The 115,343-nt window shown below is 68.6% G+C and carries 100 protein-coding genes, 1 tRNA gene and 2 pseudogenes (1 of these 103 running past the window's edge); 54 read left to right on the top strand and 49 right to left on the bottom strand.

Annotated features, from left to right (window positions below; translation table 11 throughout):
• Positions 1-2,945: pseudogene (locus tag PGN37_RS00275) on the bottom strand (multifunctional oxoglutarate decarboxylase/oxoglutarate dehydrogenase thiamine pyrophosphate-binding subunit/dihydrolipoyllysine-residue succinyltransferase subunit); the annotation flags it as partial.
• A 244-nt stretch (positions 2,946-3,189) separates the two neighbouring features.
• Positions 3,190-3,933: a hypothetical protein gene (locus PGN37_RS00280; protein WP_335329027.1), complete on the bottom strand. Its 744-nt coding sequence runs from the start codon at positions 3,931-3,933 to the stop codon at positions 3,190-3,192.
• A gap of 154 nt (positions 3,934-4,087) precedes the next feature.
• Here PGN37_RS00280 and PGN37_RS00285 point away from each other — a divergent pair, with 154 nt between their 5' ends.
• Both PGN37_RS00285 and PGN37_RS00290 read left to right on the top strand, forming a co-directional pair.
• Positions 4,088-5,365 carry a multidrug effflux MFS transporter gene (locus PGN37_RS00285; RefSeq protein WP_442932798.1) on the top strand — a complete coding sequence of 426 codons (1,278 nt, stop codon included), beginning with the start codon at positions 4,088-4,090 and terminating at the stop codon, positions 5,363-5,365.
• 66 nt (positions 5,366-5,431) lie between these two features.
• Positions 5,432-7,060: an MFS transporter gene (locus tag PGN37_RS00290; protein WP_442932807.1), complete on the top strand. Its 1,629-nt coding sequence runs from the start codon at positions 5,432-5,434 to the stop codon at positions 7,058-7,060.
• On the opposite strand, the gene PGN37_RS00295 is transcribed toward PGN37_RS00290, so the two are convergent.
• Genes PGN37_RS00295 through PGN37_RS00310 form a run of 4 tightly spaced genes read right to left on the bottom strand, consistent with a single transcriptional unit; the run spans position 7,057 to position 13,842 of the window.
• Complete coding sequence (locus PGN37_RS00295) at positions 7,057-8,448, bottom strand: NAD(P)/FAD-dependent oxidoreductase (protein WP_442932799.1); 1,392 nt, start codon at positions 8,446-8,448, stop codon at positions 7,057-7,059. The genes PGN37_RS00290 and PGN37_RS00295 overlap by 4 nt on opposite strands.
• 28 nt (positions 8,449-8,476) lie before the next feature.
• On the bottom strand, positions 8,477-9,835 hold the full coding sequence (locus PGN37_RS00300) for an FAD-binding oxidoreductase (protein WP_335329029.1): 1,359 nt from the start codon (positions 9,833-9,835) through the stop codon (positions 8,477-8,479).
• Positions 9,832-13,248 carry a TM0106 family RecB-like putative nuclease gene (locus tag PGN37_RS00305; RefSeq protein WP_335329030.1) on the bottom strand — a complete coding sequence of 1,139 codons (3,417 nt, stop codon included), beginning with the start codon at positions 13,246-13,248 and terminating at the stop codon, positions 9,832-9,834. The genes PGN37_RS00300 and PGN37_RS00305 overlap by 4 nt, the downstream gene beginning before the upstream one ends.
• 60 nt (positions 13,249-13,308) lie before the next feature.
• Positions 13,309-13,842, bottom strand: a complete 534-nt coding sequence (locus PGN37_RS00310; RefSeq protein WP_442932808.1) for an LppP/LprE family lipoprotein — start codon at positions 13,840-13,842, stop codon at positions 13,309-13,311.
• Between the two features lie 106 nt (positions 13,843-13,948).
• On the opposite strand from PGN37_RS00310, the gene PGN37_RS00315 reads away from it, so the two are divergent.
• Entirely contained in the window at positions 13,949-15,649 is a 1,701-nt protein-coding gene (locus PGN37_RS00315) for a DEAD/DEAH box helicase (protein ID WP_335329032.1), read from the top strand.
• A gap of 6 nt (positions 15,650-15,655) precedes the next feature.
• Entirely contained in the window at positions 15,656-16,789 is a 1,134-nt protein-coding gene (locus PGN37_RS00320) for an acyltransferase family protein (protein WP_335329033.1), read from the top strand.
• Here PGN37_RS00320 and PGN37_RS00325 read toward each other — a convergent pair.
• From PGN37_RS00325 to PGN37_RS00370, 10 genes and pseudogenes are all read right to left on the bottom strand, one after another.
• Positions 16,776-17,348, bottom strand: coding sequence for a TetR/AcrR family transcriptional regulator (locus PGN37_RS00325; protein ID WP_335329034.1), 573 nt, complete (start codon positions 17,346-17,348; stop codon positions 16,776-16,778). The genes PGN37_RS00320 and PGN37_RS00325 overlap by 14 nt on opposite strands.
• On the bottom strand, positions 17,345-18,586 hold the full coding sequence (locus PGN37_RS00330) for a cytochrome P450 (RefSeq protein WP_335329035.1): 1,242 nt from the start codon (positions 18,584-18,586) through the stop codon (positions 17,345-17,347). Before PGN37_RS00330 ends, PGN37_RS00325 begins: the two co-directional genes overlap by 4 nt.
• A gap of 139 nt (positions 18,587-18,725) precedes the next feature.
• Complete coding sequence (locus PGN37_RS00335) at positions 18,726-20,789, bottom strand: PGRS repeat-containing protein (protein ID WP_335329036.1); 2,064 nt, start codon at positions 20,787-20,789, stop codon at positions 18,726-18,728.
• 520 nt (positions 20,790-21,309) lie between these two features.
• Positions 21,310-22,107: a DUF1906 domain-containing protein gene (locus tag PGN37_RS00340; RefSeq protein WP_335329037.1), complete on the bottom strand. Its 798-nt coding sequence runs from the start codon at positions 22,105-22,107 to the stop codon at positions 21,310-21,312.
• Between the two features lie 59 nt (positions 22,108-22,166).
• Positions 22,167-25,067, bottom strand: coding sequence for an MMPL/RND family transporter (locus PGN37_RS00345; protein ID WP_335329038.1), 2,901 nt, complete (start codon positions 25,065-25,067; stop codon positions 22,167-22,169).
• Positions 25,064-25,498 (bottom strand): MmpS family transport accessory protein, encoded by a 435-nt coding sequence (locus PGN37_RS00350; protein WP_335329039.1) that lies wholly within the window; start codon positions 25,496-25,498, stop codon positions 25,064-25,066. Before PGN37_RS00350 ends, PGN37_RS00345 begins: the two co-directional genes overlap by 4 nt.
• Positions 25,495-25,983 (bottom strand): MarR family winged helix-turn-helix transcriptional regulator, encoded by a 489-nt coding sequence (locus PGN37_RS00355; protein WP_335329040.1) that lies wholly within the window; start codon positions 25,981-25,983, stop codon positions 25,495-25,497. Before PGN37_RS00355 ends, PGN37_RS00350 begins: the two co-directional genes overlap by 4 nt.
• 123 nt (positions 25,984-26,106) lie before the next feature.
• A pseudogene (locus PGN37_RS00360) lies at positions 26,107-27,475 on the bottom strand (FAD-binding oxidoreductase).
• A gap of 10 nt (positions 27,476-27,485) precedes the next feature.
• Positions 27,486-28,721 carry an MFS transporter gene (locus PGN37_RS00365; protein ID WP_335329041.1) on the bottom strand — a complete coding sequence of 412 codons (1,236 nt, stop codon included), beginning with the start codon at positions 28,719-28,721 and terminating at the stop codon, positions 27,486-27,488.
• A 28-nt stretch (positions 28,722-28,749) separates the two neighbouring features.
• Complete coding sequence (locus PGN37_RS00370) at positions 28,750-29,430, bottom strand: sensor domain-containing protein (RefSeq protein ID WP_335329042.1); 681 nt, start codon at positions 29,428-29,430, stop codon at positions 28,750-28,752.
• A 128-nt stretch (positions 29,431-29,558) separates the two neighbouring features.
• Between PGN37_RS00370 and PGN37_RS00375 the strand changes: the two genes are divergently transcribed.
• Entirely contained in the window at positions 29,559-30,389 is an 831-nt protein-coding gene (locus PGN37_RS00375) for a uracil-DNA glycosylase (protein ID WP_335329043.1), read from the top strand.
• An 80-nt stretch (positions 30,390-30,469) separates the two neighbouring features.
• Positions 30,470-31,519 (top strand): LLM class flavin-dependent oxidoreductase, encoded by a 1,050-nt coding sequence (locus PGN37_RS00380; protein ID WP_335329044.1) that lies wholly within the window; start codon positions 30,470-30,472, stop codon positions 31,517-31,519.
• Here the strand turns inward: PGN37_RS00380 and PGN37_RS00385 are convergent.
• From PGN37_RS00385 to PGN37_RS00395, 3 genes are read right to left on the bottom strand one after another with little or no spacing between them, the layout of a single operon-like run.
• Complete coding sequence (locus PGN37_RS00385; protein WP_335329045.1) at positions 31,516-31,974, bottom strand: nitroreductase family deazaflavin-dependent oxidoreductase; 459 nt, start codon at positions 31,972-31,974, stop codon at positions 31,516-31,518. The genes PGN37_RS00380 and PGN37_RS00385 overlap by 4 nt on opposite strands.
• Positions 31,975-31,978: 4 nt before the next feature.
• Positions 31,979-32,416, bottom strand: a complete 438-nt coding sequence (locus tag PGN37_RS00390; RefSeq protein ID WP_335329046.1) for an HIT family protein — start codon at positions 32,414-32,416, stop codon at positions 31,979-31,981.
• Between the two features lie 23 nt (positions 32,417-32,439).
• Positions 32,440-32,931, bottom strand: coding sequence for a DNA-deoxyinosine glycosylase (locus tag PGN37_RS00395; protein ID WP_335329047.1), 492 nt, complete (start codon positions 32,929-32,931; stop codon positions 32,440-32,442).
• A gap of 32 nt (positions 32,932-32,963) precedes the next feature.
• On the opposite strand from PGN37_RS00395, the gene PGN37_RS00400 reads away from it, so the two are divergent.
• Positions 32,964-34,091 (top strand): adenylate/guanylate cyclase domain-containing protein, encoded by a 1,128-nt coding sequence (locus PGN37_RS00400; protein WP_335329048.1) that lies wholly within the window; start codon positions 32,964-32,966, stop codon positions 34,089-34,091.
• Positions 34,092-34,129: 38 nt separating this feature from the next.
• On the top strand, positions 34,130-35,488 hold the full coding sequence (locus PGN37_RS00405; RefSeq protein WP_335329049.1) for an HNH endonuclease signature motif containing protein: 1,359 nt from the start codon (positions 34,130-34,132) through the stop codon (positions 35,486-35,488).
• Here PGN37_RS00405 and PGN37_RS00410 read toward each other — a convergent pair whose 3' ends face one another.
• Together PGN37_RS00410 and PGN37_RS00415 are read right to left on the bottom strand one after the other, a co-directional pair.
• Positions 35,489-37,669: a heavy metal translocating P-type ATPase gene (locus PGN37_RS00410; RefSeq protein ID WP_442932809.1), complete on the bottom strand. Its 2,181-nt coding sequence runs from the start codon at positions 37,667-37,669 to the stop codon at positions 35,489-35,491. It lies immediately after the preceding gene.
• Positions 37,670-37,724: 55 nt separating this feature from the next.
• Positions 37,725-37,931, bottom strand: a complete 207-nt coding sequence (locus PGN37_RS00415; protein WP_335329051.1) for a heavy-metal-associated domain-containing protein — start codon at positions 37,929-37,931, stop codon at positions 37,725-37,727.
• A 92-nt stretch (positions 37,932-38,023) separates the two neighbouring features.
• Here PGN37_RS00415 and PGN37_RS00420 point away from each other — a divergent pair, with 92 nt between their 5' ends.
• Positions 38,024-38,674 carry a DUF305 domain-containing protein gene (locus tag PGN37_RS00420; protein ID WP_335329052.1) on the top strand — a complete coding sequence of 217 codons (651 nt, stop codon included), beginning with the start codon at positions 38,024-38,026 and terminating at the stop codon, positions 38,672-38,674.
• Entirely contained in the window at positions 38,675-39,106 is a 432-nt protein-coding gene (gene dtd / locus PGN37_RS00425) for a D-aminoacyl-tRNA deacylase (RefSeq protein ID WP_335329053.1), read from the top strand.
• Between the two features lie 3 nt (positions 39,107-39,109).
• Here dtd and PGN37_RS00430 read toward each other — a convergent pair whose 3' ends face one another.
• Positions 39,110-39,988, bottom strand: coding sequence for an AIM24 family protein (locus tag PGN37_RS00430; RefSeq protein WP_335329054.1), 879 nt, complete (start codon positions 39,986-39,988; stop codon positions 39,110-39,112).
• Between the two features lie 71 nt (positions 39,989-40,059).
• On the opposite strand from PGN37_RS00430, the gene PGN37_RS00435 reads away from it, so the two are divergent.
• Entirely contained in the window at positions 40,060-40,632 is a 573-nt protein-coding gene (locus tag PGN37_RS00435; protein WP_335329208.1) for a hypothetical protein, read from the top strand.
• Here the strand turns inward: PGN37_RS00435 and PGN37_RS00440 are convergent.
• Both PGN37_RS00440 and PGN37_RS00445 read right to left on the bottom strand, forming a co-directional pair.
• Positions 40,629-42,530 (bottom strand): ABC transporter ATP-binding protein, encoded by a 1,902-nt coding sequence (locus tag PGN37_RS00440; RefSeq protein WP_335329055.1) that lies wholly within the window; start codon positions 42,528-42,530, stop codon positions 40,629-40,631. The two genes, PGN37_RS00435 and PGN37_RS00440, sit on opposite strands and share 4 nt — an antisense overlap.
• Positions 42,527-44,254 (bottom strand): ABC transporter ATP-binding protein, encoded by a 1,728-nt coding sequence (locus PGN37_RS00445; protein ID WP_335329056.1) that lies wholly within the window; start codon positions 44,252-44,254, stop codon positions 42,527-42,529. The genes PGN37_RS00440 and PGN37_RS00445 overlap by 4 nt, the downstream gene beginning before the upstream one ends.
• A 117-nt stretch (positions 44,255-44,371) precedes the next feature.
• Between PGN37_RS00445 and PGN37_RS00450 the strand changes: the two genes are divergently transcribed.
• On the top strand, positions 44,372-44,947 hold the full coding sequence (locus PGN37_RS00450; protein WP_335329057.1) for a DUF3558 domain-containing protein: 576 nt from the start codon (positions 44,372-44,374) through the stop codon (positions 44,945-44,947).
• Positions 44,944-45,489, top strand: coding sequence for a DUF3558 domain-containing protein (locus PGN37_RS00455; RefSeq protein ID WP_335329058.1), 546 nt, complete (start codon positions 44,944-44,946; stop codon positions 45,487-45,489). The genes PGN37_RS00450 and PGN37_RS00455 overlap by 4 nt, the downstream gene beginning before the upstream one ends.
• On the opposite strand, the gene PGN37_RS00460 is transcribed toward PGN37_RS00455, so the two are convergent.
• Positions 45,486-45,992 (bottom strand): SixA phosphatase family protein, encoded by a 507-nt coding sequence (locus PGN37_RS00460; protein ID WP_335329059.1) that lies wholly within the window; start codon positions 45,990-45,992, stop codon positions 45,486-45,488. The two genes, PGN37_RS00455 and PGN37_RS00460, sit on opposite strands and share 4 nt — an antisense overlap.
• A 116-nt stretch (positions 45,993-46,108) precedes the next feature.
• On the opposite strand from PGN37_RS00460, the gene PGN37_RS00465 reads away from it, so the two are divergent.
• A complete protein-coding gene (locus PGN37_RS00465; RefSeq protein ID WP_335329060.1) occupies positions 46,109-47,257 on the top strand; it encodes a metallophosphoesterase family protein in 1,149 nt (382 codons plus the stop codon).
• Positions 47,254-49,887, top strand: a complete 2,634-nt coding sequence (locus PGN37_RS00470) for an AAA family ATPase (protein ID WP_335329061.1) — start codon at positions 47,254-47,256, stop codon at positions 49,885-49,887. The genes PGN37_RS00465 and PGN37_RS00470 overlap by 4 nt, the downstream gene beginning before the upstream one ends.
• 10 nt (positions 49,888-49,897) lie before the next feature.
• On the opposite strand, the gene PGN37_RS00475 is transcribed toward PGN37_RS00470, so the two are convergent.
• On the bottom strand, positions 49,898-51,253 hold the full coding sequence (locus PGN37_RS00475) for an LLM class flavin-dependent oxidoreductase (RefSeq protein WP_335329062.1): 1,356 nt from the start codon (positions 51,251-51,253) through the stop codon (positions 49,898-49,900).
• A 12-nt stretch (positions 51,254-51,265) separates the two neighbouring features.
• Positions 51,266-52,492 (bottom strand): acyl-CoA dehydrogenase family protein, encoded by a 1,227-nt coding sequence (locus PGN37_RS00480; RefSeq protein WP_335329063.1) that lies wholly within the window; start codon positions 52,490-52,492, stop codon positions 51,266-51,268.
• A 121-nt stretch (positions 52,493-52,613) separates the two neighbouring features.
• Between PGN37_RS00480 and PGN37_RS00485 the strand changes: the two genes are divergently transcribed.
• A complete protein-coding gene (locus tag PGN37_RS00485) occupies positions 52,614-53,861 on the top strand; it encodes an alpha/beta hydrolase (protein ID WP_335329064.1) in 1,248 nt (415 codons plus the stop codon).
• Positions 53,862-53,898: 37 nt separating this feature from the next.
• On the opposite strand, the gene PGN37_RS00490 is transcribed toward PGN37_RS00485, so the two are convergent.
• From PGN37_RS00490 to PGN37_RS00510, 5 genes are read right to left on the bottom strand one after another with little or no spacing between them, the layout of a single operon-like run.
• Positions 53,899-55,572: an ABC transporter family substrate-binding protein gene (locus PGN37_RS00490; protein WP_335329065.1), complete on the bottom strand. Its 1,674-nt coding sequence runs from the start codon at positions 55,570-55,572 to the stop codon at positions 53,899-53,901.
• 11 nt (positions 55,573-55,583) lie between these two features.
• Positions 55,584-57,410 (bottom strand): ABC transporter ATP-binding protein, encoded by a 1,827-nt coding sequence (locus tag PGN37_RS00495; protein WP_335329066.1) that lies wholly within the window; start codon positions 57,408-57,410, stop codon positions 55,584-55,586.
• Complete coding sequence (locus PGN37_RS00500; protein WP_335329067.1) at positions 57,407-58,303, bottom strand: ABC transporter permease; 897 nt, start codon at positions 58,301-58,303, stop codon at positions 57,407-57,409. Before PGN37_RS00500 ends, PGN37_RS00495 begins: the two co-directional genes overlap by 4 nt.
• A complete protein-coding gene (locus PGN37_RS00505) occupies positions 58,300-59,277 on the bottom strand; it encodes an ABC transporter permease (RefSeq protein WP_335329068.1) in 978 nt (325 codons plus the stop codon). Before PGN37_RS00505 ends, PGN37_RS00500 begins: the two co-directional genes overlap by 4 nt.
• Before the next feature lie 35 nt (positions 59,278-59,312).
• Complete coding sequence (locus tag PGN37_RS00510) at positions 59,313-59,570, bottom strand: hypothetical protein (RefSeq protein WP_335329069.1); 258 nt, start codon at positions 59,568-59,570, stop codon at positions 59,313-59,315.
• A gap of 146 nt (positions 59,571-59,716) precedes the next feature.
• On the opposite strand from PGN37_RS00510, the gene PGN37_RS00515 reads away from it, so the two are divergent.
• From PGN37_RS00515 to PGN37_RS00565, 11 genes are all read left to right on the top strand, one after another.
• Positions 59,717-60,421: a response regulator transcription factor gene (locus tag PGN37_RS00515; RefSeq protein ID WP_335329209.1), complete on the top strand. Its 705-nt coding sequence runs from the start codon at positions 59,717-59,719 to the stop codon at positions 60,419-60,421.
• On the top strand, positions 60,399-61,991 hold the full coding sequence (locus tag PGN37_RS00520; RefSeq protein ID WP_335329070.1) for a sensor histidine kinase: 1,593 nt from the start codon (positions 60,399-60,401) through the stop codon (positions 61,989-61,991). The genes PGN37_RS00515 and PGN37_RS00520 overlap by 23 nt, the downstream gene beginning before the upstream one ends.
• Before the next feature lie 22 nt (positions 61,992-62,013).
• Positions 62,014-63,924 (top strand): glycosyltransferase family 39 protein, encoded by a 1,911-nt coding sequence (locus PGN37_RS00525; protein ID WP_442932802.1) that lies wholly within the window; start codon positions 62,014-62,016, stop codon positions 63,922-63,924.
• 29 nt (positions 63,925-63,953) lie between these two features.
• Positions 63,954-65,231 carry a bifunctional glycosyltransferase family 2/GtrA family protein gene (locus PGN37_RS00530; RefSeq protein ID WP_335329211.1) on the top strand — a complete coding sequence of 426 codons (1,278 nt, stop codon included), beginning with the start codon at positions 63,954-63,956 and terminating at the stop codon, positions 65,229-65,231.
• Complete coding sequence (locus tag PGN37_RS00535; RefSeq protein ID WP_335329071.1) at positions 65,228-67,147, top strand: glycosyltransferase family 39 protein; 1,920 nt, start codon at positions 65,228-65,230, stop codon at positions 67,145-67,147. Before PGN37_RS00530 ends, PGN37_RS00535 begins: the two co-directional genes overlap by 4 nt.
• A gap of 167 nt (positions 67,148-67,314) precedes the next feature.
• Positions 67,315-68,244 carry a sulfate adenylyltransferase subunit CysD gene (gene cysD, locus PGN37_RS00540; protein ID WP_335329072.1) on the top strand — a complete coding sequence of 310 codons (930 nt, stop codon included), beginning with the start codon at positions 67,315-67,317 and terminating at the stop codon, positions 68,242-68,244.
• Between the two features lie 11 nt (positions 68,245-68,255).
• Positions 68,256-70,097, top strand: a complete 1,842-nt coding sequence (gene cysC / locus PGN37_RS00545; RefSeq protein ID WP_335329073.1) for an adenylyl-sulfate kinase — start codon at positions 68,256-68,258, stop codon at positions 70,095-70,097.
• Positions 70,094-70,834 carry a 3'(2'),5'-bisphosphate nucleotidase CysQ gene (locus tag PGN37_RS00550; RefSeq protein ID WP_335329074.1) on the top strand — a complete coding sequence of 247 codons (741 nt, stop codon included), beginning with the start codon at positions 70,094-70,096 and terminating at the stop codon, positions 70,832-70,834. The genes cysC and PGN37_RS00550 overlap by 4 nt, the downstream gene beginning before the upstream one ends.
• Positions 70,835-70,843: 9 nt before the next feature.
• Complete coding sequence (locus PGN37_RS00555; RefSeq protein WP_335329075.1) at positions 70,844-71,443, top strand: cysteine hydrolase family protein; 600 nt, start codon at positions 70,844-70,846, stop codon at positions 71,441-71,443.
• Positions 71,444-71,453: 10 nt separating this feature from the next.
• Positions 71,454-71,930 carry an Rrf2 family transcriptional regulator gene (locus PGN37_RS00560; protein ID WP_335329076.1) on the top strand — a complete coding sequence of 159 codons (477 nt, stop codon included), beginning with the start codon at positions 71,454-71,456 and terminating at the stop codon, positions 71,928-71,930.
• Positions 71,931-71,944: 14 nt separating this feature from the next.
• Complete coding sequence (locus tag PGN37_RS00565; protein WP_335329077.1) at positions 71,945-72,970, top strand: nitronate monooxygenase; 1,026 nt, start codon at positions 71,945-71,947, stop codon at positions 72,968-72,970.
• 122 nt (positions 72,971-73,092) lie between these two features.
• Here the strand turns inward: PGN37_RS00565 and PGN37_RS00570 are convergent, their stop codons facing one another.
• The 3 genes from PGN37_RS00570 to PGN37_RS00580 are packed head-to-tail and all read right to left on the bottom strand — an operon-like array spanning position 73,093 to position 75,933.
• The gene (locus tag PGN37_RS00570) at positions 73,093-73,965 is read right to left on the bottom strand and encodes a DUF4097 family beta strand repeat-containing protein (RefSeq protein WP_335329078.1); all 873 of its coding nucleotides are present in this window, start codon (positions 73,963-73,965) and stop codon (positions 73,093-73,095) included.
• A 22-nt stretch (positions 73,966-73,987) separates the two neighbouring features.
• The gene (locus PGN37_RS00575) at positions 73,988-74,632 is read right to left on the bottom strand and encodes a response regulator transcription factor (protein WP_335329079.1); all 645 of its coding nucleotides are present in this window, start codon (positions 74,630-74,632) and stop codon (positions 73,988-73,990) included.
• Positions 74,620-75,933 carry a sensor histidine kinase gene (locus tag PGN37_RS00580; protein WP_442932804.1) on the bottom strand — a complete coding sequence of 438 codons (1,314 nt, stop codon included), beginning with the start codon at positions 75,931-75,933 and terminating at the stop codon, positions 74,620-74,622. The genes PGN37_RS00575 and PGN37_RS00580 overlap by 13 nt, the downstream gene beginning before the upstream one ends.
• 137 nt (positions 75,934-76,070) lie before the next feature.
• Here PGN37_RS00580 and PGN37_RS00585 point away from each other — a divergent pair, with 137 nt between their 5' ends.
• Genes PGN37_RS00585 through PGN37_RS00595 form a run of 3 tightly spaced genes read left to right on the top strand, consistent with a single transcriptional unit; the run spans position 76,071 to position 78,383 of the window.
• Positions 76,071-76,793 carry a FadR/GntR family transcriptional regulator gene (locus PGN37_RS00585; RefSeq protein ID WP_335329080.1) on the top strand — a complete coding sequence of 241 codons (723 nt, stop codon included), beginning with the start codon at positions 76,071-76,073 and terminating at the stop codon, positions 76,791-76,793.
• Positions 76,790-77,458, top strand: coding sequence for a sterol desaturase family protein (locus tag PGN37_RS00590; RefSeq protein WP_335329081.1), 669 nt, complete (start codon positions 76,790-76,792; stop codon positions 77,456-77,458). Before PGN37_RS00585 ends, PGN37_RS00590 begins: the two co-directional genes overlap by 4 nt.
• Before the next feature lie 43 nt (positions 77,459-77,501).
• The gene (locus tag PGN37_RS00595; protein WP_335329213.1) at positions 77,502-78,383 is read left to right on the top strand and encodes an LLM class flavin-dependent oxidoreductase; all 882 of its coding nucleotides are present in this window, start codon (positions 77,502-77,504) and stop codon (positions 78,381-78,383) included.
• Here PGN37_RS00595 and PGN37_RS00600 read toward each other — a convergent pair.
• Genes PGN37_RS00600 through PGN37_RS00610 form a run of 3 tightly spaced genes read right to left on the bottom strand, consistent with a single transcriptional unit; the run spans position 78,376 to position 82,367 of the window.
• Entirely contained in the window at positions 78,376-80,046 is a 1,671-nt protein-coding gene (locus PGN37_RS00600; RefSeq protein ID WP_335329082.1) for an NAD-binding protein, read from the bottom strand. The two genes, PGN37_RS00595 and PGN37_RS00600, sit on opposite strands and share 8 nt — an antisense overlap.
• A gap of 38 nt (positions 80,047-80,084) precedes the next feature.
• Positions 80,085-81,191, bottom strand: a complete 1,107-nt coding sequence (locus PGN37_RS00605) for an acyl-CoA dehydrogenase family protein (RefSeq protein ID WP_335329083.1) — start codon at positions 81,189-81,191, stop codon at positions 80,085-80,087.
• A 15-nt stretch (positions 81,192-81,206) separates the two neighbouring features.
• Positions 81,207-82,367, bottom strand: a complete 1,161-nt coding sequence (locus PGN37_RS00610; protein WP_335329214.1) for an acyl-CoA dehydrogenase family protein — start codon at positions 82,365-82,367, stop codon at positions 81,207-81,209.
• A gap of 192 nt (positions 82,368-82,559) precedes the next feature.
• On the opposite strand from PGN37_RS00610, the gene PGN37_RS00615 reads away from it, so the two are divergent.
• From PGN37_RS00615 to PGN37_RS00630, 4 genes are all read left to right on the top strand, one after another.
• Entirely contained in the window at positions 82,560-82,799 is a 240-nt protein-coding gene (locus tag PGN37_RS00615; RefSeq protein WP_335329084.1) for a hypothetical protein, read from the top strand.
• A 32-nt stretch (positions 82,800-82,831) separates the two neighbouring features.
• Complete coding sequence (locus tag PGN37_RS00620; RefSeq protein ID WP_335329085.1) at positions 82,832-83,365, top strand: hypothetical protein; 534 nt, start codon at positions 82,832-82,834, stop codon at positions 83,363-83,365.
• Between the two features lie 209 nt (positions 83,366-83,574).
• Positions 83,575-84,651 carry a DNA adenine methylase gene (locus PGN37_RS00625; RefSeq protein ID WP_335329215.1) on the top strand — a complete coding sequence of 359 codons (1,077 nt, stop codon included), beginning with the start codon at positions 83,575-83,577 and terminating at the stop codon, positions 84,649-84,651.
• A complete protein-coding gene (locus tag PGN37_RS00630; RefSeq protein ID WP_335329086.1) occupies positions 84,651-85,490 on the top strand; it encodes a hypothetical protein in 840 nt (279 codons plus the stop codon). The genes PGN37_RS00625 and PGN37_RS00630 overlap by 1 nt, the downstream gene beginning before the upstream one ends.
• Positions 85,491-85,733: 243 nt before the next feature.
• Here the strand turns inward: PGN37_RS00630 and PGN37_RS00635 are convergent, their stop codons facing one another.
• The gene (locus PGN37_RS00635; RefSeq protein WP_335329087.1) at positions 85,734-86,036 is read right to left on the bottom strand and encodes a hypothetical protein; all 303 of its coding nucleotides are present in this window, start codon (positions 86,034-86,036) and stop codon (positions 85,734-85,736) included.
• 62 nt (positions 86,037-86,098) lie between these two features.
• On the opposite strand from PGN37_RS00635, the gene PGN37_RS00640 reads away from it, so the two are divergent.
• Positions 86,099-86,602 carry a J domain-containing protein gene (locus PGN37_RS00640; RefSeq protein ID WP_335329088.1) on the top strand — a complete coding sequence of 168 codons (504 nt, stop codon included), beginning with the start codon at positions 86,099-86,101 and terminating at the stop codon, positions 86,600-86,602.
• A 28-nt stretch (positions 86,603-86,630) separates the two neighbouring features.
• On the opposite strand, the gene PGN37_RS00645 is transcribed toward PGN37_RS00640, so the two are convergent.
• Positions 86,631-88,043 carry a dihydrolipoyl dehydrogenase family protein gene (locus PGN37_RS00645; protein ID WP_335329089.1) on the bottom strand — a complete coding sequence of 471 codons (1,413 nt, stop codon included), beginning with the start codon at positions 88,041-88,043 and terminating at the stop codon, positions 86,631-86,633.
• The gene (locus PGN37_RS00650) at positions 88,040-88,705 is read right to left on the bottom strand and encodes a TetR/AcrR family transcriptional regulator (RefSeq protein WP_335329090.1); all 666 of its coding nucleotides are present in this window, start codon (positions 88,703-88,705) and stop codon (positions 88,040-88,042) included. Before PGN37_RS00650 ends, PGN37_RS00645 begins: the two co-directional genes overlap by 4 nt.
• Before the next feature lie 123 nt (positions 88,706-88,828).
• On the opposite strand from PGN37_RS00650, the gene PGN37_RS00655 reads away from it, so the two are divergent.
• Together PGN37_RS00655 and PGN37_RS00660 are read left to right on the top strand one after the other, a co-directional pair.
• Complete coding sequence (locus PGN37_RS00655) at positions 88,829-89,980, top strand: molybdopterin-dependent oxidoreductase (RefSeq protein ID WP_335329091.1); 1,152 nt, start codon at positions 88,829-88,831, stop codon at positions 89,978-89,980.
• Positions 89,980-90,438, top strand: a complete 459-nt coding sequence (locus PGN37_RS00660) for a hypothetical protein (protein WP_335329092.1) — start codon at positions 89,980-89,982, stop codon at positions 90,436-90,438. Before PGN37_RS00655 ends, PGN37_RS00660 begins: the two co-directional genes overlap by 1 nt.
• On the opposite strand, the gene PGN37_RS00665 is transcribed toward PGN37_RS00660, so the two are convergent.
• The 3 genes from PGN37_RS00665 to PGN37_RS00675 form a co-directional block, all read right to left on the bottom strand.
• Positions 90,428-91,378 carry a carbon-nitrogen hydrolase family protein gene (locus PGN37_RS00665; protein ID WP_335329093.1) on the bottom strand — a complete coding sequence of 317 codons (951 nt, stop codon included), beginning with the start codon at positions 91,376-91,378 and terminating at the stop codon, positions 90,428-90,430. The two genes, PGN37_RS00660 and PGN37_RS00665, sit on opposite strands and share 11 nt — an antisense overlap.
• 13 nt (positions 91,379-91,391) lie before the next feature.
• A complete protein-coding gene (hisD, locus tag PGN37_RS00670) occupies positions 91,392-92,726 on the bottom strand; it encodes a histidinol dehydrogenase (RefSeq protein ID WP_335329094.1) in 1,335 nt (444 codons plus the stop codon).
• Positions 92,727-92,884: 158 nt separating this feature from the next.
• Positions 92,885-94,375, bottom strand: a complete 1,491-nt coding sequence (locus PGN37_RS00675; RefSeq protein WP_335329095.1) for an APC family permease — start codon at positions 94,373-94,375, stop codon at positions 92,885-92,887.
• Between the two features lie 109 nt (positions 94,376-94,484).
• On the opposite strand from PGN37_RS00675, the gene PGN37_RS00680 reads away from it, so the two are divergent.
• Both PGN37_RS00680 and PGN37_RS00685 read left to right on the top strand, forming a co-directional pair.
• Positions 94,485-95,384, top strand: coding sequence for a LysR family transcriptional regulator (locus PGN37_RS00680; RefSeq protein WP_335329096.1), 900 nt, complete (start codon positions 94,485-94,487; stop codon positions 95,382-95,384).
• A 103-nt stretch (positions 95,385-95,487) separates the two neighbouring features.
• Positions 95,488-96,129 carry a GntR family transcriptional regulator gene (locus tag PGN37_RS00685; RefSeq protein WP_335329097.1) on the top strand — a complete coding sequence of 214 codons (642 nt, stop codon included), beginning with the start codon at positions 95,488-95,490 and terminating at the stop codon, positions 96,127-96,129.
• Here PGN37_RS00685 and PGN37_RS00690 read toward each other — a convergent pair.
• A complete protein-coding gene (locus PGN37_RS00690) occupies positions 96,101-97,438 on the bottom strand; it encodes an MFS transporter (RefSeq protein WP_335329098.1) in 1,338 nt (445 codons plus the stop codon). The two genes, PGN37_RS00685 and PGN37_RS00690, sit on opposite strands and share 29 nt — an antisense overlap.
• Positions 97,439-97,570: 132 nt before the next feature.
• On the opposite strand from PGN37_RS00690, the gene PGN37_RS00695 reads away from it, so the two are divergent.
• Complete coding sequence (locus PGN37_RS00695; protein WP_335329099.1) at positions 97,571-98,245, top strand: DUF2848 domain-containing protein; 675 nt, start codon at positions 97,571-97,573, stop codon at positions 98,243-98,245.
• 52 nt (positions 98,246-98,297) lie between these two features.
• Here PGN37_RS00695 and PGN37_RS00700 read toward each other — a convergent pair.
• Positions 98,298-98,373, bottom strand: a tRNA-Arg gene (locus PGN37_RS00700).
• Between the two features lie 101 nt (positions 98,374-98,474).
• Here PGN37_RS00700 and argS point away from each other — a divergent pair.
• The 6 genes from argS to rho all read left to right on the top strand — a co-directional run bounded on the left by argS (position 98,475) and on the right by rho (position 107,236).
• On the top strand, positions 98,475-100,127 hold the full coding sequence (gene argS / locus PGN37_RS00705; protein ID WP_335329100.1) for an arginine--tRNA ligase: 1,653 nt from the start codon (positions 98,475-98,477) through the stop codon (positions 100,125-100,127).
• Positions 100,128-100,162: 35 nt separating this feature from the next.
• Entirely contained in the window at positions 100,163-101,542 is a 1,380-nt protein-coding gene (gene lysA / locus PGN37_RS00710) for a diaminopimelate decarboxylase (protein WP_335329216.1), read from the top strand.
• 4 nt (positions 101,543-101,546) lie between these two features.
• Positions 101,547-102,863 (top strand): homoserine dehydrogenase, encoded by a 1,317-nt coding sequence (locus tag PGN37_RS00715; protein WP_335329101.1) that lies wholly within the window; start codon positions 101,547-101,549, stop codon positions 102,861-102,863.
• A complete protein-coding gene (gene thrC, locus PGN37_RS00720) occupies positions 102,860-103,939 on the top strand; it encodes a threonine synthase (RefSeq protein ID WP_335329102.1) in 1,080 nt (359 codons plus the stop codon). Before PGN37_RS00715 ends, thrC begins: the two co-directional genes overlap by 4 nt.
• Positions 103,940-103,951: 12 nt before the next feature.
• Positions 103,952-104,908, top strand: a complete 957-nt coding sequence (thrB, locus tag PGN37_RS00725) for a homoserine kinase (protein ID WP_335329217.1) — start codon at positions 103,952-103,954, stop codon at positions 104,906-104,908.
• Between the two features lie 309 nt (positions 104,909-105,217).
• The gene (rho, locus tag PGN37_RS00730; protein WP_335329103.1) at positions 105,218-107,236 is read left to right on the top strand and encodes a transcription termination factor Rho; all 2,019 of its coding nucleotides are present in this window, start codon (positions 105,218-105,220) and stop codon (positions 107,234-107,236) included.
• A 4-nt stretch (positions 107,237-107,240) separates the two neighbouring features.
• Here rho and PGN37_RS00735 read toward each other — a convergent pair whose 3' ends face one another.
• On the bottom strand, positions 107,241-108,206 hold the full coding sequence (locus tag PGN37_RS00735) for a quinone oxidoreductase family protein (RefSeq protein ID WP_335329104.1): 966 nt from the start codon (positions 108,204-108,206) through the stop codon (positions 107,241-107,243).
• Between the two features lie 79 nt (positions 108,207-108,285).
• Between PGN37_RS00735 and PGN37_RS00740 the strand changes: the two genes are divergently transcribed.
• Positions 108,286-108,792: a MarR family transcriptional regulator gene (locus PGN37_RS00740; protein WP_335329105.1), complete on the top strand. Its 507-nt coding sequence runs from the start codon at positions 108,286-108,288 to the stop codon at positions 108,790-108,792.
• Here the strand turns inward: PGN37_RS00740 and PGN37_RS00745 are convergent.
• A complete protein-coding gene (locus PGN37_RS00745) occupies positions 108,773-109,207 on the bottom strand; it encodes a MarR family winged helix-turn-helix transcriptional regulator (RefSeq protein ID WP_335329106.1) in 435 nt (144 codons plus the stop codon). The two genes, PGN37_RS00740 and PGN37_RS00745, sit on opposite strands and share 20 nt — an antisense overlap.
• Positions 109,208-109,274: 67 nt before the next feature.
• Here PGN37_RS00745 and PGN37_RS00750 point away from each other — a divergent pair, with 67 nt between their 5' ends.
• Positions 109,275-109,865 (top strand): maleylpyruvate isomerase family mycothiol-dependent enzyme, encoded by a 591-nt coding sequence (locus tag PGN37_RS00750; protein WP_335329107.1) that lies wholly within the window; start codon positions 109,275-109,277, stop codon positions 109,863-109,865.
• A 1-nt stretch (position 109,866) separates the two neighbouring features.
• Here the strand turns inward: PGN37_RS00750 and PGN37_RS00755 are convergent, their stop codons facing one another.
• Positions 109,867-110,487, bottom strand: coding sequence for a TetR/AcrR family transcriptional regulator (locus PGN37_RS00755; protein ID WP_335329108.1), 621 nt, complete (start codon positions 110,485-110,487; stop codon positions 109,867-109,869).
• 129 nt (positions 110,488-110,616) lie between these two features.
• On the opposite strand from PGN37_RS00755, the gene fadD1 reads away from it, so the two are divergent.
• The 6 genes from fadD1 to PGN37_RS00785 form a co-directional block, all read left to right on the top strand.
• A complete protein-coding gene (fadD1, locus tag PGN37_RS00760; protein ID WP_335329109.1) occupies positions 110,617-112,197 on the top strand; it encodes a fatty-acid--CoA ligase FadD1 in 1,581 nt (526 codons plus the stop codon).
• Positions 112,198-112,358: 161 nt separating this feature from the next.
• A complete protein-coding gene (gene rpmE / locus PGN37_RS00765) occupies positions 112,359-112,595 on the top strand; it encodes a 50S ribosomal protein L31 (protein ID WP_335329110.1) in 237 nt (78 codons plus the stop codon).
• Positions 112,596-112,683: 88 nt separating this feature from the next.
• Positions 112,684-113,760 (top strand): peptide chain release factor 1, encoded by a 1,077-nt coding sequence (gene prfA, locus PGN37_RS00770; protein WP_335329111.1) that lies wholly within the window; start codon positions 112,684-112,686, stop codon positions 113,758-113,760.
• A 23-nt stretch (positions 113,761-113,783) separates the two neighbouring features.
• Positions 113,784-114,611, top strand: coding sequence for a peptide chain release factor N(5)-glutamine methyltransferase (prmC, locus tag PGN37_RS00775; RefSeq protein ID WP_335329218.1), 828 nt, complete (start codon positions 113,784-113,786; stop codon positions 114,609-114,611).
• Between the two features lie 13 nt (positions 114,612-114,624).
• Positions 114,625-115,287 (top strand): L-threonylcarbamoyladenylate synthase, encoded by a 663-nt coding sequence (locus PGN37_RS00780; protein WP_335329112.1) that lies wholly within the window; start codon positions 114,625-114,627, stop codon positions 115,285-115,287.
• A 15-nt stretch (positions 115,288-115,302) separates the two neighbouring features.
• Positions 115,303-115,343 carry the 5' portion of a glycosyltransferase family 4 protein gene (locus tag PGN37_RS00785; RefSeq protein WP_335329113.1) on the top strand. It continues 1,165 nt past the right edge of the window, so only the first 41 of its 1,206 coding nucleotides appear in the window; the start codon lies at positions 115,303-115,305; its stop codon lies beyond the right edge, outside the window.

The raw sequence follows: 115,343 nt of genomic DNA on the forward strand, positions 1-115,343 counted from the left end.
AAGCCGACCGCGGCGTACTCCGAGAGCGCCGAGTCGTAGACCATGAACCGGCCGCCGGTCGGGTTGCCGTCGGAGTCGACGGTCAGCAGGTCCAGCGGGGTGAACTCCTTGCCCGTCTTGCGGTCGATGATCACCGAGTGCCGCTGGGTGAACGTGCCGCGACGGGTGTCCTGGCCGGTCATGCGAATCGTCTTGCCCTCGGCCAGGAACGTGCCCAGCGCCATCAGCTCGGCGAACGCCCCAGTCGACCTTGCCCTCGTAGGCCATCTCGCGGCGCTTCTCCAACACCGGCTTGACGCGCGGGTGCACGTTGAAATCCTCGCCGAAGGCCAGGTGCGCGTCGCCGATCCGCTGCAGCAGCGACTTGTCGACCGCGGTCTTCATACCCGCAGGCACCATCTGGTCGGATTCCACCGAGTGGCTGGTTCGACAGCGTGCTTCTCGAGTTCGCGGACCTCGTTGAAGACCCGTTCGAGTTGGCCCTGGTAATCGCGCAGCGCGTCCTCGGCCTCTTTCATCGAGATGTCGCCGCGGCCGATCAGCGCCTCGGTGTAGGTCTTGCGGACTCCGCGCTTGGTGTCGATGACGTCGTACATGTTGGGCTGTGTCATCGACGGGTCGTCGCCCTCGTTGTGCCCGCGGCGGCGGTAGCACAGCATGTCGATGACGACGTCCTTCTTGAACTTCTGCCGGAAGTCCATGGCCAGCTTGGCAACCCACACCGCGGCCTCGGGGTCGTCGCCGTTGACGTGGAAGATCGGGGCGCCGATCATCTTCGCCACGTCGGTGCAGTACTCCGACGACCGTGAGTCGAACGGCGATGTGGTGAAACCGATCTGGTTGTTGACGATGATGTGGATCGTGCCGCCGGTGCGGTACCCGCGCAGCAGCGCCAGGTTCAGCGTCTCGGCGACCACGCCCTGCCCGGCGAACGCGGCGTCACCGTGCAGCATCATCGGCACGACGGTGAAGTCGTTGCTGCCGTTGGTCTCTTCGCCGGTGTCGAGCATGTCCTGCTTGGCGCGCACGATGCCCTCGAGCACCGGGTCGACGGCCTCGAGGTGGCTGGGGTTGGCGACCAGCGAGACCGCGATGTCGTTGTCGCCGAACATCTGGATGTAGGTGCCGGTGGCGCCCAGGTGGTACTTGACGTCGCCGGAGCCGTGCGCCTGCGACGGGTTCAGGTTGCCCTCGAACTCGGTGAAGATCTGGCTGTACGGCTTGCCGACGATGTTGGCGAGCACATTGAGCCGGCCGCGGTGGGGCATGCCGATGACGACCTCGTGCAGGCCGTGTTCGGCGGCCTGGTCGATCGCGGCGTCCATCATCGGGATGACGGTCTCCGCGCCCTCGAGTGAGAAGCGTTTCTGCCCAACGTATTTGGTCTGCAGGAACGTCTCGAAGGCTTCGGCTGCGTTGAGCTTGGAGAGGATGTACTTCTGCTCTGCGACCGTCGGCTTCTCGTGCTTGATCTCGATGCGGTCCTGCAGCCACTGCTGCTGCTCGGGTTCGAGGATGTGCGTGTACTCGACGCCGACGTGGCGGCAGTACGCGTCGCGCAGCAGGCCGAGGACGTCGCGCAGCTTCTTGTGCGTCTGCCCGGCGAACCCGTTGACTTTGAACTCGCGGTCGAGATCCCACAGCGTCAACCCGTGGGTGTTGACGTCGAGGTCGGGGTGGCTGCGGAAGCGGGTGTTGTCCAGGCGCAGCGGGTCGATGTCGGCCATCAGGTGGCCGCGGTTGCGGTAGGCCGCGATCAGTTCGATGACCCGGCGTTCTTGTCCTCGATCGAGTCCGGGTTGTCGATGCGCCAGCGCACCGGCTCGTAGGGGATGCCGAGCTCGCGGAAGATCTCGTCGTAGAACTCGTCGTCGAGCAGCAGCTGATGGATGGTACGCAGGAAGTCACCGGACTCCGCACCCTGGATGATGCGGTGGTCGTAGGTGGAGGTGAGCGTCATGAGTTTGCCGACGCCGACTTCGTTGATGCGTTCGGAGCTGGCGCCCTGGAACTCGGCCGGGTACTCCATCGCGCCGGCGCCGACGATCGCGCCCTGGCCCTGCATGAGCCGCGGCACGGAGTGCACGGTGCCGATGGTGCCCGGGTTGGTGAGCGAAATCGTCACGCCGGCAAAGTCTTCGGCGGTCAGCTTGCCGTCGCGCGCGCGGCGCACGATGTCTTCGTAGGCGGCGATGAACTGACCGAAGCTCATCGCATCGCAGTTCTTGATTGATGCGACGACCAGTTGCCGCCCCCCGTTCTTGCCCACCAGGTCGATAGCCAGGCCCAGGTTGGTGTGCGCGGGGGTGACTGCGGTGGGCTTCCCGTCGACCTCGGCGAAGTGCCGGTTCATGTTCGGGAACTTCTTGACCGCCTGCACGATCGCGTAGCCGAGCAGGTGGGTGAACGAGATCTTGCCGCCGCGAGTGCGTTTGAGGTGGTTGTTGATGACGATGCGGTTGTCGATCATCGCCTTGGCCGGGATGGCCCGCACGCTGGTGGCGGTCGGTACTTCCAGCGACGCCGACATGTTCTTGACGACGGCCGCGGCGGCGCCGCGCAGCACCTGCGTCTCGTCGCCGCCATCGTCCTTGGTTCCTGAGGCGGCCGCTGGGGCCTTGGGCGCCGGCGCTTTCTTCTCCGGCGCCTTCTCGGGGGCTTTGGCCGCCGGTTCCTTCTTGTCAGGAGCCTTCTCGGCGGGCTTTTCGGCGGGTTTGTCCTTGGGTGGGGCCGGCTTCGCCGGGGCGGCGCCGTTGGCCTTCGGCGGCGGCGCCTTGGCGGGTTCGGGCGGGCTCATCGGACCCGACGAACGCGCCGATGAACCGTTTGCGCGCGCCGGGGCACTGGCGGGTGGCGTCGGTGGTGGGCTCGGGGGAGTAGTCGACGAGGAACTCGTGCCAACTCGGGTCCACCGACGAGGGATCCTCGCGGAATTTGCGGTACATCTCTTCGACCAACCACTCGTTCTGACCGAATGGTGAAGGTGAATTCACGGCTGCTGTTCGCCTCAATTCTTCGTTTCCGGCCAGTGCTCCGCGGCAGCCGGCCACCCCTTAATGAACCCGGTGTGCGGTCACCCGCAATTCCGCCGCATCAAGGCTAGCGCTTCAGCGACCGGGGGGACCAGGCAACGTGTGTATGGGTCGTTGTGGTCATTCTGAACACGTCAGCGAACACACGTGTGCCGCCTCAGGAGGGCGGTGCAGGCAGCAGATGCAGCTGCGACGGCCAGCGCGGCGGCGGAGCGCCGAAGGCGTCGCGGGCGTTCTGGACGATCTTCTTCGCCATCATCCGGTTGCCGACACCACCGACGACGGCGCCGATGCCGACGGGCAGCATCTTGCCGAACATCATCGCGCCCCTCTTGAGGGTGTAGCGCTTGACGAAGTACTTCAGCAGCCGGTTGTTCAGTTGCGACACGGCGGGCAGCGGCAGGGCCGCGGCTCCGTCGGACAGCCAACCCCCGCTGGTGCGCCCGCGACCGAGCAGGTCGGCGATCGCGCCCTTGCTGTCGTCGCCGACGAGCACGGCCAGAACGAGCGCGCGCCGCCGCTCGCGCTCCTCGGCGGGCACGCCGTGCACTTCGGCGACCGCCAGCACGAACACCGCGGTGGCCTCCAGGAACACCACGGTCTCCCCGGCCACCGCGGACATCGCGACCAGAGTGCCGATGCCGGGGAAGGCGGCCGCGGAGCCGACCGCCGCGCCGCTGGCCATCACCGCGGCCATGTAGTGCTTCTCCAGCTTGGTGATGATCTCGGCGGGGCTCGCCCCCGGGTTGCTCTCCCGCAGTCGGCCGACGTAGGCGCGCACCGCCGGTCCCTGGACCCGCGCGCCGCGCTCGATGATCTGACTCAGCGCCTTGGCGGCAGCGCTGGGGTCGTCCTCGTGTAGCGCGGGCTCTTTGCTCTTCGCCCGTAACCATGCACTCATCGAACGGCCTCTCGTCGAGTGGACTTGTTCCCAGGTTAAGCCCTGTTGACACCCAGAAAACGAATGACGACTCGGCGAGGGTGCCGGAAGGTGACGGCGGTCACTGTTCGCCGTGAGGGGAAGGATTTATTGGGAAGCGACGCTAACCATGTGCATGGCAGTATCCCCTGATGTGGACCTGACGCCGCTCGACACCACCCGTGGAGTGGCTCCCGAACCGGCCGCCGATGTCGCGACAGCTCCCAGCCGCCTGCGCATGATCGTCGTGCTGGGCCTGCTGGTCGCACTCGGTCCGCTGACCATCGACATGTACCTGCCGGCGCTCCCCAGCATCGCCGACGAGCTGACCGTCTCCTCCTCGGTGGCGCAGCTGACGCTGACGGGCACACTGGCCGGCCTCGCGCTGGGCCAGCTGATCATCGGCCCGCTCTCGGATTCGCTCGGCCGCCGCAAGCCGCTGATCGGCGGGATCGTGCTGCACATGTTGGCGTCACTGCTGTGCCTGTTCGCCCCCAACATCGCGGTCCTGGGCATCGCCCGCGGTCTGCAGGGTGTGGGAGCCGCCGCAGGCATGGTGGTCGCGCTCGCCGTGGTGGGCGATCTGTACAAGGACAACGTCGCCGCGACCGTGATGTCGCGGCTGATGCTGGTCCTCGGCGTGGCGCCGGTGCTCGCGCCGTCGTTGGGTGCGGCTGTGCTGCTCCACGCGTCCTGGCACTGGGTGTTCGCCGCTCTGGTAGTCATCGCCGCCGCGCTGCTGGTGATGGCTGTGCTGGCTCTTCCCGAGACGCTGCCGGTGGCGCACCGCCGGCCCCTGAGAGTCGGCGGTATCGCCCGTACCTACATCGAATTGCTGCGCGACACCCGCTTCGTGATCCTGGTCGTGGTGGCCGCACTGGGCATGTCCGGTCTCTTCGCCTACATCGCGGGTGCCTCGTTCGTCCTGCAGGGTCGCTACGGTATCGACCAGACGGCGTTCGCGCTGGTGTTCGGGGCGGGTGCGATCGCGCTGATCGGGTCGACCCAGTTCAACGTCGTGCTGCTGCGCCGGTTCTCCCCGCAGCAGATCATGGTGTGGGCGCTGACCGCGGCGTCGGTGTTCGGTGTGGTGTTCGTCGCGCTGGCGGCGGCGCACGTGGGCGGGCTGGTCGGCTTCGTCGTGCCGGTGTGGGCGATCCTGGCGGCGATGGGTTTGGTGATCCCGAACGCACCCGCGGTGGCGCTCACCCGGCATCCGGATGCCTCGGGCACAGCCGCCGCGCTGCTCGGCGCCTTCCAGTTCGGCCTGGGAGCTGCCGTTGCGCCGCTGGTCGGTGTGCTCGGCAACGACGAACTGGCGATGGCCGGGGTGATGGCCACCGGCGTGGTGGTCGCTCTGGTCGCGCTGTTGTCGACCGGTGCGCACCGGGCGCCCGCGCCCGACTTGTCGTGACACGTGCCGATCCGTAGCGTCGGCGCGAACCGTTTCCACACCTGAGATGGCTGAATGTCTTCCACCATGCTCGATTTCGTGACGCCACGCGCGCGAGCGGCGAACCCCTGGCACGCGCTCTGGGCGCTCCTCGTGGGCTTCTTCATGATCCTGGTCGACGCGACGATCGTCGCCGTCGCCAATCCCGCGATCATGTCCGCCCTCGGTGTCGGATACGACGCCGTGATCTGGGTCACCAGCGCCTACCTGTTGGCGTACGCGGTGCCGCTGCTCGTGTCCGGTCGCCTCGGTGATCGCTACGGGCCGCGCAACGTCTACCTGGTGGGCCTGTCGGTGTTCACGCTGGCCTCGCTGTGGTGTGGGCTGGCCGACACCATCGGGATGCTCATCGCGGCTCGGGTCCTTCAGGGTGTGGGTGCTGCGCTGCTGACTCCGCAGACCCTGTCGGTGATCACCCGGACGTTCCCCGCCGAGCGGCGAGGTGTCGCGATGAGCGTGTGGGGCGCGACGGCGGGGGTGGCCACGCTGGTGGGTCCGCTGGCCGGTGGCGTGCTGGTCGATCACCTGGGCTGGCAATGGATCTTCTTCGTCAACGTGCCCGTGGGGGTGCTCGGTCTGGTGCTGGCGCTGCGGCTGGTGCCTGTGCTGCCCACGCAGAGCAAAGGCATCGACGTGCTGGGTGTGGCGCTGTCGGCCGTGGGCCTGTTCCTGATCGTGTTCGGTCTGCAGGAGGGGCAGGCCCACGCCTGGGCGCCGTGGATCTGGGCGGCCATCGGGGTGGGGGTCGCGGTGATGGCCGTGTTCGTGATGTGGCAGTCGGTCACCCGTGGCGAGCCGCTGATCCCGCTGTCGATCTTCGGTGACCGTGATTTCTCGATGTCGAATCTCGGCATCGCGACGATGGGTTTCGTCGCGACGTCGATGATCCTGCCGCTGATGTTCTATGCGCAGGCGGTGTGCGGTCTGACGCCGACGCGCGCGGCGCTGCTGACCGCACCGATGGCGGTGGCGACGGGTGTGCTGGCGCCGATGGTCGGCAAGATCGTGGATCGCGCTCATCCCCGCCCGGTGATCGGGTTCGGGTTCTCCGTGCTGGCCATCGCGCTGACCTGGTTGTCGTTCGACATGACTCCGACGACGCCGATCTGGCGGCTGGTGGTGCCGCTGACGCTGATGGGCGTGGGAATGGCGTTCATCTGGTCGCCGCTGGCCGCGACGGCGACGCGCAACCTTCCTCCGCATGTGGCTGGTGCCGGCTCCGGGGTGTACAACACCACCCGCCAGGTCGGCTCGGTGCTGGGCAGTGCGGGCATGGCCGCGTTCCTGGCGTCCCGGTTGTCGGCGGAGATGCCGGGCGCGGCCGGTGGTGCGGGTGCGTCAGAGGGCGGCGTCGGGCAGCTTCCGGGCTTCCTGCACGCCCCGTTCTCGGCGGCGATGTCGCAGGCGATGCTGCTGCCGGCGTTCATCGCGCTCTTCGGCGTGGTCGCCGCTCTCTTCCTGACGGGCGGGGTGGCGCGGCGCCTGGCGCCGCCGGCCGATAACGAGACCCGCGCCGACACCGACCACGCCGACGATGACTGGGTCGACGACGACGACTACGTCGAGTACGTCGTCGACTGGGAGCCCCGCGAGCCCGACACCGACGTGCTGGAGCGGGTGACCGACAGCAGCGGCGGCCGGCACGCGCGGGGTTAGCCGCGCTCCATCAGCGCACCCAGCTGTGCGTTGGTCGTGGTCAGCGCCGTGGTCAGCGCGCTGAACGCGCGGTCACGCACCCGGACCTTCTCACCGAAATCGGGGAAGAGGTCGCGCAGCACGTTGAGCCGAGAGACCTTGAGCCAGTCCATCAATTCGGGATCCTGCAGCCATCTCGCCTGAGCGGTGTTGTCGGACAGCAGAATTCGCAACCAGTCCACCGGCGCATCGGGATGCGGGATCGGGGCGCACAGGTCGTTGCGGACGTCGTCGTCGCCGTAGGCGGCCTCCACGTGCGCGATGAACGCCGAACTGAACACCTGCTGGCACCCGCGCACGCTCTGCAGTGTCATCCGAGCCCCGTCGAACACCGGAACCGATGGCGGGCGCGGCAGTCCTTGCGTCGTGCAGTCCACGTACAGCGACGGGGCGGAGGTCTCGATCTCGCCGTCGCGCAACACGATTCGATCGTGTTCGGCGCGCTCGAGGTGACCGAGCCGCACCACGTCGTTGATCAGGCGCAGCTGTTCGAGCTCGCCCTCGGACACGATCGCGCAGTGGTACATCGTCGGGGTGATGGCGGGGTCGAGCCGGAACAGGGTCGCGTCGGCCTCGAGCCGGATCAGCAGATCGTCGACAGAGGTGGCCTCGGCGATCGCCGCCATCCGGGAGGCGATCGACTCCCGCATGGTCTTGACGAACTGGTCGCCCGGCTGGATGTTCGCCCGGTTCAGCAGCCACGAGTCGCGCGGCATGATCCACCGCAGCTTCTCGGGCCGAACGCCGGAGCGCATCAGCCACAGGCAGCAGTCCATGCCGGTCTTGCCGCCGCCGACGATCGTGTAGTGCTCGCGTCCCGCGGCGCGGCGGGGCAGGTCGTTGGGGGTGACGACGTCGATGCCGTCGGCCACCGAGAACGGCGCCGAACGCATGGACTGCACCACGGTCAGCAGATAGGTCGCGTCGACGACCCGGCGGCGCACCGTCACCTGATGCTCGGTCCCGTCGAGGGTGCGAAACCTGTTGTCGCCCAGGTAGTGCGAGGACGGGAAGTACGACAGCCGGCCCGTGGGCAGCATCTGGTGGCGCATCACCTGGTCGTAGTAGGCGCACACCTGATGACCGGTCGCCAGCTCGAAGAAGCCTTCGTTGGGACCTGAGTCGTCGATCCAGTCCTCGTTGCCCAGCGCGAGAGAGTTCACGCCGTAGTAGGCCGAGGGCTGGTGCAGCCGCACGAACGGATACACCCAGTTCCAGTGCCCGCCGGGCTGGTGGTTCTCGTCGACGAGCACGATCGTGGCATCGGTTTCGGTGAGCATCGTGTCCACGAACGCCATCCCCATCGCGCCCGCGCCGATCACCAGGTAGTCGGCCTCGATGCTCGTCACCGCCGCCACGCTACGTGACGCGTGCCGCTCAGCTGAACAGCACCGCGGGGTTCAGATACCCGGTGGGGTCGAAGGCGGCCTTCACCGCCCGCATTGCCGCGATGTCAGCCTCGGTGCGCGACATCGCAACGTAGTCGCGTTTGCGGGTTCCGACGCCGTGCTCGGAGCTGACGTTGCCGTCGTGGCGCGCGATCAGCGCCATCATCGCGGTGTAGAGGGCGTGCTCGGGTTCGCCGGTGAGCGCGCACCGCACGATGTTGAGGTGCAGATTGCCCTCGCCGACATGTCCGAACAACACCGGGATCGCGTCGGGCGCATGGTCGGCGATCAGCGCGACCGCCTCGGCCGCGAACGGTGTGATCGACGAGAGTGGCAGCGAGACATCGAATTTCAGCGGTGGACCGTAGACGCCGAGCACGTCGGCGACCGCCTCACGGACCTGCCAGAGCCGCTGCTGGGCGCTGGCGTCGACACCGACCGCGGGCTCGCCGCTCAGGTCGGCGTTGTCCAGGGCGTCGGCCAGTCGTTCGGTGAGGTCGGAGTCGCCGGCCAACTCGATGAGCAACAACCAGTCACCCGCGACAGGGGCCGCGACGCCGACGTGCTCGGCGGTGAGCGCGCTGGCCCGGGCGTCGATGAGCTCGAGCGCCGCGATGCCGTCGGCGTCCCGGAACACCCGCGCGGTCGCCAACAGTGCGTCCAGGTCGGCGAACCCGCAGACCGCGGTCACGCGGTGGCGGGGGGTGGGGTGCAGCCGCAGGTCCAGGCCGGTGATGACGCCCAGAGTCCCTTCGGCGCCGACGAACAGCGACGCCAGGTCGTAGCCGGTGTTGTCGCTGCGCACCTGGCTGTGCCGGTGCACGATCGACCCGTCGGGCAGCACCACGTTCAGACCGAGCACCTGTTCGCCCATGTTGCCGTAGCTGACGGTGCGCAAGCCCCCGGCGTTGGTCGACGCCATCCCGCCGACGGTCGCCGAATCGCGGGCGGCCAGATCCACGCCGAAGATCAGGCCGGCGGCCGTCGCGGCCCGCTGCACCTCGGCCAGCGTCACTCCGGCACCGACGTGGACGCGTCGCTCCACGGTGTCGACCTCGTCGATCTCGCGCAGCCGCTCCGTCGACAACAGCACGTCGTCATGCTCGGGCACGGTGCCCGCCACCAGTGACGTCCGACCGCCCTGCACCGTCACGCTCACCCCCGCGTCGCGGCATGCGGTCAGCACCGCGGCGACCTCGTCGGCGGAACCGGGCCGCACCAACACCGCGGCTCGGCCCCGGTAGCGCCCGGTGTAATCGGTGCTGCGGCCGCTCAGCACGTCGACGTCGGTGCTCACCTGCGAGGCGCCGACGATCGCCGCGAGCTGTTCGGTCAGCGCTTCGGTCATGGGCCCGGTGTATCACACGACGAGAGCGACAGGAACGCGCCCAATTCGACGAGGCGGTCGGGCGTGCCGGGCAGGTACTCGGTGAGCTGCGGTGAGCGCACGACCACCGCGAGGTACTTCGCCCGGCTGATCGCCACGTTGAGCCGATTCCTGTTGAGCAGGAACGCGATTCCGCGGGGTACCTCGTCGATCGAGGACGCCGTCATCGACACGAACACCACCGGCGCCTGTTGACCCTGGAACTTGTCGACCGTGCCGACCCGGACGTCGGCGAACCCGGCCGCGTCCAGGTGGCTGCGGACCTGCACGACCTGCGCGTTGTACGGGGTGACGACGAGCACGTCGTTCTGGCTGAGCGGGCGGGTGCCGTCCTCGTCGGTCCAGTCCACCCCGAGCAGGTCGCGGATCGCGGCGACGATGGCCGCGGCTTCCTCGGGGCTGTCGGTGACGTTGCCGTGGTGCTCGACGGCCAAGGTCCGGATGCCGGGTGCGACGCCTGCGAGCCGGCGCGCGGCGGTCACCGGCTCGTGGGACTGCAACCGGTTGTCGTAGGACAGGCGTGACACGCCGCGGCACACCTGCGGGTGCATCCGGTAGGAGCAGTGCAGGAAGTATCCGCGTTCGGGCGGCAGGGTGTGGTGACCGTCGACCAGCCACGCCAGCGCCGAGCCGTCGACCGGCTCCGGGTGGGTGCCCTGGCTGACCTGCGGCAGCTGCTGCGGATCGCCGAGCAGCAGGAGGTTGCGTGCCGAGCGGGCCACCGCGATCGTGTTGGCGAGGCTGAACTGGCCGGCTTCCTCCACGACGAGCAGGTCCAGCGAGCCGGCGGGGACACGACGGTCGTTGGCGAAGTCCCATGCGGTACCGCCGATCACGCACCCCTCGTGGTCGGCGACGAACGCCGGGTAGTCCTTCTCGTCGACGTCCTGCCACGGTGCACCCGCGGACTTCTTCTTGCCTACCCGCGTGCCGTCGACCCCGGCCGCGAGAATCCCGGCGAAGAGGTTCTCCACGACCGCGTGTGCCTGGGCGACCACGCCGATCCGCCAGCCGTGGTCGTTGACCAACCGGGCGATGACCTGGGCGGCGGTGTGCGTCTTGCCGGTGCCGGGCGGGCCGTGCACGGCCAGGTAGGAGGCGTCGAGGTCGAGCAGCGCGGCCGTGATGTCGTCGACGACGTCCCCGGAATCGGGGAGCGCGGCGCCGCTGTGGGTGCGTGGTGCCCGCCGCAGCAGCAGGTCGGTCATCGCTGCCGGACGCAGCCGCGGCAGCGCACCGGCGACGTCGGCGGCGGTCGCGGCGATCGACTCGGCCAGCGGCCGGGTGCTGATCGGCGGACCCGGCGTGAGCGCGAACGGCACCTGGCTGAACACGTCGCCGTCCTTCGGCTGCCGCTCGATGACCGTCACCTCGCTGGGGGCGTCGACGTTGTCACACTCGACCACCGAGACGGTGGCGAAACCGCGCCGGTCGGGGTCGTCGGTCAGGCCGGCCGGTGCGGGCGGGTCGTAGAGCGCGTACATGTCGCGGTCCAGGTCACCGTTGGCGATCTCACCGCGAAGAACGATGCGGCGCTGCGGCTTCCGGGCCCGTGGCGGCTGGTGCCAGTCCTCGACGATGGCATGGTCGTCGACGAGGAACACCCCGCTGGCATCGGCCCACTCCTCGACGGGATTGTTCACCCGATCGAAATGTCCCCACCAGAACGGCTTGTCCTCGCGCTGGTGAAAACCCGTGGCGGCAGCGATCATCGCGACGGCCGTCTGCTCAGGTGTCCGCAGCTCCACGCCGTCGCCGGCGAACTTGAGCAGCCGCCGTTCGACCGCGTCCGGCTCGACAGCCTGTGCCGCGGGGCCCTCGACCGGCATGGGACCGCGGGGCGGGACCCCGGCTTCGATGGCGCGCGCGACGAGCCAGTCGCGCAGGCGCCGCGTCGAGCGGCAGTCGTAGCGGTTGTACTCCTCGATCTCCTTGAGCACCGTCGCGGCGTCGTCGTCGTGGCCGGCGTCCCGCAGTTCGCAGTAGCGGGCGTATTCGGTGATCGACGCGGTGGCCGTGGTGACCTCACCGTCGCGCAACTCGTTGCCCATGTACAGCGGTTCCAGGCTCTTGATGCTGTAGTTCTCGGTGCCGACCCGAATGCTCTTGCGCACCAACGGATACAGATCGACCAGCACGCCTTCGCGGAGCAGCTCGTCGACGTCGCGCTCGCCGACGCCGTAGCGGCCGGCCAGCCGCAGCAGCGTGCTCTTCTCGTAGGCCGCGTAGTGGTAGATGTGCATGCGGGGGTAGCGGCGGCGCCGCTTACGCACCATGTCGAGGAACGCGACCAGCGCCGCGCGTTCCTCGGCGCGGGTGTGTGCCCACAACGGCGAGAACTCGTCGCCGACGGTCAGCACACCCCACAGGTATTCCAGTCCCCATTCGTGGCCGTCGACGGTCCACAGCGGATCGCCCTCGAAGTCGAAGAAGAGGTCACCCTTGTCGGCGTCGGGCAGCACCATCAGCGGCTGCGGATCCACGACGCGGTAGGGCGGCTTGCCGTCGACCCGGTCAGCGAGCTGCAGGCGGGCCTGGCCGGTCAGCGCGCCGACGGCGCGGGGGGCCAGGTCGGGCACGGCGCCCTCGTGGGCGGCGAGCTGGCGCACGGTCGTGATGCCGGCGTCGAGCAGCCGGGCGCGCTGGCTGACCCGCATGCCCGCGACCAGCAGCAGATCATCGTGGGCGCGGACCTGCTCCTCGCAGTCGGCGCAGCGGAAACAGGCGCGCACCGACTCGTCCTCCCACGTCACCGGGAGGCCGCCGGCCTCGTGCCGGTCGAGCAGGTGCTGCAGGGCGGCGCGGCGGGGTCGGTACACCGGCAGCAGCTCGTCGACGGGGTAGCTGACCGTCGCGCCGTCGCCGAGGACGAGATCGACCTCGGGTGCGACGGGCACACCGGCCGCCGCGAGCGTGTCGACGTAGGCGGCCAGCTGCAGCAGGGCCTCGACCTTCACCGAACGCGCGAGCTTCGTGTCGCGCAGGCGATAGCGCGGCCCATGGTCGGACTGCTCGAGCAGGAGGAAGTCGGCGAACCCGACGAACCGGCCGTCGAACATCGCGGCCTGGTAGATCACCGGCGCCTGCCGCTCGATCGCCCGAAGCGTCTGCTCGGTCGCCGCGGTCAGCCCCGCCAGCGTGTAGTCGGGCCGCCCGATGACGGTGATGTCGGCCTCGGCGCGCAGAGCATCGAGGTGCCTGCGCTCGTGCTCGTCGCCCAATTCCGATGTGCGCGCGAGCATCTCGTCATCGCCGGCGACCGCCGCGCTACGGCCGAGTTTGACGTCGAACGAGCGCAGCAGCGCGTACTCGCAGCGGGCGGCCGCGGCGAGATCCGAGGCGCTGTAGACCACCCGGCCGTCGATGACGAACACGCCGCCACTGTAGGACAGCCCACCGACGCCTCACGCCGCCGCGGAGCCTTCGCGCACCCCTCAGCGGGGCGTGTTGCCGATCAGTTCGACTCCGCTGCCGTTCCAGCGGAACTTCACGATGCTGTCCAGCCCGGGCATGCCGCCGGAGTACTTCAGCGCGACCGTGTCACCGGTGGTGCCTGCGCTGTCGAGACCGTTGAAGCCGTAGGTGTCGGGCACGCCGGTGGGGATGAACTTGCCGCGGTGGAACAGCACGGCGCGGGTGTTGGGATTCTGCGAGTTGGTGTTCGCCTTGACGATCACCGCCGACAGTTGCGCGCACTCGTTGTAGTTGCCTGCCACCGGTTCGGGGCTCCAGGACTGCTTGCTGCGCGGGTCGCGGGGGAGCTCCGACACCGCCCTGGCGATCTCGGGGGCGGCGAGGTCGGTGGCGCACGGGTCGGCGGCGGGCGCGGGTCCCGGCGGCGGCCCGGCCGGAGTCACGGTCGGCGCGGGTGCGGCCGAGGGGGCCGCCGATGCCGTCGGACCCGGCGTCTTCGACGCGGTCGAGTCGCCTGAGCCGCAGCCCGCGAGGACGAGGGCTGCGGCACCCATCACTGCTGCCCACTTCACAACAGGCGACCGTACCGGCACCGCCGCGACACCTGCCACGAGGCGCGCGGCAGGACGGGGGCGAAAAGGGCACTAGACTGCCACCACGATGACCTCCTCGGAAGCGACCCCCGCCAGCACGGATCTGCCAGGCGATACGACCTTCGCCGACCTGCAGATCCACCCCTCGGTGCTGCAGGCGGTCAGCGACGTCGGTTACGAGTCGCCCTCGCCGATCCAGGCTGCGACGATCCCCGCGATGCTGGCGGGTTCCGACGTCGTCGGGCTGGCGCAGACCGGCACGGGCAAGACCGCCGCGTTCGCCATCCCGATCCTGAGCAAGATCGACACCTCCAGCCGCGCCACCCAGGCCCTGGTGCTGGCGCCGACCCGTGAGCTCGCGCTGCAGGTGGCCGAGGCGTTCAGCCGGTACGGCGCCCATCTGAACGTCAACGTGCTGCCGGTGTACGGCGGCAGCTCCTACGGGCCCCAGCTGGCCGGCCTCAAGCGAGGCGCCCAGATCGTCGTCGGCACGCCTGGCCGCGTGATCGACCATCTCGAGAAGGGCACGCTCGACGTCAGCCACCTCGACTACATGGTGCTCGACGAGGCCGACGAGATGCTGCAGATGGGGTTCGCCGAGGACGTCGAACGCATCCTCGCCGACACGCCCGAGTACAAGCAGGTCGCGCTGTTCTCGGCGACCATGCCGCCGGCGATCAAGAAGATCACCGCCAAGTACCTGCACGACCCGGTCGAGGTCACGGTCAAGTCGAAGACCCAGACCGCCGAGAACATCACCCAGCGCTACATCCAGGTCTCGTATCCGCGCAAGATGGACGCGCTGACCCGGCTGCTCGAGACCGAGCAGGGCGACGCGATGATCGTGTTCGTCCGCACCAAGCAGGCCACCGAGGAGGTGGCCGAGAAGCTCAAGGCCCGCGGGTTCGCCGCGGCGGCGATCAACGGCGACATCCCGCAGGCGGTGCGTGAACGCACGATCAACGCGCTCAAGGACGGGTCGATCGACATCCTGGTCGCCACCGACGTCGCCGCCCGCGGCCTGGACGTCGAGCGCATCTCCCACGTCGTGAACTTCGACATCCCGCACGACCCGGAGTCCTACGTGCACCGCATCGGTCGTACCGGCCGGGCCGGACGCTCCGGGACAGCGCTGCTGTTCGTCACGCCGCGCGAACGCCACCTTCTGGGTGCCATCGAGCGGGTGACGCGCCAGAAGCTGGTCGAGATCGAGCTGCCGTCGGTCGAGGACGTCAACGAGCGTCGGGTCCAGAAGTTCCGCGATTCGATCACCGAGGCGCTCGCCGCGCCGGGCATCGAGTTGTTCCGCACGCTGATCGAGAACTACGAGCGCGACCACGACGTGCCGATGGCCGACATCGCCGCCGCGCTGGCACTGCAGAGCCGCGACGGTGAAGCGTTCCTGATGACCGAACCGCCGCCGGAGAAGCGCCGCGAGAAGAAGGACCGCGCCGATCGTCCCGACCGTGACGATCGCGGTCCGCGCAAGCAGCGGGAGCGCCGCAGCGACCTGGCCACCTACCGCATCGCGGTCGGCAAGAAGCACAAAGCCATGCCGGGTGCGATCGTCGGCGCCATCGCCAACGAGGGCGGCCTGCACCGCAGCGATTTCGGCCACATCGCGATCAAGCTGGACTACTCACTGGTGGAGCTGCCGGCCAACCTGTCGCGGGAGACGCTGAAGAAGCTGGAGAACACCAAGATCCAGGGCCAGCTGATCCATCTGGAACCCGATCGCGGGCCAAAGGCGCGCCGCAAGTCGCACTAGCGCCCCATGACGCTGTCACGAGACACCGAGGCGCAGGGCGGGCTGGAATCCGTCACGGCCACCGGCCGGGTCGACTCGCTGACCGGTATCCGAGCCGTGGCAGCACTTCTCGTGGTGCTGACGCATGCGGCCTACACCACCGGCCACTACGGGCAGGGCTACGTCGGCCTGCTGTTCTCCCGCATGGAGATCGGGGTGCCGATCTTCTTCGTGCTGTCGGGCTTCCTGTTGTTCAGCCCGTGGGTGAGCGCGTGCGCGGCAGGTTCGGCCGCGCCGTCGGTGAAACGCTATGCATGGCACCGGGTTCGTCGCATCATGCCCGCCTATGTGGTCACGGTCCTCGCGGCCTACCTCGTCTACCACTTCCGCACGGCCGGTCCCAATCCCGGCCACACCTGGGAGGGGCTGGTGCGCAACCTGACCCTGACCCAGATCTACACCGACAACTATCTGTATTCGTTTCTGCACCAGGGCCTCACGCAGATGTGGAGTCTCGCCGTCGAAGCGGCGTTCTATGTCGCGCTGCCGCTGATGGCCTATCTCCTGCTGGTCGTGCTGTGTCGCCGGCGCTGGCGGCCGTGGCTGCTGCTCGCCGGTCTGACTGCGCTGGCTGCGTTGTCCCCGGCGTGGTTAACGTTGGTGCACAAGACATCTTTTCTGCCCGACGGCGCGCGGCTGTGGCTGCCGGGATATCTGTCATGGTTCGTGGGCGGCATGGTGCTCGCGGTGCTGGCGGCGATGCGGGTTCGCGCGTACGCGCTGGCCTGCCTGCCCGTCGTGATCATCAGCTACCTCATCGTGTCCACACCGATCGGGGGAGAGCCGACGACGTCCCCCGCTCTCCTGTGGGAAGCGTTGGCCAAGAGCGCGTTCTACGCGGTGATCGCCACGTTGGTGGTGGCTCCGCTGGTGTTGGGGAACACCGGTGCATACGCGAAGCTCATGGCGAGCAGGCCGATGGTCTTCCTGGGTGAGATCTCCTACGAGATCTTCCTGATCCACCTCGTGACCATGGAACTGGTGATGGTCGAGGTGCTGCAGTACCCGATCTACAACGGGTCGGTGTGGCTGCTCTTCCTCGGGACGATGGTGCTGACAGTGCCTCTGGCGTGGCTGCTGCACCGGTTCACCCGGGTGTGACCGCAACGATCTGCGGGACGACGAATTCGGCGAGCATGGCGGCTTCGTCGGCGTCGTCACGGCCGGGGAACATCAGAAGAGACGTCAGGATCCGCACCAGCCAGCGCGCGCGCTGATCGACGCGCTCGCCGGCACCCAGCGACCCGACGAACGTCTCGGCCAGCGCGGCGATCACCGGTGACTGCTCGGCCATCTCGCCGCCGAGCGGGCGCTCGGCAGCGGTGAACCAGGAGGCCAGTGCTGGGTTGTCTCGAACCATGTGCAGGCAGCCGAGCATGCCCTGCACGAGCCGCTCCTGCGGGTCGGTGATCGAGGTGAGCCGGTCGGTCAGTTCGCGGTAGAGCCGGTGGGTCTCCCGGTGGACGTACGCGGTATGGAGCGCGTCGCGATTCTCGAAGTAGCGGTACAGCGTGGCTCTCGAACAGCCTGCTGCCGCGGCGATGTCATTCATTCCGACGGTCGCGGCGGGCGTGTCGGCGAACAGGGTTTCGGCTGCGTCCAGGATGCGTTCGGCGGCGACTTCGGTGCGGTGCGCGCCGAGCCAGTCCCTGCCACTCACCGGCTCACCGTGATCGGCATCGTCAGCGGCCTGCGCACGTAACTGCCACCGGCCCAGACGATCCCGGCTTCGTCGACGTCGAAGTCGGGGATGCGGGCCAGGAGTTCGGTCAGCGCGATGCGGGACTGCATCCGCGCCGCGGCCGAACCCAGGCAGAAGTGCGCGCCGTGGCTGAACGTGAGGATGTTGCGAGGGTTGCGGGTGACGTCGAGTTCGCTTGCGTCATCACCGTATTCGCGTTCGTCGCGGTTGGCCGAACCGTAGAGGAACAGCACCTTGCGGCCCGCGGGGATCGTGCGGTCGCCGATCGTGACGTCGCGGGTGGTGGTGCGGGCCAGGCCCTGCACCGGCGAGGTGAGCCGCAGGAATTCGTCGACGGCGCCGGGGATGAGATCGGGGTCGTCGACGAGGAGCCGGCGCTGGTCGGGGCGTCGGTGGAGCAGCTGCACCGAGCCGCCGAGCATGCCGGTGGTGGTGTCGTTGCCGCCGGTGACCATCGTGAACGTGAACGCGAGAACCGAGAGCACGCCGGCGATGTCGCCGTCTGCACCGATCCCGGCGGCGACGAGGTGAGAGACGGTGTCGTCACCGGGGTCGACGCGGCGACGTTCGATCAGCGCGGTGAAGTACGTCATCATCTCGCCGAGCGCGTCGCCGAGAGTGTCCAGCGCGCCGCCGATCCCGCCGTCGGTGGTGTTGGCGGCGACGATCGCCTCGGTCCAGCCGTCGAACTTGCCGCGGTCGGCCTCAGGCACGCCGAGGTAATGAGCGACCACCATCGACGGTAGGGGTTTGAACAGGTCGCCGACGATGTCGCCGCCGCCGCGCGAACGCAACCCCTCGATGCGTTCGATGACGAACTGGCGCACCGTCAGCTCGATCGCCTCGACCTGGCGCGGCGTGAATCCCCTCGACACCAGCTTGCGGAACTCGGTGTGGGTCGGGGGATCCTGCATGACCATCGGCGGATTGTCGGCCAGGCCGATCATCTCGAGTTCGCCGTAGTTGACGGTCAGGCCCTGGGCCGAGGAGAACGTCTGATGGTCGCGCGCAGCGGACCAGATGTCGGCGTGCCGGGAGAGCACGTAGTAGTCGTGCTCGGGACGGTCGGCGGGCACGACGTGGTGGACGGGATCGTGGTCGCGCAGCGCGCGGTACATCGGCCACGGGTCCGGCCATGTGACCGCGCTCGGCAGTCGGAACGCCACCGGAGAACCATGAGACAAAACAGGCGACATGTCTCATTCATAGGACATGAGCGAGCCGGTGTCAACGCACCACCGTGTGTAGGTTCCGGATTCGGGATGTGCCGTGCTGGCTATGCAGCCCCCAGGCAACCGCCTACCTTGGGCGATGCCGGGGACAGCATCGCAAGCGTCACGTTGTGGGTCTGCTCCTGACCTTGCCGGGGTTGCCTGCCTGGCCCTGAGGGCCCTGTTTAGCGGTGCCGGTACTTCCTGTAGCGCCGTCGCGTCCGGTGGTGCCGGTGGCGCCGTCTGCACCCTCGGCACCGGTCCGTCCCGTGGCGCCGTCGTTTCCGGTCGCGCCGTCCGCGCCGTCTGCACCGGTGGCGCCGTCGCTGCCCCGTCTCCCGTCAGAACCGTTGGCGCCGTCGGCGCCTCGGCCGAACAGGCCACCGCGGCCGCCTGCGCCGGCCGTGCCGCCGACGCCGCCGTCGCCGCCCCGGCCGGCAGCTCCGCCGGTGCCTCCGGTCCCACCGGCTGCGCCGCGACCGGCCTGGCCGGGATCACCGCCGGTACCGCCGGCCCCGGCTGCGCCCGCGGAACCCCCGGTACCGCCGGCGCCGCCGCGTCCGGGGGTACCGCCAGGACCTCCCGCCCCGCCGGCACCGCCACCGCCGACGTTTCGACCGTCGTAATCGGTATCGCCGCCGTTGCCGCCCTGACCGCCGGGCGCGCCGGTGGAGTCACCGCCGTCACCGCCGACCCCGCCGACCCCGCCGTTCCCGGCGTCACCGCCCGCTCCGCCGGTACCGCCGTCACCGGCGTCCCCGCCGACCCCGCCACTGCCGCCATTGCCGCCGGCGCCGCCGTCTCCGCCCGCGCCGCCGTCACCTCCAGTGCCGCCACTGCCGCCGGCGCCGCCGCGACCGAACAGGCCGCCCGCACCGCCGCGGCCGCCGTGACCGGCCGCCAACCCGGCGGTTCCGGCGGCGCCGTCGGTGCCCGACACTCCGGCGCCGCCGCGGCTGCCATCTGTGCCGTTGCCGCCCGCGCCGCCGGCTGCGCCGTTGGTGCCGTTGGTGCCGTCACTGCCTGGTCCGCCGTCGGTGCCGTCGCCGGCGGTTGGCCCCGCGGCCCCGACACCACCGGTGCCCCCGGAGCCGCCGGCTCCAAACGGGAAGCGCCCTTCCTGGCCGCCGTTCCCACCGTTGCCGCCGGTCCCGCCGTTGATGCCGCCGGTCCCGCCCGGTCCACCGTCACCGCCAGCGCGGCCCGGTCCGCCGTCGCCGCCGTTGCCGCCGGTCGCGCCTTCGCCGCCCGAGCCACCGGGTCCACCGTTACCGCCGAAGTTCGAAGCGGTGCCGCCGGTGCCGCCGGCACCGCCGTCAGCCCCGGCCACTCCGTCACCGCCCGCGCCGCCATTGCCGCCGTTTTGCGAGTCGCCGCCGCGCCCACCGGGCCCGCCGGGGTTTCCCTGGCCGCCAGCGCCGCCGTCACCGCCGCTGGTCCCGTCGGCGCCGGGGGTGCCCGCGGGGCCGGTGGGCGTGGGTCGGGCGGGGTTGACGCCGACGACGTCGGTGCCGCGTACACCGGGGGTTCCGGTTGTGCCGTCGACGCCGTTGGTTCCGGCTTCACCGGTGGCGCCGGTGGCGCCGGGCGTGCCATCGACGCCTCGCTGCCCGTCGGCGCCGTTGGTGCCGTTGATCCCGGCGGTTCCTGCGATCCCGTCACCGCCACGACCACCGTCACCGCCCGTGCCGAACAGCCCGCCCCGGCCACCGTCGCCACCGGCAGCACCCAGCCCGCCGCGGCCACCCCGCCCTCCGTTCCCGCCCAAAAGTCCTGCTGCGCCGCCGTTTCCGCCCGCCACACCGGCGGCGAAGCTGTCGAAGCCGTTGCCGCCGTTGCCGAACAACAACCCGCCGCGCTGCCCGTCTGGATCGGCTTCGGTGCCATCTGCGCCGTTGCACACCAGCCCGCACCGTTCCGGGCGCACAGCCGCCGCCGCGTGCAACCGCGTCGGAGACGGTGCTGCGCCGGCCGCGCCGAACCAGGGCTCCACTGCTGTGCACCCCAGATCTCCGACCGGCGCGCACGACATCGCACCGCGCGGCTCGGGCGCCGCGGCCTCGCTGCCCGGAGCCGCCGCCGCGGTCGCCGCTGGGCCCGCCAGCGACAGGGACCCCGCAGCGATCACCCCGCCAGCCCACCGCAGCGCTGCACCCCGACGACCGTCACGACCGCGATGACCCGCCATACCCGCAAACTCCTTCACCTTCGCCGCGCGCACTTGAGCAGCGCGACAGATCAGGGTCGAGTATGTGGGCAATCCCTGACCGCACCGCCCCACTTCGACTACTGCACTTTTCCACGCGTGCGCAGCTCGACCAGGCGATACTTCCGATACCCGGCTTGTCTAGCGCTCCCATCAGCGGTTTCCGGCCCTCCGAGCAAGACTGTTCACGGTGCAGGCGACACGCAGGACTGCCCCAGACATCTCCGGAATTGCAGTAGTGCCCCGCCACACGCGCACGAAGAGCAGTAGTCACGCGTCTTGACGATCGAGCCGGAGTGCGTTGCGCGGTCATGCTGCAGCGGGCGCCCGCAGCCTTACGTCCCCCGGTCATCACACCGGTTGGCGGAAGCTGCACATCAGCGCGTCGGACGCCCCGTTTCTCGATGCTGCAGACGACATTGCGTTCAGGGTCGTTGCGGCAACCCTGGAGGCAATCTCGGCTACAGCATCCGATAGAGGTGCAGTCAGAGCGTCGAACCGCTCACTGATGCAGGTTCCACTGCCCGACGTCGCGGGCCATCACGTCGTTGACGTCCACGCGCATCCCGCCGACCAACGGGCCCGGGTTCGACGCGGTGTCCACGATGCGCTGATAGAGCACGGCCTGCGGATGGATCTTGTTCCCCGACCACGCCTTGGTCTGCCACGCCCACCGGTAACCGGGCACGCTGGACGCTCCGACGACGCCGTCGGCGATCGCCCACTGGCACGCGTCGATGCCCCCGTAGATGCCCGTGCGCTGCACGCCGATCACCGAGTTGATGCCCCGAAACCACGGCAGCGCAACGGTGTTCCAGGTGTCGCGGCTGATGTCCTCGTCGATCGTGAAGAAGATCGGTGCGCTGCGCCCGCCACCGGCGGCGGTGTGCAGACCCCAGCCAGTTTTGGCGTCCGCGACCCCGCCGGCGAACCCGCGGGTGAAGTCGGACGGCGCTGTCCCGCCGGGCTTTCCGTATTGATAGTTGCTGACGATGACGAGGCCCTGGGCGTTCAGCGAACGCGCGTACGGCAGCGTGATCGGCTTGGCGCCGAAGTTCGATCCGGGACGTGACAGCGACACGTAGTTGACGACGCCGGAGTGACCGGCGGCGCGGATGGCCTCCGCCGGAATCTGCGCGGCCGCGAAATCGATCAGCGTGGGTGCGGCCGCCGATGCTGTGGGCGCTCCGAAGGCAGCCGCACCGAGACCAGCGACGCCTGCGCCTGCGGCAGCGGCGAAGCGCAGCGCGTCGCGGCGGGACACCGCCCGGGTGCGCCGGGCGTCGGGCAGATCGGACACGGCGTGATGTTAACCGTGTGACTCCTGATCACCGTGTTGCCACGCGGGACGGGAGCGACTCAGCCTCCGACCGGCACCGGCGCAGTGTCGGCGTCCCGGGCCGGCGGTGCCGGAGGCAGGAAGTGATTGTCACCGCGCGGGTATACCACCTGCGGCCACCAGAACCACCTACCCAGCAGTGTCGCGATGGACGGCATCAAGAACGACCGCACCACCAGCGTGTCCACCAGTAGGCCGATCGCGATCGTCGAGCCCATCTGAGCCAACACCGTCAGGCTGCTGCCGAGCATCGCGGCCATCGTCGCGGCGAACACCAGGCCCGCCGAGGTGACGACCCCGCCGGTGCCGGCCATCGACCGGATGATGCCGGTCTTGAGCCCGGCGTGGATCTCCTCGCGGAAGCGGTGCACCAGCAGCAGGTTGTAGTCCGCGCCGACGGCCAGCAGGATGATGACCGACATCAGCATCACCAGCCAGTGCACCTGGATGCCGAGCAGGTCCTGCCAGATCAGCACGGAGATGCCGAACGATGCGGCGATCGAACTGGCCGCGGTTCCGACGATCGTTGCCGCCGCCACCACGCTGCGGGTCAGGATCAGCATGATCATGAAGATCAGCGTGAGCGCCGAGACCACGGCGATCAGCAGGTCGTACTTCGCCCCGTCTGCCATGTCCTTGTAGGTGGCCGCGGTCCCGCCGATGAGGATCTTCGCGTTCGACAGCGAGGTCATCTTGATCGCGTTCTGCGCGGCCTCACGCTCGTCATCGACGCGCGAAATGCCCTCCACCGTCGCGGGATCGCTCTGGTGGGTGATGAACATGCGTGCCGATTTCCCGTCGGGGGACATGAACATCTTCAGCCCGCGCTCGAAGTCCGGATTACTGAACGCTTCTGGAGGCAGGAAGAACAGATCGTCGTTCTTCGCGGTGTCGAACGCCGCGCCCATCGCCAGCGCGGTGTCGTTCATCGCGCCCATCTGATCGAGCAGCGTCTTCTGGGAGTTGTACGACGCCCACGTCAGTGCCAGCGTCTGCTTCATCGTCGCGATGGTCTGCGGCAGCAGCGCGGTCAGTTGCGGGGCCAGATCGGCGAGCTGGTCGGTGTTGCCCTGCACCGCGCCCTGCGCGTCGGTCAGCTCGTTGATGCCGTCGAGCGAGTCGAACAGCGACCTGATCGCCGCGCACATCGGGATGTCGTAGCAGTGCGGTTCCCAGTAGAAATAGTTGCGCAGCGGCCGGAACTGGTCGTCGAAATTGGCGATGTTGTCGCGGACCTGCTCGGTGATCTGCAGCAGCTCCTTGGACTTTGCCGCCGAATCCTGAGTCAGCTGAGTCTGTTTGAGCGAGAGCTGATACTGCTTCTCCATGATGTCGATGTTGGCCTCGGTGGCCTCCGCCATCTTCTTCATGTCGTCCAGTTGAGCGCGCTGGAACGGCAGGTTCTGATTCTGTACCTGGCCGGACACGCTGGTCTGGAACGGAATCGAGCTGTGCTGGATGGGGATACCCAGCGGCCGGGTGATGCTCTGCACCATCGCGATGCCGCGCGCTTGCATCACGTTGCGGCCGATCGCGTTCAGCACGAGCATGTCACCGGGGTTACGCATGTCGTGGTCGGCTTCGACCATGATGATGTCGGGGTTCATCCGCGCCGGGGTGAAATGCCGGTCGGCGGCGGCGTATCCGATGTTGACCTTCGCGTTGTCGGGCAGGTAGTAGCGGTCGTTGTAGGCGGGCTTGTAGCCGGGGATTGCGACCAGTCCGATGAGCACGATGAAGGCGCTGGCCACCAGGATCGGGCCGGGCCAGCGCACCACCGCGGTGCCGACGCGGCGCCAGAACCGGCTGCGTGCATCGCGTTTCGACTCGAAGAGGCCGATCTTGCTGCCCAGGAACAGAACTGCGGGCCCCAGTGTGACCGCGGACGCGACGACGACGACCATGCCGATCGCCACCGGCTCTCCCATGGTCGAGAAGTAGGGCAGCCGCGCGAAGGACAGGCAGTAGGTGGCGCCGGCGATCGTCAGCCCGGAACCGATGATCACCGGCGTCACCGAGCGGAACGTGGTGTGGTAGGCCGTTTCCCGGTCTTCACCCGCGCTGCGCGCCTCGCGATAGCGGCCGAAGATGAAGATGCCGTAGTCGGTGGCTGCGGCGATCGCGAGCATCGTGAGGATGTTGCCCGCGAAGGTGGTCAGACCAAAGGCGCCGTTGTCAGCGAGCACCGACACCACGCCGCGGGCGGTCAGGAGCCCGATGGCGGTGAGGAAGAGCTGCACCAGCGTCGTGACGAGCGACCGGTACACGACCAGCAGCATGAAGAAGATCGCGAGCAGCGTATAGGCGGTGATCTGACCGAGGCTGGCGTTGCCGATGACGTGCATGTCGTCGGTGAGTGCGGCCGGGCCGGCGACGTAAGCCTGCACGCCGGGCGGTGCCGGGGTGTCGGCGATGGCCTCGCGGACGTGCTCGACACCGGTGTTGGACAGCGTCTGTCCTTGCTCGCCGGCCAGATTCAGCATCACGTAGGCGGCCTTGCCGTCGGAGCTCTGGGCGCCGGCCGCGGTCAGGGTGTCGCCCCAGAAGTCCTGGATGTGCTGGATGTGTTGCGGGTCTTTCCGCAGCTTGGTGATGATCTCGTCGTAGTACTTGTGGGCGTCCGGTCCGAGCGGTTCCTGGCCCTCGACGATCACCATGACGGTGCTGTTGGAGTCGAACTCCGTGAAGTTCGCTCCCATCTCCTTCATGGCCTGCACCGACGGCGCGTCGTTCGGCGTCATCGGAGCGGAGTGTTCTTCGCCGACGACTTCGAGCTGCGGGGCGACGACGTTGACCACCACGGCGAAGGCGATCCAGGCCAGGATGACCGGGACGGACAGGATGCGCAGCGCGTGCGCCACGGGGTGTCCCTTGGCGTGCTTCTCCGGGCGGTGCGCGAACCGTTTGCCGTGGGCGCTCATGCGGACTTCACCAGGCAGTAGGTCTGGGCGTCGACACCGTCGGCCTGACGTTCGTCGCGCACGGTGCCGTTGACGGTGACGCGGCAGCCGATCGAGTCGGCGTCAGCGCGGGCCATCAGATTCGCGCTGACCGTCGGCAGTGTCGTCGACAGCGACACGGTCCAGGGCAGCGGCGCGGTCACCGTGTGCACGTTGGCGTCGGGATCGAAGTAGCTGATCTGGGCGGTCGAGCCGGGTGCACCCCACACCTCGTAGACCATGACCTTTGGGTTGAACTGCACGATCTCGATGCCGGCCCCTGCGTTGGCGTTGAGATCGGTGGATGCGAACTGGCGGTGCAGGCGGGAAACGACCAGGGCGGACACGGACAGCACCACGATCAGCACCAGCGGAATCCACACCTTCTTCAGCCCTCTCCGGATGTGCCTCATGCCAGTCCCCGTTCCTCTGTCGCGGCGCCCAGGGTGTCGTCGGCAGAGGTCGCGAGCGCCTGCAGGACAGGTAGCGCGACGCGGGCGGCCAGGGCCAGCGCATCTCGCTCCTCGTCGCCGAGTGTGTCGAGCAGCGTGCCGAGTCGTTCACGTCGTGCGGTCGCCCGCTGTTCCATCAGCGCGAGCCCGTCGTCGGTGACCCCGATCAGCGCGGCGCGGCCATCGCCGGGATCGGCGACCTTGGCCACCAGGCCGCGGCGTTCGAGTCGCTGGATCAGCTGCGTCATCGACGGCTGACTGACGCCCTCTTTGGCGGCGAGCGTGGTGAGCCGGGTCGGGCCTTCGCGATGCAGTCGGTTCATCACGAAGCCGGCGGACGCGGTCATGTCGGCTCGGTCGGTGAGGTGACGGACGAGGAGGTCGGCGGCATGGTCGACGAGAGAACCGATGCTGTCGACAGCGGCGGGAGCGGCGCGGTCAGGCACCGGCTATATATATCACTACTCTTATGTAGTTGCGACACCACGGGCGCGGATCGGCTACACAGCGTTCGCTCAGAAGATGTTTTGCATAGCCAGGGTGATGTAACTCTTGTTATGCCTGGTTCGTCAGAACGCGGCTCCGGGATTGAGGATGCCGTCGGGGTCGAGCGCGGATTTGATCCGTCGATTGAGCTCCATCACCTCGGGACCGAGCTGGCCCGCCAGCCACGGCCGCTTGAGTCGGCCCACGCCGTGCTCGCCGGTGATCGTGCCGCCCAGCGAGACGGCGAGATCCATGATCTCGCCGAACGCCTGCTGCGCGCGCTGTTCCATCGCCGCGTCGGCGGGGGTCGAAGACGATCAGCGGGTGGGTGTTGCCGTCGCCGGCGTGGGCGATCACGGAGATCATCAGATCGTGGTTGGCGGCGATCTTCTCGACCCCGCCGACCAGATCGGCCAGGGCGGGAAGCGGCACGCCGACGTCTTCGAGCAGCAGCGACCCCCGGGCCTCGACCGCCGGGATCGCGAACCGCCGGGCGGCAACGAAGGCCTCACCCTCCTCGGGGTCGGACGTCGAGAACACCTCTGTGGCACCGTGTTCGGTGAACACCTCGGCCATGTACTCGGCATCGCGTGCACCCGCGGGCCCGCGGTCGTCGCTGGCGGCGACCATCATCGCGGCGGCGTTGCGGTCCAGGCCCATCCGGAGTTTGTCCTCGACGGCGTTGATCGCCACGGCGTCCATGAACTCGAGCATGGAGGGGCGGATCTTGCCGGTGATCGTGACGACGGCGCGCGCGGCCGCCTCGACGGAATCGAAGGACGCCACCACGGTGCAGGCGCCGTGCTGGGCGGGCAGCAGCTTCAGTGTCACCTCGGTGACCACGCCGAGGGTGCCCTCGCTGCCGACGAAGAGCTTCGTCAACGACAGTCCCGCAACGTCTTTCAAGCGGGGACCGCCGAGTCGCACCGCGGTTCCGTCGGCCAGCACCACCTGCATGCCGAGGACGTAATCGGTGGTGACGCCGTACTTGACGCAACACAGGCCGCCGGCGTTGGTGGCGATGTTCCCGCCGATGCTGCAGATCTCGTAGGACGACGGGTCGGGCGGGTACCACAGTCCGTGTTCCGCGACGGCCTTCTTGACCTCGGCGTTCAGCAGACCGGGTTGGACGACGGCCGTGCGCGTGACCGGGTCGATCGAGATGTCCCGCATCTTCTCGGTCGACAGCACGATGCCACCGTCGAGAGCGGTTGCCCCGCCGGACAATCCGGTGCCCATGCCGCGGGGGACGACGGCGATCCGGTGCGTGCTGGCCCAGCGCAGCACTGTCTGCACCTCATCGGTGCGGCGCGGCCGTACCACGGCCATCGGAGTGCCTGCGTTCGGATCGGCGGCGCGGTCCTGCCGATACGACGCCACGACGTCGGGATCGGTGACGACGGTGCCCTCGGGCAGCGCGGCGGTCAGTTCGTCGAGCACATCGGAAGCCACCCGATCGATGCTACGAGCTTTGTCCCGCCTGCGGTCCGCGATCGAGCTCGCGCAGTGCGGACAGGAACACCGTGGCCACGCCGAGCGCCAACATCGGCAGCGACAGCGCCAGGAACGTCGCGTGCAGTCCAGCCGCATCGGCCAGCGGCCCGGCGACGACGAGACCGAGCGGGCCGGCGGCGTAGGCCAACGACCCCATCACGCCCACCACGCGACCCCGCAGATGTGGCGGGGCCTGGGTCTGCATGACGTAGTTGTAGATCGGTGCGATCGGGCCGTAGACGAAACCCACGACCGCGCACAACACGAGGATCAGCGGCAGCGGCGGCAGGAACGCGATGATCGTCATCGCCACCCCGAGCGTCAGCACCGCGGTCATCATCACGGTGCGGCGCCGGGTGAACCGGGACAGCACCGCGTAGCCCAAGGCCCCGACGAGCCCGCCGATACTGAGCGCCATCAACACCCACCCGAGCTGCGCGGGCTCGTTGCGGTCGGTGAAGTACTTCGGGAACAGCACGCTTTCCATCGGCATGTAGAGCCCCGTCGCGGTGAGGTCGACGAACGCCAGCGTGCGCAGCACCCGGTGGCGCCACACGAACCGCAATCCCTCGACGATGCCGGCCCACACCCCGCCGGCGCGTGCGGACGGTTCCGGAGTCCCCGCGCCTTCGAGGCGCAATACCGCGATCGCGACGATCGACAGCACGAAGGCTCCCGCGGTCACCCACATCGTGTTGATCCCGCCGAGGGTGGCGATCAGTAAACCGCCGATACCAGGCCCGACGATGTAGGCCAGGTTGAACACCGCCTCGTAGAACGAGTTGGCGTGATCGAGAGTCCAGCCGGCGCGCTGGGCGGCCTCGGGCAGCATGGTCTCGCGCGCCGTCATCCCGGCGGGATCGAAAAGCGCTCCGAGCGCTGCCAATCCGGCCAGCACCGCGACGTTGATCGCGTCCGCGCCGAAGAGCAGCGCGATCACCGGAACCGCCGCCACCGACAGCGCGGACAGCGCGTCGGAGATCATCGACACGCGGCGGCGGCCCAGGAAGTCCACAGCGGCGCCGGCGATCAGCGTCGCGGCCAGCAGCGGCAGTGTCCCGGCCATCGCGACCACCGACGCGTCCAGCGCAGAGCCGGTGCGCTGCAGCACCAGCCAGGGGAACGCGACCATCGAGATGCCGTTTCCGGCGCCCGCCATCAACGCGGCGAACAGGATCAGCAGCAGGGGCCCGCGCCGGCTCATCGCCGCAGGTTAGCAAGCCTGTCGACGGCTACCACGTCGCCGCGACGTTGGCGGCGATCTGCTGGGCGATCTTGACCGCGGTGTCGGCCGGATTCGCACTGCAGGTGTTGACGTCGACGATCACGTTGTTGGCCTGGGCCAGCGCCCGTCCGCATCCCCAGCCCGGCGCCGCCGCTTCGTTCAGGGTCGACACCGTGCTCAGAACGTGGTCGGCGTTGCGGATCTCACCGACGCTCCACTGCGTTCCGCTCTGGGTGTGCGTGTACTGGTGGCAGGCGGGCCACTGCTGGACCGATGCGTCGAAGAACGCGGTGGCCTTCTCGAGGTACGGGAACAGGATCACGGCCTGCTTGGAGTAGTGCTTGAACGCGTCGCCGTCGTTGAGGCTCTGGTCTCGTTCGGCGGTGAAGCCGCTGGCCGAGTAGACGGCCGCCTCGGCGGCGCCGTCGAGCGCGAGGCATTCGGGGGGCGCCATGATCGCGCTGTTGTCGGACATCGCCGACTGCGCTTCGGTGACGGTCATCGGCGGTGACCCCATCGCCTGCGCCACCTGTTCGGGGGTCAGCAGCAGCTTGGGGAGTTCCCGCTCGGTGAGCGGACGCGGGATCATGGTCCTGGTGGGTACGGGCGATTCGGCGTTGCTGACGGTCGCGCCGCAGCCCGTCACCACAACGCACAGACCGATGACGGCCGCTGTCGCTCGTCGCATGATTCTCCCCACCTCGCTCGGGTTCCCAGGCGATCCATGGTGAGCCGTCGCGTCCGCCACACCGGTGAGGTGGGCGGTGTTTCGTGGTAACGATGAACCGTGCTTTCTGGTAACGAACTGGTCGACCGGTGAGGTTGCCGCACCCCCGCGCGGGCGGCCTGTTCTCCTCGCCGGTGCTCCCGGGCTCGGGATGGCCGGGTGACCCGGCGACGGCTCGCACGCCGGTGGCCGGGTCACCGGCCGAGGTGGCTGCGCTCGCGTCGGCAGCTGCGACGGTGGAGCAGGTGGATGCCGAGGTGTCGGTGTGCCGGGCGTGCCCGCGTCTGGTCGCGTGGCGCGAGGACGTGGCGGTGGTCAAGCGGAAGTCGTTCGCCGACGAGCCGTATTGGGGGAGGCCCGCGCCCGGGTTCGGCTCACCGCGGCCGGCCATCCTGATCGTCGGGCTCGCCCCCGCCGCCAACGGCGCGAACCGCACGGGGCGGGTCTTCACCGGCGACCGGTCGGGTGACTTCCTGTTCGGATCGCTGCACCGCACCGGCCTGGCCAATCAGCCGGTGGCCATCGACAGCGGAGACGGGTTGTCGCTCAACAACGTTCGTGTCGCGGCTGCGGTGCGGTGCGCGCCGCCGGGCAACAAGCCCACGCCGGCCGAGCGCAGCACCTGCGCGCCGTGGCTGGATGCCGAGTGGCGCCTGGTCGGCCCCCACGTCCGGGTGATCGTCGCGCTCGGCGGGTTCGCGTGGCAGGCGGCGCTGGCGATGATCCGTCGCGCGGGCGGCACGGTCGGTACGCCGGCGCCGGCGTTCGGTCACGGCGTGACCGCGCCGCTGGACACCCCGCAGGGCGAGGTCGTGCTGATGGGCTGCTATCACCCCAGTCAGCAGAACACCTTCACCGGCCGGTTGACCCCGGCGATGATGGACGACATCTTCACCCGTGCCCGCGCGATTTCGGCGTGATTGCCGTCGCTGACCGACGATCATCACGCCGAAATCGCGCGGGAGGGAACGTCGCGCGGCGCTGACGCGTTGCACGTTCAATGCGTCTTTCTGTTCTCGACCTCGTTCCCGTGCGCTCCGACCAGACCACCTCGGATGCGCTGGCCGCGACGACGCGCCTGGCCCAGACCGCCGACCGCCTCGGCTACACCCGGTACTGGGTGGCCGAGCACCACAACATGCCGTCGGTCGCGGCCACCAGCCCGCCCGTCCTGCTCGCCCACCTGGCGGCGCACACCTCGGCGCTGCGACTGGGCTCGGGCGGGGTGATGCTGCCCAACCACGCGCCGCTGGCGGTGGCCGAGCAGTTCGCGTTGCTCGAGGCCGCCCACCCGGGCCGCATCGACCTGGGTATCGGCCGCGCGCCCGGCTCGGACCCGGTCACCTCGATGGCGCTGCGCGGCGCGGCCGGCCGCGACGACCGCGACATCGAGGCGTTCCCCGAGTACCTCGACGACGTCGTCGCGCTGATGGGTCGCAAAGGAGTCCGCGTCGCGCTGCCACGCGATCTGATGCGGGACAACTACATCCTCAAGGCCACGCCGGCCGCCGCGTCGGAGCCGAGGCTGTGGCTGCTCGGCTCGTCGATGTACTCGGCGCATCTGGCGGCGGCCAAGGGCCTGCCCTATGTGTTCGCCCACCACTTCTCCGGGCAGGGCACCGCGGAGGCGCTGCAGACCTATCGTGACGAATTCCGGCCCAGCGAGCTGACGCCCGAGCCCGTCACATTCCTCACCGTCAACGCGGTGGTCGCCGAAACCCGCGACGAGGCACTGCGATTGGTGCTGCCGAATCTCCAGATGATGGCACGGCTGCGTACCGGCGCCCCGCTCGCGGCCGTCGACCTGGTCGAGGACGCGGAAGCATTGGACATGGGTCCGCGGGCTCAATCGGTCATCGACCACGGCCTGCGTCAGGCCGTGGTCGGTAACCCGTCGGAGGCGGCCGAGCAGGTCCGCGAGCTGGCGGCCGAATTCGACGTCGACGAGGTGATGATCCATCCGGTCGCCTCCGCCCACCGCGGAGTGGACCCGGCGACATCCCCGGCGCGCGACGCCACATTGGAACTGCTCGCCATAGAGCTGTTCTAGCCCTTCGGGGTGAGCCGGACCAGCGGGATCTTGCGGCTCGTGCGGCGCTGGTAGCCGTTGTATCGGTTGCTGTTGTCTCGGTTCACCAGCTCCCACAGCCGGGGATAGTCGGGGTCGTCGGCGAGCACCGGCGTCGCGGTGACCGCCAATCTCCGTGGCCCGATGTTGATCTCGATGTCCGGGTTGGCCTTGAGGTTGTGGTACCAGCCGGGTGCGCGCGGATCACCGCCCTTGGAGGCGACGACGTAGTAGTGGCCGCTGTCGGGGAAGTACGAGAGCGTGTTGGTGCGCTTCTGACCGGTCTTGGCGCCGACGGTGTGCAGAAGCAGGCTCGGCGGGACACCGGGCAGCGGAATGCGGTGGCCGATGCGACCATTCGTGCTCTTGTAGAGGGAGTCGTGCAGCATCAGCAACCGGACACCGATGTTCTGCTCGACCCACTGGGCGATGTTCATCTGCTCAATCCAACTCGGCGGTGTCGATCTGCGCCAGTGCCTCGCGCAGCAAACGTCCCGTCTGCTCCCTGTCGGCGTCCCGGCGCACCAGCATGCCCTTGGCGAACGAGAGCTTGTCGCCGTCGCGGCGTGGCACCACGTGCAGGTGGATGTGGAACACCGTCTGGAAGGCAGCCTTGCCGTCGTTGATCGCGATGTTGTTGCCGTCGGCGTGCAGCCCGGACGCTCTCGCCGCCTTGGCGATGCGCTGGCCCAGCCGCATCATCGAGGCCACGGTGGCGGGCGGGGTGTCGGTCAGGTCGACGGTGTGCCGTTTCGGTATCACCAGCGTGTGACCGCGGGTGAACGGCCGGATGTCGAGGATCGCCAGGTGGTCGTCGTCCTCGTGGATCGTGATGGCCGGGGCCTCGCCGGCGACGATGGCGCAGAAAACGCAGGACATCTAGCTCACGGTAGCCGCTTCCGTCACTCGGTGAGCTGGCGCCACGCGGCCAGCTTCACCGCGAACGGTGCGGTGTGGGCGGGACTGGTCGACGGTAGCCGCATGGTGCGCACCGGATGCGACCCGCGGACGAGACGCTGGTAGTTCTTCGCTGCGGCCGCGCCGTTGAAGTACACGCGCTCGATGCCCGGATGTGCGGCGAAGAACGTGTCGAAGTCGTTGGCCACCATGCTGGCCGGCTCGACTGCCGCGTCGAGGCTGCCGGGGCGGCGGCACGCGGCCAGCACATCCCAGACGGCCACCCCGGCGTCGGTGAGCCGATGGACACGCTCGTCGTACGGTGCTGCGGCGTCGAATCCGAACAGCGCGGCCATGATTGGCCAGAACGCGTTGCGCGGATTGGCGTAGTACCGGTGCTGGTTCAGTGACACGACGCCGGGCATGTTGCCGAGGATCAGCACCTCCGCGCGGTCGCCGGCGAGCGGTGCGAAGCTGTGCACGAGCGGCGACTCCATGGTTCCTGTGTAGCGCACGGTAGGTTGAGCCCGTGGCCGATGACGTCGATGTGGAGGCATCCGGGCTGCTCGACGGGCTCGAGGGCGATGCGCGCACCGAGCGGGCCGAGCTGATTCCGTGGCTGTTGGAGCGTGGGGTGAGCGTCGAGCAGATCCGTGTCAGCTCGTCGCCGTTGTTGCTCGCGTCGCGAAGGGTGATCGGCGACGACGGTGTCTACGTGTCGGCGCGGGAGGCGGCCGAGAAGCACGACGTCGATCTCGCGCTGTTCGAGCGGATTCAGCGGGCGATGGGCTTGCCGCGCATCGAGGATCCGGATGCGGCGGTGCTGCTGCGCGCCGACGCGGAGGCGGCCAAGTTCACCCGCGACTTCCTGGCCGCGGGCATCGATCCCGACGAGCTGGTGCAGATCACGCGGTTGCTCGGGGACGGGGTCGCGCGGGCCGCCGAAGCGATGCGCTATGCCGCGTTGGCGGCCGTGTTACGGCCGGCGGCAACGGAATTGGAGATCGCCAAGGCATCGGAGAAGCTCGTCGCCGAGCTGGCGCCTCTGCTCGGGCCGATGATCCAGGATGTGCTGCTGCTGCAGTTGCGGCATGCGATCGAAACGCAGGCGGTCAACGCGACCGAACGTGCGGAGGGGCAACACCTTCCGGGTGCGCGGGAGGTCACGATCGCGTTCGCGGATCTGGTCGGCTTCACCAGCCTCGGTGAGGCGCTGCCGCCCGAGGATCTCGAGCGATTGGCGCAGCGGCTGGCCGACATGACACGTGAGGTCGCGGTCGCGCCGGTCCGCTTCATCAAGACCATCGGTGACGAGGTGATGCTCGTCAGTCCCGAACCGGTGCCGCTGCTGGAGGCGGTGCTCCGCCTCGTCGACGCGACCGACGAGGACGAGGACTTCCCGCGACTGCGCGTCGGGCTGGCCACCGGGATGGCCGTGAGCCGCGAAGGGGACTGGTTCGGGAGCTCGGTGAATCTCGCGGCGCGCGTCACGGGTGCAGCACGGCCGGGGTCGGTCCTGGTGGCCGAGAGTGCCCGCGAGGCGATCGGCGACGACGACACGTTCACGTGGTCCTTCGCGGGGGCGAGACGCCTCAAAGGCATCAAGTCCGACGTCAAACTCTTCCGTGCACGGCGGGCCGAACCGGGTGGCGACTGACCCCAAACTTGTCGGTGTGTCGAACTAGTGTTCGATATGTGGATGTGGTTGCCGGCGCGGTCGAGGTGATGCGGGGTCAGTTGGCGATCCTGCAGGACGCCTCCGACTCCCTGTCGCATCGCGAGCTGGTGGCGCTGATGGCCGAGGTGACGTCGTTCGTGCGGTCGGTGCCCGCGTTGGAGCATCACATCCTGGCCCGGCTGACCAGTGAGACGGAGCCGCGCCGCCTCGGGGAAGCCTCGTGGAAGAAGGTGCTGACCACCACACTGCGGGTATCGGAGAAGGACGCGAAACGCCGCCTGGCCGATGCTGCGGCGTTGGGGCCGCGGCAGGCCCTGACCGGGGAGCCGTTGGCGCCGGTGTGGGAGGCGACCGCCGAGGCGCAGGCTTGTGGGGCGTTGGATGCCGAGCACGTTGCGGTGATCGCGAAGTTTCACGACAAGTTGCCGATGTGGGTCGATGTCGACACCCGCGCTGCCGCTGACCGGCAACTCGCCTCTCTCGGTGGCGGACTGACCCCGGAAGACTTGAAGAAAGCTGCGGATCGGTTGGCGGCGATGATCGACCAGGACGGTCCCGAACCCACCGACGCCGACCGGGCACGCCGCCGCGGCATCAATCTGGGTGCCCAGCAGGCCGACGGAATGAGCCGGTTGACCGGGTGGCTCACCCCTGAAGCCCGAGCCAGCTATGAGGCCATCCAAGCCAAGCTGGCGGCACCGGGGATGTGCAATCCCGACGACGAAAAGCCCTGTGTCGAGGGCGAACCCGCCCCCGAGCAAGCGCGATCTGATTCCCGGAGTGTGGCGCAGCGCAACCATGATGCGTGGCTGGCGGTCGGGCGGATGGCGTTGAGCTCGGGTGAGTTGGGCTCTCACAACGGGTTACCTGTGACGGTGATCGTGTCGACGACGCTGCAGGAGTTGGAGACGGGTGCGGGGGTGGCGGTCACCGGCGGCGGCAGCCTGTTGCCGATGGCTGATCTGATCCGGATGGCCGCCCATGCTCACCACTACTTGGCGGTGTTCGACCGCCACACCAATGAGCCGCTGTATCTGGGCCGCAGCAAGCGCCTCGCGAGCCCGGCGCAGCGGATCATGCTGCACTCTGTAGCCCGCGGCTGCACCGGTCCCGGCTGCACGGTGCCCGGCTACTGGACCCAGGTCCACCACATCGACGCCTGGAAGACCGGCGGCGCCACCGACATCACCAACCTCACCCTCGCCTGCGGGCCCGACAATCGGATGGTCGAACAGACCGGCTGGACCACCCGCATCAACAGCAAGGGCCAGGTCGAGTGGCTGCCGCCGCCCGATCTCGATACCGGCCAGCGCCGCACGAACGGCTACCACCACCCCGAACGCCACCTCTTGCCCGAAGACGACCAGGGTCCGTGATCATCGCGCTGGAGTGAATCCCCGCAGCCGCAAGCTGTTGGTCACCACGAACACCGAGCTGAAAGCCATTGCTGCCCCGGCGATCATCGGATTCAGCAGACCCGCCGCTGCGAGCGGCAGGGCCGCGACGTTGTAGGCGAACGCCCAGAACAGGTTGCCCTTGATGATGCTCAGCGTCCGGCGGGACAGGCGAATTGCGTCGGGCACGGCCCGCAGGTCGTCACGCACCAACGTCAGATCGCTCGCCTCGATCGCGACATCGGTGCCGCTGCCCATCGCGAGGCCGAGATCGGCCTGCGCCAGTGCGGCTGCGTCGTTGACGCCGTCGCCCACCATCGCGACGACTCTGCCCTCGCGCTGCAGCCGGGTGACGGTGTCGACCTTCTCCTGCGGCAGAACACCGGCGATCACCTGCTCGATGCCGACCTCCGCGGCCACGGCGCGCGCGACAGCGTCGTTGTCGCCGGTCACCATGATCGGCGTCAGGCCGAGCTCCTTGAGCAACAAAATCGCCTCAGCAGACGTGTCTTTCACCGTGTCGGCGACAGTCACCACTCCGCGCGCCCGTCCGTCCCAGCCCACCACGACCGCGGTGTGGCCTTCGGTCTCCGCCTGGTGTAGCGCAGCGCGAACATCGGTGGCAACCTCGAAGCCCTGCTCGTCGAACAGTCGGGGCCGGCCGAGCAGCACGCTGCGATCGTCGACGACGCCCCGCACGCCGAGGCCACGCACATTCTCGAAGGACGTCACCTCGGGCAGTCGTCCCAGCTTGTCACGGGCGCCTGCGGTGATCGCACGTGCAATCGGATGCTCCGACGCGGCTTCGACGGCTCCGGCGACTCGCAGCACCTCGTCCGGTTGCTCGGCCTCCACGGCGACGACACCCGTCATCGTCATGGTCCCCGTCGTCACGGTCCCGGTCTTGTCGACGATGACGGTGTCCACCCGCCGCGTCGACTCAAGTACCTCCGGGCCCTTGATCAAGATGCCCAGCTGCGCGCCACGTCCGGTACCGACCATCAGCGCCGTCGGCGTTGCCAGACCCAGCGCACACGGGCACGCGATGATCAGCACCGACACCGCGGCGGTGAAGGCGGCCGCCGCCGGGGCTCCGATGATCAGCCAGAACCCCAGTGTCGCAACGGCCAATCCGATCACGACGGGTACGAACACCGCTGAGATGCGGTCGGCCAGCCGCTGCGCAGACGCCTTTCCGTTCTGCGCGTTCTCGACCAGGCGGGCCATCTGCGCCAGCTGCGTGTCGGCGCCTACCCGCCGCGCCCGCACCACCAGCAGCCCGTCGACGTTGACCGTCGCCCCGACCACGTCGTCACCGGGATGAACGTCCACCGGGACCGATTCGCCGGTCAGCATCGACGCGTCGACAGCGGAATCGCCTTCCAGCACAACACCGTCCGCGGCGATCTTCTCCCCGGGCCGCACCACGAACTCGTCGCCGGCGCGCAGCTCGTCGACCGGGATGCGTCGTTCGGCACCGTCTCTGCGCACCGACACGTCTTTGGCGCCCATGTCGAGCAGAGCGCGCAGCGCCGCACCCGCCTGCCGTTTGGCCCTGGCCTCCAGATAGCGGCCCGCGAGCAAGAAGGTGGTGACCCCCGCCGCGGCTTCGAGGTAGATGTTGCCGGCGCCGTCGGTGCGCCCGATCGTCAGCTCGAACGGATGGGTCATCCCCGGCATCCCCGCGTGACCCCAGAACAGCGCGTAGATCGACCACCCGAATGCTGAGAGTGTGCCGATCGAGATCAGCGTGTCCATCGTCGCGGCGCGGTGCCGAAGGTTCGTCCACGCCGCGACGTGGAACGGCCAGCCGCCCCAGACCACCACCGGCGCCGCCAGCGTCAGCGAGAGCCACTGCCAGTACGTGAACTGCCAGGCCGGCACCATCGCCAGCGCGATCACCGGAACCGACAGCGCGACGCAGATCAGCAGGCGGCGACGCAGCGCGGCGGCGGGATCTTCCGTCGTCTGTTCGGTGGGCGTCTGCTGGGGGAGTGACGCGTGATAACCCGCGGCTTCCACCGCCGCGAGGAGTTGGTCGGTGGTGACGTGTCCGTCGTAGGTGACGCGCGCCTTCTCGGTCGCGAAGTTGACCGTCGCGGCGACGCCGTCGAGCTTGTTCAGCTTCTTCTCCACGCGCGCCGCGCACGACGCGCAGGTCATGCCGTCGATCGACAGCTCCAGCGACGTCGCCGGTGATGTTGCCGCCGGCACGGGATCAGCTCGCCAGCTGGTAGCCGGCCTCTTCGACGGCGGCGCGCACAGCGTCGGAGTCGACGGGACGGCTGCTGGAGATGGTGACCGTGCCACCGGCAAGGTCGATGCCGACGTCGTCCACGCCGGGCAGCTGCGACAGTTCGGCACGCACAGAGGAGGCGCACCCGGCGCACGTCATACCCTCGACAGAGATCGTGGTGGTCGTCATGCGAATCCTCTCCGGGGCGGTGTGACACGCCCACCTCCCATGTGTACCATACCCCCCTAGGGTATCAAAAGCTGACGACAGGAGCGACAACGGTGTCCTTTTTCACGACGGGGTCCACGGGCAAGGCTGCGGCTGCGGTGGCAGCTGCGGGAAGCGCGCTGGTGGTGCTGCTCAGTGGATGTACGAGTGGCGGCCAGGAGAGTGCCGGCGCCACGAGTAGCGCGGCGGAGCACGGTGACGGTCATGACCACGGATCGATGACGCAGAGCGCCGATCCGGCCGCCGGTCACAACGCCGCGGACGTGTCGTTCGCCGCAGGCATGGTGCCCCATCACGAGCAGGCCATCGTGATGAGCGACATCATCCTGGGCAAGCAGGGCATCGATCCTCGCGTGGTCGAGCTCGCGAACCAGATCAAGGCTGCCCAGGGTCCAGAGATCGCGACGATGAAGCAGTGGCTCACCTCCTGGAATGCCATGCCGATGAACCACGAGGGCCACGACATGTCCAGCATGGGCATGATGAGCGACCAGCAGCTCGACCAGCTGCGGCAGGCGCAAGGCGTCGACGCGGCACGCCAGTTCCTCACCGGCATGATCGCCCACCACGAAGGCGCGGTGCGGATGGCGCAGACCGAGCTGGATACCGGAGAAGCGGCAGATGCCAAGCAGCTCGCGCAGACCATCATCGACACCCAGCAGCGCGAGATCGCGACGATGAAGCAGATCCTCGGATCGCTCTAGATGCGGGTGCTCGTGCAGCGGGTGACCTCGGCGCGGGTCACCGTCGCCGGCGAGACCGTCGGTGAGATCGCGCCCGCCACGCAGGGGCTGCTCGCCCTGGTCGGGGTCACGCACGACGACGACGTCGCGAAAGCCACCCGGCTCGCCGAAAAGGCTTGGCAGCTGAGGATTCTCGACGACGAGAAAGCCGCGGCCGACATCGGTGCACCCATCCTGGTGGTCAGTCAGTTCACGCTGTACGGCAACACCACCAAGGGGCGCCGGCCGACGTGGAATGCGGCGGCTCCCGGCGCGGTCGCCGAGCCGCTGGTCGACGCGTTCTGCGACGCACTACGGACGCTCGGCGCGTCGGTGCAGACCGGAGCCTTCGGCGCCGACATGGCCGTCGAGCTCGTCAACGACGGCCCCGTGACGGTGATGCTGGAGCTCTGAGACCTACTGCGCGGTGGTGATCTGCACGCCTTCGGACGGCTGCACGATCACGAATCCATTGCCGTAGAACGAGACCTGCACCGCCTCGCCGGAGCCCCGGCCGATCAGCGCGCCGGCCTTGAAGCTCGTCTTGAGCTGGGTCTGCAGGTTGGCCGACCAGGCGACGACGGCATTGGTGTCGGCGAACGTGGGCGCTTCGGCGGCGTTGAGCACCACCGGCGGTCCGTCGGTGGTCAGGGCGACCCACCCGGTACCCCGCAGAGTCGTGTTGAACAGTCCGCCGGTGGCGATGCTGCCGCCCTTGACCCGTTCGATGTTCCAGTCGAGGTTCGACGAGAACGCCAGCACGTTCTTGCCGCTGATGGACAGGCCCGAGTTCGTCAGGTTCAGCAGATGGACGTCGTAGGCGCGCTCGGCGAGGAAGACGTCGCCCTGGCCGGCGCAGCGCATCAGCGGCAGGCCTTCGCCGGTCAGCGCCTTCTTGATGAAGCGGGAGGCGCCGCCGCCTTCGAACGAGAAGTCGACGTTGCCCTGATAGGCGACCATCGAGCCTTGCCGTGCCATGAACGGCTCACCGAGACGGACCCGCAGCAGCTTGGCGTTCTGGTTGCCGATCGCCTTGGCTTCTTTTTCGCTGAACCGTCCGTCGACGAGATCGCCGCTGATACCGGCGAAACCGCCGTCCCCAAGGGGCTGCGCCTGGGCCTGTGACTGCACCTGAGCCTGAGGCGGCTGCTGGCCGGGAGGTTGTTGGCCGAGTGGCGCGCGCATCACCTGACCGCCGGCGGACACCTGGTCGGTCCACTGCTGCCCGTCATGCCACCGATAGTCAAAGCGACCCTCGGGGTCTGGCTGCCATGTGCCTGGTCCGGGTGCGCTCATGCGCCTCACCCTAGTGCCGTTCGCCGACGGTGAACCCCGTTCCCTCGGCTCTGCAACGGTGTAATCATGTAATCATGAGACACCATCCCCACAAGAGAGCCGGCCGCTCGGGCGGCTGGCAGCAGGCCGATCAGCCCGACGCTCGCGACGCCGCCGAATGGTTCGCCGGCCGACTGCCCGAGGAGTGGTTCGCCGGTGACCCGGAGGTCATCGTCGACCGCGAGGAGATCACCGTCATCGGAGCACTTCCCGACGCCGACGGCGACGAACCCGAAAGCGAGGCCCGCGCCTCCGGGCGAGCCGCGCGGTTCCGCGAGCAGACCCGCACCGAACGCATGCACATCGCCGACGAAGCCGAAGCGCGCTACGCACGCAAGGTCTCGTGGGGTGTGACAGTCGGCGACGAACGAATCCTGTTCACCCACATGGCAGTTCCGGTGATGACCCGGCTGCGTCAGGCGGAACGCCAGGTGCTCGACACCCTCGTCGACGCCGGAGTGGCGCGGTCGCGCTCGGACGCGCTGGCATGGTCGGTGCGTCTGGTCGCCGAGCACACCGACGAGTGGCTCGGCAAGCTGCGAGACGCGATGCGTGAGGTCGACGACCTGCGCGCCCAAGGCCCGCAGGTCACCCCTACCGACTAGGCCTGGATCATCGCCCAGTAGGCCCCACGACGAGCCATCAGCTCGTCGTGGGTGCCCCGCTCGACGATGCGGCCCGCATCCATCACCAGGATCAGGTCGGCGTCGCGGATCGTCGACAGGCGATGCGCGATCAGGAAACTGGTGCGTCCGCGCCGCAGTGACGTCATCGCGTGCTGGATCAACACCTCGGTGCGGGTGTCCACCGAGCTGGTCGCCTCGTCGAGGACGAGCAGCTGGGGTCGCGCCAGCACAGCTCGCGCGATCGTGATCAGTTGGCGTTCACCGGCACTGATGTTCGTGCCGCCGTCGGCGATGCGGGTCTCGTAGCCGTCGGGCAGCGTGTGCACGAAGCGGTCCACGTAAGCCGCGATGGCAGCCTCGACCACCTCGTCGCGCTCGGCGTCGGGTCGCCCGTAGGCGATGTTCTCGTACACGGTGCCGGCGAACAGCCAGGTGTCCTGCAGCACCATGCCGATCCGGGAACGCAGCGCCGACCGACTCACCGTGGTGATGTCCACGCCGTCGAGCAGGATCTGACCCGCATCGACGTCGTAGAACCGCATCAGCAGGTTCACCAGCGTGGTCTTGCCGGCGCCGGTCGGGCCGACGATCGCCACCGTGGTGCCCGGCTCGACGACGAGGCTCAGCTCCTCGATCACCGGCGCCTCGGGGCGGTAACCGAACCGGACGTCACGGAATTCGACACGGCCGCTGCGTGAGCTCGCAGGAGGCAGATCCCGGTCCGGCGCCTGCGGTTCCTCCTCGGCGTCCAGCAGCTCGAAAACCCGCTCGGCGCTGGCGATTCCCGATTGCAGCGTGTTGTACATGCCGGCGATCTGGGTCAGCGGCTGGTTGAACTGCCGCACGTACTGGATGAACGCCTGGATGCCGCCGAGAGTGATCTGTCCGGTGGCGACCTGGATGCCACCCACCACGGCGACGGCGACGTAACTGAGGTTGCCGACGAAGATCGTCGCGGGCGAGACCAGGCCGGAGAGGAATTGCGCCCCGAAGCTCGCGTGGTAGACGTCGTCGTTGAGTTCGGCGAACTGTCGCTGCGCCGCAGCGCGGTGGCCATAGGTGGACACGACCGTGAAGCCGCTGTAGGTCTCTTCGATGTGCGCGTTGAGCTTTCCGGTGTTGGCCCACTGCGCGACGAACAGGCGGCGGGATCGCCGCGCGATCGACCGGGTGACCCACAGCGAGAGCGGCACGGTCACCACCGTGAACAGCGTCAGCAGCGGCGAGATCGTCAGCATCATCACCAGCACGGCGATCACGGTCAGCACTGAGGTCAGCAGCTGGGTGATCGACATCGACAGCGACTGGGCCAGATTGTCGACGTCGTTGGTCACACGGCTGAGCACCTCGCCGCGCTGCCGGGTGTCGAAGTAGCGCAGCGGCAGCCGGTGGATCTTGTCCTCCACGTCGGCGCGCAACGCCACCATGGTCTTCTGCACGACGACGTTCAGCAGCCGCGCCTGCAGCCAGACCATCAGCGCCGCAATCAGATACAGGCCCAGCGCCAGTGCCAGCGTGCGGGCCACCGCGGCGAAGTCGACGCCCTGACCAGGGACCACGTTCATGCCGGACAGCAGATCGGCGAACGTGGTGTCACCCCGTGCGCGCGCGGCGTCGACCGCCTGCTCCTTGGTCAGACCGGCCGGGAGCTCTCGCCCCACCACACCGTTGAACAGCAGATCGGTCGCGTGGCCCAGGATGCGTGGTCCGACGACACCGATCGCGATGCCCCCGATACCCAGCAGCATCACCGCCACCGTCATACCCCGTTGCGGCGTCAGCCTTCTGAGCAGTCGCAGTGCCGAAGCCCGGAAGTCCCGCGAGCGGGCCTGCGGGGGTTCGTTCATCCGCATCGAGCGGCCCAGTGGTCCGCTCACGGCGTCCCGACCGACTGCGAATCCGCGAACTCGCGGTAGGCCGTGCACTCGGCGATCAGGTCGTCGTGCGTGCCGGCGCCGACCACCCGGCCGTCGTCGACGACGACGATGTGGTCGGCTCCGGCGATCGTGGAGATGCGTTGGGCGACCACGATCACGGTGGCGTCGGCAGAGACTTCGCGCAGCCGCGCACGGACCGTGGCGTCGGTGTGCACGTCGAGCGCGGAGAACGCGTCGTCGAAGAGGTAGATGGCCGGGTTGCGGACGACGGCGCGCGCGATCGCCAACCGCTGACGCTGACCGCCGGAGAAGTTCATGCCGCCCTGGGCGACGCGCTGATCCAGGCCGTCGGGGTGCGCGGCGACGAAGTCGTCGGCGGCCGCGACCCGCAGCGCTGCCCACATCTCGTCGTCGGTCGCGTCGGACTTCCCGAAGCGCAGATTGTCGGCGATCGTGCCCGCGAACAGGTAGCCGCGCTGCGGCACCAATCCGACCGCCGCCCAGAGTGTTTCGATGTCCATATCGCGAACGTCGACACCGTCGACCAGGACCGCCCCGTCCGTCAGGTCATAAAGCCGGCAGACCAACGAGATCAGCGTCGACTTCCCCGATCCCGTCGAGCCGACGATCGCGGTCGTCGCCCGCGGGCGGGCGGTCAGCGAGATGTCCTGCAGGACCGGGCGGTCGGCGCCGTCGTAGGAGAACGTGGCGCCGTCGAAACGAATCTCGCCGGCGATGCGCTCGAGCACGACCGGCTCCGCCGGGCTGACGATCGTCGGCTCGGTCGACAGCACCTCGGTGATGCGTTCGGCGCACGCCGACGCTCGGGGGATGATCACGAGGATGAACGTCGCCATCAACACGGCGACGAGGATCTGCATGAAGTACGACAGGAACGCGATCAGCGACCCGACCTGCATCTGGCCCGCGTCGATGCGGTGGCCACCGAACCAGATCAACGCCACGCTTGAGACGTTGATGACCAGCGTGGTGACCGGCAACATCACCGCCTGCCACCGCCCGGCCTCCAGCGCGGCATCGGCGAGCGCCGTGTTGGCCGCGGCGAATCTGGTGCGCTCATAGGGTTCCCGCGCGAAGGCGCGTACCACGCGCAGCCCCGTCAGCTGCTCCCGCATCACCCGGTTGACGCCGTCGATCAGGCGTTGCAGGCGGCGGAAGACCGGCAGCAGATGCGAGACGATCCAGTAGTTGGCCAGCGCCAGCACCGGCACGCTAATCAGCAGCAGCCACGACAGGCCCGCATCCTGGTGGACGGCCATCGCGATGCCGCCGATGCACATGATCGGCGCCGTGATGAGCATGGTCGCCGTCAACTGCACGAGCAGCTGGATCTGCTGGACATCGTTGGTGGTGCGGGTCAGCAGCGACGGCGCCCCGAATCGGGCGGTCTGCTCGGCCGAGAACCCGGTGACGTGGCCGAAGATCACCGACCGCAGATCGCGGCCCACGCCCATGCTCGCGCGGGAACCGAAGTACACGGCGCCGACGGCGCACGCCACCTGCAGCGCCGTCACCCCGAGCATCACCCCGCCGAGCTCGACGATGCGGCGCAGGTTCCCCTGGGCCACGCCGTCGTCGATGATCGCGGCGTTGACCGTCGGGAGATACAGCGTGGCCAGGGTGCTGACGAGCTGAAGGGCGGCGACCACGGCGAGGAGCGGCCGGTAGGGCCGGGTGTGCCGGCGGAGCAGGCCCCAGAGCATCCCGCTACTGTCGCACACCCTCTGACGAATGCCCGTGTGCGGCCAGATACCTGAGAATACTGTGAATTAGCAGGTCAGTCGGCCTGTCGGTGGTTCACCCGAAGGGCTGCCGCTACAGTGCATGGCGTGACCCGCAGCCCCCGCAGAATTCGACGGCCCGCGAAAGCGCTCGCCGTTGCTGCCGCGGCCGTGCTTCCGGTGCTGGCCGGGTGTTCCGACGACCAGCCGACCTCGCCGACGGTGCCGTCGTCCGACGCGCCGGCCGCGGCCGCCAAACACGGCCCGTTCTTCCCGCAGTGCGCCGGCATCAGCGATCAGGAGATCGAGAAGCAGACGCAGGTCCCGGGCCTGGTCAACACCGCGACGAACTCTGCGGGGTGTCAGTGGCTGACGAACGGCAGCATCGTCGGACCGCACTTCTCGTTCACCTGGTTCCGGGGCAGCCCGATCGGCCGCGAGCGCAAGACCGAGGAGCTCTCGCGCACCAGCGTCGAGGACATCAACATCGAGGGCCACGACGGGTTCATCGCTTCCAACGAGGACCCGATCCTGGGAGTCAACCTGTGCGAGATCGGCATCGGCTTCGACGATGACTTCATCGAGTGGTCGATCAGCTACGCGGCCAAGCCGTTCCCGGACCCCTGCGATGTCGCCAAGGAACTCACCCGCCAATCGATTGTGAACTCCAAATGAGCGTGCGATCCAGAGCGGCGGCCGCAGCCGGCGTGACAGCGCTGATGCTGCTGACCGGATGCACCCAGACGGTCGAGGGCACCGCGGCCAAGTCGGGCTCTGGCGATGTGCCGCGCAACAACAATTCCGAGCGCCAGTACCCCAATCTGCTCAAAGAGTGTGACGTGCTGACGCAGGACATCCTGGCGCAGACGGTCGGGGCCGATCCGCTCGACATCCAGAGCACCTTCGTCGGCGCGGTGTGCCGCTGGCAGGCGGCCAATCCGGCAGGGCTGGTGGACATCACGCGGTTCTGGTACGAGCAGGGCGACCTGGAGAACGAGCGCAAGACCGCCCAGCAGCTGAACTATCAGATCGAGAACAGGTCGATCGCCGGCATCCAGTCCTTCGTGATGCGGCCCAACGACCCCAACGGTGCGTGCGGTGTGGCCAGCGATGCCGCCGGCGTTGTGGGCTGGTGGATCAATCCGCAGGCTCCGGGTATCGACGCGTGTGGCATGGCGATCAAGCTGATGGAGCTCACCCTCGCCACCCGCGCCTAGCGCGGGATGTGGAAGTCGACCAGCTCCGCGCCGCCCAACTCCAGTTGCGACCATGACCCGCCGACGCGCAGCACCGCGATCGCCGACGTCGGATACTTCGCCGAGATCTTCTGCGCGGCATCGCCGTTGGCAGTCGACTCGGTGGCCAAGCTGAGAGCCAGCGACGACATCACCGGCTCGTGTCCCACCACCAGCAGCGTCGCCACGTCATCAGTGATGCCGTTGACCTCCTCGATGACGATGCCCGGGCTGGCCTCGTAGAGCCGGTCGGCGAACGTTGCCGGCGCGGTGATGCCGGTGCGCTCCAGGGTCTGGCGGGTTCGCGTCGCCGACGAGCACAACACCGCGTCGACCGTTCCGACGTTGTCGCGGATCCACTCTCCTGCCAACACGGCCTCGCGCTCTCCGCGCGGCGCCAACGGTCGCCGGTGATCCGACACCCCGTCGGGATAGTCCGATTTGGCGTGCCGCATCAGCACCAGCGTGCGCGTTCCGTCGCTCATGGGAGATAACCGTAGGCCATGTCGGTGCGCATCCCCGGACTTGTCGGCGGCCCGCCCTAGACTTCCGATGCACTCGCCACGAGCCCGCCGAACACGAGGAAAGGACGGTCATCCGCATGCGATTCCTGCACACCGCCGACTGGCAGCTCGGCATGACCCGGCACTTCCTCAGCGGTGAGGCGCAGCCCCGCTATTCGGCGGCCCGCCGGGCGGCGGTCACCGCGCTGGGGCCCTTGGCGGCCGAGACCGACGCCGAGTTCGTCGTGGTCGCCGGCGACGTGTTCGAACACAACCAGTTGGCGCCGCGGGAGGTCAGCCAGTCGCTGGAAGCCATGCGGGGCATCGGCGTGCCGGTCTATCTGCTGCCCGGCAACCACGACCCACTCGATGCGGCGTCGGTCTACACCAGCGCGCTGTTCACCGCCGAGCGCCCCGACAACGTGATCGTGCTCGACCGCCCCGGCGTGCATCAGGTGCGGCCGGGTCTGGAGCTGGTCGCCGCGCCGTGGTCGTCGAAGTTCCCCACCACCGATCTCGTCGCCCAGGTGCTCGACGGGCTGCCCGCCGACGGGGTGACCCGCATCGTCGTCGGACACGGTGCGGTCGACATCCTGGTGCCGGACAAAGACCGGCCGTCGTTGATCGCGCTGGCCGCGCTGGAGGGTGCGATCGGACGCGGTGCGGTGCACTATGTGGCGTTGGGGGACAAGCACTCTGTGCTCGACGTCGGGTCGTCGGGTCGCATCTGGTACTCGGGATCCCCGGAGGTCACCAACTTCGACGACGTCGAACCGAAGCCCGGTCATGTGCTGGTCGTCGACGTCGACGAGGCGAGCGCGCACCGGCCGGTTCGGGTCGATCCGCGGCCGGTCGGTACGTGGCGCTTCCTGTCGCTGCGGCGCGGCGTCGACGACAGCCGCGACGTCGCCGATCTCGACATCAACCTCGATCTGATGATCGACAAGGAGCGCACGGTGATCCGGCATGGTCTGACCGGTTCGCTGACCGTCACCGACAAGGCGGCCCTCGATCTGTGCCTGGACCGCTACGCCCGCCTGTTCGCCGCGCTGATCCCGTGGGATCGCCACACCGACATCGCGGTGATGCCCGCCGACGGTGAGTTCGACGATCTGGGCATCGGCGGATTCGCCGCGTCCGCGGTGGCTGAACTGGTGTCCACGGCGCGCTCGTCCGGGGAGGACGCCGAGGACGCCCGTGCCGCACTCGCTCTACTGCTGCGCCTGACCGAGGGAGGGGTGGCGTGAAGCTGCACCGGCTGACGCTGACCAACTACCGGGGAATCACCCACCGCGACATCACGTTTCCCGACAGCGGCGTCATCGTGATCAGCGGCGCGAACGAGATCGGCAAGTCGTCGATGCTCGAGGCGCTCGACCTGCTGCTCGAGGCCAAGGACCGCTCCACGAAGAAGGACGTCAAGCAGGTCAAGCCCACCCACGCCGACGTCGGTGCTGAGGTCACGGCGGAAATGTCGACCGGCGCTTATCGATTCGTCTACCGCAAGCGCTTCCACAAGAAGCCGGAGACCGAGCTGACGATCCTCGCGCCGCGGCGTGAGCAACTCACCGGCGACGAGGCGCACGAGCGGGTGCGGGCGATTCTCGCCGAGACGGTCGACCTCGATCTCTGGCAGGCGCAGCGGGTGATCCAGGCGTCGTCCACGTCCGCCACCGAACTCTCGGGATGCGACGCGCTCTCGCGTGCCCTCGACGTCGTCGCCGGCGAAGTCGACGACACCGCCGTCGAAGCGGGCCCCGCCGATGCGCTGCTGGTCGATCGCATCGACGAGGAGTACCGCCGCTACTTCACCGCCACCGGCCGGCCGACCGGGGAGTGGCTGGCCGCCATCACGCGGCTCAAGGCTGCCGACGCGGAGGTGGCCCGTTGCGCGGCGGCGATCGCCGAAGTCGACGAGGCGGTCCGCCGGCACGCGACGCTCACCGCCGGCCTCGAGACGGCGACGCACCAAAAAGACGTCAGTGCACGAGAATTGGCCGCGGCGCAGCACGCCGCCGACGCGGTTGCGGTGCTGACAGCGCAGCTGGAGCAGGCACGGGCCCGCGCAGAGGCCGCGGCGTTGACCCACGCGGCGTCGCTCGCGACCCTGACCGAGCGGCGGCGCACCCGCGCCGAGGTCGACGACCGCATCGCCGCCGTGGCACGTCTGCGCGCCGACGCCGAGTCGGCCGCCGAGGACGCGGACACTGCGCGAGAGATGCGGGCGGCCGCTGACGTCACGGCTGTGACCGCGAAAAGCGATCTGCAGCAGTGCAAAGAGCGCGTCGACGCGGCTCATGCCGCGGTTGCACTGCTGCACGATCGGGAAGAAGCCGAGAAGCTCACCGCCCGGATCGCCACCTACGAAAGGCACCAGCTCGAAGCAGATGCCGTCCGCCGCGAGCTCGCGGCCATCAGCGTGACCGCGGAATCGATGGCGATCCTCGAGAAGGCCGCGGTCGCGGTCGAGCGGGCGGCTGCGGCGGTCGAGCAGACCTCGGCTCACATCGAGCTGGTCGCGGCGGCAGACGTCGACGTCGCGATCGACGGGACCTCGGTGCCGCTGACCGCGGGACAGACGTGGACGACGTCGGTATCGGGTGCAACGGGCATCGACCTGCCCGGGGTGCTCTCGGTTCGGGTGATCGCCGGCGCGACCGCAGCCGGCCATCGGGCCGCGCTCGACCGCGCGGAAGAGGCGCTGGCTGCGACCCTGCGTGAGGTGGGGGCGCCTGATCTCGAGACGGCACGGGCCCTCGGCACCCGCAGGCAGGAGCTCGTCGCAAGCAGTAAGCAGATCACGGCGGTGCTGGAGGCGCTCGCCGCCGACGACTCCGTCGAGATCCTGCGCTCCCGACTGGCCGCGGTTCAGGCGCGCGTGCCCGCAGAGCCGGTCGAGGTCCCACTCGACCCGAAGGCTCAGCGGCTGGAATTGGTCGAAGCGACGGCGGCACACCAGCAGGCGTTGCGCGACTGCGACACTCACGTCAAGGTCGCCGAGGCCGCCGCGACGCTGCTCACCGAGAGGGAGCTGCGCGCCGCCCGGCTGGCGGAGAAGCTCGCGGTCGTGGCCGAGGAGTTGGCCGCTGCCCAGCATCGTCTCGCCCAGGCGCGTGCCACCGTGACCGATGACGAACTGTCCCTCGCCGTGCAGTCGCATGCCGAGGCGGCGGCCACGGCACAGGCGGGAGTCGACCGCATCGGCCAGGAGCTGGCGGGCCAGCAGCCCGACGAGGTCAGCGTGCGCCTCAGCCAGGCGCGTAGCGCGGCCGACGGAGCGGTCGCGCGGTGCAGCGAGGTCGTCGAGGCGCTGCGCGACGTCGCCGCCCAGCTGTGGGTCTTCGGAACCGAAGGCCGCAAGGGCCGGCTCGACGCCGCCGAAACGGAGCGCGAACACGCGGCGGCCGACCACGCGCGGGTGCAGCGCCGGGCGCGTGCGGCGGAGCTGCTGCGCACCGTGATGGGCAGGCACCGCGCCGCGATGCGGTCGCGCTACGTCGATCCGTTCCGCGGCGAGGTGGAGCGGTTGGGCCGCATCGTCTTCGGCGACACCTTCGAAGTCGACGTGGACAGTGACCTGCGCATCGGGCACCGCACGCTGTCGGGGCGCACGGTGCCGTACGACTCGTTGTCCGGCGGTGCCAAGGAACAATTGGGCATCGTGGCCCGGCTTGCCGGTGCCGCCCTGGTTGCCCAGGACGACACCGTGCCGGTCGTGATCGACGACGCACTCGGCTTCACCGACCCCGACCGGCTGACCCGGATGGCCGAGGTGTTCGACGCCGTGGCCGGCGACGGACAGGTGATCATCCTGACGTGCAGCCCGCAGCGCTACGCCGGAGTCCAGACCGCGCGCCACATCGAACTGGCGTCCTGAGCGACGTAGGTCAGCTCGCAGACTGCAGCCGGTGCGGGGCGTCGAAGCTCGCCGGCCCCAGACCGAGATGATCCCGCAGCGTGGTGCCGGTGTATTCGGTGCGGAACAGACCGCGCCGCTGCAACTCCGGCACCACGGCGTCGACGAAATCGTTGAAGGTGCCCGGGGTCTGGGCCGCCGACACCATGAAGCCGTCGGCCTCGCCGGCCCGGAACGACTCCTCGATCTGATCGGCCACCTGCGCGGCGGTACCGACGAACTGTGGCAGCAAGACACCCTGGGCGTACCACTTGCCGATGTCGCGCAACGTCAGGTTGTCGCGGTCGGCCACCCGGCGAGCCGTGTCGAACAACCCCTGCGTGCCGGTGACGGCGATGTCCTCCACCGGGGCGTCGAGGTCGTAGCGCGAGAAGTCGTGATCGGTGTGCACCGACAACGTGATCAACCCCGATATGGGGTCGGCCAATTCGTTGTGGAAGGCCTGCTTCTCCCTGGCGATCGATTCGGTCTCCCCGATGAACGGCAGGAACGCGGGGAAGATCAGCACCTTGTCCGGGTCGCGGCCCAGGTCGGACGCCCGGGACTTGATGTCGTCGTAGTAGGCGCGCCGGCCCTCCGGAGTGGGATCGATCTCGAAGATCGCCTCCGCCCACCGGGCGGCGAAATCCCGACCCGTCGACGACGACCCCGCCTGGATCAGCACCGGCCGGCCCTGCGGTGAGTGCGGCACGTTGAGGGGTCCGCGGGTGCGGAAGTACTCGCCGACATGGTCGGTGCGGCGCACCCGGTCCGGGTCGGCGAACACCCCGGACTCCTTGTCGAGGACCAGCGCATCGGGATCCCAACTCGACCACAACTCCAACGCGGTGCGGACGAACTCGTCGGCCCGTAGGTAGCGGTCGTCGTGACCCAGATGGTTCTCGTGCCCGAAGTTCTGGGCCTCGCTCTGGGTGAGTGAGGTGACGATGTTCCACGCCACCCGGCCCGCCGTGATGTGGTCGAGGCTGGCGAAGATGCGCGCCAACTCGTAGGGGTGAAAATAGGTGGCGGACTTGGTGATCGCGATGCCCAGTTTGGAGGTGACGGCCCCGATGCTCGCCGCCACGATCGACGGGTCCAGCGTGGCGGTGGCCTGGGTGCCGCGGCGCAGCGGTTCGCTGATGTCGTCGCCGTAGCGCACCGGCGCGGCCAGCAGGTCGGCGAAGAACACGAAGTCGAACTTTCCGCGTTCCAGGATGCGTCCGATGCGGTGGTAGTAGTCCGGCGTGGTGAACCGGGTGTCGCTGGCCGGGTGACGCCATGCGGCGTGCGAATGGGTGACCTGGGACGCGATCTGGAATCCGCCCAGGTGAAGTTGACGAGTCATGAGTGCTCCCGATCAGAAGTAGGCGTTGGCCGGAAGTGCCGTGCCGTGCAACAGGTTCTGGCCGATCGCGCGTGCCTTCAGCCCGACCGGATTGTGCAGCGTGATCGTGCGGATGTTGCGCCAGTGTCGGTCGAGGTTGCGGCCGCGGCTCGCCGCGCTGGCCCCGCCGAGCTCGAGGAGGCGGGTGGCGGCGTCGGGGGCCACCGCGTCGAGGTGCACCTTGACCTTCGCGACCTTGAGCTGCGCCTCGGTCGCCAGCTCGGCGTCGGGCACGCGGTCGGAGCCGTAGGAGTCGGTGGCCGCGCCGATCGCGGCCGCCGCATCCAGCACGGCCGCCCGGGCGATCGCCGCAGTGCTGGCGATCTCGCCGAGCTGGCGCTGCAGCAGCGGGTCGTCGGTGGGCCGCTCGGTCACCGCGTGGCTGAAGCTGCGCTCGCGTGAGCGCAGCAGCGCGACGCCGTCGTCGACCACCGACTCCAGGATCCCGGCCACCACCGCGTGGATGAACAGCTGTAGCGAGGCGTACTGCACCGTCGGTTGCGGCTCGGCGTCATAGGGGGTGTCGCTGAGCACCTCGTCCTCGGACACCGCGACGCCGGTGAACACCGTCGTGCCGGTGCCGGTGCGGCGCTGCCCGAACCCGTCCCAGTCGTCGATGATCTGCACACCGGGCCTGTCGGCGGGCACCACCACGGTGGCCACCGAGTCGTGGTCGGTGGTGGCCGTGACGGTCAGGTAGTCGGAGAACAGCGTGCCGGTGCTGTAGAACTTCTCTCCGTCGAGCTGGTAGCCCTGGTCGGCGGGCAGCAGCCGGGTGTTGAACACGAGGCTGCCGACCGCGTGGGCACCCTTCTCGCTGAATGCGTTGCCGAAGGTCTTCCCCTGGGCCACCTTCGAGAGCCACCCCGCCGAGAGCGCATCTGCGGCGCCGTCATGGAAGGTGCGCAGTCTCTCCTCCACGAACCAGAAGTGCGTCCGGAAGATGTGCGCGACGATCGGGTCGGCGCGCGCGACGTCGATGATGGTCGAGAACAGTTGCGGGACAGTCAGTCCGGGGCCCCCGAACGACGCAGGTAACCGCAGCGTGCCGAAGCCGGCCCGCTTGAGAGCGGCCACCTGCTCGACGGGATTCTCGTCGTTGCGATCGCGGTCGGCGGCCCCGGCGGCGATGTCTCGCAGAAGCGCCGCGAAGTCGTCGGAGCCGGGCAGCAGGGCGGTGAGATGGTCCACAGAGGTCATGACGGTGATGTCTACCGGCCGGCGACACGGGCGCCACTGCTTTGGATCAGCTCGAACCGAACCTCGGACCGATGCCAGCCCGCGTGGCCCACCCGCTGCCCCGGGGGCAGAATGGATCGCGATGACGATGAACGCCAAGCGTCGGAGTGCGCACGCCAAGCTGGCCGCGCTTCCTGGCGTGCGGCCGGTGCGACGGCCTCTCGGCACGGGCGAGTTCGACGTCTACTACGTGCGCAGCGGGCGCAAATCGGCACATCCTCTGCTGATCATCCCGGGTGGTCCGGGGGCCGCGTCGGTCGCCCTGTACCGGGCGTTTCGCCGGCGGGCCGCGCTCGCCGGACTGGACGTGATCATGGTCGAGCATCGCGGTGTCGGGCTCTCCCGGCACGACGACGCGGGCCACGATCTACCTGCCGAGGCGATGACGGTCCGCGCCGTCGTCGACGATCTCGCGGCGGTCCTCGACGACGCCCACGTCGACAAGGCGATCGTCTACGGCGCCTCCTACGGCACCTACCTGGCCGCCGGCCTCGGCGTGTCACATCCCGAGCGCGTGCACTCCATGGTGCTCGACTCGCCGCTGCTGTCAGCCGACGACATCGCCGAGGTGCGCGCCCAGACCCGCCGCGTGCTGTGGGACGGCACCCTGCCGGGGACGGCTGAGTTGGCGGCCAAGGTCCGCGGGCTGGTGCAGGCCGGGGTGGTGACGAGCAAGGATGTACAGCTGATCGGCGACATGTACGGCGTGGCCGGCCCAGAGGTGCTCTGCCGGCAGCTCGATTTGCTGCTCGCCGGACACGACTGGCTGTGGGCGGCCGTCGGTTTCGGCGCCCGCAACCTCTTGGAACGCAAGACGCCCTATCAGCACGAGCCCGACCTCGTCGAGCGCATCGCCTACCGCGAGTTGAACTACGGCGCTGAGCCCGACGGCCTGCCGCTCGATCCGGCCGTCGCACTCCGTGAGATGGCGCTCGGGGACGTCGAATTCGAGGCAGAGCCCTACGATCTCGTCTCCGCCATGCCGGGATTCCACTGGCCCACCGCGGTGCTGTCCGGCGGCCGAGACCTCACCACGCCGCCCGGGATCGCGCAGCGGGTCGCCGACCTCGTTCCCGGTGCCGTGCTGGTCGACCTGCCCACCGCCGGTCACAGCATGCTCGACACCCGCGAGCACGCCGCTCTGCAGGTGTGCCGGGCGGCTGCCAAGGGTCAGATCGCCGAGCTGGGCGCGCGCGGAACAGAATTGGACAAGCTTCCGGCGAACCTCACGGTGCGGCTGATGGTCGCCGCGATCCGCGTGGCGGCCCGGGCCGAGAGCACGGTGCCCGACGTGGTGCCGCGGGCGGTCCGGCAGGTCACCGCTTCGTGAAGATCACCGCTTCGTGAAGATCACCGCTTCGTGAAGATCACCGCTTCATGAAGCCGATCGCGGTGTAGTTCAGGTCGCCGATGCCTGCGGGGCCGTAGTTGGCCAGCGTGGCGCGGACGGCGACGTTGCCGGGAGCCTGGAACAGCGGCAGGCTGTGCACCTCCTGCCAGATCATCTTGTCCAGTTCGTTGGCCTGGGTGCGGGCCTTGGCCGGGTCCAGTTCGGAGAGCGTCTGCTCGATCTTGGCGTCGATCTCGGGGCTGCCGATCTTGCCGTAATTGCTCTCACCCGCCGACGCGTACGCCTGGGTGAGGCTTGACAGCGCGAAAGCATCACCGGCCCAGGCGAAATTGACGATATCGAAGTTGCCGGGGACGACGAAGTCGGTGAACAGTTTGCCGCCGGCGGCCGGCACCAGTTGGAGGTCCACGCCGATCTGGGCGAGGTTGTTCTGCGCGATCTGCCCGATCTGGCCGGTACTGCGGGCGTCGTAGAACACGTCGCGGATCGTCAGCCGTCGGCCGTCCTTCTCCCGGAACTGGCCGTTCTGCCGCCAGCCCAACGCGTCGAGTTCCCGCTTGGCGGCTTCGGGATCGAAGGGAATGCTGTTGTCTTGGTAGCCCTCCTGGCCCGCCAGGTAGATGTGGTTGTTCAGCGGCACCGGTTTGTCGACGAGGCCGTTCTGGGCGACGGTGGCGATCGCCTGCCGGTCGATGCCCTTGGCGACGGCCATGCGCAGCGCCGGATCGGCGAGGATCGAGCCGGGCGCCCCGTTGAACGTCATGTGATACCACTGCGCCGACGGGGCGCGACGCATCGCGATGCCCGGCGCGGAGCGGGCAGTCTTGAGCTCGTCTTGCGTGGCGACACCGCTGGCGTCGATCGAGTTGTTCAGCAGTGCCGGGATGCGGGCCGCGTCGTCGAGCACGGTGTAGCTGATCGAATCCAGCAGCGGGGGAGTACCCCACCATTTCGGGTTGCGTCCCAACGTGATCCGCTGGGCACCCCGGTCGATGTTGGTGATGATGAACGGGCCCGCGGTGGGCGGCGGCCCGTCCCGGAAGCCCGTGTTGAACGCCTCCGGCGTGCCCGTCATCTCCTTCGGGAACAGCATGCCGTTACCGGCGAACAGGCCCTTCCAGTCGGCGTAGTGCTTGGCGAACGTGATCACGGCCTGCCGGTCGTCGACGCCTTTGGTGACCGAGCCGACGCGCTCGGCGCCGTTGGGTGAAGCGAACAGGTAGCGCTTGTCCTTGCCGCTGGTCGCATTCACCTCGGCGGCGATGTCCTCCCACGTGATCGGCCGGCCGTTGCTCCACATTGCCTTCGGGTTGATCGTGTAGGTGACCACCTGCGGGTCGGTGCTCGTCAGCTCGACGTTGGTGAAGTAGTCGCTGTTGACTGTCATCTCACCGTTGGGCTTGATGAAGAACGCGCGCGGCAGCATCGTCTTGTACATCGCGCCGATCTCGCCGAGATTGCCGTCGATGTGCAGGTTGTTGAAGGTGGCCGGGAAGCCGGTCAGTGCCAGCCGCAGGTTGCCGCCCTGCTGCAACGTGGTGGGGTCCTGCGGGTTGATGTCGGCGGTGCCGCCCAGCTCGGCGCTGCCGCCGGCCGGCGGGGCCGGCTCCTGGGAACTCGAGCATCCGGTGAGCACCAGGATGCCGACGAATCCGAGGCAGAGCAGACGCAGCAGGACGCGGGAGGTCATGCGGACAAACTCTATCCGGGCGGCCGCGGAACCGCGGCCAGCAACCGCCGCGTGTACTCGTCGCGGGGGTTCCCGAACACGTCGTCGCTGGTGCCCTGTTCGACGATCCGGCCCCGGTGCATCACCGCGACGTCGTGGGCGAGGTGTTTGACCACCGACAGATCGTGGGAGACGAACAGGTAGGCCAAGCCGAAGCGGTCCTGCAGGTCGAGCAGCAGGTTGATGATGCCGGCCTGGATCGACACGTCCAGGGCTGAGACGGGTTCGTCGAGCGCCAGGATCTTCGGCTGCAGCGCCAGCGCCCGGGCGATACCGATGCGCTGCTTCTGTCCGCCGGAGAACTCGGCCGGGTAGCGGGCGGCGTCCTCGCGCCGCAACCCGACCAGCGCCAGCAACTCGGCGACCCGCTGTGCGATCACGTTCTTGTCAGTGCCGTTGGCCTGCAACGGTTCTGCGAGTACGTCGGACACCGGCAGCCGCGGATCCAGGGAGGCGACCGGATCCTGGAACACCACCTGCAGGTCGCCCCGCAACGCGCGCCGCGCTCGGCGGTTCAGCGCGGCGACGTCGGCGCCGAGCACCTCGATGCTGCCCTGCTGCGGCGCGGTCAGTCCCAGTACCTGATGCAGGGTGGTCGATTTGCCAGAGCCGGACTCGCCGACGATGCCCAGCGTGCGGCCCTGCCGCACCGTCAGGTCGACACCGTCGACGGCGCGGACCTCGCCGACCCGGCGCCGCAGCACCACACCCTTGGTCAGCGGGAACGTCTTCACCAGGTCACGCACCGACACGACCACGGGCGTGTCGGCGTCGCCGGCGGACCGCGGCGGTTCCGTGCTGACGCCGTAGATGTCGGCCGCGCTGCGCCCCGCGACCTCGTCGTGGCGGATGCACGCGACCTGATGGTCGGGTCCGACCGCGGTCAGTTCCGGCTCGGCCTCGCTGCACTGGTCGACAGCCAGCGGGCAGCGCGGTGTGAACGGGCATCCGGCGGGCAGCGCCGACAGCGACGGGGGAGCGCCGGGGATCGGCACCAGCCGCGCGCCCTGCGGCGCGTCCAGCCGTGGTACGGACCCCAGAAGTCCTGCGGTGTAGGGCATCCGGCGACGGGTGTACAGGTCGGCGACCGGCGCGGTCTCGACGGCGCGGCCGGCGTACATGACCAATGCGCGGTCGGCGAACTCGGCGACGACCCCGAGGTCGTGGGTGATGATCAGCACGCCTGCGCCGGTGACGTCGCGTGCGGTGCGCAGCACGTCGAGGATCTGCGCCTGGACGGTCACGTCGAGCGCGGTCGTCGGCTCGTCGCAGATGAGGAGGTCGGGGTCGTTGGCGATCGCGATGGCGATCACCACGCGCTGACGTTCCCCGCCCGAGAGTTCGTGGGGGAACGCCGCCGCGCGCCGGGCGGGTTGGGCGATGCCGACCAGTTCGAGGAGTTCGACGGCGCGGGCGCGGGCGGCCTGGCGGGAGACACCGCGGCGATGTATGCGGATCGCCTCGGCGATCTGGTCGCCGACGGTGTAGACCGGGGTCAGCGACGACATCGGGTCTTGGAAAACGGTGCCGATCTTCGCGCCGCGCACGCGCGACATCTCGGCATCGGATTCGGTGAGCAACTCGGTGCCGTGCAGCCGCACCGAGCCCGACACCTCGGCGTACTCGGGCAGCAGGCCGACCGCGGCCATTGCGCCGGCCGACTTGCCCGCCCCCGACTCGCCCACCAGCGCGACGACCTCACCGGAGGCGACGTCGTAGTCCAGCCCGCGGACCGCGGCCACCCGTTCGGTGTCGGTGGGGAACGTGACGGTCAGGCCGCGCACCTGCAGCAGGGTCATCGGCGCGCCCTCGAACGGGCCGGGCGCACCCCGGGATCCAAAGCGTCGCGCAACCCGTCGCCGATGAGGTTGGCGCACAACACGATCGTCACCAACACGCCGGCGGGGAACAGGAACACCCACGGGAACGTCGTCACCGAGCCGGTGCCTGCGGCGATCAGCGTACCCAGCGACACGTCGGGGGGCTGCACGCCGAAACCGAGGAAGCTCAAGCCGGTCTCGGCGAGGATCGCGACGCCGACGTTCAGGGTGGTGTCGATGATGAGGATCGACGCCACATTGGGCACGATGTGGCGGGCGATGATCCGGGTGTTGCTGACCCCCATATAGCGTGCGGCAGCGACGAATTCGCGATCGCGAAGGCTCATCGTCAGGCCGCGCACCATGCGGGAGCTGATCATCCAGCTGAACGCGGCGAGCAGCACGATGAGCCACACCACGGTGCCGGCGCCCCTGGTGCTGGGCGTGATGATCGCGATCAGGATGAAGCCCGGCACCACGAGTAGCAGGTCGACGAACCACATCAGTGCGGTGTCGCGCCAGCCGCCGAAGTACCCGGCGACCGCACCGACCGTGGCGGCCACGAGCGTGGAGATCACGGCCACGCAGACACCGATCACCATCGATTTCTGCATACCGCGCAGTGTCTGGGCCAGCAGGTCCTGACCGAGCGCGTTGGTCCCGAACCAGTGCTGAGGCGACGGCGGCTGCTGCAGCGCGTAGTAGTCCAGGTCTGTGTACGAATACGGCAGCAGCGGCGGCAGCGCCCAGCAGCTCACGAACAGCAGCACCAACACGACGACCGACACCATCGCAGGCCGGTTGCGGCGGAACCGGCGCCACACCAGCGCTCGGCGCGACACGAAATCCTGGCTCGAATCCTGAACGGTCACGAGGCACGCACCCGCGGGTCGAGGGCGGCGTAGAGGACGTCGGACAGCAACCCGCCCAGCAGGATCGTCGTACCGGAGAACACCGTGAACGCGACCACGATGTTGGTGTCCTGGGCGGCGATGCCCTGCACGAACCACTCGCCCATGCCGTGCCAGCCGAAGATCTTCTCGACGAACACCGCGCCGGTCACCAGACCGCTGATGCCATAGGCGAACAGCGTCGCCATCGGGATCAGCGCGGTGCGCAAGCCGTGCCGGAACAACGCCTGGCGCCGCGTCAACCCCTTGGCCCGGGCGGTGCGGATGAAGTCCTGGCCGAGCACGTCGAGCATCGCATTGCGTTGGTAGCGGCTGAAACCGGCGATCGAGCCCAGCGCCAGCGTCGCGGTCGGCAACACGAGGTGCTGCAGCCGGTCCACGAACTGGTTCCAGCCACCGCCGACCGCATCGGTCGACGTCTCCCCGGTGTACTCGAACAATTGCACCCCGAGCACCGAATTGACCTTCAGCGCCGCCAGGATCAGCAGGTTGGCGATCACGAACGTGGGCGCGCTGATGATCAGCAGGGACACCACGGTGATCACGCGGTCGGACAGCCGGTACTGCCGGACCGCGCCCCAGGCGCCCACTACGACGCCGATGATCGTGCCGAGCACCGAACCGATGACGACCAGCCGCAGGCTCACCCCGACGCGACGCCACAGCTCGTCGGTCACCGGTTGGCCCGTCACCGTCGTACCGAAGTCGCCGCGGACCGCTCCGGACACCCAGTGCGCGTATCGAAGGGGGATCGGTCGATCGAGGCCCAGCTCGGCAGCCTTGGCGTCGATGACCGCCTGCGGAGGGCGCGGACTGCGCTCGAGCAAGCTGTCCAGCGGATGGAACGTCAGGGAGGTCAGCGTGAACGCGAGGAACGAGGCCAGGGCCAGCAGTACCAGGTAGTTGAGCAGCCGCCGCGCCAGGAAGCGGGTCATCCGGCGGGACCGCCTCGGCACTGCATGCGCACAGGTTATGAGATCGCGGGTCCTCCCACGTGGCGGCCCTCCGGCGCGGCGTCACGCGACATGTCGCTCATGAACGGGCCGAAGTGAGGCGCGTTACCCCGGGCGGCGTGAATCGCCGCACCGCCCAACCCGCCGATCACGACCGCGATGGCCACCGCGGCCGCGATGTGGCGGGCTCCCCAGCGGCGTCGCTCCGGCGGGTGCTGGGTCCAGACCCCGTCATCGAAGGCGGCCTTCTCGACATCTGCCGCAGAGTCAGTCATGACCCCAGGATGACCCGCGCACATGTGCGCCCGCTGTGCACGTGCTTCACAGCGGGCGCATAGCTTCGGCACAGCCGGGGCCCACGACCGGCGCCCATAATGGTCCGGTGAGCGTTCCCAGCGATACCGACGCCGCGCGGGTGGTGATGCGCCGCGCCGACGGCAGCCCCGTGCACGTGCTCGTCGTCGACGACGAGCCGGTGCTGGCTGAGCTGGTGTCGATGGCGCTGCGCTACGAAGGGTGGGAGATCTCGACCGCCGGCGACGGCGCCACCGCGATCGCGACGGCGCGCGACAACCCGCCCGACGTGGTCGTGCTCGACGTCATGCTGCCCGACATGAGTGGTCTGGACGTTCTGCACCGCCTGCGCGAGCAGATCCCCGGGCTGCCGCTGCTGCTGCTCACCGCCAAGGACTCGGTGGAGGACCGCATCGCCGGGCTGACAGCCGGTGGCGACGACTACGTCACCAAACCGTTCAGCATCGAAGAGGTCGTGCTGCGGTTGCGTGCCCTGTTGCGCCGCACCGGGGTGAGCACGGAGGCCGCCGGCGCGACGATCGTGGTCGGGGACCTGGTGCTCGACGAGGACAGCCATGAGGTCACCCGCGCCGGAGAACCGATCACGCTGACCGCGACCGAATTCGAGCTGCTGCGGTTCATGATGCGCAACGCCAAGCGCGTGCTCAGCAAGGCGCAGATCCTCGACCGGGTGTGGAGTTACGACTTCGGCGGGCGGTCGAACATCGTCGAGCTGTACGTCTCCTATCTGCGCAAGAAGATCGACAGTGGCCGCGAGCCGATGATCCACACGCTCCGCGGCGCCGGGTATGTCCTCAAGCCCGCGCGCTGACGGGGAGGCCGCCACGCGGGGCCGTGTCCTCGCACCCCGGACCTGGTCGCTGCGCGTTCGGCTGATCGTCACCCAGATGGTGCTGCTGGCCGTCGTCATCGCCGGCATCGGCGTCGCCACCGAGTTCGCGCTGCAGCGCTTCCTGTCCCATCAGCTCGACGAGCAACTCGTCGAGGCCGGTCGGCGGTCGGCGGCCATCTTCGACCTGCCGCCGCCGGTCTTCGCGCCGGGCACCCCCGGCTGGGAGGACCGCAGACGGTTCGACCCCGAGGTCGGGCCCGGCCCGGGATTCCTGAACGCGCCCGGCCAGGCCACCCGCACCGTCGGCGCCGTGGTCACGCCCGGGCGGGGCACCGATGCCGGGGTGATCACCGCCGACGGCGGACGCGCGACGATCAGCGAGGCCGCTACCGACCAGCTGGCGGCGGTGCCACCCGACCGCGTGCCGAGGACGATCACTCTGGACGGGCTGGGCCGCTACCGCGTGATCGGGCTGCACGACCGCCGCGGCGGGAATCAGACCATCGTCACCGGGCTGCCGTTGTCGGTCGTCGATGACACGCTGCTGTGGGTGCTCGGCATGTTCTGCGTGGCCGCTGTGCTCGCGCTGATAGCCGCGGCTTTCGTGGGCATCGCGATCGTCCGGCGGCAACTGGCGCCGCTGTCACGGGTGGCGTCGGCGGCCCGCGAGGTGGCCGATCTCGAGCTCGATCGCGGCGAGGTGAACCTGCCGACGCCGATCGTGTCGGTCGATCCGGCCGCCGCGCACACCGAAGTCGGCCGGCTCGGGTCGGCATTGAACCGGATGCTCGACCGCATCGCGGGAGCGTTGTCGGCGCGGCACGACAGCGAGACCCGCATCCGCCAGTTCGTCGCCGACGCGAGCCACGAACTGCGCACGCCGCTCGCCGCGATCCGCGGGTATACCGAGCTCGCGCAGCGTCGGCACGCCGAACTGCCCGATGACGTCGCGCACGCGATGAACCGGGTGGAGTCCGAGACCGAACGCATGACGCGGTTGGTGGAGGACATGCTGCTGCTGGCCCGGCTCGACGCGGGCCGCCCGCTGGAGCGCGAACCCGTCGACCTGACCCGGCTGGTCGTCGACGCGGTCAGTGACGCGCACGTCGCCGGGCCCGACCACGAGTGGGAGCTCGACCTGCCCGACGAACCAGTCGCGGTGGCGGGCGATGAGGCGCGACTGCACCAGGTGCTGGCCAATTTGCTGGCCAACGCGCGCATCCACACGCCGCCCGGCACCACGGTGACGACGTCACTGGCGTCGGCCGGTGCTGACCCCGGGGAAACTGTGGTGCTCACCGTCGTCGACGACGGTCCCGGCATCCCGGCGTCGCTGCAGCCAGAGGTGTTCGAACGCTTCGCGCGCGGTGATTCGTCGCGGTCGCGCCGCGGGGGCAGCACCGGTCTCGGACTTGCGATCGTGGCCGCCGTGGTGCGGGCCCACGACGGGACCATCGTGGTGCGCAGCGCACCCGGGCGGACCGAGTTCGTGGTCACGCTTCCTGTGAATTCACAGTCAACGCACAGCGGAGGCCAATCGGGCGCCTAGCGGGGCCGCCGATGATCGAACGGTGACCGTGCTGACGTCGGGGCCCGAGGCTGCGCCCAACCCGGGCGAGCAGACGCGAACTGGGCCTTTTCGCGGCGTGTTCGTGCGACTTCGCGTCTGCTCGCCGGGGCTGGCGGTGCTCCTTCTCAGCACAGCGGTGCTGTATCTGTGGAACCTCGGCGCCTCGGGGTGGGCCAACTCGTTCTACGCCGCCGCGGTCCAGGCCGGCTCCAGCGACGCGACCGCGATGCTGTTCGGGTCGAGTGACGCCGCGAACGCGATCACCGTCGACAAGACACCCGCCGCGCTGTGGATCATGGACCTCTCGGCCCGGATCTTCGGGTTCTCGTCGTGGAGCATGCTCGTGCCCCAGGCGCTCATGGGGGTGGCCGCCGTCGGCGTGCTCTACGCATCGGTGCGCCGCGCCGCCGGCCCGGGTGCCGCGCTGCTTGCCGGCTGGATTCTCGCGTTGACGCCGGTGGCCGCGCTGATGTTCCGGTTCAACAACCCGGACGCGCTGCTGGTGCTGATGCTGGTGCTGGCCGCCTACTGCACGCAGCGGGCCTGCGAGAGGGACGCCAGCCGATGGTGGTTGGTCGCGGCGGGCGCGGCTGTGGGATTCGGGTTCCTCGCCAAGATGCTGCAGGCGCTGCTGGTGCTGCCTGCGTTCGCCGCGGCCTATCTGATGGCCGGGCCGTCGACCCTGCGGCGACGGGCACTCGACCTCGGGACCGCCGCCGGCGCCGTCGTGGTGTCGGCGGGCTGGTACATCGCGCTGGCCGAACTATGGCCCGCCGATGCGCGGCCCTACATCGGCGGCTCGCAGCACAACAGCATCCTCGAATTGATGCTGGGCTACAACGGTTTCGGACGGCTCACCGGCGACGAGCCCGGCGGCCTGGGCAACCTCAACCACGATGTCGGCTGGGGTCGGCTGTTGGGCTACTCGATGGGCGCCGACATCGGCTGGCTCCTGCCCGCCGCACTCGTCTGCACCGTCGCCGGGTTGGTGCTGACCCGCCGCGCGCCACGCACCGATGCGACTCGGGCCGCGCTGGTGATGTGGGGCGGTTGGCTCGCCGTCACCGCGGTCGTGTTCAGCTACATGAACGGCATCGTGCATCCGTACTACACCGTCGCGCTGGCCCCTGCGATCGCCGCCGTCATCGGTGTCGGCGCAACCCTGCTGTGGCGGCACCGTCGCGATCCGCGGGCGGCCAGCGCAATGGCCGCCACCACGGTGGTGACCGTTGCACTGGCTGCGCAGCTGCTGTCGCGCTCGGCGGAGTGGTTGCCGTGGCTGCGGATCGCGATCGTGGTCGGGGGCGTGGGCGCCGCGGCGCTGATCCTGTTCTGCTGGCGGCTGGGTCCCCGCCTCAGCCGTGCGGTCGCGGCGGTCGCCGTGGTGTGCTGCCTGGCCGCGCCTGCCGCCTACACGCTGGTGACCGCGGCGACGCCACACTCCGGCGCCATCCCGTCGGTCGGTCCGGCGCGCTCGGGCGGCTTCCCCGGGGGTTTCCCAGGTTTCCCCGGTGGCGGCCTGCTGAGTTCACCGACGCCGCGCCCTGATCTCACCCGGCTGCTCGCCGCCGATGCCGACCACTTCACGTGGGCCGCAGCAGTTGTCGGCTCCAACAATGCCGCGGGCTACCAGCTCGCGATCGGCGCTCCGGTGATGGCGATCGGCGGGTTCAACGGCACCGACCCGTCGCCGACGCTGGCGCAGTTCGTCGACGACGTCGAGAACGGGCGCATCCACTACTTCGTCTCAGGCCGGATGATGACGATGGGCCGCGCCCCCGCCAGCGGATCGAATGAATCGGTGGCGATCCGCGACTGGGTGGGCGCGAACTTCGTCGCGCAGACCGTCGACGGCACCGTCATCTACGACCTGACCGAGTCACAGCCGGCACATAGCTCCGGCCCACGATGAGCACACATAGACCGCAGAACATGGACTCCATGACACACACCGACATCGTGTCCGAGACACGTTGTTTCCCACTCCCCGTCGAACGTCGGCCCCATGCCGCGCGCACGGCGCGCGTCAGCGGGGCGCCGGTCCTCGACGTCGTCGTACCCGTCTACAACGAGCAGTCGGTCCTGGCCGAATCGGTGTACCGGCTGCATCGCTACCTGCTCGAGGCGGTGCCATTCAGGGCGCGCATCACCATCGCCGACAACGCCAGCACCGACGACACGCCACAGATCGCTGCGCGGCTGGCCGCCGAACTGGACGAAGTCCGCGTGGTGCGTCTCGAGGAGAAGGGGCGGGGACGGGCGCTTCATCACGTGTGGTCGACGTCCGATGCGGCGGTGCTCGTGTACACCGACGTCGACCTGTCGACCGACCTGGCTGCGCTCGGCCCCCTGGTGGCGCCGCTGATCTCGGGCCACTCGGACCTCGCGATCGGCACCCGGCTGGCGCGTGGCGCGCGCGTGACCCGCGGCCCGAAGCGGGAGATCATCTCGCGCTGCTACAACTTCATCCTCAAGTCGACGCTCTCGGCCGGATTCTCCGACGCCCAGTGCGGGTTCAAGGCGATCCGTGCCGACGTCGCGGCGCAACTGCTGCCCTACGTCGAGGACACCGGCTGGTTCTTCGACACCGAGCTGCTGGTCCTTGCCGAACGCAGCGGACTGCGCATCCACGAGGTGCCGGTCGACTGGGTCGACGATCCCGACAGCCGCGTCGACATCGTCGCCACGGCGGCGGCCGATCTGCGGGGCATCGGCCGGCTGCTGCGCGGCTTCGCCAGCGGCGCGATTCCCGTCAACGTGATTGCTGCGCAACTGAGTTCGGCCCGAGAGGCGGAACCGCGGTCGCTGCTGCGGCAGGTCGTGCGATTCGGCACGATCGGGGTCGCATCGACACTGGCCTACATCGCGCTGTTCGTCCTGCTTCAGGGCGAGGTCGGTGCGCAGCTGGCCAACCTGATCGCGCTGCTGCTCACCGCGATCGGCAATACCGCGGCCAACCGACGGTTCACCTTCGGGGTGCGCGGTCAGTCGCGGCTGGCCCAGCATCACGTCGAGGGCCTCATCGTGTTCGGCATCGCGCTGGGCATCACCAGCGGATCGCTGAGCCTCCTGCACGTCACCTCCGCCGCACCGCATCGGCTGGTCGAGCTCGCCGTGCTGATCGCGGCCAACCTGCTCGCCACCGTGGTCCGCTTCGTCCTGCTGCGCGGCTGGGTGTTCCATCCGCGCCGCACCGCCACCGAAGGAACCGTTCGATGACGCTCACCGCCGACACCTCAGTCGACACCACGGCCGTGCCGCCGCGCGACCCCGCGCAGCGCTGGCCCCGATTCGCGCTCGCCGCCCTCCTCGCCGCCACCGCGGTGCTCTACCTCTGGGGCCTGGGTTCTGCGGGCTGGGCCAACGATTTCTACGCCGCCGCCGCACAGGCCGGCACCCAGAGCTGGAAGGCATGGCTGTTCGCCTCGCTGGATTCGGGCAACGCGATCACCGTCGACAAGCCGCCCGTCTCCATCTGGTTCATGGCCCTGTCCGGCAGGTTGTTCGGCTTCAGCCCGTTCACGATGCTGCTGCCGCAGGCGCTGATGGGCGTCGCATCGGTGGGCGTGCTCTACGCCGCGGTGCGCCGGGTCAGCGGCCCGGGCGCCGGTCTGATCGCCGGTGCCGCACTGGCGGTCATGCCGGTGGCGGCGTCGATGTTCCGCTACAACAATCCCGACGCGCTGCTGGTGTTGCTGCTCGTCATCGCGGGCTACCTGATGGTGCGAGCCATCGAGACCGGTCGGACGCGCTGGGTCGTGGGCACCGGCGTGGTGCTGGGCGTGGCGTTCCTGACCAAGATGCTGCAGGCGTTCCTCGTGGTGCCCGGTCTGGCGCTCGCATTCCTGGTCGCTGCACCGATCGCGTTCTGGCCGCGGGTCCGCGCGTTGGTCGCCGGTGGGGTCGCGATGGTCGCGACGGCCGGCCCGTTCCTGGCGCTGGTGGACCTGTGGCCCGCCGATTCCCGGCCCTACATCGGCGGGTCGACCGACAACTCTCTACTGCAGCTTGCGCTGGGCTACAACGGTATTCAGCGCATCGCCGGTCGGGGAGAAGGTCCCGGCGGGGGTCACGGACCCGGCGGCGGCATGGGCGACTTTGGCGGGGAGGCGCATGTCTTCTTCGGTGGTAGCCCCGGAATCGGGCGGATGTTCGGCCCGTCGTTCGGCGCCGAGGTGTCCTGGCTGCTGCCTGCGGCGCTGATCGGCCTGGTGGCGCTGCTGTGGTTCAGCCGGCGTACCCCGCGGACGTCGCCGCTGCGGGCCAGCCTGCTGCTGTGGGGCGGCTGGATGCTGGTGACGGCCGCCGTGTTCAGCTTCATGGACGGCACCATTCACCCGTATTACACGCTGGCGTTGGCGCCCGCGGTCGCCGCACTGGTGGGCATCTGCACGGTCGAACTGTGGCGTGACCGGCAGTCCTGGGTGGCGCGGGCAGTTCTGGCGGTGATGTCGGCCGGCACCGGAGTGTGGGCGTTCGTGCTGCTCGGCCGTGCGCACGGGTGGCAGCCGTGGCTGCGCTGGGTGGTGCTGATCGGGCTGCTCGTGGTGGCCGCGCTGCTGGTGGCGGGCGTGCAGCGGTGGGGTCGGTTCGCCGCGGCGGTGGCCGGTGCCGCGCTGATCCTCGGTGCCGCCGCACCTGCGGCCTACGCGATCGAGACGGCGGCCCATCCGGCCAGCGGCCCGGGCGCGATGGCAGGCCCGGCAGCGGCGCACGCAGGGTTCGGCGGCCCGGGCGGGTTCGGTGGGCCGGGTGGGCCAGGTGGGCCCGGTGGGCCTGGTGGACCTGGCGGGCCCGAGCGCGCATCGGACAACACCGCGCTGCAGAACTTGGTCAAGGCCACCGACAATCGTTGGGCCGCGGCCACTGTCGGTTCCATGACGGCGGGCAGCCTGGAGCTCAGCACCGGCACTTCGGTGATGGCGATCGGCGGGTTCATGGGTAGCGATCCGTCGCCCACGCTGGCGCAGTTCCAGCAGTACGTCGACGACGGCCAGGTCCGCTACTTCATCGCCGGCGGTCACCGCGGCCCCGGGCGCGACAGCGGTACCGCGGCGGAGATCACCGCATGGGTGACGAAGAACTTCACCCCGCAGGACGTGGGCGGCACGATGGTCTACGACCTGGCGCGCTGACCTCGACGCTCGACTGTGGGCCTTGTGCACGCGTATCGGCTGTTTCGCGTGCACAAGGCCCACAGTCGTGTGCCCGGAACCCGCCGTTGACAGCTTCTCGCCCGACGATTAGATTGCCCGATGATGATCGTAATTCCGGTCAAATCTACCAACTTTCCAGGGAAGCCATGACGACGATCGAAGACACCGCGGTCAACGCGGGGCGCTACGAGCTGAGCCACCTGCGTGCGCTGGAGGCCGAAGCCATCCACATCATCAGGGAGGTGGCCGCCGAATTCGAGCGGCCCGTGCTGCTGTTCTCCGGTGGCAAGGACTCGATCGTGATGCTGCACCTGGCGCTCAAGGCGTTCGCGCCCGGGCGGTTGCCGTTCCCGGTGATGCACGTCGACACCGGCCACAACTTCGACGAGGTGCTGCAGGCGCGCGACGAGTTGGTGGCCCAGTCGGGCGTGCGACTGGTGGTGGCCAAGGTGCAGGACGACATCGACGCCGGCCGCGTGGTCGAGACGATCCCGTCCCGCAATCCGATGCAGACGTTCACGCTGCTGCGGGCCATCCGGGAGAACAAGTTCGACGCGGCGTTCGGTGGTGCGCGCCGCGACGAGGAGAAGGCGCGCGCCAAGGAGCGGGTGTTCAGCTTCCGCGACGAGTTCGGCCAGTGGGACCCGAAGAACCAGCGGCCCGAGCTGTGGAACCTCTACAACGGCCGGCATCGCAAGGGTGAGCACATCCGCGCGTTCCCGCTGTCGAACTGGACCGAATTCGACATCTGGTCCTACATCGGCGCTGAGAAGATCGCGCTGCCGGCGATCTACTACGCCCATGAGCGCAAGGTCTTCGAGCGTGACGGCATGCTGCTCGCGGTGCACAAGTTCATGCAGCCGCGTAAAGACGAGCAGGTGATCGACAAGACGGTCCGGTTCCGCACCGTCGGCGACGTCACCTGCACCGGGTGCGTGGAGTCCACAGCCGCAACGGTTTCCGAGGTGATCGCCGAGACCGCGATCTCACGGCTCACCGAGCGGGGCGCCACCCGCGCCGACGACCGCATCTCGGAGGCGGGGATGGAAGATCGCAAGCGCGAGGGGTATTTCTGATGGGTTCTTCGATGACGCTCCTGCGTATCGCGACCGCGGGTTCGGTCGACGACGGGAAGTCCACCCTGATCGGCCGGTTGCTCTACGACAGCAAGGCTGTGATGGAGGACCAGCTCGCCGCGGTCGAGCGCACCTCCAAGGAGCGCGGCAACGACTACACGGATCTGGCTCTGGTGACCGACGGCCTGCGCGCCGAGCGTGAGCAGGGCATCACGATCGACGTGGCGTACCGCTACTTCGCCACGGCCAAGCGGAAATTCATCATCGCCGACACCCCGGGCCACATCCAGTACACCCGCAACATGGTCACCGGTGTGTCGACCGCGCAGCTGGCGATCGTCCTGGTCGACGCCCGCCACGGCCTGCTCGAGCAGTCGCGCCGCCACGCGTTCCTGGCCTCACTGCTCGGCATCCGGCACATCGTGCTGGCGGTCAACAAGATGGACCTGGTCGGCTGGAGTCAGGAACGATTCGACGAGATCCGCGACGAATTCTACGAATTCGCCGCGCGCCTCGACGTCCAGGACGTGACGACGATCCCGCTGTCGGCGCTCAACGGCGACAACGTCGTGACCAAGTCCGATGTCACGCCCTGGTACGACGGGCCCTCGCTGCTGAGTCATCTCGAGGACGTCTACATCGCCGGTGACCGCAACCTGGTCGACGTCCGGTTCCCCGTGCAGTACGTCATCCGGCCCCAGACCCATGAGCATGCCGATCACCGCAGCTATGCGGGCACGGTCGCCAGCGGTGTCATGCGTCCGGGTGACGAGGTCGTCGTGTTGCCGACCGGCAAGAGCTCTCGCATCACCGCGATCGAGGGTCCGGGCGGCCCTGTGCAGGAAGCGTTCCCGCCGATGGCGGTGTCGGTCAGCCTGGCCGATGACATCGACATCAGCCGCGGTGACCTGATCGCCCGGCCCAACAACCAGCCGCGCGTCACCCAGGAGTTCGACGCCACGGTGTGTTGGATGGCCGACGAGGTGTCGCTGGAGCCGGGTCGCGACTACCTGGTCAAGCACACGACGCGCACCACGCGTGTGCGGGTGACGGCGCTGGACTACCGGCTCGACGTCAACACGCTGCACCGCGACAAGACGGCGACCGCGCTCAAACTCAACGAACTGGGCCGGGTGTCGTTGCGCAGCCAGGTGCCGCTGCTGCTCGACGAGTACAGCCGCAACGCCGCGACGGGCTCGTTCATCCTGATCGATCCGAACACCAACGGCACGGTCGCGGCGGGCATGATCCTGCCGTACGTGACGGCGCGGACATCGAGCCCCAATACGGTGCGGCACCAGTCGCTGTGCACGTCCGAGGACCGGCTGTCCAAGGGACGCACGGTGTGGTTCACCGGCCTGTCGGGTTCGGGCAAGTCCTCGGTGGCCATGCTGGTGGAGCAGAAGTTGCTCGAAAAGGGCGTGCCCGCTTATGTTCTCGACGGGGACAACCTGCGGCACGGGCTCAACGCCGATCTCGGCTTCTCGATGGACGACCGCGCGGAGAACCAGCGTCGGCTCGCCCACATCGCGGCGATCCTCGCCGACTCCGGCCAGGTGGTGCTCGTGCCTGCGATCAGTCCGCTCGAAGAGCACCGCGCACTGGCCCGGCAGGTGACCACCGCGGCCGGTCTGGACTTCTTCGAGGTGTTCATGGACACCCCGATCGAGGACTGCGAGCGCCGCGATCCGAAGGGCCTGTACGCCAAGGCCCGTGCCGGTGAGATCACCCACTTCACCGGAATCGACAGTCCCTACCAGCGACCGAAGGATCCCGACTTGCAGCTGACACCGCACGAACCCCTCGACGCACTGGCCGACCGGGTGATCGAGCTGCTGGAGAGCAAGCCATGACCGAATCCGATCACGAGGTCGCCGCTCGACTGGCCACCGAAGCGGGTGCGCTGCTCCTCGATGTGCGCGCCGAGTTCGCCGAAGCCGAGCCCGCGGAGCGGAAAGCCGCGGGGGACAAGCGTTCCCACGATTTCCTGATGGAAGCGCTGGCCTCGGTACGCCCCGATGACGCGGTGCTCTCCGAGGAGGGCATCGACGATCCGGTTCGGCTCACGGCCGAGCGGGTGTGGATCGTCGATCCCCTCGACGGCACGCGCGAGTTCTCCGAGGCGGGGCGATCCGACTGGGCGGTGCACGTCGCGCTCTGGCAGGCAGGTGAACTCATCGCCGGAGCCGTCGCGCTGCCCGCGCAGGGCGTCACACTGGCCACACCCACGGTGCCGGCGCCACCGGCCCAGCCGGGGGCGCCGAGGATCGTGGTGTCCCGCACCCGGCCTCCGGCGATCGCGCTGGAGGTCAAGGACGCACTGCAGGGGACGCTCGTCGAAATGGGTTCGGCCGGAGCGAAAGTCGCGTCGGTGGTCCAGGGCATCTCTGACGTGTACGTGCACGCCGGCGGGCAGTACGAATGGGATTCGGCGGCGCCGGTCGCGGTGGCCCGTGCGGCGGGGTTGCACACCTCCCGTATCGACGGCTCACCGCTGATCTACAACCAGCGGGATTCCAAGTTGCCCGACCTCATCGTGTGCCGGCCCGAGCTGGCCGACGCAGTGCTGGCCGTCACGGCTCGGGGGTAGGCTGCGGACGTGGCTGAACCCAACACGCTGCGGGCCCTGTCGGGGTTGCCGCTCGAGCCTGCTTCTCTCGGCGAATCGGTGCTGGTACTGATCGACTGCCAGAACACCTACACCGAAGGGGTTTTGGAGCTCGACGGGGTGCAGGCCGCGCTCGACGAGGCGGCGGTGCTCCTGGAGCGTGCGCGTTCGGCGGGCGCTCCCGTCATCCACGTCCAGCACGACGACGGCCCCGGCTCGCTCTACGACATCAATGGGCACACCGGCGCGATCGTCGATCGGGTGGCTCCCCTGGATACCGAACCGGTTGTGGTGAAGAACTACCCGAACTCGTTCGTGCAGACCGAGCTTCAGGACAGGCTCATCTCGCTTGGTAAGCAGAATCTCGTGCTGGCCGGATTCATGACGCACATGTGCGTGAATTCGACGGCGCGCGGTGCGTTCAACCTCGGCTATGCGCCGACGGTCGTTGCCACGGCGACGGCGACCCGCGCCTTGCCCGGGATCGGATCAGAGTCCGTGTCCGCAGCCGCGATCCAGGCTGCGAGCCTGGCCGGGATCGCCGACCTGTTCGCGGTCGTCGTGCCCGCCGCCGCCGACATCCCCGGGTAGGCCTGCGCGCATGCGGATGTCGGCGAAGGCGGAGTATGCCATCCGGGCGATGGTCGAGCTCGCCACTGCCGACGAGGGCGCACTGGTCAAGACCGAGGACTTGGCCAAGGCGCAGGGCATTCCCTCGCAGTTCCTGGTCGACATCCTGTCCGATCTGCGCACCGACCGATTGGTGCGCAGTCACCGTGGCCGCGACGGTGGATACGAACTCGCCCGGTGCGCCACCGATATCAGCATCGCCGATGTGCTGCGCAGCATTGACGGGCCGCTTGCCAGTGTTCGTGACATCGGGCTCGGCGACCTGCCCTACAGCGGACCCACCGCAGCGCTGACCGATGTGTGGCGGGCGTTGCGCGCGAGCATGCGTTCGGTCCTCGAGACCACCAGCCTGGCCGACGTGGCCGCCGGGGCACTGCCGGCTCACGTGCGCGGCCTGGCCGACGATTACCGCGCGCAGGAAGAGCAGCGCGGGCGTGCCGTGACCTGACCGGAGGAGCACTGATGGTCTTCGATTTTCGTGATCTCACCGCACCGGTGTCGATCGCCCCGATGGCGGGTGGACCGTCGACACCCGAGCTCGCCGCGGCAGGCACCAACGCCGGCGGACTCGGGTTCGTCGCGGCCGGCTACCTGAGCGCCGATGCGTTCGCCGACCGGCTCGGTGCGGCGATGCGCGCGGCGTCCGGGCCCATCGGCGCGAACCTGTTCGTGCCCGGTCCCGATACCGGCAGTGCCGATGCCCTCGAGCGGTACACCGCGCAGCTGGCACCCGATGCCGAGCGGTTCGGCGTCCCGGTGGGTGCGCCCCGCATCGACGACGACGCGTGGCAGGGCAAGCTCGACGTGCTCCTCGACCTGCGGCCGGCGTTGGCGTCCTTCACCTTCGGGTTGCCGAGCGCCGACGAGATCACCCGCCTGCGCAGCGCCGGCATCACCGTCGCGGGCACGGTCACCACGGTGGCCGAGGCCCGGGAAGCAGCGGACCGCGGCGTCGACGTCCTGGTGGCCCAGGGACCCGCCGCGGGCGGGCATCGCGGGACCTTCGATGCGCAGGCGCGCCCGGCCGAGCAGCCGCTCGACGAGCTGCTGGCCGAGATCGTCACCGCCCTCGACCTTCCCGTGGTCGCGGCGGGCGGCCTGATGACGGCCGCGGACGTCGCGCGGGTCCGGCGCCTCGGGGCGGTCGCCGCGCAATTGGGCACGGCGTTCCTGCTGGCCGACGAAGCCGGGAGCACGCCGGTGCACAGGGCCGCGCTGGTGAGTCCTGAGTTCACCGAAGCTGTTGTCACGAAGGCATTCTCGGGGCGCTTCGCGCGGGGTCTGCGCAACCGCTTCGTCGACGACCACGACGAGCAGGCGCCGCTGGCGTACCCACAGGTGCACTATCTGACGAGTCCGCTGCGGGCGGCCGCGGTGCGGGCCGGCGATCCGCACGGCGCCAACATCTGGGCCGGCACCGGATTCCGCCTCGCCGAGCCCGCACCCGTCGCCGCGATCATCGAGAAGCTGACGGGCCCAACGGACTAGCCGCGACCCACTGACGGGATCGGCCCACCCCCAGCGACAGTGTCGGCGGATGATGAGGTGTGCTCATCAAGCGCCGACACTGTCGCTGAGTGTGGGCAGCATGAGGACGTACCCCGCAGCGGCTAGCGCAGCTGGTCGACGGTGACGTCGCCGGTCTCGGACCGCACGCTCACGGTGGACGCGGCCCCGCGGGGATCACGGGTCTGCGGTACGCGCACCACGGTGGAGCCCCAGGATTGGCCCGTCGTCGCGTCGACCACGTACGGTCCGGGCGGCGGCAGAGCAACCGTCACGTCGCCGTTCTCGGTCGTGGCGGCGAGCGTCTTCGGTGCGGCGGAGAACTCGACGTCGATGTCGCCGGACTGGGTGGTGGCCCGGAAAGTGTCCGACACCGACATCGCGGCGCGGGTGTCGATGTCCCCGTTCTGCGCGGTGATGTCGACGTCGCGCGCGGCGCCGCCCAGGACGACCCCGCCGTCGCGGGTGCGGGCCACCAGCCGGTCGATGTCGGCTTCGAGCATCACCACACCGGTGTCCTGCTGGGTGGTCACCGTCGTGCGGCGGGCCTGATCCGGGGGCAGCACCACCGTGATCTGCGATGCGCGGCCCCAGTTCAGCAGCGCGGACGGCTCGGCATCGATCGTCACCCGAGCCGACGTACCGTCGGCGGCGACGGAGAGCGGATCCGAGCCTGCACGAACGGAATTGACCATCCGCATGTCGACGCGCGGGGTCGTCGCCTCCCGATCGGAGCTGATGCGTACGACGACGGGGACGGAGCCGGTGTCGATGGTCACCGAGCGCAGCGTGGCGGGCAGCGCGGCGCTGTCGGCGACGATCCGGAACGAGCTGACGCCCCAGGCGGTGACGCCCAGTGACGCCACCGTCCCGACGACGAGGACCGCCGCGGCGACGATCAGGAGGGAGCGGATCGCCGTGCGGCCTCCGGGAGACACGGCAGGTGGCGGCGCGGGCGGGGTGGCGAGTGTGGTCATGACGGAGAGTCCTTTCACGCGTTCAGGATTCGAGGTAACGCAGGACGGCGAGCACGCGCCGGTTGCCACTGTCGTCGGGAGCCAGGCCGAGCTTGGCGAAGATGGAGGCGATGTGCTTCTCGGCCGAACCGACCGACATGTGCAGCGCCGTGGCGATCGCCGAGTTGGTCTTGCCCTCGGCCATCAGCTGAAGGACTTCGTGTTCGCGCGGGGTCAGCGCGTCCAGGGTGTTGCGGCGGTGTGAGCGAACGAGTATCTGCGACACCACTTCCGGATCGAGCACGGTGCCTCCGGACCCGACGACGGCCACTGCGTCGAGGAAGGCCGGGACGTCGGCCACCCTGTCCTTGAGCAGATAGCCGAAGCCGCGGGTGTCCGAGGCGATCAGCTCGGCGGCGTATCGCTCCTCCACGTAGTGCGAGAGGACCAGCACCGGCGATTCCGGGTTCTGGCTGCGCAGAAGCGCTGCGGCACGGATGCCTTCGTCGGTGAAGGTGGGCGGCATCCGGACGTCGAGGATCGCGAGATCCGGCCGGGTGTCGTTCACCAGTCGCAGCAGGTTCGTGGCGTCGGGTACCCCGGCCACTACGTCGTGCCCGGCGTCGGTGAGGATGCGTTCGATACCTGCCCGCAGCAACGCGGAGTCCTCGGCGATCACGATGCGCATGGCAGCACCGCGGTGATGATGGTCGGACCGGTGACCGGGCTGGACACCGTGAACGTGCCGCGCGCGGCGCGCACCCGCTCGTCGAGGCCGCGCAGTCCGGTGGCGTTCTCGTCGCCGGTGATCTGCGCACCGCCCCGGCCGTCGTCGAACACCGTGACGTGGAGCTGCTGGGCGGTCTCCTCGAGGCGGACCGTGACGGCGGCCTGGCCGGCGCCCGCGTGCCGGGTGACGTTGGTCAGAGCCTCGGCGACGACGAAGTACGCGCAGGCCTCGACCTCGTCGGGCAGCCGACGGGGCAGGTGCACGCTCAGCGTGGTCGGCACCCCGGAGGTCGTCGCGCGTTGCACCACCGCGGACAGGGCCGCGTCGAGACCGCGGTCGGCCAGGATCGTCGGCGCGATCCCGCGCACGACGTTGCGCAGCTCGACGAGGGCGTTTTTCGCCTCGTCGTGGGCTTCGGCGATCAGCGATCTGGCGGCGGGCAGGTCGGTGTCGAGTTTCGTCTGGGCGAGTCCGATCGTCATGGCCAGGGACACCAGGCGTGGTTGCACGCCATCGTGGAGGTCGCGTTCGATGCGGTGGCGTTCGGTCTGGGCCGAGGTGACCGCGCCCTGCCGCGCATCGGCCAGGGCGCTGACCTGGTATTGCAGGTGGGCAGTCGGCGACGGGGTCAGCAGCCAGCGGTCGATCATGGCGTCGAGGGCCGGGGCGTAGACCAGGAGCACGCCCGCCGCCGCGAGTGCCACCACCGCGAGCAGCAGCGCCACCGGTGTCGGCAGGAACGACAGACCGGCCTCGGCGTCACTGTTGCCGATCGCGATCGCGGCGGCCGGTGCGAGGAACGCGAACACCAGCAGCGCAGCTGCGAGGCCGGTGGCCAGGATGTCGTAGGTCATGCGCAGGTAGTGGTGGGCCACCGCCTTCCAGAACCGGGCGCTGCCCAGGTCCAGCAGAATCTGGTGGGCCCAGCGCTGGAACCCGGTGTGCGGGGAGAGCCGGCGCGGCGGGACGCCGATGCCCATCCCGAACACCGCCTCGCTGCGCACCCGTTCGACCCGCTCGACTCCGCGCATCAGGTAGGTGAACACCACGGCGGCGAGCACGAAGCCGATCACGCTCGGGATAGATGAGACGCCGATGATCAACAGCGTCAACGGAATCCAGAACCAGACGGTGGCGATCGCGGCGCCGGTGATCATCGACGCCGTGGGCACCACGCCGATGGTTGCGGTGCGCGGAGCCGGTGGTGGGGTGGCGATGTCGGGTGCCGGCTCGATCATCGCGGCAGCTGGTGCGGTCATGTCCACCAACCTAGGGATCACGACGCGGCGGCGGGACGGCGTTTTCCCGCCAGTCCCGTGGGGGATAACCCCCGATTCGCGTCAAATATTGGTCTGACCACTTGACCGCCTGGCCGATGGTGGGGCATGGTGGGGGCATGGCGCTGCGCCCCGTGAACCGTCGTTCGGTACCTGAAGACGTCTTCGACCAGATCGTCGCCGACGTGCTCAGCGGCGAGATGCAACCCGGTGAGGCACTGCCCAGCGAGCGTCGGCTCGCCGAGGTGCTCGGCGTGTCGCGTCCGGCGATCCGAGAGGCGCTCAAGCGCCTGGCCGCCGCCGGTCTCGTCGAGGTGCGGCAGGGTGACGCCACGACTGTGCGGGACTTCCGGCGCACCGCGGGGCTCGATCTGCTTCCGACGTTGCTCATCCGCGGCGGGAATCTGGACCTCGACGTCGTGCGCAGCATCCTCGAGACACGGCTGCACAACGGGCCCAAGGTCGCCGAACTCGCCGCCCAGCGCGGCGGCAAGCAGGCCGGCGAGATCCTCGACCAGACTCTGGCCGCCCTGGCCGATGAGTCCGATCCCATTGCGGCGCAACGGTATGCGCTCGACTTCTGGGATCACGTCGTCGACTGCGCCGACTCGATCGCGTTCCGGCTGATCTTCAACACACTGCGCGCCACCTACGAACCCGTCCTACCCGCCCTGGCTGCCGTCATGGCAACCGAGGTCGAGCGCATCGACGACTACCGAGCCCTGGCCGGCGCCGTGACCGCCGGAGATCCCGAGGCGGCCGCGACTCACGCCCGTCACCTGCTCGAACCGGCGACCACCGCCCTGCTCACCGCCCTGGCCCACCTGGAGGAGAAGCAATGACCAGCGCACCCACGCGACCCACCCGCAAGCAGTTCACCCTTGGTGACGCCGCACGCGAATTCCTGCGACACCCGTCCCCATGGTTGATCGGCACGACACTCGCCGTCGCGGTCACCGCGCGCCTCCGGCTCGGCGAGTGGAGCTGGGCTGACGCCGTCGTGCCCGTCGTGATGCTCGCCGTGTTCCCCTTCTTCGAATGGGTTGTGCACGTGTGCATCCTGCACTGGAAGCCCCGCCGCGTCGCCGGTCTGCGCATCGATTCCCTGCTGGCACGCAAGCACCGGGAACACCACGTCGATCCGCGCGACGTCGCGTTGATCTTCATCCCGTGGCCCGCGCTGCTGTGGGTGTTGCCCGTGTCGGTGGCAATCGCGCTACTGGCCTTTCCGAGCACGGCCTCGGGCCTGACGTTCCTGACATTCCTGACGGTGCTGGGGTTGTGTTACGAGTGGTGCCACTACCTGGTGCACAGCGACTACAAGCCGAAAACCGCCGTGTTCCGGGCGGTGTGGCGCAACCACCGCCAGCACCACTTCAAGAACGAGCACTACTGGTTCACCGTCACCAGCGCCGGCACCGCCGACCGGGTTCTGGGCACCTACGCTGACCCCGCGAGCGTCGAGACCTCACCGACCGCCAAGAACCTGCACGGCCAGCCCGCCTAGATCGTGACACCCGGCATGCCAGAATCGCGACGTGCGTATCGGGATGACGATGCCGGTGATGGAAGCCGACCTGGACAGTGCCACGCTGCGGGCATGGGCGCGACTGGTCGACGACGGGCCGTTCTCCTCGCTGTGCTGGGGTGAGCGGATCGCGTTCGACAACCCCGAGAGCCTGACCCTGCTCGGAGCGCTGGCCGCGTGGACGGAGCGGGTACGGCTGGTGACCACGGTGGTGATCCCGCAGCTGCACGACCCCGTCATGCTGGCCAAGGCGCTGGCGACCGGCGATCTGCTCTGCGACGGCCGGTTGACGGTAGGGATCGGGGTCGGGGGACGGCACGAGGACTACCGCGCCGTCGGCGCGGACCCGGCGACCCAGACGATGCGCCAGCTCGCCGACCGCGTCGCCGTCATGCAGCGGGTGTGGGCGGGGGAGAACATCACCAACGCCACCCTGCCGGTCGGGCCACCGCCCGTGCAGGCCGGCGGACCCGAATTGCTGGTCGGCACAACGGGTCCGAAGACACTGCGCAGTGCCGCGGGCTGGGCCGCCGGTCTGGCGGGCATCAGTCTGGATCTGGACACCGCCGCGCAGAACGAGCTGTTCGACGTCGCGCGCGTTGCGTGGCGGGAGGCCGGCAAGCCGGCACCTCACCTGGCCACCTCGTTCTGGTTCGCGATCGGCGAGGGAACCGCTCCGCGCGAGCAGGTGCATCACCACCTGCGGCGCTACATGAACTGGATCCCGGCGGACATCGTCGACGCGATGGCCCCGACGACGGGCTGGGCCGGCACCCAAGACGAACTCCGCAGTGTGCTGGGAGGATTCGCCGACATCGGTACCGACGAGATCCATCTGATCCCGACCAGCACTGATGTGGATCAGTTGCGCCAGGTGGCTGAGGTGGCGTCGGACTTCAGCTGAGGGCCGGCGAGTCGACGCCGGTTCGTCCGCGCCCCTTGCTCAGCGTGGCCAGCAGTTCCCGGTAGGGGCCGACCAGGTAGGCGGTGTCGCCCGCGCGCAGTTGCGACTCCCGTCGGGGATGCAGTTCGCGCGCCCCGTCGACGCCGACGATCGCGATCACGCGGGTCTGAGTCGAGAGCTCCGCCATCCGGATGCCGTCGAGTTCACTTCCGGGGTCCACGCGGACCCCGCCGACCATGAACGACGCCTGGCCGACCGAGAACGTGCCGAAGACGGTGAGGCCCAGTGCCGCTCCGATGAACCAGGGCGCCGCCAACTCGACGGTCGACAGCACGGTGTCGAAGCCGAATCGGTGCGCCACCGCGGCGCCGAGCGCGCGATCGAAGACCCGCAGGACCACCGGCACCGCGGTGCGGTCCTTGAGGTGTTCGCGGGTGACGATGGCCGTCTCGATGTTCACCACATCCGCGTCGGTGAGAACCGCCACGGCCCTGGCCTCGTCGATGCGCGCCGCTTCCAGGGTCGAGGGCAGTGTGGCGTCGCCGAAGATCACCGGGATGCCCCGGTCGGCGGCAGCGGACAGGTAGCGGTTCTCGTCGTTGAGTTCGATCACCGCGACGTCGTGGCCGGCGGCCTTGAGATCGGTGGCCACCCGAATGCCGAACGACCCCAGGCCCACGACGATCATGTGGCTCTGCAGTTCGCGCACCTTGCGGCGGCCCGCCGAGTACGCCAGGCGCCGGGACAGCAGCAGGTCGGCGACGAACGCCATCAGCACCGCGGTGGTGGTGATACCGGCGAACATCAACACGATGCTGAACAGGCGCAGCCACGTCGGTTGATCACTGAAGCTGAAATCGCCGTAACCCACGGTGGCGATGGTCTCGGTGGAGAAGTACAGCGCATCGACGAAGCTCATCCCCGGCTTGTTGTAGGAGAACCAGAGCAGGATCGTCGATCCGACGAGCAGGCTCATCGACACCGAGAGCGCGCGATAGAAGTTGGGGTTGACGTCCTCACGAAAAGCACGCGCCGCGTTCGCTATTCGGGTCATCGGGGAACGCCTCGGGTGGGCTCGGGCGGTGGTGTCCGGTTCGTCGAGTTCGCCTGCGGTACCGATCATGGCGACCCAGTCGCCCTCCTCGACGTGCAGATCGCGTCCCGGGCACGCCGTCACAGCCCCCGGTGTCGGACGTCGGTCCCCGTGGACGACGGCCACGGGCGCGAGGTCTCCGTAGATCTCGCGCAGCGTACCTGCGCGGGGCATGGCCTCGCCGGACACCACGAAGCGCAAATCGCCGGCCGCGATCGAGTGTGTGGTGCGGGCAAGGCATCGCTCCACCACCGAGGGGGCGGCGAGATCGGCCACGTCGAGCACCGCACCCGGACCGTTGCCGGCGGCCATCGCCTCCCGCAGCACGGTGTTGGCGAGGCGCGCCACGACCCGCACCGTGGGGCTCAAACGGCGTGCCAGCAGGGCGATTTCGAGATTGTCCGCATCGTCAGGTCCCGCGCACACGACGGCGGCGGCGGTTGCGACGCCGGCCGCGGTGAGCTGATCTGGTCGATCGATCACCGTCACCGTGGTACCGGCGCCACGCAACTCCTCGGCGATGCGCATCGCCAGTGCGTCGCCACCGCTGACGATGGTGTGGCCGATCATTGCAGCAGGCTACGCAATACAGCGCTGACCTGCAGGAGTTAGACGGTGACGACCTCGTACTCGCCGAGCTGGCCCACCAGCGTGTGCAGGTGGTCCTGCGCCGAACCGAGCGTCTGCTCGATGGCGGTGAGCCGGGCGGCGTAGTGGCCCACCGGATACTCCGCGGTGACGCCGATGCCGCCGTGCAGCTGGATCGCTTCCTGGGCGATGTGGCGACCCGACCGGCCGATCTGCACCTTGGCGCGTGCGGCGATCGTCGGACTGGTGTCGCCGTCGGTGATCGACATGGCCGCGTACAGCGCCATGCTGCGGGCGAGCTCGAGCGAGACGTACATGTCTGCCGCACGCTGGGTCAGTGTCTGGAACTTGCTGAGCGTGACACCGAATTGCTTGCGCTGAGTGAGGTATTCGGTGGTCAACCGCAACGCCTCTTCCATCGCCCCGAGGGCCTCGGAGCACAAACCTGACGAGAACCGCACCAGGGCGCGCTCGACCGCGGCGGACGCGTCGACCGCGTCGCCGAGCGGCTCCGCTGCGACACCGTCGAGATCGATCTCGGCGCCACGCTGGCCGTCGAAGGTCTTGTAGGGCTTGCGCGACACCGCGCCGGCGTCGACCAGGAACAGCCCGGTGCCACCGTCAGGCAGAGCCGCCGTCACCACCAGGGTGTCGGCGCAATCACCGGCCAGCACCGGATTCTTGGTGCCACTGACGGTCCAGCCGTCCCCGGCGCGCGCAGCGGTGGTGGAGACCGTCGCGGTGGGCCGGCGCATGCCGGGCTCGCTGTGGGCGAACGCCAACAGCCGCTCGCCGGCGGCGACCTCGTCGAGCAGCGCGCGCTGCTCGGCGCTGCCGACCTCCGCGATCACCGCACCCGGGCCGAGGGCTGCGTGCAGCAGCGGTTCGGGAGCCAGCCGGCGGCCGGCTTCGACGAGCACCGCGTGGATCTCGAGCTGACCGCCCGCGTCCTCGTCGAAACCGAGTCCGAGCACGCCGGTTTCGGCGAGCTGACCCCACACGTCGCGGCTCCAGCCTTGGTCGGTGTCGAGGACCTTGAGGCGGCTCTCGACATCGTAAGCGCGCGTAAGCATCTCGCGGGTGGTGTCACGCAGCAGGGTCTGTTCTTCGCTGAACTGGAAGTCCATGAGTTCGCCTTGTCTCTACAGTCCGAGGATGGTCGACGAGATGATGGTGCGCTGCACTTCGTTGCTGCCGCCGTAGATCGAGGTCTTGCGGTAGTTGAGGTAGCGCGGTGCACTGTGCTGCGCCCACTCCGGGGACGCGATGTCGGTGTCACTCCCGAAGGGCAGGATGTCGGACCCCGCCACCTCCATCAGCAGTTCGGTGGCGACCTGTTGCAGTTGGCTGCCCCGCAGCTTCAGTACCGACGACGCCGGGTTGGGCTTGCCGCCTTTGGAGCCCGAGGCGACCCGCATCTGCGTCAATTCCAGTGCGAGCACGTCGTTCTCGGCCTCGGCCAAGCGGGCGGCGAACAGCGGGTCCTCGAACAGGCCGCTGGCTTTCGCGCGCTCCTTGACCTCCGCGAGGCGCACCTTCGTCCGGGCGACCTGGGCGATGCCTGTGCGCTCGTTGCCGAGCAGGAACTTCGCATACGACCAGCCCTGGTTCTCCTCGCCGACGAGGTTCTCGACGGGCACCCGGACGTCTTCGAAGAAGACCTCGTTCACCTCGACGCTGCCGTCGATAAGCTTGATCGGCCGCATCGTGATGCCGGGGGTGTCGAGGTCGATCAGCAGGAACGAGATGCCCGCCTGCTTCTTCGGCGCGTTCGGATCGGTGCGCACCAGGCAGAAGATCCAGTCGGCGTACTGGCCCAGCGTGGTCCACGTCTTCTGGCCGTTGACCACGTAGCTGTCGCCGTCGCGCAGCGCCGTCGTGCGCAGCGAGGCCAGGTCAGACCCCGCTTCTGGCTCGGAAAAGCCCTGGCACCACCAGATGTCGAGGGCGGCCGTCGGCGGCAGGAACCGCTCCTTGACCGCCTGCGAGCCGAACTCGGCGATCACCGGACCGACCATCTTGGCATTGAAGTTCAGTGGCTCCGGCACACATGCCAGCTGCATCTCGTCCAACCAGATCTGGTGCTGGGTGGGCGTCCAGTCCTTGCCGCCCCATTCGACCGGCCAGCTGGGCACGGCGAGGCCGTTGTCGTTGAGGATCCTGTGGGTGGTGACGATGTCCTCTTTGGTGATCTCCGCGCCGGCGCGGCTGCGTTCCCGGATCTCGGCGGGGATCTCCGTCCGGTAGAAGGTGCGAAGCTCGTCGCGGAACGAGGCTTCCTCGGGTGTCAGTGCCAGCTGCATGGCGGCCTCCTGCTCCATCGGTGGACTCCCTGCAGACTAACCACTTGGTTGGCAGCCCCCTCGCGCAGTGGGGCCATGTCATTTATGCCGTCATTTCTGCGGTCATCTCTGCGCGCGTTTTATTGCTTGCGACGTCAAATGGACGCGTAATCTCTGCAGGTGTTCGCAACTCGTCTGAAGAGGGGATTAGGCATGCGCAGACTCGCGAGGACAGTCGGGGCCTCGGCCTTGATCGTCGGCTCACTACTGGGGGCGCCGACCGCCACCGCGGCACAGCTCACCAACCCCGCTCCCGCCCCGGCTCCTGTGCCGGTCCCCGAGCGTCCGACAGTGCAGCTGCTCGATTGCTACGGGTCCACCGGCTGGATGGGTTGCGGCCCCGGCTGGACGTGGCGCGACGGCTGGCGCGGATTCGCGTGCTACGTCTGCTGACCCAACGACCCTCGAACACTGCGGAGAAACAGATGAAACTTCCAGCCATCTCCCTCGGGGGACTGGCCGCTGCGGCGGCCGTGCTCACCATCGGACTCGGAACAGCCGCTGCCGCACCGAATTACGGCACCCTGCCCGTCGACCCGAACGTTTCCACCGACTCCACGGCCTACGTGGCCGTGCCGCCCGTCCTCGACCCCGGCGGTCAACAGGGCGTGGAGCAGGTGTTCAACCACCGCGACGGCACCCGCGGCATCACGACCAAGATCCTGGTGCTGTCGTCGCCGCAGGCGGCCACGGATGCGATGAACGCCTGGCGCGACGGCCTCGGCAGCGTGGTCGTCAACCCGCAACCCGGGCCCGTCGACGTCGCTCCCGGCGCGATGTGGACGACCGGATTGTCGCCGAACGGATCACAGTCGGTCGGCGTGCTGATGTTCACGCGAGGCAACGCCGCGGTCGACGTGGAGTTCGACGGTCCGGTCAATGATCCGGTGCCCGCCGACCTCGCGACGCAGTACGGCAAGGACCAGGTGGCCTCGCTGGATCGCCAGCTGGGTTCCTGACCGCACGACGCATATCGTGCGCCGAATGCACGCATTCTGACGTGGTCACCCATGTGCTACGTCAATAAGCGGACACTCGGCGGCAGTTCACGAGGCACGTGATTGTCGGAGGCCGCCTCTAGGGTGACCGGCACTGTGATGAATGAACCGATCGACCTCAGCGCGTGAGCGAACATGCGCCGGTGAGCGTGCCGGAGAAGCGGGCTGATGTGTGGGAATCTGTGTCCGTGGCGCGCGCATCCAACCTGACGTCCTCGGACGTCGTCGCCAAGGCGCAGCGCTTCCCTCGACTGCGCTACATGGGGTCGAAGTATCGGCTCCTGCCGCACCTGGAACGGGTCTTCGCCGAGATCGGCGGGGAGACCGCCGTCGACGCTTTCTCTGGCTCCGGGGTGGTCTCCTATCTGCTCAAGGTGCAGGGCTTCGCAGTCACGTCGAACGACTTCCTCAACTTCCCGGCCGTCATCGCCGCGGCCACGGTGCAGAACTCCTCGGTCAGACTCGACCAGGATCTGATCGACACGATCTGCGGGCCGCCGGCCGATGACCGCGACTTCATCCAGAGCACCTTCGACGGCCTCTACTTCACGCCCGAGGACCGCCGGTTCCTCGATTCGGCGTGGTCGCACATCGACACGTTGACAGGACACCGCCGCAATCTGGCGATCTCCGCGCTGCTCCTGTCTGCGGCGCGCAAGCAGCCCCGCGGAGTGTTCACGTTCACCGACGGCACCAAGTACGCCGACGGGCGTCGCGACCTCAAGTTGTCGCTGCGCGAACACTTCCGTGAACGGGCGCTCGACTACAACGCGACCGTGTTCAGCAACGGAGTCCGCAGCCGGGCCCGCCGCGGCGACGTCTTCGAGATCCCGGACAACACACCGGATCTGGTGTATCTCGATCCGCCGTATGCCCCTCCTAGTGACGACAACGACTACATCAAGCGCTACCACTTTCTCGAGGGTCTGTCCGTCTACTGGCGTGACATGACGATCATGGAGAACACCAAGACCAAGAAGCTGGAGAAGCGGTTCACGCCGTTCGCCTACAAGCGCACGATCGAAGACGCGCTCCTGCGGTCGTTCGAGCATTTCGCCGACGCGGGCGCGATCGTGCTGTCCTACTCGTCGAATGCGATCCCCGGGGCGTCGCGCATTCAAGACCTGCTGGGCAAGGTCAAGCCGTCGGTCGAGGTGATCGCGATCGACCACAAATACAGCTTCGGCACCCATGTGGCGGCCGCCCGGCGAGACGTGAGTGAGTATCTGTTCATCGGGCGCGACTGATGAGTGGTGCTCTCCCCTTCGACGACTATGTCGCCTCGCTGGGCCGGCTGACCGCGATCGTCGACCCAACGGCGTCCACGCCCGAAGCCGAACTGATCAATGAGGCCGTGGCCAGCCTGGAAGACCTGCCCGACATCGACGCAGCGTCTCTGGCCTGGTGGGCGCGGCACAATCCGCAGTTGGTGCACGTGTTGGGCCTGACCGTCGGGCTCGGGCAGGAGAAGCTCAAGGCTGCGGTCACCACCGAGTTCGGCACGGCGGGATTTGTCACGCTCGCGCGGAAACGGCCGTCGGAGCTCGTCGCGATGCTGGACGAGCAGTTCGATCTGGTGCGGCTGCTGCGCACCCAGCGCAACCGGACCTACACCCTCGCCGATGTGTTGATCGCGCGGGCAGGACCGCGCGCGACCGCGTCAGGAGGACAGGCGTCGGGCCGCCGGATCGAGGACGAGATCTCGGCGATAGCAGTCGATCTGGGTCTGCCGCACACGCAGCGTTCGCGGTTCACGGGGCGCCAGGGGCGCACGGCGCCGGCCGATCTGATAGTGCCCGACGCCGACAACGCGTCGATCGTCGTCGCCGCGAAGGGCTTCGACTCGACAGGCAGCAAGCTCACCGATGCGGTGCGCGAGATCGAAGAGATGGCCGAGGTGAGGCTCCCGCGCCAGTTCGTGTTCGCGGTGATCGACGGGATCGGCTGGCACCGGCGCAAATCGGACCTGAAGAAGATCCACAGCCTGTGGGCCAACGATCACATCGACGGCATGTACACGCTGGCGAGCCTCGATCAGTTCCGTGCCGATCTGCACGACGCCGCGACGCGACTCGGACTCGGGTAGGTGACGTCGGCGCGGTCCGCGGAGGCCGGGATGACGCCGAAAGCCCTTGCATAGCAATCGGTGATCGCGGTCCACGTCCTGCCGCTGCCGTTGTTGGCTGATGTCATCGTAGGCTCCCCGTCATCGTCGTAACCTGTTGTGGCTCTGCAGATGACGATGCCTTGGTGGAGCCTGCGGGGACATCCGCCGATCGGCTGGAGTGGCGGGGGAGTGCGGTGTCCACCGATCGGTGGACACGCGGGCTTACCGGGGGCCGGAGGATGCGGCGATGGCCCCTCGGATGAACATGGCGAGCGCGCGGGCGGGCAGGCTTGAGTCGAGGGAACCATTGGCAGCTCGTTGGAGCGCCAGTCCGTGGGACAGGGCGATCTGCGAGACGCCGAACTCGTAGGGGCTGAGGTCGGAGCTGATACCCAGGCGATCGAAGTGGCTGGCGATGAGGTCGCCGAGGCGCCGTCGATAGTGTTCGTAGATCTCGACGGTGTCGGTCACTTCCCCCAGCACGAGGCGCCGTATGCGGTGCCGAAGCGATTCGAGCGCAGGCACAGTCTTCAGGCTGACTTCAGCCGTCGCCGGTACCGTCGGTCCCACATGTGAAGGAGCAGCCGATGGGCGAGTTGGTCGGGCGTGGTGGGAACGTGCCCGCGAAAAAGGTGCCGGGCAAGAAGGCTCCTAGCAAGAAGGCGCCGGCGAAGAAAGCTGCGGCGAAGAAAGCTGCGGCGAAGAAGGCGCCGGCCAAGAAAGTGCCGGGCAAGAAAGCGCCGGGCAAGAAGGCCGCGGCGAAGAAGATGCCGGGCAAGAAGGCTGCGGCGAAGAAAGCGCCGGGCAAGAAGGCGCCCGGAAAGAAAGCACCGGGCAAGAAGTCAACCCATGGGTTTGCGGCGTCGCACTCCGAGAACGCGGACGCGCCGCCACGGATGAAAGTGCCAGAACTGCCTGCGCCGCCGAGTGATCCGCTGTCGGTACTCGGGCTCGATGAGGTTCATACCGAGGCTGAACTGAACCGCGCCTGGCGGCGCTATGCATCCCGTCACCACCCCGACCGAGGCGGCGACGCGGTGACGTTCACGCGTGGGCGACTGGCGTACGAGGAGCTGCTTGCTCGGCGGTGAGATCACCAGTACGGGTGGCGGCGCGCGATCAGCCGACGAGGAGTGGGTTCCAGACCTGGCTCAGCGAGGGATGGGGAGCCACGACGTGCCGCAGCACTGACAGCGGAACCTCGCCGACCACGGCGACGGTCGCCCCGTGGACCAAGTCGGCCACATTCGGTCCGACGAAGGTGGCGCCGAGAAGCGTGTCGCGCTCGGCGTCGATCACCAGCTTCGCCTCGGCTTCGAAGCCGTCACGCAGAATCAGGAGCTCCCCGAGTCCACCAGGGTAGGTCGCGTGTCGGGTGGTGACCTCGAATCCTGCTGCGCGCGCGTCGGCTTCGGTGTATCCGACTTCCACCACCTGGGGGTCGGTGAAAACGATCTGCGGCAGGTGGCCGGTGTCCCGTGCGGACAAACCTGAGGCGTCCAGCGAGACACCCCGCGCACGGCTGGCCACGACATCGGCCACGATGCCGGCGTGATACTGCGACAGATGCGAGAGAAGCGCACGACCTGTCGTGTCCCCGATCGCATACAGCCAGTCACCGTCGACACCGAGAGCCGTCAGGTGATCGTCGACAGCGACGAACTCGTCGTTCCGAAGGCCCACGGTCTCCAGGCCCATGTTCCCGGTGTTGACCGAACGTCCGGTCGCGACAAGGATTTTGTCCGCTTCGAGATGCGAGTCGGTGGTGCCGACCGTGACACGGCCGGAGTTGCTCCGGGCAACCGATGTCACCGATGTGTCGCAGCGGACGTCGACGCCGCGTTCCTTCAGCGCGTGCGCAACACGCTCGCCGACGAAGGGTTCGGAGCCCCGCAGTAGGTTCGAGCCACGAGCCACCAGGGTGACCTCGCTCCCGAGCCCGGAGAGGATGGTCGCGCTTTCCACGCCCACGACTCCGCCTCCGAGGACGACGGTTCTGGAGGGGACGCGCGTCATCGTCGCGAGCTCGCGATTGGTCCACGGTGCAGCAGAGGCCAGTCCGTCGATGTCAGGGATGAAGGGTCGTGTCCCGGTGGCGAGAATGACGGCGTGCTCGGCGTGAAGCCGCCGCTCGTGCTCGGTGTTGTCGCTCACCACCACCGTGCGGTCGCCGTCCAGACGGCCTCGACCGCGAATCACGTCGATGCCGGCTTCCCTCAGGCCGGCAACGATGTCCCGATCCACGAGGTGGTCGATGACGGCGTCCCGCTTACGAAAGACCGCTTCCACATCCACGGTCTGGCTTGCCAGCACCTCACGCACGCCGGGCACGGCCTTCGCGAGTTCGAGAATCTCGATCGGTCGGATGAGAGTCTTCGTGGGATTGCATGCCCAGTAATGACATTCGCCACCGACCAATCGATCCTCGACCAGGGCGACGGCGAGCCCGTGGCTTGTCAGACGGAGAGCTGCGGTGACGCCGCCGGGGCCACCGCCTATCACCACCGCATCGAAGTGCTCGATCTCACTCACGGATTGCCTCCAAACACGTTTCCCGCGGTCTTCTGCCTTCCTGTTCTTCTGTCCGGTGGCGGGGGGCTGGAAAGTGCCGCGGAGGTGACACCGTGGAGAGCGCGTCGCAACGGAGCCACCTCGCCGCTGGCGCCCGCAAGCAGCACGCCGCCCTGGTAGGCCGCGAGCAGGGCTGAGGCAAGAGTGTCGGCGTTCGAGCTCTCGGTCAGACCGCCCTGGTCGGCCACGCGTTGGAGTCCAGCCGCCAGTAGCTGTTCCCACCGTGCGAAGCCAGACACCAGCGCGCGCCGTGCGGCGACGTCTGTGTCATCGAGTTGGTGGACCAGAGACCCGATCGGGCAGCGAATCGACGGTTCAGATGCGGCGTGAAAGGCGACGACATCGTCGCACCAGGCCTGCACGTCTGCCGCTGTCGACATCGACTCGAGAGTCGGTGACAGCTCGCCGACGACGCGGTCGACCTGGCAGGCAACGACTTCGGCGACGAGGTCGGCCTTGTCGACGAAGAAATGGTAGAGCTGACTGCGCCCGACGCCCGCCGCCGCGCCGATCTCGTCCAAGGTCGTCGATCGAACGCCTTTGGTGCCGAAGAGATCACACGCCGCATCGAGAACACGCGTCACGGTCGCGCGACCGCGGTCCGTCGTCGGTGTCACCCTCACGACAGCCTCCCTGTAGTGCTGATCACGAGATTCTGTACTACAGAGTACATTGACTGTATCGGATAGTACAGTTCAGTCTGGTGCCGGCTCTTCTGCAGGTCGGCGGCGAAAGTGGGAAACGACATGTCTTCAGACACCAGCGCCCCAGTGCAGCCGGATGCGCGGGGCTTCTCCAGCGCCCGCAGTACGGCGGTGACCGTCCGCGTCGGGGTGTGGCTCGGGGTGGCCGTCACAGTGTGTATGGCGACGGGATTGATCAGCCACCTCGTGCAGCATCCACAGCCGTGGTTCTGGTGGCCGACGCGGCCGGTGGGGCTCTACCGCATCACCCAGGGGCTGCACGTGATCAGTGGAATCGCGGCGATCCCCTCGCTGGTGGTCAAGCTGTGGTCGGTGTGGCCCAAGCTCTTCGCCCGCCCCGTGATCGGAGGTCTGACCCGCCAGCTCGAGCGACTGTCCATCCTCGTGCTCGTCGGCTCGATGATCTTCCAGCTCAGCACGGGACTGCTGAACATCGCACAGTGGTATGTCTTCGGATTCTTCTTCCCTCCAGCGCATTTCGCGATGGCCTGGGTCGCCCTGGGGGCCATTGTGGTGCACGTCGGCGTCAAGCTGCCGGTGATCCGACGCGCATTGGGCGAGCCGCTCGATGCTGCGGACGTCGCCGGCGGCGGCTCCGTCGGGCCGAACCGCCGCAACGTTCTGATCGGCGCGGCCGCGGCCACCGCGCTCGCGACTGTGGCGACCGCCGGTCAGACGGTGCCGTGGCTGAAGCGACTTTCTGTGCTCGCCCCTCGCTCTGGGGATGGCCCGCAGGGTGTTCCCGTCAACCGAACCGCGCTCGCAGCCGGTGTCTCACGGGCGGCCCGATCGCCGGATTACCGGTTGACGGTCATTGGTCCGAGCGCGTCGCGTAGCTTTTCGCTGGCCGAACTGCGCGCCATGCCGCAGTCGACCCGCGAGTTGCCGATCGCCTGCGTCGAGGGATGGAGCGTCAACGCGGAGTGGACCGGGATCGTGCTCGCCGATCTCATTGCGACAGTGGGTGGCTCGCCGGACTCCGACGTTCGGATGATCTCGCTTGAACCCCCGGGCCCCTACTCGCGCACCACTCTGCCCGCGCGGCACACCCGTGACTCGGCCACGCTGATCGCCCTGCAGCTCAACGGACAGCAACTCGACCTCGATCACGGGTATCCCTGCCGGCTCATCGCGCCCACGAGACCCGGCGTCTTGCAGACGAAGTGGCTGACTCGACTCGAGGTGGTCGGCTGATGAGCGGGAAGGAAGAAGCGGCGACAGCTGTGACGAGAGCACTGCGGGCGGGCCTCGTGGCGGCCGGGCTCGTCAGCGTGGCTTACGGAGCGTGGCTGCTCGTGGATCTGAACACCACCGCCCTCATCCGCATCGCGGTATGGATTGCTGTCGGCGTGGTGATCCATGACTTCGTTTTCGCTCCGGTCACCGCGGCGCTGGGCTACACAGGGCGCCGCTGGCTCGGGCGACGCTGGTGGCCGGCGGTCGCCGTCGCCGCGACGTGCTCGGTCACCCTAGTCCTGCTCGCCGTTCCGGTCTTCGACACACCGGGCGCCAAACCCGACAACTCCACTGTTCTCGACCGCGACTATCCGCTCGGGCTCAGCCTGTCACTGGCGGTGGTGTGGGCGTGTGTACCGGTCTACGTCGCGGTCTCCGCCATGGTGCGGCGGCGCCGACACGTGGTCAGTCAGTGAAGGTCGTGAGGGTCTGCCGTCGGCGGTCGACGATGAGCCTGGTCACGTCCGGGCGGCCGTAATGCCCTGCGGGATCGAAGTTCTGGCGCTCGCGGCGGACCTGGTCGTGATCCAGCGTCGCAACCGTCAAGCCCTCGGTGTCGGCGGTCGGCGCGACGACCCAGCTCCCGTCGGGAGCGGCGATGCACGTTCCTCCACTGCTGATCTGTTCATCGCTCGCCGCGCGCATCATGTCGGCACCAGGCATGAAGTCCGGAATGTGCTCGCGGCGAAGCACTCCGGAGACGGAGACCATGTAGGACCGTGACTCGAGGGCGATGAATCGGGTGATGTCGGCGGTGTCAGAGACGTCGCCGGGCCACAGGGCGACGTGTAGATCTTCACCCTGGGAGTACAGCGCCGTGCGCGACAACGGCATCCAGTTCTCCCAGCAGTTCAGGGAACCCAGGGTGAACGGTGCCAGGTCATGTGTCACCAGGCCGTGGCCGTCGCCGTTCGCCCAGCTCAAGCGCTCTTCATAGGTGGGGGTGAGCTTTCGGTGCACCGAGGCGATGTCGCCGCCCGCGTCGATGGTGACGGCCGAGCAGTAGATGCTGTGGCCGCCGCGATCGGCGGGCCGCTCCGCGACACCGAGCACGACTGTCGTGCCATTGCGCCGGGCGGCCTGGCGTACGCCGTCGAGATGGCCGGCCTCGATCTGCACGGCTTCCTTGAGGTAGAGCGAGTGAATGTCGCGTTGCAGGTCGGAATTGAACTTCGCCCCATCGGTGCGCCCGAGCCAGAACGGGTAGCCGGGCACGACTGTTTCGCCGAAAGCGACCAGACGGCATCCGCTCTCACCGGCCTCGTCGATGTATCGCTCGACCTTCTCGAGAGTCGCCGCGCGGTCGAGGAACACGGGTGCCATCTGAACGGCACCGACGACCAGAGTCTGCTCCATGTCAGCCATCCTCCTACTCCGCTCTCACGGTGTCGGCGTAAAGGGCCAGACGTCGCGTCGCGGTGGCGCTGTGGGCCGCCATTCCCTCGGAATCGGAGATGACCTGGACGGCGTTGGCCACCTCAGGCGTCGCCTCCCGGGTGACCCGCTGATACGTCAGCGGCTTGAGGTAGCGCGATACCGAGAGTCCGGCGCTGTGTTTGGCGCCGCCGGCCGTCGGCAGTACGTGGTTGGTGCCCGCCATACCCTTGTCGGAGTAAGCGACTGTGCTCCACGGACCGAGGAAGATCGATCCGTAGTTCTGTAACCGGTCGTGATACCAACCGTCGTCGGCGGTGATGACCTCCAGGTGCTCCGGTGCGAGATCGTCCATCAATAGTGCGGCGGTCTCGCGGTCGTCGGCGACCGTCACCACGCCGAAGTCTCGCCAGGCGGGGCCGGCGATCGGCTCGGTCGACAGGCTCTCAAGCTGACGTTCCACCGCGGCGATCACCTCTCGGCCGTGGTGCTCCGATGTGGTGACGAGGGCTGCAGGCGAATTCGTGCCGTGCTCGGCCTGCCCCAGCAGATCTGCGGCGACCATCTCTGGGTCGGCGGTCTCGTCGGACAGCACGGCCACCTCTGACGGACCGGCCAGCAGGTCGATTGCCACCGTGCCGAAGAGCTGCCGCTTGGCCTCGGCGACGTAGGCGTTGCCCGCGCCCACGAGCATGTCGACGGGGAGCTCGCCGAGGAGGCCGAACGCCATGGCCGCCAGAGCTTGCACACCCCCGAGGACGAAGACGCGGTCGACGCCGGAAAGATGCGCGGCGTAGACGACTGCGTCGTTGGCGCTGCCGTCGGGTTGTGGCGGTGTGCACGCGACAACGGTCGACACGCCCGCCACCTTCGCCACACCTACCGTCATGAATGCCGATGCGGTCAGAGGGAAGCGGCCCGCGGGCAGGTAGGCGCCCACGCGCGCCACTGGGACGTAGCGGACTCCCGTCACCAGTCCCGGGCACAGCTCGGTCTCGAATCCGACCAGATGCGAACGTTGTTCGCGCGCGAACGATCGGGTGCGCTGCGAGCCGAGCTCGATGGCCTCTCTGAGGCCCCGCGGCAGACGGTCGCCGCTTGCTGAGACCTGGCGCGCCGACAGTTCGAGATCATCCCGGTCGTCGTGGTCGAGCGCCCGGCTGAAGTCGCGGACAGCGTCGAGGCCCCGGGCATCGATGTCGCGCAGCATGGTTGTCACCGTGTCGATCACAGCCGGGTCGCGCTGCGCGGCGGGAGCGTCGACGAGAGGTCGTTTGAGGTGCCGGTACTTGCCCTGTACGCGGTTGAGGAGAGGAGTCGAGTAACGCATGACCTCACGGTAGGCACTCGGAATCCATGCGACCAGACGGTGATTTCCGAGGCTTATCAAAGGTTTTCGCTATGGCCAGGAGTCGCTGGACGTCGGGAAACGCGTCGAGACCAAGACCCGATGTGGGCCTTGGTCTCGACGGTGGTTCGGTGTGGCTGTCAGGGCATCGCTGCCGTCGAGTCTCGCCGTTCGGCAGTTGCGAGGGCGTACTCGGGCCCGGCGTCTGACCGCGCGATGCGTGCTCTCAGTGGGGTGAGCCACCAGATGCCGGCCAGTCCCATCGTCACCACGAACACGATTGCGTTGGCTCGGAAGTCGGGGAGGAACAGCAGCGCCGACATCACCGATCCGAACACCACCAAGCCGAGGACGTACACCGGCAATCGCATCCGGCCGAGGTCGAAGACCCCCGTGACACCCTGGGGTATCCGCTGACGCGCGTTGGCGACGATGAGTCCCGATGTCGTGAGCAGGTACACCGCGAAGAATCCGAGGGCTGACATGCCGATGATGTAGGAGAAGGTCTGTTCGTTCGCGAGCGCCGACAGCAGCAGCGCGAGCGAGACGAGCCCCGTCGCCCACACTGCATTCGTCGGCACCTTGTGCGTCGCGGAGACTCGCCGCAGCAACCGCGAACCGGGCAGCATGTTGTCCCGCCCCAGCGCATACACCAGTCGTGTCGCGACGAGCATGCTCGCGAGCACGCACACGAGAATGTTCGTCAGTGCCAACGCGATGACCAGCTTTGAGAACCACGGTGACACCTGCTGGGCGAACAGATCGGTGATCGGAGACGCGCTGTCGGACAGCGCTTCTGGGTCTTTGATGACGAGGAGGAAGACGATGTACATGAAGAACTCGATGGTCGAGGCCACCCCCAGGGCGAGGAACATCGTGCGCGGAATCGTGCGGCGCGCGTTCTTGGTCTCCTCCGCGACGTCGGCGGCCGCCTCGACGCCGAGCAGTCCGAAGATGCATCCGAGGCTGGCCGTCAGCCACACGATCACGTAGGGCGAGCTGTATTCTCCTGCGGGGCCGGCGGTGAAGAGGAACTCGATGCCCTGGTGTTCATCGGAGACGAAGAACGCGACGATGGCGATGAAGGCCGTCGCGCCGACTGTCACGACCAGTTCCAGAGCGACGCCGATGTTGTTGAGCATCGTGGCGAGCCGCACGCCGTAGACATTGATCAGCACGCACAGCAGCACGACAGCGATAGAGGTGAAAATCTGCGCGGGCGTGCTCATCTCGATGCCGAGAAGGCTGCCGATGTACCCCGCCATCACGAACGCGACGCCGGTGAATCCGCTGATGAACCCCACAGCCCCCGCAAAACCGGTGAACCACCCCAGGTGAGGGCTGACCAGACGGCTGGTCCATTGGTACGCGTATCCGGCGAGGGGCAGTTTGACCACCAGGTCGGCGGCGATCAGCGCCCATACGAAGAAGACGGCGACCGCGAGGGGAAAGGTCCACACGAACGCCGGCCCGGCGGTGTTGAGTCCGAATCCGAACCCGGAGAACACCGCCGTGGTGGCGCTGATGACGGAGAACCCGAGGAAGAACGACGAGACACCACCTACCGATCGGCTCAGCTTCTGGGTGTAGCCCAACTCGCCGAGTTGTCGGTCCTCCTCTGAGGTGTCCATCGCGGTCCTCCTGTGTCGCTGGGTCGCGGTCTCACGGTGAGTCGAGCGTATGAACGACTGAATCAGAGGACAACCTTGTGAATTCTGAGGGCTGATATAGCGTTTGACTATGTCGCTGTCGCTGATTCAGCTACGGGTGTTTCTCACGGCGGCGCAATGCGGCTCGTTCACCGCTGCCGCCAAGGAGCTGCACATGTCGCAACCGACGGTGTCAGAGACCATCCGTCGTATCGAACAGCAGTACGGCACACCGCTTTTCGTCCGTGGTGCGCGTCGGCTCACCCTGACGGCCCCGGGTGAGGAACTGCTGCCCCTCGCCGAGCAGACACTGGCGTCGGCCGACGGCGCCGACAGGGCCTTGAAGGCGGTAACCGGTCTCCAGGGTGGAATCGCGTCGATCGGCCTGTTGCGCAACGCAAAGTACTACGCGATGGCTGACCTGCTGACGTCGTTCCACGCCCGCTACCCCCACGTGCGCCTGCGCGTCATCGGCGTGAATTCGGCGGATGTCGCCGACCTGGTTCGCGATGGTGGTCTCGAAGCCGGGCTGGTGGTCCTGCCCGTCGACACCAGTGATCTCTCGGTGACGCCGTTGCTGAGGGACGAGGTGGTGTTCGCGACGTCGTATCCGTGGCGTCGCGGATCCGTGTCCATCGAGGACATGGCGGAGGCGAAGCTCGTTCTCTACGACGCGCACGCGGGATGGCGCGATCCCACTCGTCGACAGCTGGCGGAACGGGCGCTGCTGCGGGGCCTCGCTCTCGAGCCGGTGATCGAGGTCGAGCAAGTGGACACTGCCCTCGATCTCGTCGCCGCAGGCGCGGGGGAGACCATCGTGTCTAGGGCCGTCGCGTCCTCCGCGATTGCGCCGCCCGGGGTCAGGTTTCTGCCGCTGGAGGAGCCGCTCTACGACACGGTCGCGCTCATTCAGAAGGAGTCGGCGATCCTCTCGCCTGCGACGAAAGAATTGGCGCGGCTGGCGCGCGAGACGCTGGCATCGTGGGCGTAGGAAATCCCGTCGATCCGCAGCGCGGGTCCATGACTCGGCACGCGTCGCCACACGTCACCGATCAGCGGGCCAATCCTCACTATCGATGAGGTATACATGCGGTATGCAACCCCTCTCGGGCCGCGACCGAGCGTATGCGTACCTGCGCGACCAGGTGCTCAGCTCGCCTGCCGCAACGGGAACGTTTCTCAACGAACAGCAGCTCGCTACTCAGATCGGGGTGTCCCGCACCCCGGTCCGGGAAGCGCTGCTGACGTTGCAGGCCGAGGGGCTTGTCGAAATGGTGCCCAAGCGGGGGGTGTTCGTGCCCGCGATGTCCGGCCGCCAGATCACCGAGTTGATGGATCTGCGCGGGGCGCTGGAGCGCCATGCGGCGTCGACCAGCTTGCGTGCCCACAGGGCGCCGGTAGCTCAGATGGAGTCCACGCTGCTCGATCAGTCTCAGCTGTGCGCCTCCGATGATGACGGTGCCGCGCAGCGGTTCATCGAACTGGACACGCGGTTCCACCAGGTCCTCGTCGACGCTGCGGGCAGCGAGTTGCTGTCGCGTACCTACGCCGGGCTGCGTGCCCGGCAGCAGCGCGTCGGACTGACCGCGTTGCTGCACGGGCACGAGCGTCGCCGTGATGTCTGTTCTGAGCACCGCGGCATCGTCGACGCGCTGGCCGCCGGCGACGAGCACCAGGCTCACCGCGCCATCGACGAGCACCTGCGGATTACCCTGCAGATCCTGTTGCAGGCGTAGAGGTTTCGGCGATCTCCCGGTAGTGCTCCTCCTCGGAACTGTCGGGGTTGCGGCCAAGCGCCAATCCGATGACGGTGAGCACTCCCACCACCGCGATGTAACCGAAGATCGCGGGCCAGCCGCCGGTGGCGTCCAACAGGTAGGTGAACAGCAGCGGAGCGATGGCGCCGCCGAAGACCCCGGCGATGGTGTACGCCAGCGAGGCGCCCGTGGAGCGCAGCCGCACCGTGAACTGCTCGGTGACGAAGGCGGCCTGCGGGCCGTACATGAACGAGTGGAACGCCAAGCCGATCACCACGCCGAGCACCAGCAGAGGGAACGAGGCGGTGTCGATCAACAGGAAGAAGATCAGCGTCCAGATCACCCCGCCGACGGCGGCCACGCCGTAGACCAGCCGCCGGTTGAACCGGTCGGATACCGCGCCGGCCAGTGGGATGAGTCCGAGCTGGAACGCCGAGCCGATCAGGATGGCGATCAGCACCTGGCTGCGTTCCATGCCGAGCTCCAGCGTGCCGTAGGTGATGGAGAAGACCGTGAACAGCGCGTACATCACGTCCGGCGCGATGCGCGACAGGATGGCCGCGATCAGGGGTCGGGTCTGAGTGGTGAAGACGTCCTTGATGGGCGCCTCGGGCCGGTCGCCGCTTTCCTGCAGCGCCTTGAACACCGGGGTGTCCTCCAACTTGAGCCGGATCCACAGCCCGAAACCGATCAGAACTGCGGACAGCAGGAACGCGAGACGCCATCCCCAGTCCTCGAACTGCTCCTCGGAGAAGGCCAGTGTCAACCCGGCCAGGGCGCCGTTGGCCAACAGGTTGCCTGCGGGCGGGCCCACCTGGGCGGCTGAGGCCCAGAAGCCGCGTCGTCTCGGATCGCCGTACTCACTGGAGAGCAGCACCGCGCCACCCCATTCGCCCCCGACGGCGACGCCCTGTGCGAACCGCATGGCCACCAGCAGGATGGGCGCGGTGATGCCGATCGAGGCGTAGCTGGGGATGAGGCCGATGGCGAAGGTGGTGATACCGATCAGCAGCAGGGTGATCACCAGAAGCTGTTTGCGGCCGATGATGTCGCCGAGACGGCCGAACACGAACCCGCCAATGGGCCGCGCGACGTAGCCGACGGCGTAGGTGGAGAACGCCAGCAGCGTGCCCGTCAGCGGGTCGCTCTCGGGGAAGAACACCACCGGGAACACCAGTGCGGCGGCGGCGGAGTAGACCGCGAAGTCGTACCACTCGAGTGCCGTACCGGTGAGACTGGCGGCGAAAGCCTTGGTCAGGCTCTTTTTATCGGCTACGTGGGCCGTCATCGATCCAATCCTCTACGTGTGCGGGCCGCGCATCCTGCGGCCATGTGACGTACCATACTGTTCGTATACAACATGTATGCGGATCGATGGTCAAGCGGTGAAACGCAAAATTTACGAGAAGGAGCCAGCCCGATGCTGACGTTCGAACTGCCCGACGGATCCACGGTGACGGTGGAGCCCACCACGGTCCTCAACGCCGGATACGCAGGTCGTAACCAAGAAGAGGTGGCCGCGCACATCGCGGAACTGGCCGAGCTGGGCGTGCCTGCCCCGTCCGTCACACCAGCGCTATACCCCGTCTCGCCCTACCTGGCACAGCAGACCGACACCGTGCACACCCAACACGACCACACCTCGGGCGAGGCTGAGTGGGCGCTGGTGATCACCGACGACGAAGACGTCCTCCTGACGGTAGCGTGCGACCACACCGACCGCACCCTGGAAACCCACTCTGTGGCGTGGAGCAAGAACGCAGCCCCCGACGTGCTGGGCACCAAGGCGTGGCGCCTGCGCGACATCGCCGACCGGCTCGACGAGATCACCCTCAAAGCCTGGGTGGGCGCCGACGAGACGCTGATCCAGTCCGGCACGATGGCCGACCTGCTGGATCCCGACTACTGGGTCGGCGTCCTGCGCGAACGCGGCCTGTTCCGTCCCGGCACCGTGCTCTTGTCGGGCACCATCACCATGCTGCCCGAGGTGAATCAGTTCGCGGACGCGTGGAAAGTCGAATTGTCAGATCCGGCAACAGGATTCACCTCGACGTGTCAGTACCGCACCAAGGCGATGCCCGAGCCCATCGGCTAGGTCGAGGTTCGCTCGAGCAGACGTCGGGCGCATCGGGCGGTGATGCGAGTGTTGGTGCCCCCGGCAGGATTCGAACCTGCGGCCTTCTGCTCCGGAGGCAGACGCTCTATCCCCTGAGCTACGGGGGCGCATGATGACACTGCGCCGAATCGGGCGTGGCTAGCGTAGCGCATCGGCGCGGGGAAACGGATTCGGGGCAGAAGGGCCCCAGACCATAGGATGGTCCCTCGTGACCCCCGCCGATCTGGCCGAACTGCTCCGCAGCACCGCTGCCGCGGTGCTCGATGCGCACGGCCTCGACACCTCTGCACTGCCGGCCACCGTCACCGTGGAACGCCCCCGCAACCCCGAGCACGGCGACTACGCCACCAACCTGGCCCTGCAACTCGGCAAAAAGGTCGGCGCCAACCCTCGCGAGCTGGCCGGTTGGCTGGCCGCCGCGCTCATCGAACAGCCTGGCATCGCCGCCGCCGACGTCGCCGGGCCCGGGTTCGTGAACCTGCGCATCGAGGCTGCCGCCCAGAACGTGCTGGTCGGGGACGTGATCGCCGCGGGCGCCGGCTTCGGAACGTCTGCCGAGCTGGCCGGCCGCAGGGTCAATCTCGAGTTCGTCTCGGCCAACCCGACTGGCCCGATCCACATCGGCGGCACCCGCTGGGCCGCCGTCGGTGACGCGCTGGGCCGGCTGCTGACCACCCAGGGCGCCGAGGTGGTACGCGAGTACTACTTCAATGACCACGGTGCGCAGATCGACCGGTTCACTAATTCACTGATCGCCGCCGCCACGGGTGAGCCGACCCCGGAGGACGGCTACGCCGGCGCCTACATCGGCGACATCGCCGCGCAGATTCTCGCCAAGGAACCCGACGCGCTGAGCCTGCCCGACGAGCAGATGCGCGAGACATTCCGCGCCATCGGGGTCAACCTGATGTTCGACCACATCAAGGCCTCGCTGCACGAGTTCGGCACCGACTTCGACATCTACACCCACGAAGACTCGATGCACACTTCCGGCCGCGTCGACCAGGCCATCGCCAAGCTGCGCGAAACCGGCTCCATCTACGAGAAGGATGGTGCGACCTGGTTGCGCACCACCGACTACGGCGACGACAAGGACCGCGTCGTCATCAAGAGTGACGGGAACCCGGCCTACATCGCCGGTGACCTCGCCTACTTCCTGGACAAGCGGCAGCGCGGCTTCGACCTGTGCATCTACATGCTCGGTGCCGACCACCACGGCTACATCGCGCGACTCAAGGCTGCCGCGGCCGCACTCGGCGACGATCCCGACACCGTCGAGGTCCTCATCGGCCAGATGGTCAACCTGGTGCGCGACGGCCAGCCCGTCCGGATGAGCAAGCGCGCCGGAACCGTGATCACCCTCGACGACCTCGTCGAGGCGATCGGCGTGGACGCCGCGCGCTACGCGCTGATCCGCAGCTCTGTCGACACCCCGATCGACATCGACCTCGCGCTGTGGTCGTCGGCCTCGGCCGAAAACCCGGTCTACTACGTGCAATACGCGCACGCGCGGCTGTCCGCGCTGGCCCGCAACGCCGCCGACCTCGGCATCGCGCCCGACACGGCGCACCTGGATCTGCTGACCCACGACAAAGAGGGCACACTGATCCGCAACATCGGCGAGTTTCCCCGGGTGCTCGCCACCGCCGCAGCTCTGCGGGAACCGCACCGCGTCTCGCGCTACCTCGAGGACCTCGCCGGTGACTATCACCGCTTCTACGACTCCTGCCGGGTGCTGCCCCAGGGCGACGAGGAGCCCGGCGATCTGAACGCCGCGCGCCTGGCCCTCTGCGCCGCCACCCGCCAGGTGATCGCCAACGGCCTGACCATCCTCGGCGTCAGCGCGCCGGAGCGGATGTGATCGCCCACCCGGCCGGGCCCCGTCACGCTGAAGAGATTCACCACGCGGGCGCGCCGGCCCGGCCTCAGACCGCGGCAGACGTCGCTACGTTGGCGCCGAAAGTGTGGCCGCGCAACGCTGTTCGCGACGACTCCGGTGTCCTGACCATCGGTGGGGTGTCAGTCTCGGACATCGCCGCCGAGTACGGCACCCCGGTGTTCGTCGTCGACGAGGACGACTTCCGTTCTCGCTGCAGGGAGATCGCGGAAGCCTTCGGCGGTGGCGACCATGTCCGTTATGCGGCGAAGGCGTTCCTGTGCACCGAGATTGCCCGCTGGGTCGACGAGGAGGGTCTGTCCCTCGACGTCGCCAGCGGGGGTGAGCTCGCTGTCGCCCTGCGCGCCGGCTTCCCGGCCAATCGCATTGCGCTGCACGGCAACAACAAGTCGATTGCCGAGCTGACCGCGGCGGTGCAGGCCGGGATCGAGCACGTGGTGGTCGACTCGATGACCGAGATCGAACGGCTCGACGCGATCGCCGGTGCCGCCGGCGTCGTGCAGGACGTACTGATTCGCGTCACCGTCGGCGTGGAAGCCCACACCCACGAATTCATCTCCACCGCGCACGAGGACCAGAAGTTCGGGCTGTCGCTGGCCAGTGGGGCCGCGATGGCCGCGGTGCGGCGAGTGTTCGAGACCGACCACCTCCGCCTGGTCGGCCTGCACAGCCACATCGGCTCGCAGATCTTCGACGTCGCGGGATTCGAGCTCGCCGCACACCGGGTGATCGGGTTGCTGCGCGACGTGGTTGCCGAATTCGGTGTCGACAAGACCGCGCAGATGTCGATCGTCGACCTGGGGGGCGGGCTAGGCATCTCGTATCTCCCGTCGGACGATCCGCCGCCGATGGAGGACCTCGCCGCCAAGATCGGCGCCATCGTCGACAACGAATCCGCGGCCGTCGGGCTGCCCGCGCCCCGGCTCGTCGTCGAACCGGGACGGGCGATCGCCGGGCCGGGCACCATCACGGTCTACGAGGTCGGCACCGTCAAAGACGTCGCGATCGCGGCGGACCGGCAGCGCCGCTATGTCAGCGTCGACGGCGGGATGAGCGACAACATCCGCACCTCGCTCTATGGGGCCGAATACGACGTGCGGCTGGTCTCGCGCGCCACCGACGAGGCCCCGGTGCTCTCCCGGGTGGTCGGGAAACACTGCGAAAGCGGTGACATCGTGGTGCGTGACGCGTGGCTGCCCGGCGACGTGACCCCGGGTGACCTGCTCGGCGTGGCAGCCACCGGCGCATACTGCTATTCGATGTCGAGCCGATACAACCTGATCGGCCGACCGGCCGTGGTGGCCGTGCGCGACGGGCAGACCCGCCTGATCCTGCGCCGGGAAACGGTCGATGACTTGTTGAGTCTGGAAGTGAGGTGACGCGGTGAGTGACGCGATCGGGGTGGCCGTCCTGGGCCACGGAAACGTCGGTAGCGAGGTGGTGCGCATCATCGAGCGCAGCGCAGCCGACCTGACCGCGCGCATCGGCGCGCCGTTGGAGGTCCGCGGGATCGGCGTGCGCCGTGTCGCCGACGATCGCGGGGTCCCGGTGGACCTGCTCACCGACGACATCGACGGCCTCGTCTCCCGCGACGACATCGACATCGTCGTCGAACTGATGGGTCCGGTGGAACCGGCACGCAAGGCCATCCTCTCGGCCCTCGAACAGGGCAAGTCCGTCGTCACCGCCAACAAGGCCCTGATGGCCGTCGCCGCAGGCGAGCTCGCCCAAGCCGCCGAGAACGCCCACGTGGACCTGTATTTCGAGGCCGCCGTGGCCGGCGCGATCCCGGTCATCCGTCCGCTGACCCAGTCGCTGGCAGGCGACACGGTGCTGCGGGTGGCCGGCATCGTCAACGGCACCACCAACTACATCCTGTCCGCGATGGACAGCACGGGCGCCGATTATGACAGCGCCCTGGCCGACGCCAGCGCGCTCGGCTACGCCGAAGCCGACCCCACCGCCGACGTCGAGGGATTCGACGCCGCCGCCAAGGCGGCCATCCTCGCCTCCATCGCCTTCCACACCCGGGTCACCGCCGACGACGTGTACCGCGAGGGCATCACGAAGGTCAGCGCCGCCGACTTCGCGTCGGCGCGTGCGCTCGGCTGCACGATCAAGCTGTTGGCGATCTGCGAACGACTCACCGATGACGATGGGCAGCAGCGGGTTTCGGCCCGCGTCTATCCGGCTCTCGTGCCGCTGACTCACCCGCTGGCATCGGTCAGCGGGGCCTTCAACGCCGTGGTCGTGGAAGCCGAGGCGGCCGGCCGGTTGATGTTCTACGGGCAGGGCGCCGGCGGTGCTCCGACCGCGTCGGCCGTGCTGGGCGACGTCGTGATGGCAGCCCGCAACCGCGTGCAGGGCGGTCGCGGCCCGAGAGAGTCGAAGTACGCGAAGCTGCCCGTGGCGCCGATCGGCCTGATCCCGACCCGCTACTACGTCAACATGAACGTCACCGACCGCCCTGGCGTGTTGTCGGCCGTCGCCGCTGAGTTCTCCAGGCGCGAGGTCAGCATCGCCGAGGTGCGTCAGGAAGGCATGGTCGACGAGGGCGGAACGCGTTGTGGCGCCCGCATCGTCGTGGTCACCCACCGGGCGACCGACGCCGCACTATCGGAAACCGTTGCCGCACTTGCTGATCTGGAAGTCGTATCCAGCATCAACAGCGTGCTGCGGATGGAAGGGACTGCAGAGTGAACACCACCCGCGCCGTGCACCAGCCCTGGCCCGGCCTCATCGAGGCCTACCGCGAGCGGCTGCCCGTCGATGATTCATGGACGCCGATCACGTTGCGGGAGGGCGGAACTCCGCTGCTGCCCGCCCCGCGGCTGTCCGACTACACCGGCTGCACCGTCCATCTGAAGGTGGAGGGCCTCAACCCCACGGGTTCGTTCAAGGACCGCGGGATGACGATGGCCGTGACCGAAGCGGTTGCACGCGGTCAGCAGGCAGTGCTGTGCGCCTCGACCGGCAACACGTCGGCCTCGGCCGCCGCCTACGCCGCGCGAGCCGGTATCACCTGCGCGGTGCTCGTGCCGCAGGGCAAGATCGCGCTGGGCAAGCTCGCGCAAGCAGTCATGCACGGCGCCAAGATCATTCAGATCGACGGCAACTTCGACGACTGCCTCGAACTGGCCCGCAAGCTGACGTCCGACTTCCCGACGGTGTCGCTGGTCAACTCGGTCAATCCGTTCCGCATCGAAGGCCAGAAGACCGCCGCGTTCGAGATCGTCGACGCGCTCGGCGACGCGCCCGACGTGCACGCGCTCCCGGTCGGCAACGCTGGAAACATCACCGCGTACTGGAAGGGCTACACGGAGTACCACCGCGACGGCCTCGCTACGCGCCTGCCCCGCATGCTCGGCACGCAGGCTGCCGGCGCGGCGCCGCTGGTGTCCGGTGAACCCGTCAGCGATCCCGAGACCATCGCGACCGCAATCCGAATCGGCTCGCCTGCGTCGTGGACGCAGGCGGTCGAGGCTCAGCAGCAGTCCGATGGCAAGTTCCTCGCGGCCACCGACGAGGAGATCCTCGCGGCCTACCACCTGGTGGCACGCACCGAGGGCGTGTTCGTCGAGCCGGCGTCGGCGGCCAGCATCGCCGGTCTGCTGAAATCCATCGAGGACGGCTGGGTCACCAAGGGTTCCACCGTGGTGTGCACCGTCACCGGGAACGGACTCAAGGATCCGGACACCGCGCTCAAGGGCATGCCCGCCGTGATCCCGGTTCCCGTCGACCCGGTGGCCGTCGTGGCCAAGCTCGGCCTGGTCTGAGCCGACGTGTCCGTGATCCGCACCCTGCCTCCGGGTTTGACCGCGACCGCGAAAGTGGCCGCGTCGAGCGCCAACCTCGGCCCCGGCTTCGACAGCATGGGCGTCGCTCTCGGGATCTATGACGAGATCACGGTCGAGACAACGGATTCCGGTCTCGTCGTCGACGTTCAGGGTGAAGGGGAGGGGCAGGTCCCTCTCGACGCGACGCATCTCGTGGTGCGGGCGATTCAGCGGGGTTTGCAGGAAACGAATGTGTCGGCGCCGGGCTTGATCGTGCGCTGCCGCAACAGCATTCCCCACTCTCGTGGCCTGGGTTCGTCGGCAGCTGCGGCGGTCGGCGGCCTGGCCGTCGCGAATGGCATTGCCGCGCAAGCAGGTTCGAGCCCGATGTGCACCGAAGCGCTCGTCCAGGTGTCGTCGGAGTTCGAGGGGCACCCCGACAACGCGTCGGCCGCCGTGCTGGGTGGCGCGGTGGTGTCGTGGACCGAGGCGGCCGGGACTGCTCCGCGCTACGCCGCGGCTCCGATCCGGCTGCATCCGGACATCGTGCTGTTCAGCGCGATCCCCGCGGTGCGATCGTCGACCGCCGAGACCCGGATCCTGCTCCCGGAGCACGTCAGCCACACCGACGCCCGTTTCAACGTCAGCCGGGCGGCGCTGCTGGTGGTGGCGCTGACCGAGCGGCCTGACCTGCTGATGGCGGCGACCGAGGACGTGCTGCACCAGCCGCAACGCGCGCCGGCGCTGCCTGCGTCGGCGGAATACCTCGAGGTGCTGCGTCGTTGTGGCGTATCAGCAGTGCTGTCGGGCGCCGGGCCCGCAGTGCTCGCCTTCGGTCTTCATGCCGAGCACAACGCCGAACTGCCTCGTGAGGCGGTGGAGCGGGGTCGAGAACTCGGGTTCACTGTGGTGAAGACGCCGGTCGGGCAGGGTGTCACGTGGTCCGCGGATGTGGCCGCCCGCCCCTGATCGCGGCAAACGCGCCAGTCACACACGCACCAGATGAATCACCGTGTTTCTTGCTTCCGGCCCAGAAGCGGGTTATTCTCGCTCTCGTCCAGCAATCGCAGGCGTCTCTTCCTGCGTCGACTGCAGAGACCTCAGGACAACCCACACTTTTCAGGTGCTCAACTCGTGGACCGACGGTTGTGTCTCATCCCGGCGGACCCCGTGGATCACCGTTGCTGTGGCAGCGGTGTGACCTCAGCGTTCAGCAGTTTGGACTGAGCGCACAAACCCCTCGCGTGACCACGATCAGCGGGGGAAGAAAGGAAATCCGTGACCGATACGGACCTCATCACGGCTGACTCCAGTGCCGACAACGGCGCGTTGCCGCTGGCCGTGACCACCGACGCTCCTGCCGCGCCCGCGCGCCGCGGCGCTCTCACCAGCATGGTGCTGCCCGAGTTGCGCACGCTGGCCAAGGAGATCGGCGTCGAGGGCGCTTCCGGGATGCGCAAGGGCGAACTGATCGCGGCCATTCGCGAGCGCCGCGCAGACACCAACGGCAAATCTGCCGAGGCTGCGCCCGCCGCCGAGAACTCCGCGCCTGCCGATGCCGCACCGCCGCAGCGCCGGGAGCGCCGTTCCGCCTCCCGCGGGCAGGGCGAACCCAAGGCCGGCGAACCCAAGACTTCTGAGCCGCCCACCAGCGAGGACGCTCCGCGCGCCGAGGCTGCGCCGACGGCCACCGAGGCCCCGGAGCGCAAACCTGAGCAGGAGCGCCGGCCGGACTCCCAGGATGGCGCGGCGGAGAAGTCCGACCGTGACGGCCGCAATCAGAACGACGGTGCCCGTCAGAACGAGGGCGGCAACCGTCAGAACGACAACCGCAATCAGAACGACGGCGGGAACCGTCAGAACGACAACCGCAATCAGAACGACAACCGCAATCAGAACGACGGCGGAAATCGTCAGAACGATAACCGCAATCAGAACCAGCAGAACGACCGTAACCAGGGCAATCGCAACCAGGACAACCGCAACCAGGACAACCGCAACCAGGGCAACGACGACGACGATGACGGCGACGGCCGGCAGGGCCGTCGCGGCCGCCGGTTCCGTGACCGTCGCCGCCGCGAACGTGGTGGTGAAGGTGGTGGCGGCGGCAACGTGGACCGCGACACCGAGCTCCGCGAAGACGACGTCGTCCAGCCGGTCGCCGGCATCCTCGACGTCCTCGACAACTATGCGTTCGTCCGCACCTCGGGTTACCTCGCAGGTCCCAACGACGTCTACGTGTCGATGAACATGGTGCGCAAGAACGGCCTGCGCCGCGGCGACGCGGTCACCGGCGCGGTGCGCGTGCCCAAGGAGGGTGACGGCGGTGGGCAGAACGCTCGCCAAAAGTTCAACCCCCTGGTGCGGCTGGACTCCGTCAACGGCAAGCCCGTCGAGGAGGCCAGGAAGCGGCCCGAGTTCACCAAGCTCACGCCGCTCTACCCGAACCAGCGTCTGCGCTTGGAGACCAGCGGCGACAAGCTGACCACCCGCGTCATCGACTTGATCATGCCGATCGGCAAGGGCCAGCGTGCGTTGATCGTGTCCCCGCCCAAGGCCGGTAAGACCACGATCATGCAGGACATCGCCAACGCGATCACTCGCAACAATCCCGAGTGCCACCTGATGGTCGTGCTCGTCGACGAACGGCCCGAAGAGGTCACCGACATGCAGCGCTCGGTCAAGGGTGAGGTCATCGCCTCGACCTTCGACCGGCCGCCGTCAGACCACACGCAGGCCGCCGAGCTCGCCATCGAGCGCGCCAAGCGCCTGGTGGAGCAGGGCAAGGACGTCGTGGTCCTGCTGGACTCGATCACCCGCCTGGGCCGCGCCTACAACAACGCCTCACCCGCGTCGGGCCGCATCCTCTCCGGCGGTGTCGACTCGACCGCGCTGTACCCACCGAAGCGCTTCCTCGGCGCAGCGCGCAACATCGAAGAGGGCGGCTCGCTGACGATCATCGCGACCGCGATGGTCGAGACCGGGTCCACCGGCGACACGGTCATCTTCGAGGAGTTCAAGGGCACCGGTAACGCCGAGCTCAAGCTCGACCGCAAGATCGCCGAGCGCCGGGTGTTCCCGGCCGTGGACGTCAACCCGTCCGGCACCCGTAAGGACGAGCTGCTGCTCTCTCCCGATGAGTTCGCGATCGTGCACAAGTTGCGTCGCGTGCTCTCCGGGTTGGACCCGCATCAGGCCATCGATCTGCTGATGAGCCAGCTGCGCAAGACCAAGAACAACTACGAGTTCCTGCTCCAGGTCTCGAAGAACACGCCCGGCGGCAACGGCGACGACTGATCCGTCAGGGGATCAGCACCACGCGTGCACCTGACGGAGCCGGCGTCGTCCAGACCGTTTCGACGTCGGCCAGCGGTCGTCGCTCGACGTCGATGTCGATGTCACCCGCGGCGGCCATGGCGAACAACTCCGGAAGGAGTTCGCTGCTCGCGCGAGCCTGCGCGGCAGCGGGCACGCTGCCGAAGCCGACCCCGGTCAGGGTCACACCGGCGCTGCGCAGGACCGCCGACGGCAGGCTGATCGGGTCCCCTGCCATCGCGCCGATCTGCACGTAGCGCGTGTGGTGATAGGTGGCGGTCAGCCCCGCGTTGCTCAGCGCAGCCAGGGTGTCCTCGGCCACCGGACCCCACAGGTAGTCGAGCACCGCGTCGAACGGCTGCTCGGCGTGACGCGATGCCACCTGCGCGGTCACATCATCGCCGAGAACCAGGGCGTCGTCGGCACCTGAGCGTGTCAGCTCGGCCAGCCGTTCCTCGTTGCGGCCGGCGACCACGACTCGTCCCGCTCCGAAGCGATGTTTGGCCAATTGCGCGGCGACCCGGCCGGTCACTCCCGTCGCACCCAGGATGAGCACGGACTGCCCGGGCTGTACCTGCGCGGCGTATTCGAGCGCGAACCAGGCCGACAGGCCCGGGTTGGGGATCGCGGCGGCGAGCGCTGCGTCGATTTCGAGAGGCAGCTCCACCATCCGGGACGGGTCGACGGCGGCGCGCTCGGCCATCATTCCGTGCGGTCCGGTCGACTGGCTGTAGACCCGGCGGCCATCGGGTAGAGCCACCACGCCGTCGACGCCCGGCACGAACGGCGGTGTGAGCCCGCTGCTGCCGTAGTGGCGGCCGCTGACCAGGCTCCTGTCCAGATTCTTCACCGACGCGGCGAGCACCGTCCCCGTCACGGCGTCCTCGGGCGGATCGGCGATGTCCGCGTATCGAGGGGCTTGCCCGAACGCGGTGACGACGGCAGCTTGCACGGTTGACTCCTTGGTTTCCAGAAATAATGTTTCTTCAGAAACCATATCCCGGAGCCAGATCGATGTCACTATGGTTTCCGTGGCAACCAAGGCGGACGCCGTAGCTCGAATCGAAGATCTGCTGGTCGCGCTCGCAGAATTGGATGACGGGCGGGACGCCGAGCGCGACTACCTCGTCGCGTCGTGTCCGGAACGGCTCGAACGCGTCATCCGGCAGATGCCCACGATGGCGATCCATGTGATGGCGGCGATCGGAGAGGGCGCGACCAACATCGTCGGGCTCTCCGCCCGCACCGGGCAGCTCAAAGGCACCGTCTCCAAGCACGTGCAGCGGCTGGTCGAGGCGGGTCTGGTGGACCGCAGTGCCGTGCCCGGCAATCGCAAGGAAGTGCGCCTGACGCTGACCGAGGACGGCGTTCTGCTCGACCGTGTGCACCGGCGCATGCATGCCGAGAAATCGGAGGCGCTGCGAGACTTCCTGGTCCGCTACTCGAGCGCGGAGCTGCAGACGCTGGCCACCGTGCTGGGCGACCTGCTGGCCTCGGGCCTGACATTGTGGCGGCCGGTCAGCAGGATGGGTCGGTGATCTCGCGCAGCGAGATCAGTGCCGCGCGCAGTGCGTCGAAGGACCGCCCCCCGAGGTGCTCGCGCCACTCGCGCTCGATTCCCGCGACTTCGTCGGCGGCCACACGGCAGAGCGCGACGCCCTTGTCGCTGAGGGTGACCAGGCGCGCCCGCGCGTCGGTCGGGTCCGGTCGGCGGACGACGTAGCCCGCGCGCTCGAGTTGGTCGATCAGCGCGCCGGCGGTCTGCTTGGTGACACGTGCCTGTTCGGCGAGGTCGGTCAAGCGTGTGCCGGCCGGGCTCAGGCGCTGGAGGAGTCGTGACTGGGCCACCGTCACATCCGTCACCCCCGCCGCGGCCAGGGCCGCCATCACGCGCGTCTCGACGTCGCGATGCGCGATGAACATCAGTACCGCCGTACCCGGATCGTCGGTCACAGTCGTTGACTTTAGTACGAAGATCTGACTATTGTCGTCAGGATACCTGACTAAACCGGGAGGTTTCATGGACGACGACACCACGCGGCAGCACATCGCCACCCAGCGCCGCGAACTCGCCGACCTGATCGAGGCGCTCGCTGCCGACGAGCCCGAGTGCTGGTCGACACCGTCGCTGTGTGCCGGGTGGTCGGTCCGCGACGTTGCCGCGCATCTCACCCACGCGACCCTGCCTGCGCCGCGCATTCTTTTCGAGGCCGCGCGCAGCGGCTTCCGGTTCAACGCGGTGGTCGACCGCATGGCCCGCGCCGACCAGCGGCCGCCAGTGCGCATCGCCGAGGCGCTGCGTACCGACGCCGAGTCGCGGCGGCATCCGCCGGGCACGTCGGTGATGGAGCCGCTGATCGACCTGCTCGTGCACGGTCAGGACCTGTGCGTGCCCCTCGGTATCGATCGTGCGATGCCCGACGACGCCGCCGTCGCGGCCGCGCATCGGGTCTGGCAGATGGGTTTCCCGTTCCAGGCGCGGCGGCGCCTCGCCGGAGGGCGCCTGGTGGCCACCGATGTCGAATTCGACGTGGGGGAGGGGCGCCCGCACCACGCGCCGATCCGCGACCTGCTGATGCAGATGACCGGAAGGGCGGCCGTAGCCGCGTAGATCAGGACGCCGGCTCGGCCCGTAACCCGGCCACGATGTAGCGCCGGGCATGGCGCAGGACCGACGCGTGGTCGTCGAGGTCGCATTGCTCGCCCGGGACCGTCGCGAGGCTGACAATGATCCGCGCGATCCACTCCGCGGCTTCGTCGCAGTCGGTGGCGGGATGGATCTCGCCGGCCTCGACCGCGGCCTGTAGGTAGGGCTTCCAGAAGGCCGCGATCTCCGGAACCAGGCCGCGTACACCCAGGCCGGCGCAGGCGGTGAAGGCTTCCGGCTCCTGCTGGCGCAGTTTCAGGACCAGCGCGCCAGGAGCCTCCGACTCGCGGCGGGCCAGAGCCACGCCGACAGCTATGCGTTCGTCGAGCCCCTCGACCGCGTCGAGTCGGGCCTGCGACTCGGTCCAGAACGCCTCGTTGAGGCGGACGATCGCCGCCCCGAGCAGCTCGGCCTTGTCCGGGAAGTGCCGGTAGAGCCAGCCCCGGCTGACCCCGGCCACCTCGGCGACCTCCGACACGGTGGTCGCACGGATACCTTTCGCCGTCAGGCACTGCTCGGCCGCGTCGATGAGACGATCCCGAACTGACCGTCCGCGCGCCACACGCGTCGCCTGCGGGTCGGTCACACAATCTGCCCCGGTGTCCACGCTCACCGCCCTATCTTCGCAAATGGTCGCCGCACCGTTGGTACGCTGCGCCGGCCGGTCGAGTAGACAGGTGTCCGAAACTGTTCACCATTGCGAAGGGCGGGGCCGATGGCCGAGACCGTGCAGCAGCTGCTCCGGGAACGTCGCGACGACGACGGACTCGCGGTGACCCATGACGGGCAGCGCTGGACCTGGCGCGACCACCTCGCCGACGCGGAGACGCAGGCGGCCGCCCTCATCGGTCTGGCTGATCCGAGTCGGCCCCTGCACGTCGGCGTACTGCTCGGCAACAGCCCCGAGATGCTCACGGCACTGGCCGCTGCCGGTCTGGGCGGCTACGTGTTGTGCGGCATCAACGACACCCGCCGCGGCGAGGCGCTGGCACGCGACATCCGGCGCGCCGACGTGCAGATCCTGCTCACCGACGAGGCACACGCGGGGTTGCTCGACGAGGTGGACCTAACCGGTGTGCGGGTGCTGCGGACCGATGGCGCGGAGTGGAAAGAGCTGACCGCGCAGGCGCCACCGCTGGTGCCGCACCGGGAAGTCGCCGCCACCGACACCTTCATGCTGATCTTCACCTCCGGCACCAGCGGCGATCCCAAGGCCGTCAAGATGATGCACGCGATGGTCGTGCTCGCGGGCGCCGCGCTGGCCGGTCGCTTCGAGATCACCCCCGCCGACGTGTGCTACCTGTCGATGCCGCTGTTCCACAGCAACGGCGTGCTCGCCGGCTGGTCGGTGGCGCTCAACTCCGGAGCGGCCATGGCGCCCGCGCAGTTCAGCGCCACGCGCTTCCTCGACGACGTCCGCAGCCACGGCGTCACGTACATGAACTACGTCGGCAAGCCACTGGCGTATCTGCTGGCCCGCCCCGAGCGGCCCGACGACTGCGACAATCCGCTGCGCATCGCGTTCGGCAACGAAGCCAGCGACCGCGACATCGCCCAGTTCGCCCGCCGCTTCGGATGTCAGGTCTGGGACGGCTTCGGGTCGACCGAGAACGCGGTCACGGTCACCCGGGAAGAGGGCTGCCCGCCCGGATCGATCGGGAAGGGCTTCCCGGGTGTGGCCATCTACGACCCCGAGACGCTCACCGAATGCGCCGTCGCAGAGTTCGACGAGCACGGCGCCCTACGCAACGGCGACGCCGCGATCGGCGAACTGGTCAACACCGAGGGATCGGGGATGTTCGCCGGCTACTACAACGACGAGGACGCCACCGAGGAGCGGATGCGACACGGCATGTTCTGGTCGGGCGACCTCGCCTACCGCGACGCCGACGGCTGGATCTATCTGGCCGGACGCACCGCCGACTGGATGCGCGTCGACGGTGAGAACATGACCGCGGCGCCCATCGAGCGCATCCTCGGTCGCGTGCCCGCGATCAGCCAGGTCGCGGTCTATCCGGTTCCCGACGAGCTGGTCGGCGACCAGGTGATGGCCGCGGTCGTGCTCGCCGACGGCGCGACATTGACGCCCGGGGAGTTCGGCGCGTTCCTCGCCGCCCAATCCGACATGTCCCCGAAAGCGTGGCCGCGCCACGTCTGGGTGGCCGACGAGCTGCCTGCGACGGCGACCAACAAGGTGCTCAAGCGTGAGCTGGTCGCGATGGGCACCGATCCGGCGGGCCGACGGATCTGGCGACGAGACGGGCGCACCTACGCCGCGGTCCCCTCGCCGGAATAGTGGGCCGACCCCGCACGTTTAGGCCATTGGCGGTTGACCTGGCATAATTCGGGCCAGCCTTCCGGCCTCTCCGGCCGGGTGCCTACACCTCGGTTCCGGTTCACGCCGATACCTCCCGACGCGGGAGGGGCGACCCGGGGCCCATGATCGAAGAGGAAACCATGAAAACAGGCGTCCATCCGGACTATGTCGAGACCACCGTGCTGTGTGGTTGCGGTGCCAGCTTCACCACCCGCAGCACGAAGAAGAGCGGCAACATCACCGTCGAGGTCTGCTCGCAGTGCCACCCGTTCTACACCGGTAAGCAGAAGATCCTCGACAGCGGCGGCCGCGTCGCACGCTTCGAGAAGCGCTACGGCAAGCGCACCAAGTCTGCCGAGGCTTCCGGCGACAAATAGCTGACCGAACGGCGCCCGATCTGCTGCACACTGCGCAGGCCGGGCGCCGTTTCATGAGCGGGGTACATCTATTCGGAACGGAGGCGAGATGAGCGACACCGCGACGGCGGTCGACGCCATCCTGGCGGAGCACGCCGAACTCGAGCAGCGCCTCTCCGAACCCGAGTTGCACGCCGATCCGGCCATGGCCCGCAAGGTGGGGCGCCGTTTCTCCCAGATCTCGCCGATCGTGGCCACCCACCGCAAGCTGGAGGCTGCGCGCGGTGACCTGGAGACCGCCCGGGAGCTCGCCGCCGATGACCCGTCGTTCGCCGGGGAGGTCGACGAGCTCACGGAGACGGTCGAGCGGCTCGAGACCACGCTGTCCGACCTGCTGGCGCCGCGCGACCCCCACGACGCCGACGACATCGTGCTCGAGGTCAAGTCCGGCGAGGGCGGCGAGGAGTCCGCGCTGTTCGCCGCGGATCTGGCCCGAATGTACGTCCGATACGCCGAGCGGCACGGCTGGACCGTGACGATGCTCGACGAGACCGCCTCCGACCTGGGCGGCTACAAGGACGCGACGCTCTCGATCCGTAGCAAGGGCGATTCCGCCGACGGTGTGTGGGCGCGAATGAAATTCGAAGGCGGTGTGCACCGCGTGCAACGCGTGCCGGTCACCGAGTCGCAAGGCCGAGTGCACACCTCCGCAGCGGGCGTGCTGGTGTATCCGGAACCCGAAGAGGTGGAGCAGGTCCAGATCGACGAATCCGATCTGCGCATCGACGTCTACCGCTCCTCGGGCAAGGGCGGCCAGGGCGTCAACACCACCGACTCCGCCGTCCGCATCACCCACTTGCCCACCGGCATCGTCGTGACATGCCAGAACGAACGTTCTCAGCTGCAGAACAAGGCGCGGGCGATGCAGGTGCTCGCTGCCCGGCTGCAGTCGCTGGCCGAGGAGCAGGCGCAGGCCGATGCGTCGGCCGACCGAGCCAGCCAGATCCGCACCGTGGACCGCAGCGAGCGCATCCGCACGTACAACTTCCCCGAGAACCGGATCGCCGATCACCGGATCAACTTCAAGGCCCACAACCTCGACCAGGTCCTTGACGGCGAGCTCGACCCCCTGTTCGACGCGCTGGCCGCGGCCGACCGGCAGGCGAAGCTGCAGAGCGCGTCGTGAACGTGGCCGGCGGCCCTGCGACGATGCGTCGGTTGATCGACGACGCCGCGGACCAGTTGGCTGCCGCCGGGGTCGGGTCGCCCAGGGTCGACGCCGAACTGCTCGCCGCACACGTCGCGGGCGCTCAGCGGGGGATGGTCGGTTTCACCGTTCCCGACGCCGACTTCGCGCAGCGGTTCGCCGTGCTGGTCGCCCGCCGGGCTCAGCGCGTCCCGCTGCAGCACCTCACGGGCACGGCCGCTCTCGGCCCGGTGTCGGTGCACGTCGGACCCGGGGTGTTCGTCCCGCGTCCGGAGACCGAGGCGCTCCTGGAATGGGCACTGGCCCAGCGGCTGCCGGCCGAGCCGGTGATCGTCGATCTGTGCACCGGTTCGGGTGCGCTGGCGCTCGCGCTGGCGAGCTGCAGTCCCCGCGCCCGGGTGGTGGCCGTCGACGACTCGCCCGATGCGCTGCGCTACACCCGTCGTAACGCCGAGGGCACCTCGGTGGAGGTGGTGTCCGCCGATGTCACCGCACCCGGTGTACTCGCCGACCTGGACGGGACCGTCGATCTGCTGGTGGCCAACCCGCCGTACATCCCTGTCGGCGCACAGCTGGAACCCGAAGTGGCGCAGTATGATCCGTCGCATGCACTGTTCGGAGGCCCGGACGGGATGGCTGTGATCGACCGCATCGCCGACGTCGCGGCGCGCCTGCTGCGCCCGGGTGGTTCCTGCGCCGTGGAACACGACGACACCACCTCGGCGCGCACCGTCGACGCGTTCATCCGCGCCGGACGATTCACCGACGTGACGGCTCGACACGACCTCACCGGGCGGCCACGCTTCGTGACAGCCGTGCGCGACGAGTGAGAGGCTGGCTCACGTGAGCGAGATGTTCGACTGCGACGACCCCGAACAGCGTGGCATCGGGATCGCGTCCGCCATCAGCGCGCTCAAGGGCGGCCGGCTGGTGGTGATGCCCACCGACACCGTCTACGGAATCGGCGCCGACGCGTTCGACAGCGCGGCCGTGGCAGCGCTGCTCGCGGCCAAGGGCCGGGGCCGCGACATGCCGGTGCCGGTGCTGGTCGGCTCGTGGCACACCATCGACGGTCTCGTGTACTCCGTGCCGCAGAGCGCGAAGGAACTCATCCGGGCGTTCTGGCCCGGAGCGTTGAGCCTGGTGGTGCGTCAGGCGCCGTCGCTGCAGTGGGATCTCGGCGACGCGAACGGCACCGTGATGCTGCGCATGCCCCTGCACCCCGTGGCGATCGAACTGCTCCGCGAGGTCGGCCCCCTGGCGGTGTCGAGCGCGAACATCTCGGGCCGTCCCGCGTCCGTCAGCGCCCAGCAGGCCCGCGACCAACTCGGCGACCTCGTCGAGGTCTACCTCGACGGCGGTCCGGCCGAAGCGCAGGCCGCATCGACGATCGTCGACCTCACCGGCGCACATCCCCGCGTCCTGCGGCAGGGCCCGGTCTCTCTCGACGCCGTGGCGGGGGTGCTCGGTGTCGACGCCGCGTCACTGACCGCGATCACGGACTGACGCGGCGGACTGACGATGTCGACCACGCTGCTGGCGCTGACCGACCGCGGGGCGGG

Origin of the sequence: Mycobacterium kyogaense (assembly GCF_036946525.1) — a bacterium.
In the GTDB taxonomy this organism is placed as follows: domain Bacteria; phylum Actinomycetota; class Actinomycetes; order Mycobacteriales; family Mycobacteriaceae; genus Mycobacterium; species Mycobacterium kyogaense_A.

Coding starts and splice junctions, on each gene's coding strand:
- PGN37_RS00535 (WP_335329071.1), top strand. CDS start 65,228: ATGACGCTCACCGCCGACACCTCAGTCGACACCACGGCCGTGCCGCCG.
- PGN37_RS00685 (WP_335329097.1), top strand. CDS start 95,488: ATGCAACCCCTCTCGGGCCGCGACCGAGCGTATGCGTACCTGCGCGAC.
- PGN37_RS00350 (WP_335329039.1), bottom strand. CDS start 25,498: ATGAGGCACATCCGGAGAGGGCTGAAGAAGGTGTGGATTCCGCTGGTG.
- PGN37_RS00520 (WP_335329070.1), top strand. CDS start 60,399: ATGTCCTCAAGCCCGCGCGCTGACGGGGAGGCCGCCACGCGGGGCCGT.
- rpmE (WP_335329110.1), top strand. CDS start 112,359: ATGAAAACAGGCGTCCATCCGGACTATGTCGAGACCACCGTGCTGTGT.
- dtd (WP_335329053.1), top strand. CDS start 38,675: ATGCGGGTGCTCGTGCAGCGGGTGACCTCGGCGCGGGTCACCGTCGCC.
- PGN37_RS00455 (WP_335329058.1), top strand. CDS start 44,944: ATGAGCGTGCGATCCAGAGCGGCGGCCGCAGCCGGCGTGACAGCGCTG.
- PGN37_RS00365 (WP_335329041.1), bottom strand. CDS start 28,721: ATGAGCCGGCGCGGGCCCCTGCTGCTGATCCTGTTCGCCGCGTTGATG.
- PGN37_RS00315 (WP_335329032.1), top strand. CDS start 13,949: ATGACCTCCTCGGAAGCGACCCCCGCCAGCACGGATCTGCCAGGCGAT.
- PGN37_RS00490 (WP_335329065.1), bottom strand. CDS start 55,572: ATGACCTCCCGCGTCCTGCTGCGTCTGCTCTGCCTCGGATTCGTCGGC.
- prfA (WP_335329111.1), top strand. CDS start 112,684: ATGAGCGACACCGCGACGGCGGTCGACGCCATCCTGGCGGAGCACGCC.
- PGN37_RS00550 (WP_335329074.1), top strand. CDS start 70,094: ATGACCGAATCCGATCACGAGGTCGCCGCTCGACTGGCCACCGAAGCG.
- PGN37_RS00300 (WP_335329029.1), bottom strand. CDS start 9,835: ATGACCGAAGCGCTGACCGAACAGCTCGCGGCGATCGTCGGCGCCTCG.
- PGN37_RS00660 (WP_335329092.1), top strand. CDS start 89,980: ATGAGCGGGAAGGAAGAAGCGGCGACAGCTGTGACGAGAGCACTGCGG.
- PGN37_RS00465 (WP_335329060.1), top strand. CDS start 46,109: ATGCGATTCCTGCACACCGCCGACTGGCAGCTCGGCATGACCCGGCAC.
- prmC (WP_335329218.1), top strand. CDS start 113,784: ATGCGTCGGTTGATCGACGACGCCGCGGACCAGTTGGCTGCCGCCGGG.
- PGN37_RS00640 (WP_335329088.1), top strand. CDS start 86,099: ATGGGCGAGTTGGTCGGGCGTGGTGGGAACGTGCCCGCGAAAAAGGTG.
- PGN37_RS00595 (WP_335329213.1), top strand. CDS start 77,502: ATGACGATGCCGGTGATGGAAGCCGACCTGGACAGTGCCACGCTGCGG.
- PGN37_RS00415 (WP_335329051.1), bottom strand. CDS start 37,931: ATGACGACCACCACGATCTCTGTCGAGGGTATGACGTGCGCCGGGTGC.
- PGN37_RS00515 (WP_335329209.1), top strand. CDS start 59,717: ATGCGCCGCGCCGACGGCAGCCCCGTGCACGTGCTCGTCGTCGACGAC.
- PGN37_RS00585 (WP_335329080.1), top strand. CDS start 76,071: ATGGCGCTGCGCCCCGTGAACCGTCGTTCGGTACCTGAAGACGTCTTC.
- PGN37_RS00695 (WP_335329099.1), top strand. CDS start 97,571: ATGCTGACGTTCGAACTGCCCGACGGATCCACGGTGACGGTGGAGCCC.
- PGN37_RS00410 (WP_442932809.1), bottom strand. CDS start 37,669: ATGACCTGCGCGTCGTGCGCGGCGCGCGTGGAGAAGAAGCTGAACAAG.
- PGN37_RS00615 (WP_335329084.1), top strand. CDS start 82,560: ATGCGCAGACTCGCGAGGACAGTCGGGGCCTCGGCCTTGATCGTCGGC.
- PGN37_RS00605 (WP_335329083.1), bottom strand. CDS start 81,191: ATGGACTTCCAGTTCAGCGAAGAACAGACCCTGCTGCGTGACACCACC.
- PGN37_RS00430 (WP_335329054.1), bottom strand. CDS start 39,988: ATGAGCGCACCCGGACCAGGCACATGGCAGCCAGACCCCGAGGGTCGC.
- PGN37_RS00655 (WP_335329091.1), top strand. CDS start 88,829: ATGTCTTCAGACACCAGCGCCCCAGTGCAGCCGGATGCGCGGGGCTTC.
- PGN37_RS00285 (WP_442932798.1), top strand. CDS start 4,088: ATGGCAGTATCCCCTGATGTGGACCTGACGCCGCTCGACACCACCCGT.
- PGN37_RS00620 (WP_335329085.1), top strand. CDS start 82,832: ATGAAACTTCCAGCCATCTCCCTCGGGGGACTGGCCGCTGCGGCGGCC.
- PGN37_RS00675 (WP_335329095.1), bottom strand. CDS start 94,375: ATGGACACCTCAGAGGAGGACCGACAACTCGGCGAGTTGGGCTACACC.
- PGN37_RS00630 (WP_335329086.1), top strand. CDS start 84,651: ATGAGTGGTGCTCTCCCCTTCGACGACTATGTCGCCTCGCTGGGCCGG.
- PGN37_RS00380 (WP_335329044.1), top strand. CDS start 30,470: ATGCGTCTTTCTGTTCTCGACCTCGTTCCCGTGCGCTCCGACCAGACC.
- PGN37_RS00570 (WP_335329078.1), bottom strand. CDS start 73,965: ATGACCACACTCGCCACCCCGCCCGCGCCGCCACCTGCCGTGTCTCCC.
- PGN37_RS00475 (WP_335329062.1), bottom strand. CDS start 51,253: ATGACTCGTCAACTTCACCTGGGCGGATTCCAGATCGCGTCCCAGGTC.
- PGN37_RS00575 (WP_335329079.1), bottom strand. CDS start 74,632: ATGCGCATCGTGATCGCCGAGGACTCCGCGTTGCTGCGGGCAGGTATC.
- PGN37_RS00335 (WP_335329036.1), bottom strand. CDS start 20,789: ATGGCGGGTCATCGCGGTCGTGACGGTCGTCGGGGTGCAGCGCTGCGG.
- cysD (WP_335329072.1), top strand. CDS start 67,315: ATGACGACGATCGAAGACACCGCGGTCAACGCGGGGCGCTACGAGCTG.
- PGN37_RS00580 (WP_442932804.1), bottom strand. CDS start 75,933: ATGACCGCACCAGCTGCCGCGATGATCGAGCCGGCACCCGACATCGCC.
- PGN37_RS00690 (WP_335329098.1), bottom strand. CDS start 97,438: ATGACGGCCCACGTAGCCGATAAAAAGAGCCTGACCAAGGCTTTCGCC.
- PGN37_RS00495 (WP_335329066.1), bottom strand. CDS start 57,410: ATGACCCTGCTGCAGGTGCGCGGCCTGACCGTCACGTTCCCCACCGAC.
- PGN37_RS00600 (WP_335329082.1), bottom strand. CDS start 80,046: ATGATCGGCCACACCATCGTCAGCGGTGGCGACGCACTGGCGATGCGC.
- PGN37_RS00385 (WP_335329045.1), bottom strand. CDS start 31,974: ATGAACATCGCCCAGTGGGTCGAGCAGAACATCGGTGTCCGGTTGCTG.
- PGN37_RS00290 (WP_442932807.1), top strand. CDS start 5,432: ATGCTCGATTTCGTGACGCCACGCGCGCGAGCGGCGAACCCCTGGCAC.
- PGN37_RS00590 (WP_335329081.1), top strand. CDS start 76,790: ATGACCAGCGCACCCACGCGACCCACCCGCAAGCAGTTCACCCTTGGT.
- PGN37_RS00310 (WP_442932808.1), bottom strand. CDS start 13,842: ATGGGTGCCGCAGCCCTCGTCCTCGCGGGCTGCGGCTCAGGCGACTCG.
- PGN37_RS00750 (WP_335329107.1), top strand. CDS start 109,275: ATGGACGACGACACCACGCGGCAGCACATCGCCACCCAGCGCCGCGAA.
- PGN37_RS00445 (WP_335329056.1), bottom strand. CDS start 44,254: ATGCTCTGGGGCCTGCTCCGCCGGCACACCCGGCCCTACCGGCCGCTC.
- PGN37_RS00485 (WP_335329064.1), top strand. CDS start 52,614: ATGACGATGAACGCCAAGCGTCGGAGTGCGCACGCCAAGCTGGCCGCG.
- PGN37_RS00345 (WP_335329038.1), bottom strand. CDS start 25,067: ATGAGCGCCCACGGCAAACGGTTCGCGCACCGCCCGGAGAAGCACGCC.
- PGN37_RS00370 (WP_335329042.1), bottom strand. CDS start 29,430: ATGCGACGAGCGACAGCGGCCGTCATCGGTCTGTGCGTTGTGGTGACG.
- PGN37_RS00565 (WP_335329077.1), top strand. CDS start 71,945: ATGGTCTTCGATTTTCGTGATCTCACCGCACCGGTGTCGATCGCCCCG.
- cysC (WP_335329073.1), top strand. CDS start 68,256: ATGACGCTCCTGCGTATCGCGACCGCGGGTTCGGTCGACGACGGGAAG.
- PGN37_RS00395 (WP_335329047.1), bottom strand. CDS start 32,931: ATGGAGTCGCCGCTCGTGCACAGCTTCGCACCGCTCGCCGGCGACCGC.
- PGN37_RS00505 (WP_335329068.1), bottom strand. CDS start 59,277: ATGACCCGCTTCCTGGCGCGGCGGCTGCTCAACTACCTGGTACTGCTG.
- hisD (WP_335329094.1), bottom strand. CDS start 92,726: ATGCGTTACTCGACTCCTCTCCTCAACCGCGTACAGGGCAAGTACCGG.
- PGN37_RS00480 (WP_335329063.1), bottom strand. CDS start 52,492: ATGACCTCTGTGGACCATCTCACCGCCCTGCTGCCCGGCTCCGACGAC.
- PGN37_RS00510 (WP_335329069.1), bottom strand. CDS start 59,570: ATGACTGACTCTGCGGCAGATGTCGAGAAGGCCGCCTTCGATGACGGG.
- PGN37_RS00390 (WP_335329046.1), bottom strand. CDS start 32,416: ATGTCCTGCGTTTTCTGCGCCATCGTCGCCGGCGAGGCCCCGGCCATC.
- PGN37_RS00680 (WP_335329096.1), top strand. CDS start 94,485: ATGTCGCTGTCGCTGATTCAGCTACGGGTGTTTCTCACGGCGGCGCAA.
- PGN37_RS00460 (WP_335329059.1), bottom strand. CDS start 45,992: ATGAGCGACGGAACGCGCACGCTGGTGCTGATGCGGCACGCCAAATCG.
- PGN37_RS00330 (WP_335329035.1), bottom strand. CDS start 18,586: ATGTCGCCTGTTTTGTCTCATGGTTCTCCGGTGGCGTTCCGACTGCCG.
- PGN37_RS00280 (WP_335329027.1), bottom strand. CDS start 3,933: ATGAGTGCATGGTTACGGGCGAAGAGCAAAGAGCCCGCGCTACACGAG.
- fadD1 (WP_335329109.1), top strand. CDS start 110,617: ATGGCCGAGACCGTGCAGCAGCTGCTCCGGGAACGTCGCGACGACGAC.
- PGN37_RS00665 (WP_335329093.1), bottom strand. CDS start 91,378: ATGGAGCAGACTCTGGTCGTCGGTGCCGTTCAGATGGCACCCGTGTTC.
- PGN37_RS00320 (WP_335329033.1), top strand. CDS start 15,656: ATGACGCTGTCACGAGACACCGAGGCGCAGGGCGGGCTGGAATCCGTC.
- PGN37_RS00560 (WP_335329076.1), top strand. CDS start 71,454: ATGCGGATGTCGGCGAAGGCGGAGTATGCCATCCGGGCGATGGTCGAG.
- PGN37_RS00530 (WP_335329211.1), top strand. CDS start 63,954: ATGACACACACCGACATCGTGTCCGAGACACGTTGTTTCCCACTCCCC.
- PGN37_RS00610 (WP_335329214.1), bottom strand. CDS start 82,367: ATGCAGCTGGCACTGACACCCGAGGAAGCCTCGTTCCGCGACGAGCTT.